Genomic DNA, 115,343 nt, shown 5'->3' on the forward strand with positions numbered 1-115,343 from the left:
CAAGGGTTGGCTGATCTGCAACTCGAACAGGCGGCACAAACGTGCGGGGTTGATCTGGCGCTGATTCGTCAGGCAGCGATGGCCTATGGTGAGGCAGAGACAGGCATGATCATGACAGCACGTGGTGTGGAGCAGCAGACGGATGGACATATGGCAGTGAGACACTTTTTGAACCTGGTGCTGGCGACTGGCAAAATTGGCCGAGAAGGCTGTGGATATGGTGCCATCACAGGTCAAGGCAATGGGCAGGGCGGACGGGAGCATGGGCAGAAGGCTGACCAGCTGCCGGGTTATCGATCCATTGAAAATGAAGCCGATCGTGCCTATGTGGCATCCGTCTGGGGTGTGGACCCTGCAAGTTTGCCAGGCAAAGGGGTATCCGCCTACGAGATGATGGAGAAGGTCCATGATCAGGAGATTCGGGCATTACTTGTAATGGGCTCCAACCCGGTCGTATCTAACCCCAATGTGCGTTTGGTGGAAGAAGGTCTGCGCAAGCTGGACTTTCTGATCGTGGCAGACATGTTTCTGTCCGAGACAGCGCGAATGGCTGATCTGGTTCTCCCGGTTACATCTTATATGGAGAATGAAGGTACACTGACCAATCTGGAGGGGCGTGTTCTGCTCCGCGAACAGGGGCGGCCTGCACCGGGAGAAACGCTTGATGATTGGGATATATTATGCCGGATTGCCGCGCAATTGGGTAAAGCTTCTTATTTTGAATATGACACTGCTGAGGATATCTTTAATGAGCTTCGGGTGGCGAGTCGTGGCGGAGTGGCTGATTACTATGGCATTACCTATGAGCGTTTGCGTAACGAGAAAGGGGTATACTGGCCGTGTTCTGCCCTGGATGATCAGGGAGAAGGATTGTTGTTCGGTGAACGATTCGCACACCCGGACGGCAAAGCGGCATTCACATTCGAATCAAGTCCAGGATGGAATGATGTATCGCCGAAATTCCCCCTAATTCTCACCAATGGGCGTGTGCTGCCTCATTATCTTACAGGGGTGCAGACACATCGAAGTCCGGCACTGGCAGCTCGTGAATTGGAGAACTTTGTTGAACTTCACCCGGCTACCGCTGCCCGTTATCGTATTCACGATGGAGAGTGGGTGGAGATTCAATCGACGTACGGAAGCTTCACGGTTCGTTCGCGCATCAAAGATTCGATTCGGGAGGATACCTTGTTCGTGCCGATGCATTGGGGTGGCATTCAGAATGTGAATCGGGCCACCAGACCAGAGCTAGATCCGTTCTGCCGAATGCCTGGGTTCAAGACAGTGGCCGTAACCATTCGACCTTTGCGCTTGGCCAGATGATTCATGCAGGTTTCAGTTTATAAAGGTTCTCAGGCATCATAAGCTGTTCTAATGGTATCTAAGCGGCTGCACAGTCCATATTTATATGAGACTGTGCGGCTTTTTTTGCGTATATGTACGCAAGTAGGCCATAGTTCCGTGGTTCCACGTAAACATGAGGATTGGCTCATGAATATGGATTGAATTTTAGTTATGATGTTCATTAGGGGTACGTATGTACGTATTTTATATTTTATTTAGAGACAGATCGTCATTTCGAGTTTAGGTTATTCCGCATCGTGGTATAGATATCGGGGCTTATGGAAGCTTCTTCAAATATAGTAGGACAAGGGAGGGAATGCGGTGAACGTATGGATAACGGTAAAAAGTCTGGGTAAGCGCAAGCCGGTACTTGCCAAGCAAGCTGCCGAACTTCCGGAAACAACTCATACGTTAAGGCAGCTCATTGAGAACATGGTGGCTCTACAAGTAAAAGCGCTTCAGGACAAGAAACAACAGGCAGAATTGCTCGCCTACCTGATGCCGGATGATATTAAGGCGCAAGGAGCGGCGGGGAAAGTCGGGTTTGGCGCAGTATACAATGAGGGTGTTCCTGATCTGAATAGTGCGATGGAGACAGCTATAACCGCCTATGAGGATGGATTGTATAAAGTGTTTCTCAACGATGAAGAATTGCAGGAGCTGGATGAGTCACTTGTTGTAAAAGACGGAGATAACGTGGTATTTATTCGTTTTACAATGCTTGCCGGACGTCTGTGGTAGAGAGCGATGAAGGAGGAGAACAGGATGAATCAGGAAGAGCAAGTACAGGTGTATATGGAAGGATTGCAGGAAAGAGCCAAGTCGTTAACAGGGGTACAGCTTGAGCTGGCAGGCTATGTTGTGGAGATCGCCGGGTCTACCTATTTGCGTGGAGATGAAAAGATGTTTTTGAATACTGATAAGCTGCTTGGAAGGCTGGCTGCAGAAACGCAGAAACCATTATTCCAGCCACTATTGGATGTACTCGAGCATCTGGCGAGCGAGTCATTGGTTTCACGATTCCGTTATATCGCAGAGCGTGCGACTCGTTTCCCATACAGTAACAACTATGAACGCCGCCCTTTCCGCACATCCGATCCGGAGCAGCATGTAGAACAAGTCATCCGTAAACTGATGGGATTGTTCCGTATGGAAATGAAAAATTTCTCCTTGGAAGAATATGTGTCACTACGTGAGTACAAGCTGGATTATCTGCATGAGATCCGTTGGGTCCTGGCCGATTGTATCGCTTATGAACTGGATCATCAGGGTGGAGATATGAAGCAGGCACTGCACGATATTATCTATGGTGACAATCAGACGGCGTTGTTAACCCATGAAATGATCAAAGGTATATTCATGAGCGATCAGGCGGATGCCTATCAGATGGTGGGTGAGCTGCTCGTTGCAGCAAGGTTGCAGGAAGGACTGCGCCAAAGCATTGTGGAGCGGATGGATGAAGGGACACTGGAAGCCTATATTTACATATTAAAAATCATTATCGACAACAACCTGATTCGTTTCAGTTCCGTGGTAAGAGCGCTTGCCGTATGGACGGGGATTGGCATAGAAGCAGCCAATCAGCGTGTTGCTGCACAGCTGATTGAACAGGCGTATGAGGCGCTTGTGCAACCAGAAGTGCGCGAATCCTGGCAGCAGGAAGCGAACGCCAACAAGCTCTTTATCAGCCTGTGGGCGACAGCGGTCATTGAAGAGAATGAACTGACGAGCAAGATCATCGAGATTATGGATCAAGGCCAATTATATCAGAAGATTGTTGCCCAATACGTACTGGCTAACAGCCAGAACAGAGAGCTTCGTTTGCACATTGCACGTCGTTATCTGGAGGCGCAGGATACCGAGTTGATGCACTGGATTGTGACCAACTATGATGCCATGTATATGTACAACTGGAGTTTCGAGAATGGAGAGAATCAGCGTAGTGTCTACGTGTGGCCATTGCCTGCGCTTGAAGATAAGGCATTGAGACGTCAGGACTTTGATCAATTCAAACAGATGTTGGCTGTCATTCCAAAAGGCGGATCAGGTGGACCATCGGGTGCACTTGAGTATGTTCACTACCGGATTGATACAGATGATGTAGTGAAGAAAATGTTATATCTGGCCGCTTATGATATGGACCCGGAATGGATCGGCGAAGTCATCGCAATCAAGGACCGATTGAGCCCAGAACTGCGCGGGGAACTGTTGTCCCAGTTTGTTCAGCATCCCGATAATGAGGTGCAAAGACAGTTTGTGTTTGAGAGTTTGTCTGATAAAAGCATCAGTAATCGGGAAAGTGCGCTCTCCAAGGCGAAGCAGCTCACGTTGACGGTTGAAGAGATGAAACAGATGGAGGCGCTGATGAAGCTCAAGACAGGCTCACTTCGTCAGAAGGTCATCCATGTATTGTTACTACAACCCGTGGACCAATTGACGGTTTCACTGAAGCGACTTTTGCAGGCCAAGAGTGAGTTGCAGCGTCTAGGCGCGCTCGAATTGTTGACCGAGATTGCGGCAGATCCGGATCGGGCAGATCAGCAGGAGCAATTGCAGCCATTGGCACAGCTGATTGAGACGCCAACCGCGAAGGAACAGAAGTTGCTCGACAAGCTGACGGATCAGGGGAGTCGCTATACGGCCGCTAATGGGTTTAATTTATTCGATCCGAAGCGACGTGAGCCATTGCTGGAAGAGAAGCGTGACCTCAAAGGCCACAGTCCGAAGGATATCTTTACACTTTCTCTGGATAAGACCAGACCATTCCTGCAGGGGCTCGATGAATTAGTGCATGAACACAGGGATCATGAGTATGAAGTGGAGTACTATGCTGGCTACAAAGACACGTTGTTAGTCGGAGCGAGTCTTCGCTCCAAGGTTCCGTATGGAGAGCGGAATGAAATGAAGCAGATGGAACAGTTCCCGCTACATGACATATGGGAAAACTTTATTCAACATGCTGGGTTTAGCAGTGTGGAACTGATGCAGCTATACATGGTTATACAGCTCCGGGATTTCAATGGCAAATTGAGTGACCATTACAGTTACTTCCATGATCAGTATGACTATGAAGAACTGCAAAAGATTCCGTTATTGGAAGGCTGGCGCAAGTCGTTTGCCGACCAGATCTATTCTCTGGATGACATCGAAAAGCTACAGCAGATGCTGGATTCGTTAACGTATAAGGATCAGGTAGTGGCACTGATATCGGCGGCATTTCTGGATAGCGATCCGATCGACACGTTTGAAATAGCTGAGAAAACCTGGGCCTCCATCATCGCGAGTATGCCTGCTGATCGACTCGAGAAAGAGTCAGGCATGCTTCATATTCTGACTGGACCTTGGAATTATGTGGTTCGTGGCAAAATCCATGACGATAACAGCTTCAAACGTTTCTTCCAGACAGCCTACCAGTTCGCCAGTCTTGTAGAAAATAGTCAACCGTTGTCCTTGCTGTCACTTGAAGATTTCCTGCGCGCGTACCAGCTGAACCTGATTGATGAACAGGAGATATATCGACAGGTTCTGGTCGGTGGGAATCGTCTGATGTTTATTCGGGACTTAACATCCACTCGTACAGAAGTGATCGCAAGTGATCCCAAGCTGATTCATTTACGGGATACGGTAGTTAATCGGATTCTGGAGATCGAGCTGACCCGGGGAGAACTCTCTACAGAAGTAAGTACACTTGCCATGAAACTGGAACGAATTGAAGGCATGGAACACTGGGTACATCTGGTCTCGGCGATGGATCAGGATACATTTGTCCGTGGATATATCTACAGTTATGGGGACAACACAACACGTAAAGAGACGTTTAGCTATCTAATTCAGAATTGTCATCCACGGGATGGAGAAGATGAGAAGCGTCTTGGAGAATTGCTCCAGAAGTATCCGGTGAATGAGAAAAAATTGCTGGAGGCAGCCATGTACGCCCCGCAGTGGATGGAGATTGTAGCAAAACATCTGGGATGGGAAGGTCTTCGCAGTGCAGCCTGGTACTTCCATGCCCATATTAATGAACGCTTTACTGCGGAGAAAGAAACCATCGTGGCCCACTATTCTCCAATCTCACCACAGGACTTTAATGAAGGTGCGTTTGATATTGCCTGGTTCGAGGAGGCTTATGCTGCTGTCGGGGAGGAACGGTTCAATCTGTTATACGATTGTGCCAAGTACATTTCCGGGGGATCTAACCACCGCAGATCCCAATTGTTCGCAGATGCTGCACTGGGCAAGCTTCGACTGGACGATATGCGTGAGTCCGTGTCAGACAAGCGAAACAAAGATCATTTGTTAACCTACAGTTTGATTCCATTCGCCGTAAATCGCGAACAGGATCTGCGTGAGCGATACGACTTCATTCAGAAGTTCCTGATGCAGAGCAAACAATTCGGTGCACAACGCCGTGCCAGTGAAGGTGTGGCATCACAGATTGCACTGGGCAATCTTGCTCGTAATGCAGGTTATGCCGATGTTACACGGCTGATGTGGGACATGGAAGCACGTAAGTTGGATGAGATGAAATCCTTCTTTGAACCTCATGCATTGGATGCTGACACGACAGCACAATTGGTCATTGATGAGGAAGGCCAACCTGAGATGGTTATCGTTAGCAAAGGCAAGACACTCAAGTCTGTACCTGCCCGGTTCAAAAAAGATGGATATATCGCTGAACTGAAAGAGCTCAAATCGGATCTGGTGGATCAGTATCGCCGGGCACGGCAGGAGCTGGAACGTTCGATGACTGCTGGAACATCCTTTACACGTGAGGAAATTGCCAGTCTGATGCAAAATCCGGTTATACATCCGCTGGTAAGAACGCTTATATTCCAGTCAGGTGACAAGACGGGACGATTCGATGTATCATCCAATGGTTTGGTTGCTCCAGGGCCGGAGGGTACGAACCATGCACTATTGGAACAGGATCAACTGTTGATTGCTCATCCGCTTCATCTGTATCAGAGCGGAAGCTGGAGTGAATTCCAGCGGGATCTGTTCACCCGTCAGGAGCGTCAGCCCTTCAAGCAGGTATTCCGTGAGCTGTATCTTCCTAACGAGGACGAATTGGCTAATGGTACGGTGTCTCGTCGATACGCCGGATATCAGATTCAACCGAAAAAAGCAGTAGCTCTGCTTAAAGGACGCCAATGGACTGTCAGTTATGAGGAAGGTCTGCAGAAGGTAAGTTACGAGCACAATCTGATTGCGAATCTCTATGCCATGGCAGATTGGTTCTCACCAGCAGATACGGAGGCACCTACCTTGGAGACGGTGCAGTTCTACGATCGTAAGAGCTACAAACCTGTAGCGCTGCAAGATGTGCCGCTGATGTTCTTCTCGGAAGTTATGCGTGATATCGATCTGGTGGTCAGCGTTGCACATGTGGGAGGCGTAGATCCGGAAGCCAGCCTGACAACAATTGAGATGCGTCACGTCATTGTGAACGAGTCGTTGCGTCTGCTGAAGATCGACAATGTACGTTTGGACGGGAATTACGCACGAATTGATGGTGAATTGGGTGAGTATGCTGTTCATCTGGGGAGTGGTAATGTGTTCAAACAAGCTACAGGTGCACTTCATATTGTTCCGGTGCACAGTCAGCATCGGGGTCGAATCTTCCTGCCATTCCTGGATGAAGATCCGAGAACAGCTGAGATTCTGTCCAAGGTGATGTTGCTCGCCGAAGATAAAAAGATCAAGGACCCGCAGATTCTTGCACAGTTACAGAACTAGAATTGAACCGCCCCACGGGGCGGTTTTTCTATTTGTTACTCCGATTTTCAATGTAACTCCGAATCTCATTATAACAAGTGTAGAACAAGAATCATGGACGGAAAGTGAACAAAATGGAGCAATTCCAACATAAAGGCAGCTGAAGAACCTGTTAAAAGGGACCTCAGTTGCTTTTATATTTTTGGATATTTCAATGGACCGGATTGGTTCCGTTTTCAAATAGACTTAGGACCCAGAGTGTGTCGACATATTCCTTAATCTGATAATTAATTGCATTAATTGGTTTATCGGGAGTGGGTCGAACCGACTGTTTTTAAAAGTAAAGAATTTGTTCGAAAGTAGTTACGGAAATGTAAATAATTCGTTTTCTTGTTTTGTTATCTGAATTGTTAATATGGTGATTCCAAAGAACTAGGCTTGTTCTAATCGGTCATTTACCAAATTTAAGGGGATGTAATTCATGATCATGTCGGCTATCGTTAGGAAGCGAAATCTGCTGACTTGCTTGCAGGCTGCAGTTTCAGAAGCCATGTGCAGGACGACCTGAATGCTTGAAAGACTGGGATCAAGCCAGTTTGCATTCCCTTGTATACATGTATTCAATATGTGCACAAGAAAAATGATCAAGAGAGAAGGAGAACTTACAACATGAACAGAAGACTCAATCTGATTTTCCTCAAACGATGGTTTATGTTATTAATCATCGTGGCCGTTGCGGCTATGCCGCTACACGCCTTCGCCGCGGAGGCGGAATCTGGGGCCAATCGTCCTTGGATGAACAAATCCTTGTCTGCGGAGGAACGCACCGAGCTGCTGCTCAAGGAGATGACGCTGGAGGAGAAAGTTGGATTCGTAACCGGTAAAGTAAATAACTATTATGGTTTCTATAATGATGGATTGGAGCGCCTCGGCATTCCGGCATTACAGATGGCAGACGGACCTGCAGGGGTACGTGTGGCTAACCCGGATGTGCAGGACAAAAAGTCCACGGCACTGCCTGCACCCATCGCGCTTGCCGCTTCCTGGGATACCAATCTGGCCAAGAAATATGGCGATCTGATCGGTCAGGAAGCACATGATACAACACATAATGTAGTGCTCGGCCCTGGGCTGGATATTGCACGTACACCATGGGGTTCCCGGAACTTCGAATCTCTCGGGGAAGATCCGCTATTGGCTTCGGGCATGGGTGCAGCGTATGTGAACGGGATTCAAAGTAATCCGGTTATCGCTACAGCGAAACACTATATCCTGAACAACCAGGAGACGGAACGTTTCACGACCAATGCAACAGCCAGCGAACGTGCCATTCAGGAAGTCTATGCACGTCCGTTCCAGGCGATGGTTGAAAAAGCGGATCTTGGTTCTGCAATGTGTTCATTTAACCAGGTGAACGGTACATACGCTTGTGAGAACAAGGAGATGCTGACCGATGTCCTTCGGGATCAGTTTGGCTTCGAAGGGTTCGTCATGAGTGACTACGGTGCAAACTTCAGCACAGCCAAATCCGCCAATGCGGGTCTGGATCTGGAGACACCTGGAGAGCCGTATGGCAAATGGGGAGACAAATTGCTGGAAGCCGTGAACAATGGCGAAGTCAGCGAGCAAACCATTGATGAGAAGGTTAGACGCATTTTGCTTCAAATGTTCGATAAAGGGCTGTTCGATAACCCTGTAACGAATACACAAATCAATGCCAAGAAAGACGGCAAACAGGCACGTGAAATTGCAGAAGAGAGCATGGTTCTTTTGCAAAACAACGATAATGTACTGCCGCTGTCCAAGAAAAACGTGAAATCCATCGCTGTCATCGGACCGGATGCAGATAACGCATCTGCTGCTGGTGGAGGTAGCAGTCTGGTTAATCCGACGTATACTGTAAGTCCGCTTCAAGGCATTCGTAACCGTGCTGGTAACGGTGTGGATGTAAAATATGCTGCCGGAACCGATCCTATCTCCGCAGGAGATGCATTTAATGGACCATCCGCCGTACCTTCTACTCTTTTATCACCAGCGGATGCTCAGGAAAGTGAAAGAGACTATGGTACAGATCGTGCGGAATATGGTCTGCGTGCTGAATACTGGACGAATAAAGATATGGAGGGTAACCCTTCTCTGGTCCGTACAGATAATCAGGTCAACATGAATCTTGGATTTTACAACTATGAAGGTTTTAACGCACAATCTTCCAAGCTTCCAGTGACACCAACGAAATTCAATGCCAAAATGTCTGCTCGTTGGACAGGGGCGATCACAGCACCTCAAACGGGTGAATATAAACTGTCCCTGACCAGTCTAGGTTCTGCGAAACTGTATGTGGATGATAAGTTACTCGTAGACAATCAAGGTGAAACACTGAGTACAACAAAGAAAGAAATCACATTCAAAGAAGGCGAGTCCCACAATATTCGAATTGAGTATCGTACGGATTTCCCGGTACAGACCAATCATGATATGGGTGCACAGGTTCGTTTTGGCTGGGAAGCTCCAGAAGACGCTGTGGATATCAAAATGCAAAAAGCAGTTGATCTGGCGAAAAAATCCGATGTTGCCGTCGTGGTAACTCGTACGTATGACAGTGAAGGTTACGTCGACCGCTCCGATCTGGAACTGCCAAATAACCAGGAGCAGCTGATCCGCAAGGTAGCAGCAGCCAATCCAAAAACGATCGTGGTGCAAATGAGTGGTCGCGCTGTTGAAATGGATTCCTGGCAAAAAGAAGTGCCATCCATCGTTCAGGCTTGGTATGCAGGTCAGGAACAAGGTAATGCAGTGGCACGTGTTCTGTTCGGCGATGTGAATCCATCCGGTAAGTTGCCGGTGACGTTCCCATCAGATGATTCCCAAACTCCGGTATCCACTGCGGAACAATTCCCGGGTGTGAATGGGGTGGGCAACTATTCCGAGGGTATCTTTGTAGGGTATAAAGGATATGACAAAGAAGGCATGACACCGGCGTTTGCCTTTGGACACGGACTGTCTTATACCGATTTTAATTATCGTAATCTGCATGTGAAAAACACAGGCAAAGGCGACAAAGCAACCGTAGAAGTATCCCTGAACTTACGTAATACCGGTAAAGTTTCCGGTGCAGAAGTTGTACAGGTCTATGTTGGCAATCTGCCAACCAAAGTTGAAACGCCAGAGAAGCAACTTGCTGGCTGGGCGAAGGTAGATCTGAAGGCAGGCAAGCAGCAACGGGTCAACATTCAACTGGATCGCAGTGCATTGTCCTACTGGGATGAAACATCCCATGAATGGGTAATGCCTAAGGGTAAAGTCCAAGTGTATGTTGGCAGTGCATCGGATGATATCCGTCTGACAGGCAGTGTGAATATCGGAAGCAAGTCCGGTAAATAAAAGTGCAATCTGGGAGATCAAAAAGTTGTTCTCCCAGTGAAGTTATCTGCGTCAAGTGCAGTTTGTTCTAATTCATATAGATTAGGAAATTGAGTCGTGGCCCAGTGGCCGCGGCTTTTTCCACAATGGAAGGAGAGTGAAGCGTGATGAACATACGCTGGCGAGAGCATCCCAAACGATGGATGATCCTGTTGATCGCAGCTGTTTGTAGTGTTGGTATAGGAATCTGGCTTATCTTCAACCGAGGTGAACACCCCGTACCGCCACCGGTTGCGGACAAGCAGAGAGTGGTCGAAGTCTGGTTAACCACGGGAGATCAGCAAAATCTGCTTACACCACAGAAGCCCATTCCAATTACCGATCACCATGATGCAGACACAAGCTCTTCCGTTTCTTCAACGCAGGAGTCAGACACATCTTCGTCGTATTTCACCATACAGATTGACCCGGACAAGACGTATCAGACCATGGATGGATTCGGCGCAGCGATGACGGGTTCGTCGGTACATCTGATTAATCAGCTTCCAGAGGAGCAGCAAGAACAACTACTCAAGGAGATGTTCTCGACGGAAGGGCTAAACATGGATATGGTACGTCATACGATTGGTGCCTCCGATTATTCGGTAGATGAATCAGGCGCGGCTTCAAGTTATACCTATGATGATATAGAGTCCGGCACGGACTATGAGATGGAACACTTTTCGATCGAAAAGGATCAGGAAGTCGTGAATATGCTGAAGCGTGTAGCTGGTTTGAAACCGGATCTTAAAGTGCTGGGCACACCGTGGACGGCCCCGGCCTGGATGAAGTATGGGGAGAAGACCACTAATGGTTGGTATCTGGATTACAACGATCCTCAGGTGTATGAAGCTTACGCGAGATATTTCGTGAAATATATCAAAGCTTATCAGGCAAAGGGCATTCCCATCTACGTGATCACGTTGCAAAATGAACCGGAGTTCACCTCGGATAAATATCCGAGTATGAGTATGGGATCCGAAGAACAAGCGATGTTCATTCGGGATTATCTCGGCCCGGCGCTACAGGATGCAGAACTGGACACGCGAATCATCGCGTATGATCATAACTGGGATCAGGCGGTTGAATATACCGGTAAGGTGCTTGATGATGAGCAGGCTGCTGCCTATATCGATGGATCTGCTTTTCACTGTTATGCAGGTGATCCATCTGCCATGTCGGAAGTGCATGAGCGCTTCCCAAACAAAAACATCTATTTTACCGAATGTAGTGGTGGGGAGTGGAGTCCTGATTTTGGCGAGAATCTGAGCTGGCAGATGTCCAATCTCATCATTGGTGCACCTCGCAACTGGGCGAAAAATGTACTGCTCTGGAACATCGCACTCGATCCGCAAGGTGGACCCACGAACGGTGGCTGTGAGAACTGTCGTGGGGTTGTGACGATTGACCCGGAGCGTGATGAAATCATCAGAAATGTCGAGTATTATGCGTTAGGCCACATCAGCCGTTATGTACGTCCGGGAGCCGTAAGAGTTGCTTCTACGCAAGAACAGGGCCAGCTCGAGAACGTAACCTTCCGCAATCCGGATGGAACGATGGTGCTAGTTGCGGCTAACACGGGCGAGGCAGAAGTTTCCTTTGATGTAGTCATAGATGGAGATTTATTTCGATATATACTGCCATCCCAATCGGCAGCAACCTTCCGTTGGAAGCCAAAAACGGAGGTAGAACGTTGACTCAAGATTGGAAATTATGGGTACAGATTGAATGATGGACATGGTAAAATAAACGTAGAGTTATTTCAAATTTGATGTATTAAACAAGTCCGATCCCAGGATCGGGCTTTTACATAACCTTTTTACTTTTAATAGAAAAGGAGAATACGTTGGACATGTTAGTCGTTGCATATCGGGAACAGGATCATGACAAGTTGGTCGAGATCTGGGAGAGTGCTGTTCGGACAACACATACGTTTTTGGAAGAGCATCATATTCAGTTCTACAAAAAAAGTGGTGAGCGATGTGTTGCAACAAAGACAAGTCGAGGTTTGGGAAGTTCTGAATATGGAGCAACAACCGGTGGGTTTTATTGGTGTGGATGATAACTTTATCGAGATGTTATTTGTGGATCCGAGCCAACACGGACAGGGTCTGGGACGTCTTCTAATAGACCATGCCTTCAAAATCAAAGGCCGTCACCTCAAGGTGGATGTTAATGAGCAGAATACTGGAGCAGCCCGATTCTATCAAAAGATGGGATTTGTACAGATGGGTCGTTCCGAAATGGATAGTTCCGGTAATCCGTTCCCGCTGTTGCATCTGGAGATCAAACAGGAACAGGCCGAGAGATTGTCGTAATGGATAGACCACGTGATATAAATGACCAGGATGAGGAGTGTGCAGGATGACACAGATCAAGGTGACACCGGAACAACTGGAGACGGTCAGTGGGCAGTTCGCTCAGGCACATCAGCAATTATCGGGCTTCATGTCCACATTGGACGGCAAGATGAGTGTCATGCGCAGCAACTGGGATGGCATGGAACGGGAACGCTTCTATAGCGATTATTCAACCGCTCAAGGCACGATGAAATCTGTTCTGGAGCTGGTTCTGTCCATTCAGTCGGAGCTTAAGAAGATTGCCGAGCGTTTCCGCACGACAGATGAAGAGGCGGTGAGCCAGGCAATCATGACGGCGCTGACCGCAGCGCGGGCGCTATCAACCATGGGCAAAAATAAAGGCGATGATCTGGACAAAACGCCAGGTCCACCAAAGAACATGGATGAATGGGCTGAGAAGGATGCCGAGAAATACCAGAACTATGAGGAAATGCTGAAGAAAGCCAAAGAGATGGGTGACGAAGAACTGGCACAGCAGATTCAGGCCAGCATGAACATCATTCGACTTCAGTATGAAGATGTAATCTATCAGACTGACCCCAATACGGGCAAGACGGTGAAAATTACCGAGGATTCCATCGTAGGTACGTATCAGGTGAAAAGCGACAAGGGCGAAACGACTACCATCAGTCTGGATAAACAGGGCAATGTGGTGGACTATAGCAAAGATACGGAAAAGTATAGGTATTCGGAGCAAACGCACACGACTAGTCAAGGCGAGCATCTCTTTGGCAAAGCAGCACAAACGGCTACAGCATACGGCATTGGTCTGTTGCTCACAAGCAAGACGGGCTCTGCCTTCACGGAACATGCGACAGGACTAGGTTCATCCTTCGTCGCGGACAAATTCCTGTTTTCCGTGCCAGAGGAAGGCGAGACACGTACGATGATCTACCGTACCAATAAGGAAACGGGCAAAATGGAAAATATGATCGTGGTCACGCGTGGCGACAACGATATTGAATATACTCCGTGGCGGGATTACTATTAAGCCACGGATGGGGTCGGCAAGCGGGCAACGCAGGGATACCGGATTGCTGCCTGCTTGTCGACCCACACTTTTAGCCATGTGGTTGGATGACACATGGCTAAAAGTGTGGAGGGCAGGCGGCTTATCCGTGAGCCTGCCCATAGAGAAACACCCCGGCAACCTTCTCGCTGAGATGGAAGGTTGCCGGGGTGTTTTGGGTTGATCTTACCGATTCGCCGCGGTCGAAGGACCGGGCCGGAAGGGGATCTTTTTTTGCCAGAGATTAATGAGTCTCTTCATCCAGAAACGGTTTGTTCACCGCATAATACATAAAGCCCATTAGCAGCACACCACCCACCAGATTACCCAAGGTCACGGGAACCAGGTTGTGAAGCACACCTTCAAATGAGATCGTCCCCGGGTGATTCAGCACAAGTGCAATCGCGAACGTACACATATTGGCGATGCTGTGCTCATATCCCGAGATGAAGAAGCAGAACACAAAGAGCATCATGGCAAACATTTTGGCTCCATTCTCCTTCATGAACATCGGCACAAAGAACGCCATACATACAAGCCAGTTACACAAAATTCCCCGGAAAAAGAGCTGCATCGTCGGAACTTCCATCTTGTGCTCCACCACGCTTAACAGAAAACCATTCACCTGAGACGAATCGAACAATCCGGTCAGGTAGATTAACAAGGCAAACACGGCTGCGCCCATCAGGTTACCGCTATAACTCGCAATCCACAGCTTGATCACTTCGAACCAGCGCAGTTTCTTGCGCAGCGCCGCATACGTGTAATAAAACGTATTGCCCGTGAACAGGTCACCTCCACCGTACGCGATCAGGATGATTGCCGCGCCAAACGTAATTGCTGCCATCGGATAGGTAAACGGGGACTGCTCCATATAAAAGAAGTTACCTGTCTTAAACGCCACGATGACGCCGAATCCGATAAACATACTGGCCAGCATGGAGCGTGCGAGGTACCTAATTAAGCTTTGTTTGTAAATCTTGTGTTTCTTCAAAGCTAGTTGTTCCACGTTGCGTAAAGCTTCCGTTTCCATAATTCTCCTCCAATAGCATGGTGTCTTGCTTACCATTATAACGAAATTATGGAAATTGGGGAGGGGGACTTGGTTTATTGATTATAACTTCCTTGATTCGAATGCAGTACCCGCATTGCAGAAGAGCCAAAATCAGGATCGGATTGAAGTGATTCTAACGCGGATGTTGCACCATTAACTTGCTGATGTGCAACAAGAATATCAAAGGCAGCTCCTCTGACTAATATGTAGGCATTTCCCTCCAGCACTTCCTGAGCCAATTGGATCTCGGCTTCTGTGACGGGCAGTAGAGCGAGAGTTTGCAAGACGTAATTCTGTACATCCTCATCTTCTTCTGAGTCACGAACAAGTTGCACCGCAGCATGAAGGATTTCACCCAGAAGAGCAGAGGAGCCTGCCATGCCTAAAGCTCGCCATGCTTCGATACGGATGAGATCTTCTTCATGTGTATCCATGCCAATAGCGAGAACTTGCTGAGTAAGGTGATCATCGGTTAGTTCGATTAGATCACGAAGTGCTTGTAGTTTTTCTTCTCCGCTAATTTCGTTAAAATCAGGGTGTTCATTGTTGTTATTATGATTTAAATCAGACATGTCAGACATATCCTACCGTTCACCTCCTGAAGAATATTAAGATTGGGGTGGAAGCAGGATGGGACGGGCAGCCAAGGCTTCTTCCACAATCTGTTCAGGCGTCAGGTCTCGATCATCCCAGAAAATCAAATTGCTGATCTCCGCATGTGGAACCTGCTGCTGTAGCTCCGTCAACATGTCATCCAACTCGGCTTCCGTTCCTTCGGCATCCATCAGTTTGCGAACCAATTCTACCAAATGTAATTGATTGTCCATATCGATACCTCCTGAATGATTTATATCATGAACCAACTAGTCTTTCATGGGTTGATTCAATGGATCATATATAATGAGCACCGGAAAAAATTTGGGCTCAAGCATCAGACTAATGAGCTGTTCGTCTTGATCAGTATAAGAAATGAAATAGTTCCCGAAATGAGACTCGTAGATAAAGTCTTGGAATTGAAAGGAATGTTCGGGATACTTTATCTTCACATATAACGTAGTAACTCCTCGGGCTAAGGTCTCTTTTAACATAGGAATTTGGGCCACAATGATAGTAGCAATAAGAACAATTAGTATACGTTTAGCGAGACGGGTCAGATGGATTCACCCCATTATCGTAAATCAATTTTCACCAATTCATGAAGGCCCATCTCAAAGTAGATGTCACTCCATAAGGATACCAAGATTACCAAACTGCTCGCCGTTTTCCATACGTTCGAATGCGGTTGCTACGTCTTGCAACGGATATAAGCTATCGATTACAGGATGTATGTCATGTTGCTCCACGTATTGCAGCATCTGGATAAACTCCTCACGGCTGCCCATAGAGGTGCCGATCAGACTGATCTGCGGGAAGAAGATAGAGCGAATGGGTACGGTCAGATCATCCCCCGAGCTTGCACCATACATCACAATACGTCCACCTGGTCTGATTATATCAAAATATTTTGGGAACATGGCTTGTCCGATGCTATCCAAGATGATGTCCACAGGTTCCATATCGTTCTGCATACACCAATCGGCATGACTATCTAGTGCATGGGTAGCACCCAAGCGCAGAGCTTCATTTCTTTTGGCTTCACTTCTGGAGGTGACGCTCACCTTGGCACCAGCCGCTACCGCCATGAGCAGGGCATAGGTTGCTACACCACCGCCAATACCGGGAATGAGCACATGTTCACCTTGCTTTAATGTGCCGCGAGTGAATAAGGCGCGATAGGCCGTCAGCGCTGAAAGGGGCAGCACGCCTGCTTCCTCCCAGGATAGGTGGGCTGGCTTAGGCAGGGCATTTGCAGCAGGCAAAGTTATATATTGCGCGAGCGTTCCATCCGTAGGACCACCAATGATATCGGGTACGGTCGGCACTTCAGATGAATATTCCCAACCGAGTGTAGGATGGATAATGACTTTATCTCCTATCGCGAACCCTCTTACGCTTTCGCCAATCGCTACGATAATACCTGCTCCATCGGAACCGGGAATAAGCGGGATGTCCTGGGTTTCGCGTTCTGCCATGATGAATAGATCCCGATGGTTGATTCCAGCGGATTTTAATTGAATCTGCACTTCCCCGGCTTCTGGTGCCCGAGAGATTGAATCTGTATATTGAAGACCTGCAAGGCCGCTCTGGCCCGAATGGATAATAGCTTTCATGTTCAATATTCCTCCTGTCTGTGTAGCCAGATTTCACTACTGAGCCTCATTGTACAGACGGGGCAGATTCACGTAAAATGAACAAAAATGATTGTCAGTATCATTGAAAATAATAGATAAGCACTTTGCATGAATCGGATGATGCAGAATGCCGATATAACGACGAGCAGGTGATCAGGGTATGGATGCAGGTGATTTGAAAATATTTCAGGCGGTTGCCCGCGAAGGTAGTATCAGTAAAGCTGCGCTCTCACTTAATTATGTGCAGTCCAATGTAACAGCACGGATTAAACAGTTGGAGACTCAACTGCAAGTACCGCTATTTCATCGTTCCAATCGGGGGATGTCGCTTACACCAGCAGGCGAGAACCTGCTTGGGTATGCGGATAGAATATTGGAATTATTATATGAAGCAGAGCAGGCCACACAAGTGGGTAACCCACCAGCTGGCATGCTTCGTCTAGGTGCCATAGAGACAGCAGCTTCCACTTTTCTGACGCCGCTTTTGGCTGAATATACTTCATGCTACCCGGAAGTACAGCATTCGCTTGTCACGGGTGGGACCCATGAACTGAACCAGAAGGTCATCCAACATGAATTGCATGGAGCCTTAATATATGGCCCGATTGATCATCCTGAGCTGAACTATATGAAGATGTATGACGAGGAATTGGTGTTGATCGCTGAACCTGGAGCGCATGAGATGTACACGTTATTGTCCAGGCCGATGTTGTTTTTTGAGATCGGATGCACTCATCGCACTCAGGCAGAATCCTTTTTGAAAGATCAGGGTGTCCACACGCTTAACATCATGGAATATGGAACACTGGACACGATTCTGAATGGTGTATCTGCCGGGCTCGGTGTATCATTGCTGCCACGTTCTTCGGTTACCAAAGCAGAATTAAGAGGTGAGATCGCGGTGATGTCTGTGCCTGATCCTTATTGCCGGTTGGAAGTAGGATTTGTGTATTCCCGTGGTGAACATATATCTAGTGCGCTCAGCGCTTTGGTTGAGATTATTACAGAACCAGAACTATAAGAGGTTGTTCAAAAAGTCCGTTTATGAACATGCACTATAAAGGAGTGAGTGATCTTGAAAGAAACTCAGTTAACGTTGGCTGATGCATTTAATCAGGCAGACTTTATTGTAGGCGGTCACGGCAGTCGCCAAGTGAAGGTGCTTCAGAACGTACTGGAGCAGATCGATGGGGAGTTGTTTAGTGACCACTACGGGAACGGCCCCATCATCGAAGGATTTCAGCAACAGATGGCTGACGTTCTCGGCAAGGAATCGGCGGTGTTTTTCCCAAGTGGAACAATGGCGCAGCAGATTGCATTACGGATCTGGTGTGATCGTAAAGGGATAAAGCGAGTAGCTTACCACCCTCTGTGTCATCTGGAAATCCATGAGGAAGACGGATTGAAAGAGTTACACCAGATTGAATCGATTTTGCTGGCGGACAAGGATCGTTTGATTCGTTTGGAAGATGTACAAGCGCTCGATCAGGACATTGCCTGCTTGCTGTTGGAACTGCCGCAACGGGAGATTGGCGGTAAATTGCCAGCATATGAAGAACTGGAAGCGATCTCGGCCTATTGCCGTGAACGCGGGATTAAGCTGCATCTGGACGGGGCGCGTCTGTTTGAAATTACTCCCTATTACCAGAAGACTCCTGCGGAGATTTGCAGTCTGTTTGATACGGTGTATGTTTCCTTTTATAAAGGCATTGGAGGTATTGCGGGAGCCATATTGGCGGGAGATCCCGATGTGATGCAGGAATCGAAAGTATGGAAACGGCGGCACGGCGGTGATCTGATCGGTCTGTATCCGTATATTCTGAGTTCCCAGTATTATTTCAATGAACGGATTGGCAAAATGGAGCTGTATTACGAGCAGGCTCAAGAACTCGCCTCCCTATTGAATGCGTGTCACGGGATACATACATTGCCCGAGGTACCGGTATCGAATATGTTCCATGTACACTTTGCGCTCGCTGCTGCCGAAGTTGAACCCATTCTTGTGCAAATGGCTCAGCAGTATGGCATAGGAATGACTTCATATCTGAACAAAACGAGTGGGAACAGCTGTGCCTTTGAATTGTCTACGGGTGATCGTTATGAGAAAATTCCCCCGGATAAACTGCGTGCAGCACTGGAATGGCTGGATCAAGAGTTGCGTAAACAAGTGAGATAAGAAGTTGATTTTAGTGTTCGACTCTTTTTTGGGTAAGGTATTGCGCTTCAAGCAGAACTATTGAAATCACAACGGCTGATCAGTGGGGAAAAGTACCTTAAGGGGGAGTTCAAGTGACGTCGATAGAATTGGAACCGATTCGTGATCTTTTGGTGAAAGCCTACGATACGACAATGGGAGAAGGATGTACTCCTGAGACGCAACAGAGCATTGAGGATTTTGAGCAAAAGCATAATGTGAGACTGCCCGGAGCGTATCGTGCACTTTTGCTTGAATTCGGTGCATGTAACTTTGGCGATCCTGCCTTGTATTCAGTGAAAGAACTGAGCTGGGCTTATCCTGAATTTTTGGAAGTGTACCGTGAATATGAGGAAGAATATGAGTTGCCAGCTGACCTTCAACCTTTCCCGATTGGTGGATTTGGTGAAGGAAGTATGGGTATACTGGATCAGACCTCCGGCAAGGTGCTGATGTTGATTCACGATGCAGGGGAAACTCCTCTGCGGGAGATTGCTGTGGACTTTAATGAATTAATGACGATGCTGGCTGAGTCGGCAATCTGGGTTCAGGAACAGATGAATTAACAGGCTAAACGGAAGGAAGCGCAACAGACTTATGGATATCCGAAAGTTAAGATACTTTATCACGGTGGCAGAAGAACTTCATTTCCACCGTGCAGCGGAAAAATTAAATATGACGCAACCACCGCTGAGCCAGCAGATTCAGAATTTAGAGGATGAGCTTGGCGTGAAGTTGTTGGAGCGCACCAGAAAAATGGTTCGTCTCACCCCGGCAGGTGCCGTATTTCTGGAACAGGCCAGACTGATCATGGCCCAGCTTGAACGATCCATTCAGCTTACACAAAAGGCAGATCAGGGCATCATCGGGCATATATCCGTAGCTTTCGTGGATTCGGCTTCGGGGAGCATTATGGTGGATGTCCTTAGAAAATTTCGCGCTGCGTATCCGCAGATTGAATTGACGCTGCGTGAGATGACTTCATCCCAACAATTGCAGGCACTGGAAGACGGACAGATCCATATTGGATTTTTGCGATATCAGGAAGATACCCGCCATGTCTCGTTCCGCCCCTGCCAGATGGAAACGTTGATTGCCGTATTGCCAGATCATCACCCGTTGGCTTCTCAGACTCAAGTTTCAATTCGAGAACTGGCGGATGAAGATTTCATTTTATTCCCACGGCATCTGGGTTCTCCGTTCCATCGTCTCGTTCTGGATTATTGCAGGGAGCATGGCGTAGATCCTCGAATTACGCAGGAAGCGATTCAGATGTATACGATTGTGAATCTCGTTGCGGCGGGCATGGGTATTTCCATTGTTCCCTCCTCGGTGGATGTGTTCCAGCGTAAGGGTGTAGTCTTTCTTCCATTAGAAGAAAGTCCGCCCTCCGTACCGTTGTACACGGCATGGCGGACGGATATGAATCAGGAAGTGATATCCCGCTTTATGAACTTTGTTGAGGGGGAATATGAGTTGCACTAAAGGTTATTTACACTTACACTGCGATGACAGAACAACCTTCCAACCGCTGTTATCCCCAGATTTTTTCGATCCCTTTTCTCAAGGGGAAAATCTGGTGATAAAGGCGAGGTGTATGCTTTCGAAGTAGCTTTCTTGCAGAAAGATTTTAGCTCCGCTTTTTCAGGTTTTTTCTGTCCTCTCCGTTATCGTGTAAATGATTAGTTCAACTTAGTATGGTCTGAGTAGTAAAAAAGAAACTATCCCGTCTTGGCTGGATCATGCTCAATCCATGGATTCAATATTTCGTCGATGCGCGCCATGATCTCAGAGTCCAGTTTCACACCGGAGGCTTTTACATTTTCAAGTACCTGCTCTGGTCGGGATGCACCGATAATAACGGAACTGACATAGGAATGTTGTAGAACCCATGCCACAGCGAGTTGGGGGAGAGTTAGACCAATCTCTTTAGCGAGTGGAACAAGTTGTTGCACAGCGGTAAGAACATCTTCACGTAACCACTGACCAGCCAGTTTATTGAAAAAGGGTGCTCCTGCCTCAGCAGCTGCACGTGATCCGGTGGGCAACGCTTCGTTAGGCGCATACTTGCCTGATAGTATACCCTGAGCGAGGGGAGACCATGTAATCTGTCCAAGTCCTGCTTGGTCGCTTGCAGGCACCACTTCTTGCTCAATCACACGCCATAACATTGAATATTGGGGCTGACTTGCAATAAAGGGTACATGAAGTTCCCGCGCCAAAGCGGCTCCTCGTGCAATCTGATCCGCGTTCCATTCACTTACGCCAATGTAGTGAACTTTGCCCTGACGCACCAGATCGGAGAATGCCAGAAACGTCTCTTCCAGCGGAGTGTTGTAATCATAACGGTGAGCGTAATAGACATCGATATAATCCGTCTGTAGCCGCCGTAATGAACCATTGCAGGCTTCCATGATGTGTTTACGTGAAAGTCCACGGTCATTATGACCTGTGCCGGTTGGGTGACAGACTTTGGTGCACAGTTCAATGCTTTCTCTTCGTATATCTTTGAGAGCCTGTCCCAAGACAGTTTCTGCCTTGGTATTCGAGTACACGTCTGCCGTATCAAATGTGGTAATACCTGCATCCAATGCGGTTCGCACACAAGCTTCTGCTATTCCATCCTCGACTTGCGCTCCGTGCGTAATCCAGTTGCCCAGTGAAATCTCACTGACGGTTAATCCGCTGTTTCCTAACTTGCGATATTCCATTTCGATGCCGCCTCCCTATGTGATCTGGACTCCATTGTAACAATGGCAGATTAATAGGTGAAATATCTTTTAACCCCATCTTTGATACGAAAAAAGTATCAGTATATCTACATTTTCTCCTGGATGTATTTGCGATAGAGGGCAGGTGTAATCTCCTCGAACTTTTTGAATATTTTGATAAAATACCCCGATTCATTAAATCCCAGCTCATCACTGATCTGTGAGACAGGCATGTCGGTGACCTCCAGCAATTGCTTGGCCCACTTAATTTTGAGTTTTGCCAGGTAGGTGGTGAAGTTCTCACCCGTTTCCTTGGCAAACAGTCTGCTGAAATAACTCGGACTCAGGTGGCATAGATCGGCCATTTGTTTGAGAGAAACTTGTTCGCTTTTGTGACTGTGAATGTACTCAAAAGCAGGCTGGAGCACCGGACTGGAGCTTTTCGCATCACTTGGGCTGTTCTTGAGATAGGCATCCGCAATCGCATTGGTCATCTCTTTTTTGATCGACTCGATATTACGAATGGAGTAACCCGGCAGAATGGTGGAGAGGTTCAGAGACTCCTGATTGCCTGAGGCTTTCTCGAACATTTCAACTAACAGATTTTTGTTTAGCGCTTCTTCCACAATGTAGTTGCAGAGCAGGGATAACATGTTGGAGATTTTCACAATCTCTTCATAGGTCATCACAGGCAGCTGGGCGTAATCGTCCTTTAATTCCTCCAGCTTGGCTGCATGCATGGGTACGTTTTTGGACGTGACAATTTGCTCCAGCTCGGAACCCTTTTCCGGATCAGCGAGTTTCACTTGTCCTGCCATGACGGCACCGATATATTTGCCATCGATCGTGATCGGAATCGCGATATCTATAATATTGAAATGGCATAAATACACATAAGGCTCATTCAACCGAACCGCTTCCAGACCACCGCGCGAATCACATTTTTGGCAGTAGGGGAGCAGCTCGGGGTCTTTACGTACATTCTGGCAGAAGGCCTGACAGCTGCTGTGACTGGTTACGGGAATGCCTTTATAATCAACGGTGAGGATCGCCAGTTTGGTTACTGTTGCGAGAGAATCTTGTAGACGCTTCCATTTATTAAGGTCGAGAATTTTGTTGATATGCAGATATTCTTTGATCATTGGTGCAACCTCCATAGGCTAACCTGATTCATAATTTAGGCCGTTAAAAGTTAGCAAGTTGTACATATTAAGATGTAATGATGACGGGTAATGTATAATGGGAGGTCAAAATTCAACCATCTCATGACAATAAGATACCATGATTGTGCCAAAAAGCAAAAAATTACGATTGTAAATTATAATAATTTGTTATCAAAGTCCACTGTAAACCTGCTGCTCATGCGTTATATTAAGGTCAATTGTAAGAAATTAAAATTTGATGTAATCAATACACTATTTCATATCCTTAGGAGGCATATATTATTATGAGAAAAGCATTTATCAGCCCAACCAAATATGTACAAGGCGAAGACGAGTTGTTGAACCTGGGGTATTTTGTTAAATCCTTCGGAGAATCTGCCTTGTTAATCGCACATCCGGATGATGTTCAGCGTGTCAAAGCAAAGCTGGATGCAACAGCAGAGAAATTCAACATTACGTTTGTTGAAAGCGGTTTTAAAGGGGAATGTTCCCGTGAGGAAGTTGCTCGTCTTCAAGCGATCGCGAAGGAAAAAGGATGTGACTCTACCATCGGTCTTGGTGGTGGTAAAGCCATTGATGCGGCCAAATGTGTAGCAGAAGGCGAAGCACTGATTATCTGCCCAACGATTGCGGCAACAGACGCACCGACAAGTCACTCCGCTGTATTGTACACACCAGAAGGTGCTTTTGATGACTATGCTTATTTCAAACAAAGCCCAAGTGTGGTTCTCGTTGATACAACGGTAATTGCGAATGCACCAACACGCTTCCTGGTATCCGGTATGGGAGATGCGCTCTCTACATACTTCGAAGCAAGAGCAACAGCGAAATCCTATTCCCGTGTAAACGCAAGTCTGCCAATGGGTTCCCGCGAAGGATATACCCCATCTGCAGTAGGTACCAATGCGGCACTCGCATTGGCAAAATTGTGTTATGAAATGCTGCTGACTGACGGTGCAAAAGCAAAAGTAGCCAGTGACAGCAACGTTGTGACTCAAGCACTGGAAAACATCGTTGAGACGAACATTCTGTTGTCTGGTCTTGGATTTGAAAGTGGCGGTCTGGCCGCAGCACATGCGATTCACAACGGCTTGACTGTTCTGGAAGGCACACATCACTTCTTCCACGGAGAAAAAGTATCTTTCGGTACGATTGCACAACTCGTTCTTGAAAATGCACCTACTGAAGAGCTGCACGAAGTCATGGACTTCTGTCTCGAAGTGGGACTGCCGATCAGTTTGGCGGATATCGGTGTAGACACGATTAGTCAGGAAGAGCTGTTGAAAGTTGCCGAGATCGCTTGTATTCCGGAAGAATCCATTCACGCCATGCCGTTCCCAATCACCGTTCCTGAAGTGGCTGCTGCCATTGCAGCGGCTGACCGCATGGGTCGTGAGTACAAAGCAGCTCGCCGGGAGGTAAAATAATGAAAAAAATTATTAACCAGGCCGAACATGTTGTTATGGAAATGTGCAACGGTATTGCCCTTGCACACCCGGAGCTGGAATTTCTGAAAAAATATAAAGTCATCAAACGCAGAGAGATTCAGGCCGATAAAGTCAGCCTAATCAGTGGCGGCGGCAGTGGACATGAACCGGCTCACGCTGGTTATGTCGGTAAAGGCATGCTGGATGCAGCGGTATGTGGAGATGTATTCGCATCTCCATCCCAAATCCAGGTGTATCAAGCAATTAAGGCAACAGCCAGCAATAAGGGCACACTTCTGATCATCAAAAACTACAGCGGCGACATGATGAACTTCAAGAATGCAGCACATCTGGCTGAAGAAGATGGCATCGACGTACAATATGTGCGTGTTGAGGATGACATCGCTGTACAAGACAGCTTGTATACCGTTGGACGTCGCGGCGTTGCGGGAACTGTACTGGTTCATAAGATTGCTGGAGCAGCAGCAGAAGAAGGTCGCAGTCTGGCAGATGTGAAATCCGTTGCCGAGAAAGCAGCTCAGAACGTTCGTAGTATTGGTTTTGGATTCACATCCTGTACCGTACCTGCCAAAGGCACGCCTACATTCGAAATTGCTGAAGATGAGATGGAATTTGGCGTAGGGATTCATGGTGAGCCAGGGATTCGCCGGGAGAAAATCGTATCGGCTGATGAATTGGCAGGGCGTATGGTCGAAGCATTGCTCGCAGATATGAAGTTGGATAAGGATGCTTCTGCTGAGATCGCAGTGCTTGTAAATGGTTTTGGCGCAACACCTTTGCAAGAGCTTTATCTGCTCAACAATTCCGTTCAACGTGAGCTTGCAGGACATGCAGGTCTGAAGGTCGCTACTACGTTTGTAGGCAACTACATGACAAGTATTGATATGGCGGGTGCATCGGTTACGATCCTGAAACTGGATGAGGAACTAAAAACGCTGTTGTTCAAGGAAAGTGATACACCTGCATTTAAAGTGTCTGGCCCTCCAGTAGCACAAGTGGCGTATTCCGAAGCACTGGAAGCTGTTGTGGGTGAAGACGCTCCCGTATCTTATGAAGTGGAGACGGATGCATCAGCTGCGGTAATCGAAGGCAATCAATTTTCACTGGACAATGTCGTCTATCTGATCGATAAAATGGGTGAGATCATCATCAAGAACGAGGTACCGTTCTGTGAACTGGATTCCCATGCCGGTGATGGCGATTTCGGTATGAGTGTGGCAAAAGGCTTCCGCCAGTTGAAACGTGAATGGAATCACATCATTAACGAAGATAAAAAAGACATCGGATCATTCCTCGATGCATGTTCCTTGGTCATCATGGAATACTGCGGCGGCGCATCCGGCCCGATCTGGGGTTCGGCATTCCGTGCGGCTGGCAAAGCAGTAGGGGATAAACAGCAATTAAACGTTGCTGAATTTGCTGAGATGATCCATGCAGCCGTGCAAGGGATTCAGTCCACTGGAGAACGTTCCTTCGGACGTGGTGCCGTTGTAGGTGATAAAACCTTGATTGATGCGCTCGTGCCGTGTGCCGATTCCTGGACACAAAGTGCGGAGTCTGGCGATGACTTCAAAACAGCATTTGCCAAAGGTGCAGCAGCAGCCGTTGAAGGCGCGAAGAAAACCGAAGATATCGTGGCACGTATGGGCCGAGCAGGTACCGTCGGCGATCGTAGTCTGGGCTACCCTGATGCTGGCGCGTATGCGCTGGGTGTTATTTTCACAGAGTTATCCGAGTCCATGAAGTAATGTAGTCGGCAAACACGCAAAAACTCGAATTATTCAATGAAAAAAATAAAATTATGAATTCATTTCAATACAAAGTGCAGTATCACATAGTGATACTGCACTTTGTATTGAAATGAACGTTTTTTTATCTTTAGAAGATTTACTGATATTAAATAATATGTGTAGAGAAGTCTATAAACTAAAACGTTAAAATCAATCGTGGTCGTACTATCTAGGTGATCACGCATCATGACTCTGCAAAAGAATAAATGATTTATTCTCTGCTTCATGAATCAACTCTCAATAACTATGCACCAACTCTCATTAAGAACTACATCCAAATCAGGGAGAGTAAGGGTGGAGCGAGAAAAATTCTTTTTTGTAATGACTTCATCTTCGTTATCATGGCCGAACCAAAGATGCCAGATTTCCAAGTTTATTTCTTTATTAAGTGAAGTTACATAAGTATACAATTCCTTCGTCAAATTTTTAGCAGAAACATCGAATTTATAAATATGATTGAGATCAGTATATTTGCTCATTATTTTTAAAGCATAAGAAGCATCTTCTATGTGAAAACAATTAGAAGCTTCTGGATCGCCATAAAGAACTTTTGCATTTTCATTCATTTCTTTCCAAGGAATCAAGCCATCCGGGACATTCATACGAATCATATCACCGACAGTTAAAACCTCTTGCCCACTAAGTTTGATTTCGGGGATCGGACGATCTGCTGCTATATAGAATACGAAACTCATCTTGAACTTCATCCTTCCTTGATTAGTTCTATTCTCATATTATTGCAATTAAAGAGAAAATATTCAATATAATATAATAATAATACGTCAAAAATTACATTATATTTACAAATTAATAATAGTGTTATACAATAAATTTGTTAATATATTGTAAAGAAATAAAATAAAGAGAGGTGAAGATATAATAACAAAAAAGTGGATATTATTTATTTTATTAGTTTTAATTGGTTTGTCGACATTTCTTATTATACAATTTAGTAAGGAGACTGATCGTTCTTTTGTTGTACTTACTAATCAGGAAATTGAGCATTTAGATTTTAGTTCACAATATGAACCTTGGGGAGTTTCTTATATAAACTCTAAGTCTCATTTTTCAAAACATATTAATAATAAGAAAAGAATAAAAGTCGCAATTATGGATAGTGGTGTAGATGGCACGCATCAGGATCTTGAACGGGTGTACATATCACACTTTAACGCTATTTCTCCCCAAAATGAGGCAGTAGACAGGCTGGGCCACGGAACTGCTATGGCAGGTATTATTTCAGCAAATGACAATGGAAAAGGTATTATAGGTATATCCTCCAATGTAGAAATCTCCTCTATAAAGGTGCTGGATGATGAAGGAAAAGGCGATTTAAATAGTTTTGTAAAAGGAATCGAATGGGCAATCAAACAGGATGTCGACATCATTAATATGAGCTTTGGGATTAAAAGGGACGATCCGCGTTTGAGGTATGCTATTGAAGAGGCCTCAAAAAATGGAATAATTTTAGTAGCAGCAGCAGGTAACAATCCGGCTATGAGCACTCAATTTCCAGCAGCTTACGAAAATGTGATCTCTGTTACCGCTATTGACCATTTAGAGAACTCTTATCCCTATGTATCTTTGGGGAAAATTGATTTCAGTGCTCCTGGTGTCAATATTCTAACGCTGCAACCCAATAATGAATACCGTGTTTTTGACGGTACATCATTCGCTGCTGCTCATGTTACTGGAATCGTTGCTAATCTTCTATCATCTAAAGAGTATACGAAAAACGAGAAGATAACTGAACAAATCAAAAAAGAACTTATTCTCATCTCAAAAGATCTCGGTGAACCTGGATATGATCCGATCTATGGGAATGGCTCTTTGAGTTTCGATGAAAATAAATAGTACAATTACTGGAGGGTACAAAAGAATAATGATAAAATCTCTGAACAAGTCAATTATTGCAAGTTTACTTGCATTCGTTATGACGTTTTCACTTGCTTTTCAAGCGCACGCGCAAGAAAGTAGAGCATCTAATTTATCTTTAGAATCTAAATCCGATATAACTATTCTGATTGATAACGAAGAAAAGATGGTTGTAAGTGCAACAATGCCAGCTATAATACCTAATAATTCCTTTGCTAGGACAAGTGCACTAAAATCTGAGGATGCTATTGCAACTGATATAACTGGAACTATGACAATAGATAAAAATGTTAAAACAATGACATTGGTAACAAATGAGAAATCAGAAATCAGTTCAGCTAATCAACGTACTTACGATGTTACTATTCACGAAATCAATTCATTGGGGGAAATCAATGCGACTTTTACAGATCTAGAAACAAATCAAACATACACTATTGAACAAGATAAATTCCAAGCATCCTTTGCGATTCAGATTGGAATTATACTTGGCCAAAGTGTAATATCAGGATTGCTTGCAATTGGTGCTCTTTTAATTGTAGCAAACGAAACTTGGGCTTCAGTTATTGAAGTAAGAGATATTTTGAGACAGAAAAGTCACGAACACTATCATGCAAATATAATGGGTGGTCAACTATACGTAGGACCTGCTATCGATTTAGGCTCAGCTTCCACTAGAATGATAAACCCAATGTTGTCAGCTGCTGCGAACAATGTTTGGTCCACAACTAGAATGGGGGCTGAACGAGTGGCAAGGTCAGCAGGTGGTGGAGTAACACCAGTAGGTCCAGAATTAAATGTGGATAAAATCCCAGGATTTTATTATTATGCACATTATCATACTTGGAACAGAGTAGGCGGGCATTCATTCTTTTAAGTTAATGATACTCAAATTACGATTATATTCTTTTAAAAGCCTTTCGTATACCGAAAGGCTTTTTTTATTACACTTGCGCTCTGGGCATTCTTTATACACTTAGAAGTAAGATTCTCAAAAAAATCCTTCTTTTCAGGGGAGATACTGCTAATAAAAGGTATAAAGAATACGTAAATGATCTGAATGATGTTATCGTGGAAAAGCTAAGGAATGCTATGAACACACATATATATGTAAACTTCAGCATGACCACTACGAAACTTAGAGTCTATAATGCTGGAATAAAGATTTTGAAGTAAAGACTAATTTTCTTGTGAGGCATGAGTATGGATATGACAGTTCCGGCTACTACTTTGAAACAAAACAAAGAAAGATCTCAATCCAAATGATTTTGAAAAAAAACATTATCCAAGCTGGTTTTTGATGTGATCGAGCAGATATAGCTACCTAAGGAAATTGAATCGCTTATGAAAATTCAAGGACTTGTTTATGGAGGCTACGTAGGTTGTGTCTTATACGTTTTATTTAATTCAATGTTTGGAATGTTCTTGTTGTAGTAAAGAACATTTCCAGCTACAATTTTAAAGGCCGTTGAAGAGTGGTTCTGAAAGAAGCTGCTTATTTATTCTTTTATATAGATAAATTAATGATAAAAAACGACATTATACTATAAATTTACCGCCAAAAAGACTATAAAATATTCATCTTATTAATGATTTTTACCGCCAAAATAAAATAAAATAAAATAAAATTAACAATTATGTTTTCTCTACAAAATGCAGTATCACATAGTGATACTGCATTTTGTTGTATTTGATTTGTTTATTTGAGATACATAATAACTTACTGAAGACAGCTGATCTTATTATTCAAGTTATGGAACCTGATTCTGAACAAACAATTGTCAACGTAAATACACTTATCGAAAACTTCTATAATAAACTCTATATGGAAATTACAGGTGAAAATTCATATACTTATAGGAGTAAGGAGTCTGCACAAGCGATCAGATTTCTCACAAGCGTATCTGGCGGAAGAATCTTAGAATGCTTATACGGAGTGCGTGGATGTAGACTATAGTGAAAAATTTAATGTTCTGCCTGCAAGCACTTGTAGTGGAGGAATTCTATAACGATTTAAGGATCTCTATGAATGTTATGCTTTTGAAAAATAATACGGAGGTGGAAGTTATGAGTGATATAAAACTGCCAATGATAAGACCTTCTGTGCATGGCTACCTATGTAATGCCTATCCACTCTCAATTGTAATGCAGCATAAACAATCTGAAGATTGGTTTTACAGTAATTATATTCAACTAATTTGTGCTGGGAACTTTCCAGAAGGGAAATTCTTTTCGTTTTATACATCTAACTTGCCTTGGTATGATTTCTTTATGAGTTGTCCTCTCATTACTTATCAAAAGATCAATCAACGCTTCTTGGAAAAATATATGGGGGGGATCATCAGCTTTATTTGTGATTCTATTGATCAAAATCAATATATTCATTTGTATGTGGATGAAAGTTATATTGCCCATAAAAAGGCGTATAAAAAATATGCTTTGCCCCATGAAATGTTAATTTTCGGCTATAACAAAGAGACATTAAAATTTTATGTATCAGGCTATGATTCAAATGTTATATTCGGAGAATATGAGGTAGGCTTTGAAGAGTTACTAGCAGCTTTTAACAATTGTGATAAAACTAAAAATAGAGAATATGTATCTTTATTATCTTATAACGAAGAGCATAACTATCACTTTGATCTAAAATTAATTATTAGATCTTTGAAGGAGCTTAGATTCAGTCTCAATTCATCTTATCATTATCGTTCTATGAGCACTCCTTCTGGTTGGATCTTTGGATTATCTATCTATGATCATATTATTGAATATTTAAGTAATCAAGTTAGTACATTAAGGGAAAAGATTGATATTCGAATCTTTCATACATTGTGGGAGCATAAGCTTGTGATGTTGAATAGATTAAATTATTTGAAAGAACATCATTATTTGGACGATGCTGAAGAGCTTATAAAAATATATTCAGAAATTGAATCGGATTCAAAAATTTTAAGAAATTTGGCTATAATATATAACAAAAATGAAAACTCCACTACTATAACTTCTATAATGATAAAAATGAAAAAAATCAAAAGTCTTGAAGAGAATGCATTAAGCGACTTAATTTCAAAGTTGGAAAGTGTGGAGATCAATGAAAAGCTCCTGAGTCATTATTATCTATAATGTATAAAGGTATGAGTTATAGGGATCTGTGACGCGTATTTAGTATAACCAAAAGCCTTTAAAAAAGTTGTCTGATTTAATGTTGACACTCCACAGATAGCGATTTATTAGCTGCATCTAAAGGGGGGAAGCCAGAGAAAGCGGACTTAGCTCCCCTTCGCATCAACTAATGAGCCTCCAATTTCCTTCCGAATGTCTTGTTCTCTGCACGCTTGAATCACCAATACATAATCATGTTTAATAAACGGATTATAGCCCGCTTCCAACCCTAAGACTGCACTCCCTTGATCTAAAGAGGATTTTAGACAATGGATAGAACAAAGCTCAGCATGCTGAGTAGGCGTTTGAGCTCTATCACACTGTTACTCTAGTGCTATTGGCTTGATAATGTAAAATAGTGTAAGCTTGAGAGCGGATATAAGGATACTCTTGAAGTGTAATGCTACATGTAAAACGGCGACAGAATTGGTATCTATATGAACGAGAAGGGATCGGGATCATCAATGACACAAAAAATCTATTATGACTCTGCTTATACAAGAGAGTGGCATACAACAATTACAGGCAAAGTGGACAAGGAAGATGGTATATATGTCACGCTGGCGGAGACTGCTTTTTACCCGCATGGGGGTGGACAGCCTTGTGATCTGGGACAAATTGGCGGCATCGCTGTGCTGGATGTGAACATCGAAGACGGAGAGGTGTGGCATAAGCTGGAACGCGCCCCTGAACAGAACGAGGTACATTGTGAGCTGGATTGGGAGCGAAGATTCGATCATATGCAGCAGCATACGGGTCAGCATTTGTTATCGGCAATCACGCTGAAGCTGACAGAAGCGATGACGCTCAGTTTCCATCTTGGAACGGAGTATGACACGATTGATGTGGCTGCGGCTGAACTGGGAGCGGATCAATTAACTGCCATTGAACAAGAAGTGAATCGTCAGATCTATCGTAACGCTCGCATCAACACTTCCTGGGTTACAGCAGAAGAGGCGGCACAATTGCCACTGGTGAAGCAACCTACGGTAACGGAAGACATTCGCATCGTCGAGATCGAGGGTGTGGAGTATAACGCCTGCGGCGGAACCCATGTGTCGGCGACAGGTGAGATCGGCATCATCAAACTGTTGAAAACCGAAAAGGTGAAGGGCGGCACTCGCATTTATTTTAAATGTGGCACAAGGGCTCTGAATGAATTCACAGCTACACAAAACGTGCTCAATAGCATCATGGTTAAATTAAAGACCAGCAAGGACGAATTATTGGAGCGTATTGAAAAAATGGAGTTGGAGCAAAAACAGCTGCAAACCGAGCTGAATGCAGTGAAAACAACGAACGATGCCTATTATGCGGAGGAACTTTTGGCCGCTCGGCAAGGGATTGTGATCGCTCAGGTTTTTGAAGACAAATCGCTCAAGGATATGCAGAGCCTGGCTACCAAGCTGACGGCAGACCATGAAGGCCTTGTACTCTTTGCCAGTATCTCAGAGGCCAAGGTTGTTCTGGCGCAGAACGGACAGCCGCCTGAATGGGCTTGTGGACCTTTCTTCAAAGGCAATCTTGGAGCCTACAATGGCAAAGGTGGCGGCAGTGAAAAGATCGCTCAGGCAGGCTTTGCCAGCAGTGAAGATGCGCTTGCTTTTTATGAATTCACCAAGGACCAGTTGGGACATCACTGATTGCGTTTTACTTTACGAGACAGGCAATATTGAAAAAGGAGTAAGGACAAGCACGTCACATTGTGGCGTGTTTTCCATTGCCAATAGTTGAAGGAGGTTGGAATATGACAGAACGAATTCCGTGTATACGGGAGGGGTGTGCAAATACTATTTTGCCAGCAACAGCTGCCAGAACAGGCGGGTATTGCATGCCTTGCAAGCAGGAGATGGAGCGTGTGGAGCGCCAGAGATACATTGAAGAGAATCGACGTGACGTGAACTTGTATGCAGGTATCACAGACCCGGTCGAAGTTCTGAAAATCATGCACGAACCTCAGGTTCGCGATCCTCTAATTGGTTATGTGCCATATGAACAATCTAAGGAACAAGTATATCTATCCTTGTCTGTAGAGCAACAAGATCAGATGAAGGATTACGCGATGCAACGGATTCGTACAGGTGATGAAGATACGGGCAAAGACATTCTGGTATATCTGGTCTGCTACCATGATATATCGTTGACTGCCGAAATTCCTGAGCTGCTGGAACAGGAGATCTATTATCCTGCCGTTTTGTATAAAAGCGCCTCGCCAGCAGTGCGAGATCATCTCTTGCAGCAGGTGAACACCGATGATGAGAATCGGAACCACATATTGATCATACTGGCTCATATTGGGGATGATGTTGTCGTGCAGCAGTTCCGGCATTGGAGACAGTCTCCGCCATCTTGGGCGAGCGAATTATACGTGGCACCTGAGCATTACACCACTGAAGCTGGTTGGGAGCTTACGAAAGACGGGCAGTGCAGAGAATTATTCACCACCCCAAGTTATTCACTCTATAAAGTAACAGAAAATGAATCAACTAACGTGGCAATATCCGGAGCTTCACTCTCGATGCTGACCCCGAGCACCAATTGCTGTCCATGGTGTGGTGGTGCGTTAACGACATTAATTAATCTGGATGTTAAGCATCCAGCTCTGAAGAACGTGTCTTGGCACGCTCAGCGACTTCAGATACAGACTTGCGTGATATGCAGCAGTTACGGTGTGGTTTACATGGAGCTGGACGCAGCAGGGGAACCGTTATGGAGTTCATATAATGTCATGCCTCTAGGAATGGACGAGATTGACCTGGACGACTATGGTAAATTTGCACCGGATGTTGGCCGGCTGTTTCGGATTGCGAATGCATCACGTAATGCATTCCATGCCAGTGAGTGGGCGATGGAGCCATCGCTATCTCAGATTGGAGGCCATCCGGGTTGGGTTCAGGATGCGGATTATCCACCATGTCCACGCTGTTCCGCGAGAATGAAGGCTGTCGCACAACTGGATTGGGGCGAGGTTGAGGAATATGGTGAGGGTATGTATTACATGTTCATATGTGAGCCGTGTCAGATGACCGCCGTATCGTATCAGCAATCTTGATGGTGGAAGCGAGTATAAAACATTATAAGCAATTATAAGCAGTTATCTTAACTATAATATTAAAGGACCGTTTAGGTTGTTATAACAGTAGCAGGCAGACTATAACAAAGGGGCATCCCGAAGTTCTTGGAACTTCATGGGATGCCCCTTTGCCCTGCGCAGGATGGATGGGGACTTCTGCTACAGTTATCCGGTTAAGTTATTTATTTAGCCACCAGTGAGAATGGGGTGTTTTTCTACATGCAGAAGCAGCTTGTCGTACTCACACAATCTAACGAACCTAGCACATCTTATTGGGTGAATTTGCAGCACTGTAGAATTCTAACGAATCGTAGCCACGTTATTGCTTCTATTGGCAAGGTTTTATGAAGAAAATCGAAGTTTTTTTCTGTCATAAGACTGCTGAGATTCGTTAGAATTTCATATGCTTGTAAAACTGCGACATAAGGTGTGTCCGATTCGTTAGCGCTTGGCCAAATCTAAACCTAAACCCACCTCATACACACCACTCGCACATTACTACTCACATATTACCACCTAAGTTACTACTGGGGCGTATGTGCCTCTTCACTACATCCGTCTACAATTCCGCAGATGCCTGCTTTAACAAACCAGCCAACCATTCATAATCGGGTGTATCTTTTTCCTTGAGCTTGATCGTTTTGCGTTCTTCCGGGCCTTCGAAGATCCCATCGGGTAGATCAAGTCCGGATGCATGGAAGATGGTGAAAGACACGGCCTGTTTGGATGGCGAGATGACCGCAGCATACTTTCCGTTTTTCAAAAAATGAGGTTTCTTGTACTGCACGCGTTCTTCTACATCTGGGATGGTATCATGCACTAACTCGCGCAATTGTTCAGAGACTTGTATTTGCCAGGGGATCTGAATCTGTTCAATAAACGCAGTAACTTCTGCATTCTTGGTCATGCTTGTTCACCCTCCGTATGGATATGATTGTGTGTTTCCCATTCTGGTCTTAGGATTCCCATCATCAAGCGGTCATAACGCTTACCATCACGAAATACAGCTGAGCGTGCCCGACCTTCCAACTGAAAACCAACCTTCTCATAGGAACGGATTGCTTTGGCATTGTAGGCGATGACATCAAGGCCAACCCGGTCCAGATTCATCTCGTGGAACGCATATCGTAAAATAAGATTCAACGCTTCCGTGCCATATCCCTTGTTGCGATGTTTGGCAAGTCCGATGCCAATGGCGAGCTGTCCGCAGCGGTTGTTCCATTCAATGCTATGAATGACGACAAAACCAATCACCATATCCTCTTTATGCGTGCGAAGTCTGAAGTAAACTTCCTTGTTCTTCGTTTCGCCCTCATCTTCTAACTGTTTCTCTGAATAGGGAATGGCCAGATCAGTATCCACATTCCGAAGGTACTCCGGGTCTTCGTTCCATTGCAGCATGGTCTGCACGTCTTCAGAGCGTGGTGGCGTCATCTTTAATCGTTTGCTATAAAACAGGTTGTCCGTTGTTAGTGTCATAGGGGTCTCCTTTAAATTAAGTTAAGCTTGCTTCACCTTAGTTCCACGTTTAACTCTATGTATATTTCGCAATAGACCTCGCCCCTTTGGCATATGATAGCCTCATCATACTGGAAATTACAGGTGAATCACAATAGCGTATTTTAGTGGATAAAAGTAAACTCTTGTCATAAAACCTGACACGGTAGTAAGATGAAATGATTGATATACATTCAGTGATAGAACCAATAAAAATGTCGGCGGGAGTGGTACGTTTTGGAGATTAAAGTGGATGATTTGAGTGGAGTACAGGTTAAGGCATTAATCGCTGAGCACTTGCAAGGGATGGCAGCCGATTCGCCTCCAGAGAGTATTCATGCGTTGAATCTGGATGGACTCAAGAAGCCCGAAATTACATTCTGGTGTGCTTGGGAAGGAGACGACTTGCTCGGCTGCGGGGCCATCAAAGAACTTGATCCAGAGCATGCAGAGTTGAAATCGATGCGTACCGCTTCGGCTCATCTGAGAAAAGGCGTAGCGAGAAAAATTTTGGCTCATATTATGGACGTTGCAGTAGATCGTGGTTATAAGCGAATCAGTCTGGAGACGGGCTCGATGGATTCGTTTATCCCGGCACGGAAGCTGTACGAAGACTTCGGATTCGAATATTGCGAACCATTCGCAGATTATATATTGGACCCGAACAGCACGTTTATGACAAAAACAATCTAAGTGGAATCGCATGAGAAACCAGAATTCTGTTTTTTACAGGATGCTGGTTTTTTTATTTTGCAACATATCGTACATTTTAAAAGTTGGAAAAAGAGTAGAATAAACTCAATAATGCAGCATTAAAGCAACGTGGCCTTGTGACGAAGAATGTGGAGGGAGTCGTGCATGATATATTGGTGGTTCGATCATATGAATCCGCTGTTTGCTGTCTTGGTGTTATGTCCAATAATTGCTGTGGTGCTTGGAGTATGCAGTTATTTTGCCAATTGGTTTAGACTCTTGGGAGCGCTGGTTATATCTTTTATGCTGCCTTTGTTGTATATCGCGAGTGATCTTTCAACAATGGGTAGTAACATAGGGGCTTGGTTCATCTATGGGGCAGTGTACAGTTTGCTAACCTGGATTGTACACAGATTGCTCCGTGCCATTGTGGGGTATAAAACATAGGTTATGTTCATAAATGTTTGGGATGAATTGGCCATAAGGAACTTCTGGGCTGATTGATGGACAATAGGGTATACTGGACATTATGTCTATGAAACAAGACAGCATTACAGACGTTTTTTACATCAGGAGGACTTGAATTGGCTCAGACAGAAGGAACACTACAGAAGAAGCTTAAACCAAGACACATCAGTTTTATGGCTATGGGTGGTGTCATTGGAACAGGAATTTTCAAAGGCAGTGCAGAGACGATCGGACTCGCAGGTCCGGGCGTTATTGTCACGTACATTTTTGCCGGATTATTGCTGCTGGTTGTTATGGCCGCGATGGCGGAGATGGCTACGGTGTACAAGAACAAAAATATGAAAGACTTCGTGCAGGAAGCATTTGGTAGCCGAGTATCCTTTGTTATGGGATGGATGTATTGCTTTCTATGGTTATCGGTATGTGTCATTGAGGTGATTGCTGCCGGGAGCTTTTTGCAGTATTGGTTCACAGAAGTACCGCTGTGGATGCTGAGTCTGGCTTGTGCGGCGTTCATTATACTGGTTAACCTGCTCAGTGTAGGTGTGTTCGGGGAATTTGAGTTTTGGCTGGCCGGGATCAAAATTGCCATGATCATTATTTTTATCTTCCTGGGTGCAGGGTTGATCTTTGGCATTATCCCAAGTGACAACACGCCATATCTGCAAAATTACACGCAAGCGGGAGGGTTCTTCCCAAACGGTTGGTCATCGATCTTCTCGGCACTGCTTGTGGTCATGTTCTCTTATGGGGGATCGGAGCTGATTGGTCTGACCCTGACCGAGACGGAAAATGCAGAAAAAGTGATGCCCAAAATCGTGGGCAATTTCATGCTCAGAATTATTCTGTTCTTCACCTTGCCGATTCTCATCATCTGTGGTCTTATCCCGTGGAATGAGATTGGGCCGGAAAGCAGTCCGTTTGTACAAGTGCTTGCCTCCACAGGACTGCCGGGAGCAGCACACATAATGAACTTTATTTTGGTGACGGCAGTTCTGTCTGCTGCGAATTCAGGGATCTATGGTGCATCCCGGATGATGCACTCCATGGCAGTGGGCGGGGAAGCTCCGAAGGCATTGTCAAAGACAAATCGCAGCGGTAGCCCGGTAAATACCTTGCTGGCGTGCGCGGCTGTATTGCTCGGAGGTTCCATGCTTGGCCTGTTCGCGCAGGATCAACTGTTCCGTGTATTGCTCGCCGTTCCGGGGTTTGTCGTAATCCTTGTGTGGATCTGTATTGCCTCATCACAGTTGAAATTGCGGAAGAGATATCCGGTTCAACCGACCTTCAAAGTTTGGGGATTCCCTTACATAACCGGAGTCGTGGTACTATGTCTCAGTGTAATTGCGGTGATGTTTGTGTTTGATGAAGGCAATCGGTTCAGCATTAGCATCTGTCTTGCCGTACTCGCGTTGCTAATTATCTGGTCCCTGATTCGATTCAGGAGGACGAATGGACGAACAGTTTAGTATGGATGGGTAGTATGCAAATATAGAACAACATGACATCTCGGCGCTTGCGCCGGGGTGTTTTTTTGTATGCACTAAAGGAACGATCTTATTTCGGAACTGGAAGATCTGTTTTTGTTATATCTGGGACAAATTAGGGGTAATACGAACTAGATAAATAAACCGACAGTCTCTACGAAATGATCTGTGTTCACTTTATAATAAAAGCCCATCTGTACATATGAATCTTATAGCATTCTAAACAACAAATGTTCGTATAACAACGAAATATATTTAGAACGAGGTCTCCCATGACAACGATAAAAGTCACACCTGAACAGTTGATATCTGTTTCGAAACAATTTACAACAGCCCAGAATCAGGTTTTTCAGATGAATAACATCTTGAAACAACATTTATTCGAAATCGAAAGACAGTGGGATGGTAGTACGAAGGAAAGGTTTTATGTTGATTTTATGGTTGCGCAGCGGGTTATGGATGACTTTGTCTCACTATCCTTATCCATTGCGAAGGAGCTTGAAGGGCATGCGGAGAAATTCAGACTTGCTGATCAGCAAGCTGTACAATCCTATGATGTGAGTTGTGTACCACCACCGCCAGATGAATGCAGGGCACCAGCAACCGACACCCGTAATGCTTTTCAGAAGTCTGCTGATAGTTTAGTCGAATTGGGACAAGCCTTTATGCAATCTGCGAATGATCGATATCAAAAGCGTTATGATAGTGTAGGTTGTTTTCTGGATTATTGGACATTTGGTATTCCAAGTGGTCTTGTTCAGGGGTATGTAGACAGGGCGGATAAAGCATTCAACTCCCCGAATGATGCTGCCAACTGGCTCACGTTTGGTATCCATGGAACGATACGGGAAGCCACCTTTCCGACCAATGCCTGGTCCAGTGAACACTGGGCGAATATGATTGGATTGGGAGGTCTAATGGTTGGTGGGGGTTATGCTTCCACGATGATCAAGCCGCATAATCTTCTGACTTCGTCGGGAGGCGGCGCGAAGATTAATTCATTCAATCGTCCGCCTGGTACAGGGCAGTTAACAGGTAGTTTTAATGGACATAAAGATCAACGCCTTCGAGTTCTGGATAACATTGCTGAGAGTAAAAAGGCGAGAGAATCCTCTAATGTGAATGTTTATTTAGAAAATGAAAGATTGCTCCCAAAAAGAATTCAGGAACATAAATTGAATATGAGTAAAATTATTGATAATGAAGGTAATTTCAATCTTTCTGAAGGAGTGCTAAATGGTGGGAAAATTAATGAGAGTTATTTGAAAGGATTGGTCCCTCCTGAAGGTGTTAATAAATTTAGACCTGATCCTGGAATTATAGAGGAAGGATTTAAGTATAATTTTCTTTATGAGAATAAGAAGATAGAAGTGAAGTGGCATTCACCACAGCAAAATTTACGCGGCATATTGACAGAAGAAGAACTTTTGACGAGTAATTCATTTAATGGATGGAGTGCACAAATTAAGATTGGTAAAAAGTACTTAGGCTCAGACGGGAGTCTATATAGAAACAATCAGCAAAATATAACACATATACCTATTAATATTGGAGGATAAATATGAAACTTTCGGAGATTAAAAATTTACCTGATGTGATGTCGAAAGAATCTTTAGATAAATATTTTGGAGCTTATTTAGATATGATTGAAAACGAAGAGACCTTGGACAGCATTGAAGTTTTAGAATCACTATCGGAATTAGCTGATAGAAAGGTGTATACCCACGAATTGTTGGATACTACTTTACGAGCAAGAGTGGATCATATTGTACAAAAACTGTGGGATGTTTCATCAGCTGAGTTAGTTGATAATTATGCCTATGTTGTTGTAAATCTTAATTTGATCAAAAGTTATGAGATAATGAAGTTAGCTTTAAACGAGGATTTGAATAAGAGCATTAGGGTAATCATTGAGGAAACTATCGATGAAGTTGGCGAAGACATAGATGTTCCTTATAAGTCTAACTGAGATTTAAATATCATACCACTCTGCAATATATTTAGATCACTTTTTTATTTTGAATGAAAAAGAATTTAAATTCTTTTCAGGTTAAAGATTCGTAACTTAAATCTTGCAATATTTGACTAAACTCTGACGCATATGTCAGGGTTTTTCTTTGTATAGAGGCGTAACCATTTCATCGAAACGCATAAAGCAGAATACAGAGTTAAGAAAATTTTTCTCGGAACTTCTAACATTTCAGATGTCTGTCCGTTATACCTATGAAAGGTGGTGAAGCATGGACGCCGGACAAATCAATGAACTGTTGCAGCCAAAGCTAACTGAAATCCGGCATTATTTGATTAGACTTGGTGCTTATCCGGCCGATGCAGAGGATATATTGCAGGAAACTGTGTATAAAGCATTTCTATATATAGACTCAATCGAAAATGACAAGTTAAGTGCATGGCTGTATAAAGTGGCTATTAACCGCTATTACGATCTTTGCCGTCGCAAAAAATGGAATACAGTACCTATAGACGACATGGAAATACCGGATTCTAAATTGCCAGAAGATGCTCTGTTGCAGCAGGAAAAGAAAGAGGAAGTGGAGGCTGTTCTCAGTCAGCTTGCTCCACTGCATAAGCAACTTCTAATCATGAAATATGAGATGGAGCTTTCATACCAAGAAATAGCGGATTTGCTCGGAATGCGGATCGAACACGTCAAATCGTCGTTATATCAGGCGAGACAGCAGTTCAAAAAAAGGTATAGGAGTGAGATAAAATGAACGGACAACATAAAGAGAGTGATTCAGTAAATATAAGCAAGATGGTCAGGAAAGCGAAGCGGACAACGACGATTCGAACAGTTTTGATTTCCCTCCTGGTATCTTTAATCGCGTTTTTTGGAGTAATGCTGGGCAATCAATATTTGACAAGCTGGAGTTACAGTCGTGCAAACCATAGCGAACAGATCATGAACCTCATTAGTGGACCCGATGAAAAACAGGCAGGCCAGGTCAATTACAACGGTTTCCTGAACGGCAGCTTTCAGTATTATACCGTTAAAGTGATAGAGGGCGTACCCATCCCTTGGGCGGATAAAAAAATCAATTATCAAGTGTTTCCCTTTATTAATTTTCTCTCCTTTGGAGGGGATACGTCACCATCTGTTTCGTTGCAGGATGAGAACATGAAAAAACAAGGCTATGAGTATACACGTAGCTACAATGGATTAAATGGGCAGAGAGAAATGTTATTTTACATTCCCCAAGTTAATTATAATGATAAAGTTCTAAATGATCTTCCATTACTTCAAAAAATGGATCAAGATAAGCTTGTAGAAATGGCAGTGTCCTTGGACAAAGATTACTCTTTAAATGAGGTGAAACAGCTGCTTCCTCCCGAGTTAACCCAGACATGGTATTGGGTAGATACGTATGATAACAAAGCATTTTATGATCCGTACATCGATGGCAATGGAAATAAGAGTTACGCATCACCGGACCCGGAAGGTTGGGTAAAAGGCTTTGGCAATTCGGACCCCGATTCAAATGAAGTGAGTGAGAAAACTTTCTTGGAAGCCTTGGAACAGGGGGTTCAACTGAAAGGGCAATATCAGTACGATTTCAACCGGATATACAATTATTTAAAAAAAGACAAGTCCAAACCTGAGGAGAGTGATATTCGTATTTTGGGAGTAGTAGTTACAGGAACAGCAAAAGAACTCCAAGTGTTAAGTGGGCAACCTTATGTGAGAGGTGTAACTTTGGGGGCTGTGGTAGACAAATTTTAAGCTGAAACTTCGCTTGAGTTAACGGTAAATTGTAGTTCAAAACATCGTCAGTCGAGGACTGTCGGTGTTTTTTTAACTTTTGTACCAAAGTGAGGCTACCACAGCCATGATAGCGTTTTTATGTTAACCCAATATTTTCTTGCCTAATTCGACATATTCGTTTACTATTTTCCCATACATAGTGCTTCAAGCATGCGTTTTTTGGGTAGCGCCTAGTCAAAAAGGCTTGGGTTCACGGGAGAGGAAGAGGAGCGGATGATTGGTTTTTTTAGAAAACGTTTGGTTGTGCGCATTGTTGCAGTAGTCACACTGGTCATTACGATTATAGCCGTTGGAAGCATGCTGTTACAGGTGGCCAATATGAAACTAGCTGCGCAGGAGGCCATTTCGAGTTACAACATCCAGATTGCTCAGAGTTATGTGAATCAGCTGGATACAGCATCTTATGCCGAGTTTGCCAAGGACCCCAAGGAGAATGACGAATTCTTGAAGATTCGTGATGAACTGGATGACTTTCGCGTAAGCATTGGTGCAATGTATGTGTATTTCGTCAAAATAGATGACAAAGGTACGCCACTTATTATGGTGGATGGTATGAAGGATGCAGATAAAGCCTCACCGATTAATGAAGTTACGGATGTCCCTCAGGAGGCTGTGCAGAAGCTGTTACAGGGGCAAACAGCCAGTTCTTCGATTATTAACAATGAGGAGTACGGCGACTATATTTCCTCTTACGCTCCCATGCTGGATAGTAATGGCGCTGTAACAGGTGTAATTGGTATCGATACGGCGGTATCGGTCATCGGAAGCATTGAATCGGATATTATGAAATCGAGTATTCCCTTCTATGCCTTATTGCTACTAATTACACTTATAGGCATTGCTGTTGTCATGTGGTTTATCGTAAGGGGACTGCGACCACTTCAACCGCTGAAGGCGAGTGTGGAAAAAATGGCACAGGGTGAGCTTGCAGAAGCGAATCGAATTTTGACGTCGTATCGTTTGCGGAGTGAAGATGAGATTGGAACCACATATCAAGCGATGATACATATGTCCGGTAACTTGAATAAGATTGTGAGTAACATGGTTGAAGGCGTAGCAGTAACCACAGATATTTTATCCGAATCAACGAAGGAATTTAATCGCAGTACCGAAGAGATGCTTGAGATGGGCAAGACGGTTGATAAATCTGTCGAACAGATTAGGCAAGGTGCACATACGCAGAAGCAGGGTGCAAGCGATAGCGCGCACGCGATGGAAGAGATTGCAAAAGGCATAACGGATATTTCCGAATCCTCGATGGTTGTATCGGATGCGGCAACAAGTGCGCTTTCTACGGCGGAGTCCGGTAAACAGAGCATGACACTGATGAAAACACAGATGGAGAGCATCTCAAATGTCTCAAGTGAAGTTGTAGCGATGGTCCAGGTGCTAAACAATTACTCCCAGGAAATTGGTGGTGCCCTGCACACGGTTCGTGATTTTGCGAGTCAGACCAAGCTGCTTGCGCTTAATGCATCCATAGAGGCAGCACATGCAGGAGAACACGGCAAAGGTTTTGCGGTTGTGGCGGATGAAGTTCGGAAGCTTGCTGAGGCCTCAAGCACATCCATGGAACGGATCTCCGATTTGTTGCTTCGTATTCAACAAGAATCACAGCTGATTGGCTCACAGATGGGGGTTACTGCAACCGAGATTGGACAAGGTGTTACAATTACCGCAGAAGCGGAGCAAGCTTTCGCTCATGTAGTTGATGCGTTCCAACTGGTGACCAGCCGCATTCAGGAAGTCTCCGCTGCGGCAGAGGAAATCTCGGCAGGATCGGAAGAGGCTGCAGCCTCCGTCAATACGATCTCGCAGATATCAGCTGGTGTGTCGGATCATTCGGATGAGATTTATCGCTTGATGCGTGAACAATCGGCCATGTTCAACAAGGTGGCGCAGACCTCCACAATGCTGGAGCAGCAGACGAACGAGATGAGTGAAGCCGTACGTAAAGTTAAAGTATAGTTTGAGTAAGGTGTAGTAATAGTAACGCAAGAGATAGTCAGAAAAGAGCTTGGTTTGTTGTGTAACCAGTATAACGATATAATGCAAAAAAAAGTGTTCCGCTCTTGGAGAAGTTGGTGTTCATCCCAAACTTCCTTCAAAGGGTGGAGCACTTTTTTAGATTTAAACTTTTAAATGATCCAGCTCTATCGCCTGTCTGAAGCGTTGGGCGAATCGTTCCGCGGCTACGGCGCACTCCTTGGATTCTGTCTGCACGAAGCCAATTTGCATTTTCGGTTGATCAATTCCAGCGATCTCAACCATCTTCACCAGACCTTCTTTCCATAATTGATTTTGGTGAAAGGAAAAGTCGTGACCAATCGTGGCGGCAATATCGTTTCTTAATACCATATTGATCGCTTCAGAGTTATTTGTTTTGAACAGAATGGACAGAGGTCCATGATCATAGGTGAATTCCTTGATGAAGTCTTCGATGAAACCATCTCGATAGAGTGCCAGCTTGTGTTCTTTTAATTGATCAGGTGAAACACGGGGGTGCTTGGCAAGTTCAGACAGGTGATGCGTACCGACTACCAACTTACCCGAGTACATGGGACTGAAGTGAAGTCCATCGAATTCCCGCAGCTGTTTGGCGTAGATCGCGATAAAGCCCAGATGGGTCTTGTTATTGCGAATATCCTCGATAATTTCCATGGACCCTTTCTCTTCAATGGAGATGTTAAGTTGCGGGTGCTCACGCTTCATATCCGCAGCAGACTGGACAAGATAGGGCATGACACTTGGAAAAGTAGCCACATGAAGCTCTCCGCTAAGAGAGGAGGCTTCGGCGTTCAGGGATTTTAATTCATCAATCCGCTGTAAAATGTCCAGTGCCTTGGCAATGAATTGTTTGCCTTCGGGAGTGGGATGAGTACCCTGCCGCGAGCGTTCGAACAGGATGATACCCAATTCTTTCTCCAGACGATGAACCGATTGGCTGATCGCCGATTGTGTGACATGCAGATGCTCCGAGGCGGCGGAGAATGATTGTGTTTTCGCAATTTCTACGACATATTCGAGCTGTTCCAGATTCATGATTTCATCTCCGTTTAGCATTAATACAACTAATGTTAACATTAGTATCTATAAATATGAATAATACATGAACAGCGATATAATATATAGACAAGCGTTATAGTTCTTTACTATATAAGTAGAACCTTACTTTTACACCAGAAACGCAGAGTGCAGAACCAATCTGAAGAAGCAGAGCGTGCGCCTTTATCACCGGATTTTTCCCTTGGATCAAGGGAATGAAGAAAATCTGGGGATAAGAGCGATCGAAAGATGGTACTGCAATCAGCGTAATTAGGTGTAACATTTCTAGTTCAACTTATATAGACAATCATATAAAGGGGATGAACTTCATGAAAGCAGCAGTATGGTATGCCCATAAAGACGTGCGTGTGGAAGAGCGGGAGGTTCCGGTTGCTCAAGCGGGTCAGGTCAAAATCAAAGTGGAATATGCGGGTATCTGCGGCAGTGACTTGCATGCCTATCATCATGGTGTAGGAATCCAAGAAGGCGAGAATCATCCGCTCTCAGGACAGAAAGCACCGTTGACATTGGGTCATGAATTTGCAGGAACCGTGAGTGAATTGGGAAGTAATGTAAGCGGTGTCAGTGTAGGGGATCGAGTTGTGGTAGAGCCGTTGTACCATTGCGGAAAATGTGAGTACTGTATCCAGGGGCGTTACAACCAGTGTACTCAATTTGGATTCGTTGGACTGAATGGTGATGGTGGTTTTGCGGAGTATGTTGTTGTTGAAGCATACATGGTTCATCCCATACCGGATAACGTATCTTTCGAAGAAGGTGCGCTCGTAGAGCCTACAGCAGTAGCTTTTCACGCGGTTCGTCATAGCAAGTTGAAAGTAGGGAATAAGGTAGCCGTATACGGAGCTGGCCCAATCGGATTATTGACCATTCTGTCTGCCAAAGCTGCAGGAGCCTCTGAGATCTATGCAGTCGATGTATTTGAGGAACGTCTGGACCTGGCAGCCAAGCTGGGAGCGATTCCGGTGAACAGTGCCAAAGTTAATGCAACAGAGGTGATCTTGCAACAATCGGGCGGTATTGATGTGGCTTATGAAGCAGCAGGTGTACAACCAACGATGGATAGCGCCATTGCGGTTGTCAAAAAAGGCGGAGAAGTTGTTGTCATCGCAGCGATTCCAAATCCGCTTCAAGTGAACTTCTTCGATCTTCTGGTCAAAGAAGCGAATCTAACGGCAACGCTGGCATATCGCCACATTTTCCCTGAAGTGATTTCATTGATTGCTGAAGGGTCGCTCGATGTGAAACAGGTCATCACCAAGAAAATCAAACTGGACGACATCGTTCAGGAAGGGCTTGAGCTGTTAATGAGCGACAAGAGCCATGCGAAGATTTTGGTGGAGATTGGCGGCTAAAAAAATCAATAGCGATGTATCATTTCAAATGTTATATAAGTTGAACTAAAATTTATTTACACTGACACTACGATGACAGAATAACCTTCCAATCGCTGTTATCCCCAGATTTTTTTTCCATTCCCTTTTCTCGAGGGGAAATCCGGGGATAAAGGCGAACGCTTCGCTTTTTCAGGTTTTTTCTGTCCTCTCCGTTATCGTGTAAATGATTAGTGCAACTTATATAGTTGACATTTATAAACGTAAAACAGACCGTCATAAGATGATCGGTCTGTTTTACGTTTCATTCTTCGCTCCCTGATCCCGGGTGGCTGTTACCCAACACTAGGAATCATAACGGTAACAGATCGCCTTGCCCCCGCTGCTCTCGGAGCTGAATTCCTCATCCTCTGTAAATCCGAAACGCTCATATAAACGGATGGCATTGACCATCTGACCGCCCGTATATAAGTACACCGTATTTTTGCCCATTTCTTTGGCAGAATCTACGCATTGCTGGAGCAATACTCTGGCAATCCCGTGACCTCTCCATTTTGGATCAACACCCAACAGCCGAATAAACGGATAATCGATTGGCAATTCAAAGTTTGGATAAGCCTTGCGCGCTGTTTCGAATAATTGGACTGTACCGACGATCTGATCATCAATCTTCGCGATCCATAATTGTGTCAGGTACGGATTAACCACAGACTCTCGAATGTCTTTCAGGTAGGCTTCCCATCGTTCATTTTGTTCAAAAGTCTCCCGATACTCGGCATAACTTGCAACAAGGATATCTACAATTTCTGGATGGTCTGCTTCTGTGGCAGGATGAATCGTAACGGCAGCCGTTGTCATCTTATAATTCCCCTTCTCTTATGGGTTAAGTATGGAATATAGTTTTCTTGCATTTTACCATAACGGATTCAATCCGATTCATTCAAATTTTCTATAGCTAACTCAGTCATTTCTATAGATCAAAGCATATCAGCGATTGAGCTGTGTGGAATATAGATGATTGCGATATTCGGTTGGCGTATTGCCTTCGTATTGCTTGAACATGCGCAGGAACAGCTTGTAGTCGGAGAAGCCGCACTGTCCGGCAATTTCTTTTACACTGGCATTGGTGTTCAGCAGCAATTGTTTTGCCCGGCGAATACGTTCTGTGAGGATATAAGTTTTGAGTCCAGTACCTTTCTCGCGTTTCACCATTTTGGAGATATAGTCTTTGTTAAAATTAAAATTTTCTGCAATCTGACTCACCGTGATGTTTGTATGCAGATGAATATCGACCCACTTGCAGATATGGTCCACAATTGCATTGTGCGGGCGATAATCCGCCTCTATATTCCGCTCCAGTTCTCTGAACAACAATAACAAAGCAGCGTTGGCTTCCTCGGGTGAGAAGGATGACACATGCAGCAATTGCTTGAATAACTGATTGGCCATGGAAGGCACCTGAATATTGGCATGTGTCCTAAACAGGTTGAATTCTGGCAACATGGCATCATAGTGAACCCAGTAAAAGCTGACGGGGGTGTCGCTGATCTGGTAGCCGTAATGGGTGCGACCGGCGCGCAGAAACAACAGATCGTTGGCACGAACTACATATTGTTCCTCTTCTTCCGCGATGTACATCTCACCTTCCAGCATCAAAATGATCTCATGCACAGGCATGCTACGTCTCATGTGGCTCCAGTTGCCTTCGGATATGAACTTGCCGCACAGGTAATGTTCCAGTGGCTTTTGCATAGGACGGATTTATCCACCTTTTCTTGGATTATGAGTCTGATGTAATTGTATTTTATTTGATAGTATGGGGATATTCAAGCTCTACAGTAGATTGATGAGTATTAGTCATATGGAACAGAACACGGATTTTACCCCTCAAGAATGAATCGATATCTATATAAGTTGAACTAATCATTTACATGATGACGGAGAGGACAGAAAAAACCTGAAAAAGCGAAGCGTTCGCCTTTATCCCTGGATTTTCCCTTGAGAAAGGGGATCAAAAAAATCTGGGGATAACAGTGATTGGAAGGTTGTTCTGTCATCGTAGTGTCAGTGTAAATAATCTTTAGTTCAACTTATACAGTACATCCGAGAAGGAGTGAGTGTAATGATTGAAACGAAAAAAGGATTTCTGGGACCGGAACATGTAGATCTGTTAAATGGTGTGTTCCAAACATCACAAGAGGTGGGGGAGCGCTACCTGTTATCGCTGGATATTGATCGATTCCTGGCTCCATGCTTCGAAACTCATGGTTTACCGGCCCGAAAAGAGCGCTACGCGGGTTGGGAGGCACGTACCATCAGCGGACATTCCCTCGGACATTATCTGTCTGCCTTGGCTGTGACGTATCAGGCAACCGGGAATATCACGTTAAAAGAAAGACTGGATTATGCGGTTACCGAACTGGCGAGAATCCAGCAGACCACGGGGAGCGGGTATATCGGTGGTTTGTCCGAAGAACCTTTCCACATGGCTTTTCGAGCAGAGAATATCGGTGGATTCAATATCGGTGAATACTGGGTTCCCTGGTACAGTGTGCACAAAATCTATCGTGGCCTGATTGATGCGTACAAACTCACTGGCAACGGACAGGCACTTGAGGTAGTTACTCGATTTGCAGACTGGGCGGTTGAAGGTTTGCTCCCGATGACAGAAGAACAGATGCAGACGATGCTTCAAAGTGAACACGGGGGCATGAATGAAGTATTTGCACATTTGTATGGGATTACCGGCAAAGCCTTATATCTTGAGATCGCTAACAAGTTCACCCATCAATTGATCCTGAGACCCTTGGAGCACAAGCAGGACGATCTTCAAGGCAAACACGCCAATACGCAGATTCCCAAAGTGATCGGCGCAGCCGAAATCTACAATCAGGACCATACCCATGAGAGTTATCGGACAGCGGCAGAGTTTTTCTGGAATACCACAGTGCATCATCGTTCTTATGTATTTGGAGCAACGAGCATTTCGGAGCATTACGAAGCAAAGGGCATGGAGAGTCTCGGGATAAAAACAGGAGAGAGCTGTTGTACTCACAACATGTTACATCTAACGAAGCAACTCTTTGCCTGGAATCACGATAGCGCCTACATGGACTATTATGAAAACGCCATATACAATCACATCCTTGGCACGCAGGACCCCGATACGGGGAACAAAACGTATTTTGCATCAACGCTGCAAGGCCACTACAAAATCTATGGTACTCACGATACCGCTTGGTGGTGCTGCACAGGATCAGGCATGGAGAACCCGGGCAAATATGCCGAGGCGATCTATTTTGAGGATGAACAGGACCTGTACGTCAACCTGTATATCGCGTCCCAATTGGATTGGGCGTCACAGGGATTATCCCTGAAGCTTGAAACCAACTTTCCTTATTCGGAAAAGGTGACCCTGACGATCACCGGAGGCAACGCCTCGGCCCATCTAAGATTACGCGTGCCCTCGTGGCTGCAACAGCCAATGACGGCAACGGTTAATGGGGATACGGAACATCCGTATACACGGATGGAACCCGGCTATCTTTCCATCGACCGCACATGGACAACGGGCGATGTCATCACAATCACACTGCCGATGTCACTCCGCCAGTACACTTCCCGGGATGATGCCCACAAAGTAGCCTTCTTGTACGGCCCAATTGTACTCGCTGGTGCACTAGGAAACGAGGGTCTTCCCGAGGATACGATTGTGGACGAAACAGCGCTGAATCCCAAGACTGCACCTGTACCTGTGATCTGGACGGAGCAGGAGGATGTACGAGAGTGGATCAAGGTTGTGGATGCAGATACGTTAACATTTGAACTTAGCAAAGATGTTACTTCCACAGGCGAAGCCGTGAAACTCATTCCGTTCTATGATGTGCATCATGAATTTTATACGGTGTACTGGCCGTTTAACGATGAAGGAGATGCGCTGGAGAAAGAATTGAACGATATTACGATCGACAGGGTTCAGGCTGACGGTCAGCAGGATGAGATTGGACATCGACTGGATAGCAACTGCCGTGGTGAGCACCACAACGGTTCAACCACAGATGGCCGTAAGAAGTTGCATATGTGGCGAGAGGCTTTTGGCGTCAGTGGGGCTTACTTCAGTTACCAACTGGCAGTGAATCGTGAGGAAACCAATTATCTATGTGTGGCCTATTGGGGCGGAGATCATTCCACGTTTGGACGGGAAGGTACGTTATATGACAGACAATTCGTCATTACCATGGATGGAACACTCATTGGTGAGCAGCGAATTCATATGAACAAAATTGGCGAAGTGTTCTATGTGACCTATGATATTCCTGAGGCGGTTACATCAGGCAAAGACAGCGTTACGGTAATGTTCCAGGCGAAGGGCGACAATGGTTGTGCCGGAAAAGTTGTAGAGGTACGCACCACGCGAAGCAAACCGGAATCCATCTTTTCGTAATAAGAGGCATGGTCTGAAAAGGCGCAAAACACATCTAACGAACCACACACACCTTATATCGGGAATTGATGTGGTGGGAAATGTAACGAATCTCAGTGACGCTATTTTATTCGAAATAGGTGATATACAACTTCTACGCACCTAAAACGCGAATATAACGTGTCTCAGGTTCGTTACATTTTCAGATGAGTTGAAATGCACCAAATAGCGTCACCTCATTTCGTTAGCTGTAGAAAACGGCATCAAAATTTTAATAAGAACACGAAAAATAATGAACCAACGTAAAAGGGACGAAAGCGGATGATCTCCGATTCGTCCTTTTTGCTTTGCTCCTTTTTCAGACAAGTCTTATATAAGAAATGACACGCATAGCTATTTTCCACGTATTACCTGATAACATTTCTTCTCCACAATCTGCTGTCTAGTAAAACTCACTTTTTATGGATTGACCACAAAATTTCCTGCCAAGTTCCACGTTGTCCCTGAAAATATGAAATGGGATAAGCCCAAACCACGTATATTATGAGTATCCAAATATCCAATCATATCCACCTGAGAGCGTTAACATCATGTACAATAAGAATAAGTTGAATAGGAAAATTGCGACATGAAGCACCAATATATAACATGAAAGGAGGTTGGATGATTGAACATGATCAAGTACATAAAATTGTTGGGATTAATCCTCGGTATTGTGGCTGTGAATGTTCTCGCATTCTCACCCGGCTTTATCGGACTGAATTTCGGGGAGGGTGCATTCACAACTGCGTTATCCGTTACCCTGTTGTTCGGCAGTGCAATGGCACTCTTGTATGGGAGTTACACCTTGCTTTTCAGACAGCCGGTAGTCCTGCCCGTGAAGCATATTGAAACGCATGAAGATTATGTGGAAGCCTTATCTTTTTATAGACGCATCAAAGTCCTCGAAGAAGATATTACGCTGGGGCTGTCCCAACTTAGTCGAATGAAAAAGAAAAAAGAAACCCTCCTGAATGTGCTTCATCAACGGTTCGATCCCGGGGAACTGAGCTACAAGAAATTTGCTTCGGTCACAATGGAAGTGGAGAAGCTGTTGTACCTGAACATCCGCAGTGTGCTGAACCGATTGAATGTATTTGATGAAGCTGACTATGCCAACATGATGAAATCCAAATCCGAAAGCATTCCCCAGAAGCTTTTTCAGGAAAAAACCAAGGTATACAACGATTATCTGTCTTATGTGAAGAATGCACTACACACCAATGAGGAAATTCTGCTCAAGCTGGATCAGTTGTTACTGGAGATCTCACGCCTCGACAGCTTCGAAGCCGGAGATATTGAACAGATGCCTTGTATGCAGGAGATTGATCAGTTAATCAAGCACACCAAATTATACAGACAGTGAGGGGTTGCTCGTATGGCGAAGAAAGGTAAATTTTTTTTCATATCGATTGTAATGCTGGTGCTCGTATTTGGTCTGGTCTATGCAGGGATTACACTGACGTCGAACTTTGGCAAGTCAACCACACAGGTGAGCACAGAGAATGCAGGTAAGGAACTGGGAAAACTGTACGCGGACATTGCGCCGGCGACGGCGGAACCGGTTAAAGGACAGATTGATCTCGATCCCGTTGACGTGGCGGAATCACTGCCGGATATCTCGAAATTTCCAATCGCTGTAGAGAATACAACAAATGATTACGTCGAAATCTTCTCTTCCACAGAGAAGTCGGGCAGTGGGGTAGACGGCTGGTTAACCGAGGTGGGCGAGGAGTTCAACAAAGCAAACATTACCGTTGGAGGCCAACATGTATCGGTCAAAATCCGCAACATTGCCTCCGGTACGGCCACCGATTATATCAAGTCTGGTAAGTATATGCCGGATGCATTCACACCTTCCAATGAACTATGGGGCGAGATGGTTGAGGCCAGTGGAGTGAAGACAGAGATGGTATCCGAGCGACTGGTCGGGAATGTTCCTGGTATTGTCATCTCCAAAGCCAAATATGATGCACTGGTTGATACGTACGGCTCTGTTAATGTAAAAACCGTAACCGAAGCGATTGCCAATAATGAACTTGCGATGGGATATACCGATCCATTTGCCAGCTCCACAGGACTCAATTTCCTGGTGACCGCCCTGAATACGTATGACAGCGCCAATCCGCTTGGCGAGAAGGCTATTGAGGGATTCGAGAAATTCCAGACGAATGTGCCGTTTACCGCTTCAACAACGATTCAGATGCGGGAAGCTGCCAAGTCTGGCAGACTGGATGCCTTTGTACTCGAATATCAGACGTATGTGAATACCGCTGATCTGAAGAGCGGGTACGTCTTTACACCATTTGGCGTGAGACATGACAGTCCGTTGTATGCATTGGGACAATTGCCGCAGAACAAACAGGAAATCATCCAAAAGTTTGCGGAATTCGTAACCCAAGCAAAGTACCAACAATCAGCAGAAGAGTTTGGTTTCAACGGGTTGCAGGATTACAAATCCGAACTGGCCACTGTGGATGGAGGCACGTTGCTGTCCGCGCAGAAAGTCTGGAAAGAGAAGAAGAATGGCAGTAAACCTATTGCCGCCGTGTTCGTGACAGACGTATCCGGAAGCATGGACGGCGAACCACTTAACCGACTGAAGGAGTCCTTGCGCAAAGGTCAGAAGTACCTGGGCACAGACAATAGTATTGGCCTGGTTTCTTACTCTAGCGGGGTAACGGTGAATCTGCCGATTGCCAAGTATGATACGAACCAGCAGTCCATGTTTGTCGGTACAGTTGATAGTCTGCAAGCTGGCGGCGGTACGGCGACCTTTGATGGAATCGTGGTGGCAATGAAGATGCTGGAAGATTATATGGCTGCTAATCCGAACGTGAAGCCGCTGATCTTTGTCCTGAGTGATGGCGAGACCAACGAAGGTCATACCCTGAAGGATATTCGTGATCTGGTCGAAACGTACAAAGTGCCAATCTATACGATTGGATACAACGCGGACATCAAGGCTTTGGAGAGCATCTCCAGTATTAACGAAGCAGCAAGCATCAATGCCGATACCGACGATGTCGTGTACAAGATTGGTAACCTGTTTAACGTACAGATGTAATCTAAAGGGGGAACTGTAGATGTCATTTTCAATGGAAATACCGAGCCAGAAGGAAATTCAGAAGGTGATCGAAGAAGAAGTGAAACCCGTGCCCGCCGAGGTCGCGGAGCTTCAACAAGTGGCAAATGCCAACGTAGAGATGATCATGACACTGGATCTCGAGTCCCTGGAGAAGCGCAAAGAGATTCTGCAATCCATTGATGGCTTTGGCATGAACACGATGAGATCCTCTTCTGAGAAAAACGCCTTGCTTCAGGTCTCCGTTGGACATCTGTCCAAGACGGGAGACGAGGGCGGTCAGGTCGCCAAAGGCTTGACCGAGCTGCATATGCAATTGAAGGATCTCGACCCAAGCGTGGTCGACTTTGCGAAGACCGGTTTCCTCGGGAAATTGTTCAATCCGCTTCGCGCCTATTTCCTGAAATATCAGAAGGCTGACGCGGTCATTGCTGACATCGTAACCTCTTTGGATAAAGGCAGATCCACCCTGCGTAACGATAATACAACGCTGGAGATTGAACAGCAGAACTTGCGGGAACTCACCAAACGATTACAAAAGGAAATCCAGCTTGGCGTACTCATGGATGAGTCCATCGATGCGCAGATTGAAGCGGCCAAGGTTCGCAATGAGGACCCCGAGAAAGTCCGCTTTATTACGGAAGAAGTGTTGTTCCCACTCCGTCAACGGGTGATGGATCTGCAGCAGATGTTGGTCGTGAACCAGCAGGGTATCATGGCGATTGAAGTAGTCATCCGCAATAATAAGGAACTGATCCGAGGCGTAGACCGGGCGAAGAATGTAACGATCTCGGCATTGAAAATAGCCGTTACGGTAGCGAGTGCTTTGTATAATCAGAAGATTGTGTTGCAGAAAATTGAATTGCTGAACCAGACGACCAATGATCTGATCGCCGGAACATCCAAGATGCTCAAGGATCAGGGGATTGCCATCCAGAAGCAGGCATATGAGGCCAGCATCTCCGTGGATACGATGAAGCAGGCGTTCACCGATGTGCTGTCAGCGCTCGATTCGATCAGTCTTTATAAGCAGGAAGCCCTCCCAAGAATGCGCGAGACAATTAACCAGTTCCGGGAACTTGCCGATACCGGAGAGCAACAGATTCAGCGGTTGGAGAAAGGGCAGAAGCTGGGGCTGTGATCAGGAGAGTGCAACAAATGCTACGTATTAGATTGTTATCATAATTCATAATTAGAAAAGCGACCATTCCTCATTAAGCATGGGAATGGTCGCTTTTTGGGCTTTTTATGAAGATAGATACTAAAAATCGTAACCCAAACTGTTTGCATAAGCGCGTAGCTGCTGCTCGGATTGCTCCATGAGATCGATAGCGGTTTTTATTTTGGCATTAGCCTGTTTCAGTATCCTTTGATTCACTTTGGTCTTGGATACTGCCTGCTTGTACAACAAGAGCCCTTCGAGCTGATTGTAGTTTCCTTTGACAAATGTGGCATGAATTTTCTTGAGTTTCGGATTGGCAGGCTTAATCTGTTTCAGTTTGGATACCAATTTCGTATAATTGGGGATTATCGTATTTGTAAGTTTAAGATATATGGACTTACGATTCGGTGAATTTGCTTGGGAGCCGATGCTTTCCATAGCGGTAGAAGCTTTGGCTAAATAAGTTTTCAGAGCTAGTATCTGATTAACATAATCGACAAGCTCCTGCTGGTCTGCGGTAAGTTCTGCCTCATCTAATTCTAACTCGTCCATAAGTTCTTCGTGCAAATAATCATCTTCACTATAACTCTGATCTGAATATGTAGAGGTTGCTACTTTGGCTGCATCAGCAGAAATGGCTGGAGAGAGAAGCACCCCGCCAAGCAAAACAAAACTGGTAATTAATGATATAATCCACGACTTCTTCAAATGTAATGTCATCCTCCTTTTGTTTGTATTCCATTGGATAACCTAACACATCATTACCAGAAATTACAGGAATGTATTTACATAATTTTGGTGGGAAGTGTTCTTAAAATTAATCTCAATCACCCTACTAAAGGGGAGTAAGATGATTCAAAATTTCAGTTTTTCAACACGACATTATCCGGTTTGTAATGAATGATCTTGAACAACTCTTCGGCCATGTAGGCGGGGTTGTGCTTGAAATCTTGTCTGATCCACTCCATGATCATGCCAAATATCGCATGAGATTGATAACTTGCCAATATTTCATGGTTGATGTGCGGAGGGAAGATATGGTTCAGATCCTGTAAGGCCAGATCCCGAAGAACATCACAGATCATGCGCTGAAAGTTGGAGGAAGCCTCAGATTTGACAACCAGTGTGTAGAATTGTGCGTGTTGGTGCACATGCTCAAATATAGTGATCGCCGAAGAGGGCATCAGATTGACTTCGAACTCTTCCTCATCCTGATAAGGTTTGCGGAAAGAAGTTACCAGATCCTGAATCACATCATCGATAATCTCGTTGAACAGGTCTTCTTTGTACTGATAATGTCTGTAGAAAGTTCCCCGATTCAGGTCGGCTCGCTGCACAATATCCGTAATCGATATTTCTTTAAAGGGATGTCTTTGCATCAAATGGATGAGTGCATCCTTCAGTGCAGCTTTTGATTTTTTAATTCTTCGGTCCATTGAATTCAGAGTTTCAGACATCTATTTTCCTCCTCACGAGTTCACTTTATCAATTAAAGTACATTCGGGCTTAGTAGTGTTGTTTAACGTACAACTGGACAAGCTTTTACTGATTGAAGTGAAACGCTATGACTTATTATACTAAGGAGAGGAGTTAATGAACAATTGTTTGTTAACTTATTGTAAACGAATACACAAAGGAGGATACATGGAATGAAACTTCAAGATAAAGTTGCAGTTGTTACAGGTGCTGGTTCAGGTATGGGGAAAGCAATTGCCACGTTGTATGCTCAAGAAGGCGCGAAAGTCGTCGTATCGGATATTAACGAAGAATCCGCACAAGCGGTAGTGAATGATATTAAGGCGCAGGGTGGAGAAGCGACTGTCGTTCTGGCCAATGTAGCCAAAGAAGAAGATGTGCAAAATCTGATCGATACGACGGTGAGCACATACGGTACAGTAGATATTCTGGTTAACAATGCGGGAATTATGGATGGCATGGAGCCGGCAGCAGATGTAACGGATGAGAAGTGGGAGAGATTGTTTGCTGTGAACACAACCAGTGTGATGCGGACAACGCGTAAAGTATTGCCAATCTTCCTGGAAAAACAAAAAGGTGTTATCGTGAACATTGCTTCAGCGGGTGGATTGCATGGTGGACGTGCAGGCGCAGCCTATACAGCTTCCAAACATGCGGTCGTAGGATTCACCAAAAATACAGGATACATGTATGCTGAGCAAGGCATTCGCTGTAATGCGATCGCTCCAGGAGCCGTAGCAACCAACATCAGCGCATCTATGGCTGGTATTAGCCCATACGGTGCAGGTCGGCAACAGCTGGGCATGGCAATCAACCCACGCATCGGGACGAGCGAAGAGATCGCCAAAGTGGCCCTGTTCCTCGGATCTGACGAGTCCAGCTTCGTGAACGGAACTGTCGTTACAGCAGATGCTGGCTGGAGCTCTTACTAATCCACTCATGTGCAGTCGAGCATGGCGTACGGAAATATTGTGTGAATTAAGGAAGCCGCATAAGTATATGCGGCTTCTTTTTTTTTGCACCTATGCACCTACGTACGGTGGATATCAGCATCATATTCCGTATAGGACAAACGTTTGCATTATTACATGGATACCCGAAATGAATCAATCTAAGGGTGGCTTTGGCTTGGAAAAGAGTGAGGATTCACGCACGATCAGACGATGGGGGATAATGACCGGATTATGAAGCTGTGGTTCCCCACTAAGAATTTTTAACAATACCTGAACGGCTGTATAACCAAGCTGATAAGTCCCGATGTCGATAGAGCTTAGGGGGGGAGAAGCCAGTTCCGATAATGCAATATTGTTAAAACTGACCACACTGATATCTTCAGGCACCAGATAATGAAGCTCAGCAAGAGCTCTCAATACCCCAAAGGCCACATTGTCATCAATGACAACAATTGCGGTGGGTCTGTCCGGCAAGGACATGAACAGCGACATCGCTCTGAATCCACTTTCCTGCAGAAATTCGCCTTCCACAATCCAATCACTATCCGCATCCAGCCCGGCTTGGGCAAGCGCTTTTTGGTATCCTAACATACGATCATGCGATAACGTAATGTCCGGAGGACCGCTGACAAATCCGATTCGCGTATGTCCCTGAGCGATTAGATGATGAGTAGCATCATAAGCAGTCTGCACATTATCGTTATCCACCATGGGGGCATCTGGATGAGCTTCACTGCGACCGATTAACACAAAAGGAAACTTTTCCGCTTCCAAAAATGAAATGATGGGATCGTCTCGTTTGGACCCAAGCAGCAGAATACCATCCACTCTACGGCCATGCACAAGGCGTGATATCGCATGCAGTTCATTGTCAGATGATGTTTCGGTTGTTAGCAGCAATTCATAATTCATACGGGTGGCATGTGTAATAATACCTCGCAGCAGTTCCCCGAAAAAGTAATTCTGAAACAACTCTTCTGCAGGACGCGGAAGCATAATCCCAAGGGTATGTGTTGTTTTGGAAACCAGGCTCTTCGCGATGATGTTGGGATGGTAGTTCAATTCTTTCATGATTTGCTTCACTTTGAGAGATGTCTTGGTGCTGATTCTGGGATGGTTGGAAATCACCCGTGACACTGTAGAAGGGGAAACACCCGCCAATTTGGCAATATCCTTGATCGTAATCATGTGAAAAAATCCCTTCTGAACAATCGTATAAATATTCTCCTATGGTAATCCAAAGGATACGAGAAATCAATTGCTAACTGCCGAGTAAGGGATGCACGTGAAGTGAAATTAAGGAAGAAAGAGTCAGAACAAGGAAACAGGAAATTACTGTAGGTAGAAGAAGGAAATTGGTTGAAATTGAGCAAATATGGCTTGTGCAAACGTTTGTGCAAATAAAGATCGTTATTGTATGATGTGATTGTTATTGTAGCGCTTACATCAGTGGATTTACATACTTCTTGACTTGTTTACCCCTACATATCGAACGAATAGGTCATCTTGTCTTCCATTTGAGCAAACGTTTGTACAAAAGTGAACATGGGATGCAAAACCTGACAACTTACGCAGACAAAAGGGTGAAAAGCGCGAACTTTGTTGGACCAAGCAGAGGGAAGGGGACATTTTACATGAGAAAATGGCAAGGGGCAACATTGTCCGTCATGATGGCTTTTACACTGGCTGCGTGCGGGGCTGGGGGTGGAAGTCCATCTCCAACTACGGCAGGTGAGAATCCGGAGGAAGTTGTAGAGCTGACAGCCGAGAACCTTCAACCGGAAGAAGGGGCGACCCTGGTGATCTGGGAGGACAAAAATCAAAGCAGTTTTATTGAGCAAAGAGCCAAAAAATTCGAAGAGAAGTATGGGGTAACGGTCAAAATGGAGGAATTACCTCCAACCGATCAGGTAACCAAGCTGACGACGGATGGCCCAGCGGGTCTGGCGGCAGATGTGGTTGTTTTCCCGCATGATAAGATTGGTAGCGCTTCAGAAGCGGGACTTATTCTGCCCAATGACATATTCGAAGCAGAGACCGTAGAGAACACCAGCGACAACGCGCTGAAGGCAGTGACGTTCAAGGATATCCTGTACGGCTATCCGTACAGCGTGGAGACCTACGCCCTTTTCTATAACAAAGCACTCTATCCAGAAGCTCCGAAAAACTTTGATGAGATTATCAGTTTTGCCAAGACGTTCAATAATGTGAAGTCCAATCAGTATGCGCTGATGTGGGAATTGCAGCAATTTTACTATAACTATGCATTCCTGGCTTCACAGGGCGGTTATATTTTTGGAGACAACGGGATGGATAGCACGGATCTTGGTCTGAATAACGAAGGAGCCCAGAAGGGTGGACAGTTCTTGCAGACGCTAAAGTCGGAGGTGCTGCCGCTTAAGATGGGTGACGTGAACTATGATATCAAAAAAGGATTATTCTCCAGCGGCAAACTGGCTATGGACATTAACGGTCCGTGGACCATTGCCGATTATCGCAATGCAGGTATTGATTTTGGCGTTGCTCCGCTTCCGGCAATCGATGGCAAACCGATGACCTCCTTCTCAGGTGTTAAAGCCTATTATGTGAATGCATTTACGCAATATCCGAATGCGTCGAAGCTCTTGGCAGCGTTCCTTTCCAATGAAGAGGCCCAGATGGAGAACTTTGAACTAAACGGTACACTTCCTGCGAACAAAAACGTAGCTGCTGATCCGAAGTTGCAGGAGGACCCGATCAATAAGGCCTTTCTTGAACAGTTCAACAACTCTACGCCAATGCCTTCGCTTCCTGCCATGGACAGCGTATGGGGACCAATCACATCGGCCATTACGGATATATGGGATACCGATAAGGACGTGAAGGCATCACTGGACAATGCCGTGAAACAGATCCAGGAAAGCCTTGCTACCGTCCAATGAGGACGAACGACGAATGCGAAGATATGCATAAGAGCTGCATAAATTGAACTTCATATTTACACAAAACGGAGAGGACAGAAGGAAGCTGAAGAAGTGAAACTAAAAGCTTTCTGAAAGAAAGCTACTTCGGAAGCATACGCTCGCCTTTATCACCGGATTTTCCCCTTTGGAAAAGGGATCGAAAAAAATCTGGGGATAACAGCGATCGGAAGCTTATTCTGTCATCGGAGTGGTCAGTGTAAGTACACTTTTGTTCAATGTATGCAGGTTAGCAATAGGCGGGGAGGAGAGAGCGAATGCAACAGCAGCATGTCCCGGTGCCCGTTGGACCGAATAGGGAAAGGCAGCACCGGATGACAGCGGCTATATGTTCCATCATACTGCAAGGTCTTGGACAGCTGTACAATCGACAGTGGATTAAGGGGATTTGTCTACTGTTACTGGAGGGAGCAGGGCTTGCGTACCTGCTTCCTCGGCTGTCACAGGCCGTATGGGGCATATGGACACTGGGGGAAAATACACAGCGTTTTGTCAAAGTGAATGGTTCTACCGTACTTCAAAGGGGAGACCATTCCATCTTTTTGCTGCTTGATGGCATTATCGTACTGCTGGTGTTTTTTGTGTTTATTCTGATCTATATCCTGAATATCCGGGATGCGTACGTCACGGGACTCGCCCGGGAAGGAGGCAAGCAAACCCTGGGCGCAGCGGCAACGCTTCGGAACATGATGGACAAAAACTTTCCGTATCTGTTCCTGTCCATCCCGGCACTGGGTATTCTTTTCTTCACCGTTATGCCCATCCTGTTTACGATCACGATTGCATTTACCAACTATTCGGCCCCGGATCATATTCCGCCAGCCAAACTCGTGGACTGGGTGGGCTTCAAGACGTTCAGTGATCTGATTCAGCTGAAATCCTGGAGCCAGACATTCTACGGCGTGCTCACTTGGACGGTCATCTGGGCCATCCTGGCTACAGTCACCACCTATTTTGGTGGCGTACTTGTAGCACTGTTGATTGAACAGCGGGGCATACGCTTCAAAAAGCTGTGGCGGACGATCTTTATTCTGCCTTATGCTATCCCGCAGATTATCTCCTTGTTACTCATGCGTAATTTGTTCAATGGTCAGTTTGGTCCGATCAATACGTACATGAGAGCATTTGGGCTGGAGGGATTACCCTGGCTGACAGATCCGTTCTGGGCTAAGGTTACCGTCATTGTTGTCAACATGTGGATCGGTATTCCGGTCAGTATGGTGCTGATTCTAGGTGTATTGACAGCCATCCCTCGTGACCTCTATGAGGCTGCCGAAGTGGACGGAGCATCTGCGTTTCAGAAGTTCAGGATCATTACGATGCCGTTCATTCTTTTTGCCACAACTCCGGTACTCATCATGCAGTTCGCCGGAAACTTCAACAACTTCAATGTCATCTTCCTGCTGACCAACGGAAATCCACTGCGGGGAGACTACCAGTACGCAGGGGCAACGGACCTGCTGGTGACATGGCTCTACAAGCTCACACTCGACAATAATAAGTTCAACATGGCTTCAGCGGTAGGGATCATCATCTTCCTTATAATCGCTTCATTCTCTATCTGGAACTTCCGCCGCTCCAAATCATTCAAGGAGGAGGACATGATTCAATGAAGACACGTAATAATCCGCTGCGTTTGGCCCTGAGTTATGTGCTATTGCTGATCATCGCCGTTGTCTCCATCTACCCGGTACTCTGGATCTTTCTCTCTTCCTTGAGACCCGGCGCGGCATTGTTCAGTGAACGGTTGTGGCCGGAAGCTTTCACGCTAACCCATTACGGCGAGCTGTTCAATAACCCGTCCTTTATGTACGGCAGATGGTATATGAATACGCTGAAAATTGCCTTTTTCACGATGATCTTCTCCACATTGATGGTGACGCTTGGGATGTATGCCTTGTCCCGCTTCCGCTTCCGTGGACGTAAAACGATTCTCTCCACCATGCTGATCCTCGGCATGTTCCCAAGCTTCATGAGCATGATTGCAATCTATATCATTTTGCTGCAAATTAAATTGCTCGACACCCACGCTGCGCTTATTCTGGTTTATTCTTCAGGGGCGGTACTAGGTGGATTTATCGTCAAAGGTTTCTTTGATACGATTCCCCGCAGTCTGGATGAAGCGGCCCGTATGGATGGTGCGAGTCACCTGCGGGTATTCACCAGCATCATCCTGCCTTTATCCAAGCCGATGCTGACTTATGTGGCACTAACCAGTTTCACCGGTGCGTGGATGGATTTTATCTTCGCCCGGCTGGTGCTGCGGACGAAAGAGAACTGGACGCTTGCGGTGGGCATGTGGGATCTGGTCAACCGGTATCAGGACAGTAACTTTACGATGTTTGCTGCGGGGGCGGTACTGATTGCTATCCCAATTACCCTGCTGTTTGTTTTCCTGCAGAGATTCCTTGTTCAGGGTCTGACAGCAGGAGCTTCCAAAGGGTAATACCGTGCCATAACAGCATAGTCAGCCGCGATACCTGCGGCACTCCAACCAGGCACTTCCGTGATGTCATGTCTTTGTCGACTGACAGAGCTGCGGAAGTGCCTGGTTCTGTATGGGCTCGAATCATGATTAGGGAGGAACGTGATGTATGGGCATGAACCCATCCAGTGAGCATGAGATTATGGGATACCAAGATGGACAAGCTGCATTGCATAATACTATAGCTCCGCCAACACTTTGGCGTAATGTTACCTTTCGAAGGGTTTTGTACGGCTACGGCATCTCGGTCTTCGGGGATTGCTTCAATGGGATTGCGATCAGTCTGTGGGTGTTACAGACCACAGGCAGTGCGAAGAGCATGGCGGCCGTACAGATCTGCAATATGGCCGTCAGTTTTTTATTTGGATCGGTGGCAGGTACGGTCGCAGATCGATTGGATCGCAGGAAGCTGATGTTGGCGTCTGATGTATTTCGCGGTGTGATGGCTGTGCTGATTGCGATTAGCTTATTCGGTTGGCATGCGCCGTTCCCGGTGGTGCTGTTGTTGCTCTCACTGTCCATGTTTTCAAGTTTGTTTCAGGCACCTGCATTCCACGCCTCTGTAGCAAGTATGGTAGGCAGGGAGCATATTCAACAAGCAACCGGAACCATTCATATGGTGGATAATCTTGCCCGAATCAGCGGACTAGCCGCGGCGGGAGTAGCTGTTGCTGCATTTGGAGGATTTGTCGCCATATTAATTACAGGGGCAACTTTCCTGTTGTCCGCAGTCTGTGTGCTGGTGGCAGGCCGCTTTCCTGAGGTACAGCGATCCATTAATCAGCAGACCACGTTTGCTCAGGAGTGGCGCAGTTCGTTTGGCTACATCTATCGGAATCCTTTGATCCGATCCATCGTATTGCTCAATCCGGTGCTGATTTTGTTTTTCATGTCAGCCATGATGCTGGTCCAAGTGATGGCGGTCAAGGTATGGGACAGTTTGGATTAATTGAAACCTGTATTCCACTTGGATATATGATTGGCTCTGCAATGCTGATTGCTTCGGGAAAACGATTGAAGCGAAGAGGGAGATGGGTATTTATCGGTCTGATTGTGTTGGGACCGATATATATTTTTTTATCGAACGTATCCTCGTCAATCATGGCACTGCCGTTAATCGTGGGCGGAGGTGCGATGTTTGCCTGCTGTACGATGCTCACTCAGATTATGCTGAGGACAGCCGTTCCGGACGAGCTTCAAGGAAGGGTCTATGGTGTAGTTGGAACAATCACCAGTACAGCGCCTATTCTGGGATTGACGGTTGTCTCCGTATTGGCAGATCAGTGGGGGGCAGCTTCTGTTCTGCAAGGTGTGGGCATATTGCTGCTGGCAACAGGTATTCTGGCCGCTACAACATTGAAGTCGATCCGAAGCTATCACTAGAAAAGTGAGATATAGATCCAATCTATGTCAGTTGAACTATAAACATTTACACGATAACGGAGCGGGCAGAAGCAATCTGGAGAAGAGAAGCGTTCTCCTAAAAGATTTCTGAAAGAAAGCTACATTGGAAGTATACGCTAGCTCCAGATTTTCCCTGTATAGAAGGGAATTAAAACAACTGGGGGTAACAGCGATGGGAGATGGATCTGACCGTGTAGTGGTCAAGTGTAGAGTCATTTGTTCAATTTATATAGCATAATCCAATAGCAAAACCCGGAGCATACGCTCGTTAGCGTAACTCCGGGTTAGCTTATAGACGGATTATCTTATTGCCAGTTTACATTTACAGTCGCAGTACCGCTGGTTGGTGTGGTGAACGTGTGGTTGGAACCACCTTCCCACGTAATGGTTGCACCATTCTTCTTGAAGAATTTGAACTCCAGTTGTTTCCCGGCTGGCACGCTCACATCATAGTACCAAGTTGGGTAGGCATGGATAACTTGATTGAAAGCAGGGCCAATAGCTGTTGTGCCCGTACTCCAGTTGCCGAGTTCTGCCACATTACCTGTCAGATAGATGTTCTGACCCAGTGTGGTGGAAGCATTGTTAATGACGAATCGTACAGTGACCTGATCACCCGTAAGGATGGTGAAGTTGTTATACGCATTGCTGTTGACGCCATTCGCAGCTACTTTTACAGCATAATTGCCTGCTGCAACTGCTGGGATCGTCACTTTGATCTGTGTATCTTCCCAGGATGTGATCGCAGCACCGGTAACGGCTGTTGTACCGAAGTATACTGTGCCTTTGGTGGCACCGAATCCACGTCCGCTAATGGTAACGACATTACCCGGTTTGCCCATGACCGGACCTACATGTCCGATCGTAGGTGTTGTTTCGCTTGTTGTATACTGCCAGACCGCGGTTGCTCCGGCTGCCAGTGTGAATGAAGAGATGTTGCCATTGGTGGAAGTGATGTTATTACCGTTCAGTGCGCCGCCCAGTACATCGGTGTAGTTGCCAGTTGGCAGTGAAGTGCTTAGATTTGCAATGCTTGCTGGTGTGGAGAGATTACGGTTCACCGCAACAACAGCTACACTTTTGCCAAATTTGCGCTCATAGACGTACACATCATTATTGATCCAGCGTTGTTGAGTGGAGCCGTAGGCAATCGCCGGATTGGATTTGCGAAGAGGGGCCAGCTTGCTGATCACATTGAAGGCCGTCGTTGTTTTGGAGAAGGAAGGCATTTTGGCCCGGTTATCAGGGTCCCCGTTACCTGTCAGATACTGCTCGGTACCATAATAGATAGCAGGTACGCCGCGTGAAGTCAGCGTGAAGGCCAGCGCCTGTTCAAGACGACGGTTGTTCACGGCACTTGTTTTGAACCGATCCATATCATGGTTGTCGATGAACGTAACTTGATCATTCACCTGATTGTAATCTGCCGCTGTGCCTGTAATCATCGAATCGAGGGCATACATGTTGGATGTGTTATCCCGGAAGACGTTACGTACGGCAGAATTAAAGCGGAAATCAAGCAAGCTCATCCCGGATTCATTGGCAAATTCCGTGTTATCCGCATCAGATGCAGCAGATCCGAGGAACCATTCACCAAAGGTGAATACAGGTTTATGTGCATAGATGGAGGACATCCAGCTCTTTTGCCATCCGAGAGGCATATGTTTCACCGCATCAACGCGAATGCCATCCACGCCCATATCAAGCCATAGTTTGATTGCGTCTTTGAAATATTGGTCAATAGTATTGTTGTTGTGATTCAGGTCAGCGAGGTCATAGAGGTTTTTGTAGATACCATTCTCCAGGGAGGAAAAATCGGAGCCGCCGTTGTGATGGAAATATCCATTTGTATCATTGGTGTATCCGCCAACAAGATTACCATTATCGTACAACTTGCCATTCTCAGCAAAGGAGGTATCGGTCTCCATGGCAGGAGATGTGTGGTTTGGGGCAAAGTCAATGACGATCTTGATGCCTTTGGCATGAGCGGTTGTAATTAGATTTTGAAAATCAGTCATCGTTCCGAAATACGGATTGGTCTTCTTGAAATCACGTGCCCAGTAGCCATGATACGCTGTGTTGATCACGCCGCCGTAGTTGATTGTGGCGAAGATATTTTCGACTGGTTGGGAGATCCACAGTGCCGTAACGCCCAGATCGCTAAAATAGTTATCGTTGATTTTGTTGATCAAACCCTGCCAGTCGCCTCCGCAATACAACTTCAGGTTACTACAAGTGGCATCGTAGGCAGCTCCGGTAGGATTGTTGGAAGGATTGCCGTCCAGGAAGCGATCTGTAAAGATCTGATAGATGACGTCTGTACTAAAGTTCTGCTTGTTGGTAACCGCGGTATCCGCATCGGCATAGATCGCTGAAGCAGGCAGATAGGGAAGTGCGCCCCCTGCAAGCAAACTGAGTGTCAGTGTTGTGCTGAGGAGTACGCGTTTGGCCATTTGAAACATAGTAATCCACCCTTCTCGTGAATGTAGTAGTTTAGATAAACAACCAACCTGGCTCTTGAATAATAGCGCTTTCAATACAACAGAGTGTTACGCAGTGGATTGAAGACTTCCCTCCTTTTGACACGCTAACAACCCCGGCATCTCCTTCGGGAGTTACCGGGGTTGTCCTAAACCGCTCAGGTTTAAAAGCATGGCCCTCGAGTTATGATCACAACGTTATCGTAAGAAATATTGGATCTTATGTCAATAACTTTTTTGGGAGCATTTATTTTCTAATTTTATGTTTACAAAAGCATGTCCGGGGATTTAAACTATTCGCAGATTCACAATATAAGGGCTATGTATCCCGGAACACTTACGTGTGTTCTGGGACAACCCCGTCTCTTCTGAGGCGGGGTTATTTGTTTGTATTATGCAGTCGAATCGGGAGAAGAGAGGCGGTTGATGATCGTTGAGTACCCATTCTGTCATTGAATGTTTGGAAGGCATTCAGGCATCGCGGCTGGGCAATATCCGCAACATTTATGTGTACCTCCCGCCTGGTTACCATGAGCAGACAGCCCGGCATTACCCAGTTCTGTATGTTCATGCAGGGCAGCGGGCTTTTGGTCCATCCGGGCCAGGCAATGAAACATGGAATATGGACCAGGCAGCAGACGGTCTTATTTCCTCCGGGCAGATTGAATCCCTGATTATTGTCGGCATTACGCATGTCCGTCCAGTCACACACAACGAATTCTATCACTTCATCGCTCCGGAGAGAGAGGCCGTGAGTGTGGGTTGCTCAGGCATCGCCTATGAGCATTTCATCATTCATGAACTCAAGCCGATCATTGATCATCGTTATCGGACGCTGCCGGACAAGTCGAATACCGGGCTGTTGGGTTCATCTGCCGCAGCGCTTTGTACATTGCACATGGGGATGCGAAATCCGGATGTTTTCGGAAAACTGATCATGATGTCGCCATTCTATGTGGATGTGCAGCTGGACGACACATCGGAAAGTGGACTGTTGGAAGAGAACATGTATCGCTTGCCAGAAGAGGTACCCGACGTTCGAATGTGGATGGATATTGGAGATACGGAAGGTCTGTTTCTGCCTTCCCAGGTCAGAAGGGTAGCTCATCAATTACTTGAACGCGGAGTAGGATCGGATGAGGAATTGGCATTTCTGGAACAGCAGGATGCCTGTCATCAGGAAGGTGACTGGGGAGCACGCGTTCATCTCCCGTTACTATACATGTTCGGCCACGTGGGTAAGCCCTCTTCGCTCAAACTGCTTGGAAGGGATGCCATCGGACTACAGGGTGGAATGACCGTGTGTATCAATGCGCAAATACACTACGAGAGCGGATTGGTTCAGAGTCTGCTGCATGGCAATTATACTTCAAGTGACCCGGGTGTCATCCAGGTTCGTTCGAGTGGAGAGCTGGTGCCTGTTGGTATTGGGAGTGCATCCATCACGCTAACTTTGGGGGAACTGTCTACTACACGCATCTACACGGTTGTTCCTGAATTGTCCACTCATGTGGAGGTCTGCATTCATGCAGAGGTAACCTCAGAGGAAGAGCCGGAGGAAACGATATATGGTGGGATGGGCATGAAGCTTGTCCGTTCCGGTAAAGGTCGATATCAGGGTTGTTACCAAGTCCCGCGTGATAGTGGGTTCTCCTTCCGATTTACTCGCGGTTTCCGTCGTTTCGAGACCGATGTGGATGGCAAGCCTATTGCCAATCGGGTATTTCGAGCGACAGATGATATGTCTGTGCATTACCTAATCCAATCCTGGGGCAGTACGTCAGCCAAAACGGGAACAGGAGGCCCAAAATGATCATTCCTTCATTCGCTCCAGTGCTGGACATTCCCTATTATTATCCCTGCAATTTCCCTCTGATTCATGAAGTGCTCCATCGACAAGGATCTATCACAAGTCTTGCACTGCTGGCGGCAAGTCGGTTGTACAGCCTTCCTTCGTGCGGGGGTAACGGACTGGTGAAGCCTTATTTTCACAAACTGGATTATGTAGAGCCGATCTGGGAGATGTATGGTCAGCGGCAGCTAGACAGCTTCGAGGAGGGCAAGGCGCAGATCAGGCAGCATATCGGCGAAGGTGGGCTTTTTTTGGCTACAGGAACCAGTTATCATCTGCCTTATTGTGAAGATTATCAGAACCCTGAGTACATTCGCAAACACGTGAAGCAAGGCTCCCGACTGCATCTGGTAGACCATTGGATTGCCGTATATGGTTTGGAAGATGAGCATGTTCACGTCTACGATCCCGTGCCCTCCAAGTATAAGGGGAAGGTTGCTCAAGCAGCCTTTCATGACTTCTGGAAAGGGAACCAGAGCATACCCGAGCTTGCGCAGGCCAAGCGCAAAGAAGAACTCCGAACGTTTGGCACCATGGACATTCGGGCGACTGTGAAGCTTGACTCTGCCGGTTACCGAGAGATGTTGATCCAGGCGTTAACAACGCAGATTGAAGAATTTCTGACAGGCCGGACGATTACACAGAGAGAGCGGAATTTTCATTTTGGACATGCGGTGTCTCTGCAGCTCTTAGATGCGTTACATGCGGCGAATGAAGAGGATCAAGCCAATGAAATGTTAATATCCGGTCTGCTGTTTGATATGCGATGGAGTCGGTATTTTCTTCGAGATCTTCTTCAGGAGTCTGCCTTATGGCTCGGTTCTCCACTTGATCAATATGCGAGAGAATTCAGCGACATCATTGCACGGTGGGAGAAGGCCTACAATATGCTGCAGGTCAGCCGGATGAAGCAGCGTGAGCACTGGAGAGTGCAGCTAACAGGTGTCATTAAAATGTTGGTCACGGATGAATGGCACTGGTATGAGTCACTTCGACAGTCCATACCTCGGGCAGATTGCTTCCCACGTCAGGCTGTGTCGATGATTGGACAAGAACACAGGGAGGATTTGCTCCGTATCGTATTGGATAGTTGTCGGGAGTTAAACGCGTACCAAAATACATCGATTCCACTTGGTGAGGGTGGTAACGCTCCACTGTACGGACGAAGTGGGCAACTGGATTCGCTGGAACTCGTATCATTACTTGCAGTGGTAGAGCAGGGAATCGAAGATCGATGGGGGACGGGAATGGGAGCTGCTCTGTCGGAGATAGCTGCTGCCTCCATGCCGGAAAGTCCCTATCAGACTGTAGGCTCACTTGTTGAATATCTCGCACAGCAATGGACGCCTGCCCGAGAGGAGGATGCAAGATGTTGAACCAATTCTTGCTTGAGCGATTCGCGGAGCAGGGACAGCAACCTGCGCTGATCTGGAGGGAACAGGAGTACAGTTACCGTTGGCTGCTGGAACAGGTTGGCATCATGAGTGAGTGGATTACAGCAGAAGGGCTGGCTGGGCAACTTGTAACGCTGGAGGAAGACTATTCTCCCTATGCAGCGGCAGCATTGATTGCTTTGCTCGGACAAGGCTGTATTGTGCTTTCCATGGATCGTTACCTGGTTGAAGCCAAACGAGAGGAATATATCCAACTGGCACAGGTGAAATGGCGTTTGGGCGTTGAAGAAGGCAAGTTGTGCATTCGGCAAACGTGTGAATCCTCTGGAGAGGTTCCCGTGTTGTTATCCTCGCTGGCACAGGAGGGCGTAGGGGGCCTAGTACTCTTTTCATCCGGATCAACCGGAGTGAGTAAAGCGACTGTGCATCGTGCAGATCGGCTGTTACATCGTTTTCGGCGGCAGGTTCGGCCCTTGCGAACGATTCCATTTATGATGTTTGATCATATCGGCGGTGTGAATACAATGCTGCAATCCCTGTCCAGTGGGGGCTGTCTTTGTATCATTGCGGATCGATCTCCCGAAGAAGTGTGCCGAACGATTGAGAAGTTTCGTGTGCAGGCTCTTCCGGTCTCTCCAACATTCATGAATCTGTTGCTGCTGGGCAGAAATGATGAAGGGTATGACTTGTCCAGTCTTGAGGTTGTATCATATGGATCGGAAGTGATGCCTGAATCCGTACTGGCAGCCTGGAACCGGAGATTTCCACAGATCAGGACGATACAAGCCTATGGCATGTCTGAACTTGGCATTCTGCCAACCCGCTCCAAAGAGCCAGGCTCGTTGCTGTTTTCCATTCAAGACGAAGGGGTCAAGTACCGGGTGGTGGAAGGAGAATTGCAGATTCATACGGATACCGCGATGATTGGATATTTGAATGCACCATCACCCTTTACAGAGGATGGGTGGCTGCGAACTGGCGATGAAGCTGTGCTGGAGCAGGGGTACATTCGTATTCTGGGACGTCGTTCCGAGATCATTAACGTAGGGGGACGGAAAGTGTATCCTGCCGAGGTCGAGGGTGTTCTGGAAGAGATGGAATGTATTGAAGCGGCCGTAGTTTCGGGAGAACAGAGTGGTATCACGGGTCAGAGGGTGAAGGTGACTATCCGGCTGGCTACAGAATGTACTCTCACCGATCTGCGGCGATCCATCTGGGAATATTGTCAGGACAAGCTGCCTTCATACAAGATTCCGCAGAAAATCGTAATTACACAGGGAGCGCTCGTAAGTTCAAGAATGAAAAAAATACGAAAACCGATGACTTCGGCACCCTTCGCCTCGGCTGGGAAATAGGTCGCTGCCATCAATGAGTATCAGGCGGGAGAGTAGAGTAGTGAACTTTAACCTATCTGGAAACACAAAAGGGAACAGAAAAGGTGCTGCCTCGAAGAGTTTCACCTTGCTTGAATCGGTATCGCTAACGAACCTCAAACATCGTATTGAGTGGATAATCAAGAAAAGTAAAACCTAACGAATCTCAGTAACGTTATTGCTTCAAAAATACGGATTCTGGTCTCGAAAATAGACCTATTGGACGAAATAAGCTCTCTCTGATTCGTTAGACATTTAGCCCGCGTATAATAAAGCAAATAACGTGTGCTGGGTTCGTTAGGGTATGAAGTATAAGATGCACAAGACGTACAAGATGCAGAAGAGGCTGTCCTTGGTCGTCAATATGACCTGGAGGACAGCCTCTTTGAAGTTATTTTCCCTTGTTAGCTGTATTTACCTCAAGCCTCAGCTGGTTGTTTCACCTCAAGTTGCATCAGGGAGAATCCGTATGCTTCCAGATCAAGGGTCAGTTTATTTTGCCGAGCTTCCACGGTGTTTGATGTAAACAGATTTCGCCAGACGTTACGATCTGCCAAAGGAAGTTCAAGGGTACACGGCTCATCACCCGCATTAAGAACAAGAAGCATACGCTCACCCGTATGCGAATCCAATCGTTCGATGGCAAGACAAGGGTCCCCGGCTTTTGCATATACAATCTTCAGTTCTGTGCTGCGCAGGGCAGGGTGCTGTTTGCGAAGGGCAATCGTACGGGTGAAGAATTCCAGAAGCTCGCGATTCTGCTTGGTCTCATCCCACTCCATACACTTGCGGCAACCCGGATCATATCCTCCATCAAGTCCCACTTCGTCTCCATAATAGATACATGGCACACCTGGATACGTAAGCAACAACGTAACGGCAAGTTTCATCTTGCGCTCGTCTCCATCACATAAAGTCAGCAGTCTGGGTGTATCATGACTTCCAAGCAGATTGAAGGCCGCTTCTGTTACAGGCTGTGAATAGGCTGCGAGCAGTTTACCGATCTCATTGGCAAATGCTAGGCCGTCGAGCTTGCCGTGCACCGTATAGTCCAATACCGAGTTGGTAAACGGATAATTCATCACGGCATCGAACTGGTCTCCCTGAAGCCACATGAGCGAATCATGCCAGATCTCACCAAGCAAATAGGCGTCAGGCTTGATGGCTTTTACCGTCTGACGGAATTCGCGCCAGAATTGATGATCCACCTCATTTGCTACATCGAGCCGCCATCCGTCAATGTCCATCTCCTCAATCCAGAAACGTCCTACCTCCAGCAAATATGCCTTCACTTCAGGGTGTTCCGTATTCAGCTTGGGCATAAGCGGTTCAAAGGCAAAGGTGTCATAAGTTGGTATACCATCCTCCACACGTGGCGGCCAGTCTTTGATATAGAACCAGTCTGCGTAGGGGGAAGCGGCTCCATTCTTCATGACATCGACAAAAGGAGGAAACTCTCTGCCGGAATGATTGAATACCGCATCCAGAACAACGCGTATGCCGCGCTGATGACAGGCATCCACAAACGCCTTGAACTGTTCATTGGTTCCAAAGTGAGGATCAACTTTCATGTAATCGCCTGTATTGTATTTGTGATTCGTAGTGGCCTCGAACAGCGGACAGAAGTAGATGGCATTGATGCCAAGCTGGCTTATATGATCCAGATGATCAAGCACACCTTGGAGATCCCCGCCGAAGAAGTTCACCGGTGTAGGTTCCCCTCCCCAGGGTTCAGGATTTTTGGGACTGATGGATGGATCGCCATTGGCATAACGTTCAGGGAAAATCTGATAAAACACAGCATCCTTAACCCAAGCAGGCGGCTCAAAAATGTCGACCGGGTTCATAAATGGAAAATCAAAGAATTCAAGTGGATGATCAGGCAGCGCCTGCTCGAATCCGCGCTCTGTCATCCAGACCGATTCCTCTCCCTGAATCAGTTGGAAACCATACCGTAATCTGCGATAGGGAGGTGAAGTCTCGGCTTCCCAATAATCGAACATTTCATCCCGGGCAAAGATGTGCATGGGAATGTGTGTAATCGTCCGATCCCAGGCATATTTGTCTCCGGTAATGGCAATCACCGCATCCAGGTCCCCGCGTTTGGACCGAAGTCGGAGGTGCATGGTCGAGCGGTCATAAGCATAGGACCAATTGAGTTTGGGGCGATGGTAAATGGCTTCAAGAATCATGTGAATCACTCCTCGTCAGATGATGAAATTCAGATAAAAGTGGCCATTAAACGCAAAAAAGGCACAACCTCTATTGTTCACGAGGTTGTACCTTTCGGCAGCATAGCCTTTTGATTATAGTGCTATTATACGAACTAACACAGCAAAAGAAAACACTTTTTTTCCTTAAATTTCAAATTGTTTTATTCGAAATGTAGGACGCATATCTGCAATTACTGTTTTTTATAAATCAAATCCAAGTTTATTAGCGTATGCAGAGAATTCTTTGTGAAACTTCTCGATATTTTTCTTCCCGGCATCAATTTTGGCATTGGATTGTTTCAGGATAGCGCTGTTTACCGTTGTTTTGGAGACCGCTTTTTTAGCGAGTTGGAATCCTTCCAGCTGTGTATAGCTACCTTTGATCAGGTTGGCATGGATTTTTTGCAATTCCGTAGTTTGAGGTTTAATCAGCTTTAGCTTGGATACATATTTGGTGTAGTTAGGAATCGCTGTGTTGGTCAGTTTCAAGAAAACGGACTTGCGATTGGATGATGTAATGTAAAATCCACCTCCCAAAGCATTGAAGGCTTTCTCTTCATATACCGATGCCATATCCAACTGATCAAGGTAGCTCAGGAAATCTTCTTCTTCGACTGTAGGGATCGGTTCTTGTTCTGACGTGTCCACTTCTTCATAGTAATCGTCTTCCGAATATGTAGTGGTTGAGTCATCCGCAGCAGAGACGTAGGACCCTGCAGGTGCAAATACCCCGCCAAGCAAGACAAAACTCATAATGATTGATAGTACCCATGATTTCTTCACGTGTTAATATCCCCTATCTATAGATGTGATTTTATTCCAATGGATAATCTAACATAGTGCGACAAGAAATTACAGGAATTGTTTTACAGTAAATACCTTGGTTGAATGCATATGATTGAATAAGTATCCACCAGCAAAAAGGGCATGTATTAGATGAAGCTAAAAGTAAGAAGAGAGATTTGTATATTTATCAGGTGAGAAAAAAATTACATATATGGTTTATGTGTAGGCATATTGTATCGATATATATTGTATTGATTTAGTTAATATATCTTTCTTTAATGTTGTTTTATGAAGTTTCAGAGTTCGACAGGGAGTGAGAAGTTTTTCCAAATAAAATGCTTGTATAATGATTTCATCTCCATTACAATACAATTGATAATGAGATTCAATATCATTTACATAAAAAAGGGGAGACGGATTTCATGTATAAAGTAAAGAAAAAGCTATACATTTATGCAGCACTTATTCTGATGATTTCACTACTTGCTGGCTGTGCTTCGAGTGGAAGTGCTGAGACAACGAATACATCCAGCCAAGCTGCAAGCAGCAATGAGAGCAATAATGAAAGTGATGCAAGTGCCAGTGCGACTGAAGATCAGACCCGAGTGATCAAACATGCTATGGGCGAAACCACAATCAAGGGAACTCCGCAAAAGATTGTTACACTGTTCCAAGGTGCGAATGATGTTGTCGTTGCACTTGGCGTGAAACCGACTGGCGTGGTTGAATCCTGGGTTCAGCAGCCAGTCTACGAATATCTGAGAGCAGATCTGGACGGAGTAACACAAGTGGGTCAGGAATCCCAGCCCAATCTGGAAGAGATCAACAAGTTGAAACCGGACTTGATTATTGCTACGAAGATCAGACATGAAGAGATTTATGAGCAATTGTCCCAGATCGCACCAACGGTAGTGACGGAGACGCTGTTTGATTGGAAAGAAACGGTGAAAATAGCGGGTGAAGCGATGAATACGGTTGAGCAGTCGGATAAACTGTTGTCTGATTGGGATGCCCGTGTAGCAGATTTCAAAGAGAAGATGGGTGATCGTCTGCCAATCGAAGCAACCATTACGAACTTTAGAGCAGATCAGGTTCGTATTTTCTACATGGGTTATGCAGGTAAAATTCTGAATGAGCTCGGATTCACCAGACCCGAAGGACATGATGCAGATACATGGGGCGTTGAATTGACTTCCAAAGAGAACATTCCGGATATGAATGCAGACATGATCTTTAACTTCAATTCAGGCACCGAAACCGATGCGATTCAGAAAAATTATGATGATTGGACTAGCAGTCCTCTGTGGAAAAACCTTGATGCAGTCAAGAACAATCAACTGGTTCAAGTCGATGAAGTGGCCTGGAACATGGCAGGTGGATACACATCGGCCAACATGATGCTGGACGATCTATATAAGCAGTTCAACCTGAACTAACTAACAGGAGCAGGACCTGCCATGCACCAGGACATTCGTTAACGAAGTGTATGGGCAGGCAGGTCCTTTTTCATTTTACAGATGAAAGAGTGAGAGTATGTTTCCCCTTTTTACAAAGGCAAGCGCCAAGATCTATGGGCTGGCTGGTTTATTCATATTACTTCTATTTGCCTGTCTAGCTAGTATGATTCTGGGACGCACGCATATCACGTTTCAGATGGCATGGGATGCACTGCAATTCTATGACGAGAGTTCTGTGGAACATGTGGTTCTGCTGACGGAACGGTTGCCACGTACAGTGATTGCTGCTGTTGTAGGAGCAAGTTTGGCCGTGGCAGGTGGACTGATGCAGGCATTGACACGTAACCCGCTGGCATCACCAAGTGTGTTCGGGATCAATGCAGGTGCGATCTTTTTTATTGTTATTGCCATTGTTGTATTGTCCGTATCTTCGCTCACCACCATGATGTGGTTTGGTTTTGCAGGTGCTGCTGTAGCCGCGGCAATTGTATATGGGCTAGGTTCCCTCGGTCGTGATGGCCTGACACCAATCAAAATTGTATTGGCAGGTACGGCAATCTCCGCGTTATTTGCCTCGTTCACACAGGCCATTTTGGTGCTCGATGGAACCGGATTGCAGGATGTACTGTTTTGGCTTGCCGGTTCAGTAAGTGGTCGGACGTTGGAAATGTTATATCCTGTTCTGCCATACATGACAGCCGCAGCTATTGTCGCTCTGTTCATGGGCAGAGCCATCAATCTACTCTTGACGGGTGACGATATCGCCAAAGGGATGGGACAGAATGTACTTTTGGTCAAGGTGCTCATGGGAATTGTTACTGTGTTGCTGGCGGGTGGTTCAGTTGCCGTAGCCGGCTCAATCGGTCTTGTTGGTCTGGTTGTCCCGCATATCATGCGTGCACTGGTAGGCAACGATTACCGCTGGCTCGTTCCTTACTCTATTGTAGGGGGAGCGATTCTGCTGCTATCCGCGGATGTGGTTGCACGGCTGGTGATCATGCCGCAGGAAGTTCCACTCGGTGTCATGACTGCACTGATTGGCGGACCCTTCTTCGTCTATATTGCCCGCAAGGGGGTGACGAAGATATGAGGAAGCTGTTGACTTTCCGCAACAAAAAAGACACCGTTTCGGTGCAAATGGAACGAAAATCATTGGTTGTCATCAGTGTATGTATCCTCTTGTTCCTGATGGCAGGAGTGGTCGGTACCAGTGTAGGCAGTGACTTTATTTCTCCGCTGGATGTGCTTCGAACGATATTTGGTCTGAATGAAGGGGAGCATGACTTCGTCGTGCTGACCTTAAGACTGCCACGGGTGTTATTATCTCTGCTCGTAGGAGCAGCCCTCGGTATGTCAGGTGCGCTCCTGCAAGGTATTATCCGTAACCCGCTGGCATCACCGGATGTCATCGGTATTACTGGCGGTGCAGCTGTTGCGGCTGTAGGTTTTGTTACATTGCTGGGCGGAGCGGTGAGCATCAAGTTGTTACCACTGTTCGCCATCGCTGGCGCAATTGTGACGGCATTGATTATCTATATGTTTGCTTGGAAAAAGGGAGTCAGTCCGATCCGCCTGGTGCTGATCGGGATAGGAGTGTCAGCCATTACCGGAGCTGGAACAACCTTTATGTTGATCCTGAGTCCGTTCTACACGGCAGGTCAAGCCTATATCTGGCTGACTGGAAGTGTGTACGGAGCATCCTGGACCGATGTCCGAACCATTCTCCCGGTTATCATTATTGTTGTTCCTTTGGCGATCTGGTTCGCCCGCAGCCTGAATGCACAAGAATTCGGGGACGATCTGGCCACAGGGCTGGGTGTAACGGTACAGTGGCATCGTTCTGCATTGCTGTTATGCAGTGTACTGCTGGCAGGAATTGCCGTGGCGGTTGCCGGAACCATTGGTTTTGTTGGTCTAATTGCTCCACATATTGCTCGGAAGCTGGTTGGCCGGATGTTTGGCAGTATGCTGATCGTGTCCGGACTGGTTGGTGCTCTGCTTGTATTTGCCGCAGATCTCATAGCCCGTACGGCCTTTCTACCGCTTGACGTTCCCGCAGGGGTATTCACTGCAGGTGTAGGCGCACCATTTTTCCTGTATTTGTTATTCAAGAATCGAAATCAGTTTTGAGGAGGAGAGAGCTGTGAGTATTCTGGAAGCCAAGGAGCTTACGATCTCCTATGGAGCAGATCCCATTATTGAAAATTTGAACCTGATCATTCCCAAGGGACAGATTACTGTCCTGATTGGCAGCAACGGCTGTGGCAAATCTACGCTGCTGCGTACGATGGCCCGGTTGCTGAAATCCAGCTCCGGTTCGGTGCTGCTGGATGGCGAAGAGATTGCAAAGCTGCCAACCAAGGAAATTTCAAGACGCATGTCCATCCTGCCACAGGGCCCGACCGCTCCGGAAGGCTTGACGGTGAATCAACTGGTTAAGCAAGGACGTTATCCACATCAAACATGGTTGAAGCAATGGTCACGAGAGGATGAGCGTATGGTCAAGCTGGCACTGGAGTCCACACATCTGACTGAACTCGCGGATCGGCCTGTGGATGCATTGTCTGGTGGGCAGCGTCAGCGTGCCTGGATTGCGATGACCCTCGCGCAGGGCACCGAAACGCTGCTGCTGGATGAACCAACAACCTATCTGGATATGACACATCAGATTGATATCCTCGATCTGTTGTTTGAGCTGAATGAACGGGAAGGACGCACGATTGTTATGGTACTTCATGATCTGAATCTGGCATGTCGTTATGCGCATCACATTGTGGCTGTTCACAACAAGTCCATCTACGCAGAAGGTAAACCGGAAGATATTGTTACACAGGACATGGTCCGTAAAGTCTTCCAGATGGAGTGTGAGATTGCAATCGATCCACTGTTCGGCACACCAACCTGTATCCCGCATGGACGGGGAAGGAAGCTGAATGGAGAACAGCGTTATACACAACTGGCTTGAGGATCAGAAAGTCTGCTTTTGATTCGTTCAATAGTTATTCAAAACTCCAAATCAACTCCATTGTATGATCATACAGATGACAAATTAGGCAAGCCGTTGGTAAAACCATGCCCCAGGCTTGCCCGGTTTGTTGTGCCTATTATTCGATAAAAGCATGTCTACTTCGACTCAAACCTACACTAAATTAAATCTTATTTTTCCTTAAAAGTTTATTATTGACAATATAGATCGAATTGCCATAAAATAGATTTTATATGATATTGATAATCATTATCAATATCGGTATCAGCATATAATTAAAATAAAAATTGATGAACGTATGAGCAATATAAGTTGAATTAATCATTTACATGCAACGGAGAGGACAGAAAAAACCTGAAAAAGCGAAGCGTTCGCCTTTATCCCCGGATTTTTCCCTTGAGAAAAGGGAATCAAAAAATCTGGGGATAACAGCGATTGGAAGGTTGTTCTGTCATTGTAGTGTCAGCGTAAATAATCTTTAATTCAACTTATATAGGAGCGAGTACCTTCATTCGATCGAGGAGGATTTTCAGTGTTTCCGAAAGGGATTCATAATCTGCAAAACCGACTCATTATAAGCAAAGCGAGAGAAATGGGCATCACCTGTGAGCCACTTCTTGAGGGATGCGAAGATTTTCTGAAGCTGTCTGTAGGGGACAGGCAGATCATCATTAACAAAACCAGATCTCATCGTCTGCCGTTAATCGCTGGACTGCTCGCGAAGAACAAGCAGGCATGTAATATGTTGCTGCATGAACAGGGAATGCCTGTACCATCGTTTATTGTGATCCCGGAGATGGGGAGCGAAGCAGTAGCTTTTCTGAATAGATATGGTTCCATTGTAGTGAAACCGCTGGATGCGAGCAGCAGCATGGGCGTGACGCTGGATGTGCGTACTCCAGATGAACTGGAGGCAGCCATTCGTCTTGCGAGTGTCCATGGCAGCAGTATTATGTTGCAGCAATATGTGACCGGAATCGATTACAGAGTGCTGGTTATTAACGGTGAAGTAGCCGCTGTGAATGAGTATCGACCTGTCTATGTCGAGGGAGACGGGACTTCAACCGTTCGGGCGTTAATTGAGCAGTTGAATCAGGAACGAATCGAGATGACACCCATTGGCGAGTATGAAGCTTTTCCTCAGGTTGATGTAGAAACGGAACGAGTGCTGGAGGTATTACATGCACAAGGGACAACTCTGGATGAAGTTCCTGCCGCTGGAAAAGAAATCGAGTTATATGATCTCCGCAATTCTGCCGCCGGAAAAATCAGTGAATTCTACAAGGATTGTACCGAAATCATTCATCCTGAAAATGCCCGAATGATCATTCAAGCGGCCAAAACTCTTCAGATTGATGTAGCAGGAGTCGATGTTCGTTGTTGTGATATCCGCACTCCAATCTCCAGAGAACAAGGGGGCATTCTGGAAGTGAACGCCTTGCCAGATCTGACGCACCACGTCTTTCCCCATGGTGGAACAACTCGTGATGTGGTTCGGTTATACCTGGAATACCTGTGTCAGGAGCAACTTGAATATAAAATGTATAGCTTATAACAACGTATAGATGACAATGTATAACGGATAACGGATAACGGATAACAGATGACGGATACCATTATGTATAATTCGGACCTTACATGATTTTGAACCAATACCATGTCATATGCAAAATGAAGAACAAGAATCACAGGCAGCAGGTTCAGCCTGAATCGATTATAAGGAGCGTTAGAGGGCTATGTCAGTAGAGGTGCAGACGGAATATCTGAAGATGCAAAATGAGAAGGAATCCAATGCAAGATCGTACCCCAGACATTTCCCGCTTGTCATTAGCAAGGCCCAAGGGGTGAAGATTACCGATACGGAAGGCCGCGTATTCTACGATTGCCTGGCTGGTGCAGGAACATTGGCGCTGGGGCATAACCATGACACGGTGGTCAACGCCATTCGCGATGTTCTGGATCAGCAGATTCCGCTTCATACACTGGATTTGGCAACGCCGCTGAAGCTTGCATATATGCAAGAACTGTTTTCCATTCTTCCGGCAGAGATGCGAGACAAAGCCAAAATCCAGTTCTGTGGTCCAACCGGAGCCGATGCAGTAGAAGCAGCCATTAAGCTGGTCAAACATGCAACAGGTGGCAAGTCCATTCTTGCCTTTCAAGGAGGTTATCACGGTTCAACACAAGCGACGATGTCGATGAGTGGCAACCTGAGCAAGAAACAGCATTTGCAAAGCCTGCTACCCGATGTTCATTTTCTGCCGTTTCCTTATGAATACCGCTGCCCATTTGGTGTTGGTGAAGGCATGACGGCCCGGTTGAGCGCACAGTATATCGAGAACCTGCTCGATGATTGCGAGAGCGGTATTGCCGCACCGTGTGGGGTCATTGTGGAAACGGTTCAGGGCGAAGGCGGGGCGATTCCGGCAGACATTGAATGGCTGAGGGAGCTGCGCCGAATCACAGCAGAGCGAAGCATTCCGCTCATCATCGACGAAGTGCAGACAGGCATTGGACGGACAGGGCGGATGTTTTCATTTGAACATGCCGGAATTGTACCTGATGTAATCATCTGCTCCAAAGCCGTTGGCGGAAGTCTGCCTATGTCTGTTGTCATCTACCGGGAAGAGCTGGACCAATGGCAACCTGGTGCACACACAGGTACGTTCCGTGGCAATCAGCTGGCCATGGCAGCGGGACTTGCGACACTTCGTTATATTCGGGAACAGGATGTTCTACACAACGTTCATCTGCGCAGTGAGCAGTTCATGAATCAACTGAATGCATTGAAAGAGCAGTATGCAGAGATTGGTGATGTGCGTGGCAGAGGGTTGATGATTGGTGTTGAGGTGGTTAATCCGGCAGGAAGCAAGGATCGTCTGGGACATTATCTGCCTAATGGTTCGCTGGCTGAGTCTATTCAGCGTGAATGTTTCAAGAATGGATTAATTGTGGAACTGGGCGGGCGTCATTCAGCTGTTGTTCGTTTTCTGCCGCCGCTGAATATTACGGAGCAAGAAACGAGTGCAATCCTGGCGATCTTTGAGAAATCGGTAGCTGAAGCGATTGCCTTAGCAACGGCTGCATGTTGAAGCTATTCCTGATGAAAAGGCATGCAGTATTACTCGCGATTCTGATCGGTGCCTTTTCGCTGGTACTGACCAACAGTGCATTTAACCTGCTGCTGCCTTATTTTGTGCAATACTATCAGATCTCTACCACAGCAGGCGGATGGATTATCGCGCTGTACATGCTCGCCATGACGTTAACAATGCCGCTGGCTTCCCTGATTGTGGACCGACTGGGGCGTAAGCAGACGTATATGTTGGGCATCAGTATCTATGGACTGTTCTCGGTAGCAGGTGCGTTGTTTTATCACTCTATTGAGGTACTGTTGCTGGTTCGTTTCATGCATGGCGTTGCCGCGGGGCTGATGATTCCGCTATCACTTGTGTTGCTGTTTGACGTCTACGGACCGGAGGTAAGGGGACGAATTACCGGAGCGTGGGGCTTGCTGCTTATGCTGGCTCCGGCTGCCGGTCCAACGCTGGGTGGTTTCATCATTCAGTATGGACGGCTTGAAATGTTGTTCTGGCTCAATGTGCCACTGGCTGTGTTCTCGTTGATCGGCTGCGGTCGAGTCATTCAGACCTATATTCCTGCCCGCAGGAAAAAATGGCATCCGACCAGTGTCATGCTCCTGATCTGCTCGGTAGGTGCCCTTAGTCTGGGGGTACAGTTGTACGCAAGTCCTGTCGTGGCAGTATGGGTACCATGGATGCTGATTGCGCTCGGTGTGGTGCTGCTCATTCGTTTTGTCCAGACCGAGAACAGTCGCAAGGAACCACTGATCCGGTACCAGTTGTTGCGGCGTAATGCTGTCTTTCCGCTGACGGTATTGATCTCGACTATTCAGGATTGTGTCATGTTTGGCGTGATCTTTGCATTGCCGTTATTGTTCCAGGACGTTTTCCACCTATCGCCGGCCCTGTCCGGTGCACTGTTCATTCCCTTATCGATCTGTACAAGTCTATTCATGTGGATTGGCGGCAGCTTGCTGGATCGCGGTCGGTCCATGCATTTTATCGCATGGGGGACGTTGCTGGTTTCGATATCGATCTTATCGTTTGCGGTTCTGCCCATGGGAGCGTCAATATGGATCATCGGTATGCTCATGGCGTGGCGTGGAATTGGTGTTGGTCTGTCAGGCATGAGCATCTCTGCGATTGGTCTGCAAGCATTACCGGACGAAGACATGCACGAAGGCTCGGTGTTATCAACCACGATTGAGCGTCTGGCTTCTTCGTTTGCGGTGATGGGCTTGACCCTGTATTACGATATGCGTTGGCAATGGCTTGCCGGGGCAGGAACGTCCATGGAGATGGCAAAATGGGGAGCGCTCAAAGAGATCTGTATCGGACTTGGCTGCGCCATACTGCTTACACTTCCCCTGGTCTTACTTATAACCCGAAAGAAGGTTGGCATCATTGTTCGAGATGGAAAACAAGCTCCGGTCTGAAGCTGAGCAGCAGGCCCATGAACATTCGTGCAAGCTGCTGTTGAACTGTTACATCCGTGAGCTTGCGCTAGAGAAGGAAAGCGATATTCGTATCAATCCGAGTACGCTGACGTACGCTGTTGCTTTTCAAGCTAGTAGGGTGAAGGTGACAGGACGCTTGTCTTATTACTCTGCCATGGGGGAGCATGAATACCTCAGCATGGAATCTGGCGGGGAAGCGGTGCATTATAGCGACCTGGTTCATTGGATCACATCTGAGCTAAGCGGGAATGGGGAACAGGGGGCGAGTTGGGATCAACATGGAATGAAGAAAAGTGTGATGGAGATGAAGAGTTCACTTGAGCTGGAGAATGTACATCCATGGGATGAGAATACGAATCGCGTAGAGGCGGCGTATGCCAGAGATTTTGCACAAAAGGTAGATAACAGTGTCGGTAACCTTACATTGTATATCGAACAAGCGGCCGGTCTCGACATCCACGACTATCGCACATCGGAACAGTCACTGTTGTATGGTCACCCTTTCCATCCGTTTCCGAAGAACTCCAAAGGCTTCAGCAAGCAGGATGTACAGAAGTACAGCCCGGAGTTACGGACATCATTTCAACTCTGTTATATCGCTGTGAGACAGGATGTCTATATGCAGGAATGGGTGGATGACGACGCGGCAATGGATTTGCATGACCTCCTGCAGAGCCATGTGGAGCCTATTTTAAAAGAAAAGAGTGGAATGTATGGGCTGCTGCCTGTCCATCCATGGCAATACGCGTACATATCACGGTTGACCGAGATACAGCACTATATTCGAGATCAAAAATTAATTCTGCTCGGCAGTGCGGGACCAACCGTCTATCCAACCTCTTCGGTCCGTACAGTTTATGTTCCCGAATGGAACTGCAATATCAAGTTGTCACTGAATATGCAGATCACCAACATGATTCGCACCAATAGTGCCGAGCAGATGCGCAGAACACTGGATGCCTCCAAGTACGTCAGGCAGCATGACTGCTTCGTTGCTGAACCGAACACACATATTGCGTATGAGACAGGTGTAGCCACTTGTGCTTTTGAAGATGAAGAGTTAACCAGTCTGTTTACGATAGCTTATCGGCCCATTGAGTTTGATGTTGAGAATACGCATGTCTTATCCAGTCTGGTTGAGTCACCACTTCCCGGGATGCGGTCGAGACTGATGACGATGCTGGGTGGTGGACGTGACATAGCTGAGCGCTGGCTGGATCGATATCTGCAATGTTCTCTGCTGCCGATTGTACGAGCGGCGGGAGAGAAAGGCATTCATTTTGAAGCCCATTTGCAGAATACCCTTGTGACCTTAAAGGATGGGTTGCCTGTGGAGTTTATCGTCCGCGATCTGGAAGGGGTCAGTGTAGATGAGGAACTTATAAGTGAGCAGGATCATGCTGCGTCCGATTTATTATTTTATTCGCGAGAGAAAGCCTGGGCGCGGACATCGTACTATTTTATCGTCAATCACCTTGGGTCTCTGATTCATGCCATGGCGCGAGATGTGAACCTCCCGGAGGAGCATTTCTGGAAGCAAGTACGTGAGGTGCTTGTGGAGGAACTGGAAAGAACGGGCAATGCATATGTGCAACATCTGCTGACAACGGATGCATTTCTGGCCAAACAAAATTTGGTGAGTTGTCTAAGGGGGATTAGCCAGACCCCGGCCTACGTGCCGGTGAGCAATGTAATGAAACGAATAGGGAGTGAAGTGCGTGGGAGTCGTGGGATACAGGGCTGAAGCAGGCGGCAGGACAGAAGCAGTATACGTGGGTGTACAGGAACGGATTATGCGGCAGACGTTGGAGGCGATGTGGTTCGAAGGCATTCTGGACAGTCATGTAAGTGGGAGCGAATGGCGAACCAGCGGCCTTACATCTTCCGGCGATTCTGTGGCGTACACGTGTGAAGCGGAGCGAAAGTTTTCATTTGGCCGGGTGAAGGTGAAGAAGGGTTCGATTCAAAGGGAAGGCTTACTCTGCACCGATCTGGATCTGTTTTTGGAGGAAATTGTGCTAAACGCTTTGAAGGGTGCAAATGTCACGGCTTTTATCCAGGAACTGCTCGAAACGATGGCAAAGGACAGTCAGTGCCGGGCCACATTACCCTTGAATATTCCGAGTGAGGATCGGCATTATGATGCGCTTGAAAGTCACATGACCGACGGTCATCTGTATCATCCGAGCTATAAGTCGAGGTTAGGATTTTCTTTGAAAGACAATCTGGCCTATGGCCCTGAATTTAACTTGGAGGTTGCATTAGTCTGGGTTGCTGTGAAAAAAGAATTTGCTCAGACCGCTGTATCCGCAGGGTATAGCTCTGAAAAATTGGTGGGGCAACATCTGACCGCAGAGGATATGCAGCGATTTCAACAGATCCTGCAACAACAAGGTCGTACGGACACGGGTGAGACCGCCAACGCATATGCGGCGACTGCAGATCAGTTTGGGAGCAGTGCCGAGGTTGGTGAAAGCGTTGGAGAGACAATCCAAGCGAAGCTTCATGAGGCAGTTTGTGAAAAAGGCGAAACAGTCCGTAGTTCGGGTAATGAAGACGGCAAGGTTGGTATAGGAATAGGTTCTGACATTGGTGATCGATATGTATTCATTCCGGTTCATCCATGGCAGTGGGAGCATCAGTTGGAGTCGGTATATGCCCGTCAGCTGATGGATGGGGACATCGTGTACCTCGGTCCATCGTCTTCGCCCTATCGCGCGCAGCAGTCGATCCGTTCACTCTCGAACCGGATGAATCCGGAAGCCCCTTACATCAAACTGGCACTCAGCATCACCAACACGTCGAGCACCCGTATTCTGGCACAGCATACGACCCAGAACGCGCCATTGATCAGCGATTGGCTGGATAATCTCGTTCGTGAAGATGAGCTGTTACAGCAGGCGCAGTTTGGCATTTTAAAAGAAATTATGGGGCTGTCGTTCCGATATGAGCAGTTGCCTGCAACCCAGTATGGACGTGCATACGGTACGCTCGGTGCCATCTGGCGGGAGAATGTATCTGGTCATCTGAAGCCAGTTGAGACGGCGTGGCCGCTGAATGCGCTGATGTTGGTACAACAGGATGGTGTTCCATTTATCCAGGATGCTGTAGAACGACATGGTGTGGAAAAGTGGAGCGAGGCTCTGGTTCGCACAGTTACACTGCCGATTATTCATCTGCTCTATGCACACGGGATTGCGCTGGAATCTCATGCTCAAAATATTATTTTGGTACTGGAAGATGATCTGCCAAAACGAATCATTATCAAGGATCTGCATGATGGTGTTCGCTATGTACCGGATCAACTGTTGCACCCGGAACGGGCACCGAAGCTGAACCCGGAGCCGGAAACCCACCGCAAGTTCAATCGGTATTCATTCATCTATGCCGGAGATGTGTCGGAAGTCCGTGACTATACGTATGACGCATTCTTCTTTATCTGTATGACGGATATTGCGCTGGCTTTGGAGAAGTTTGGTTTGTCAGAGGAAACGTTCTGGCAGCTGTGCGCAGGTGTAATTGTAGATTATCAGCGAGAGCACCCGGAGTATACGAAACGGTTTGTGGCATTTGACCTTTTTGCCGAAGATGCACTGATCGAAGAGATGACCAAGCGCCGTCTGTATGGGGATGGAGAGTTATATTTCCGCAAAGCGAGCAATCCGCTCAAAATATCAAAGGATGCACTTGAATCAAAGAGAACACCCGAATTAAAGGGAATCGTCGAATGAGGATTAACACGCTGAAGGAAAAAATTGCACGCAAACAGCCTGTCTATGGCCTTTTTGTATCCATACCACACCCGGTCATCATTGAGATGATCGGACATGCGGAATATGATTTTGTCATTATTGACCTGGAACATGCCGCAACATCGATGGAATCGGTGGAAGAGTTGGTCCGTGCGGCGGAACTAGTCGGCCTAACCCCGCTGGTACGTATCTCGAAAGTGGAGCGAGCGGAGATTCTTAAAGTGCTGGACTGTGGCGCCCAAGGTATCGTTATTCCACATGTCGAGCAACTGGAGCAGGTGGAGGAAGCGATTCGTTACGCCTACTATCATCCGGTTGGCATGCGTAGCTTGAATAGTGGTCGACCCGGTGTATTTGGGAAATATCCGCTCACGGGATACATTGAGGAAGCAAACCAACAGGTGATGGTTGTTCCCATGATCGAAAGTGTGGAGGGCGTTCGGCAAAGTGCACAGATTCTGTCTCACCCTCAGGTGAGTTTTGTATTGGAAGGGGCAGCGGATATGTCTCAATCCCTCGGCGTGCCATGGCAGACAGAGCACCCGGATGTGAGACGTGCGCTGGATGAATTGCATGCTACTGCGCAACAGTGCGAAGTACCTTATGCAACGGTCATCAGAGGTGTGGAAGACATGTCACTCTGGGATGAGCGGGGAGTCCATATATACGTGCTGGGTGATGATCGGAATACGGCGTTTCGGGCGTATGCCCAAAAACGGAATGACTACAGGAATGCGGGTGGGCAGATATGAAACCTAGTGTATGGCAGGCGATGGATGAACTGCAACGCAGAATGGAAGAACCGGTATGTGCGTATGTCTACGATCTGGCTGGCATTCAGGAACAGGTACGTCAGATGTTGGGCAGCATGCCCGGCAACACACAGTTGTTCTACGCTATTAAGGCAAATCCAGATCCGCGGATTATTGAGGCATTGCTTCCAGTTGTGAAGGGCTTTGAAGTGGCTTCAATTGGAGAGTTGCTCAAGGTTAGAGCTGTAAGCCGTGAGGTTCCGATTCTGTTTGGAGGTCCGGGTAAAAAGGAGAGTGAGCTGCGTCTGGCGATCGAGCATGGCGTGAGCTACATCCATGTGGAGAGTCTGCTGGAGTTGCGGCGCATCATTGCGATTGCGAAAGAGAGAGCGAAGGAGCATGAGCAGGGGAGCAGGCAAAGGCATGAGTGGGAACTGAAGCAGGAGCAGAGATATGCGCAAGAGTATGGCGAGGAACTGATTCAAGGACAGAAGCAAGCGCAGGAGGTTCGTATTCTGCTCCGAATCAATCTGCGAAGCAGTACGTTACCCCGGACGAAGATTGTCATGGGCGGTGGGCCGAGTCCTTTTGGAATCGATGAAGAGGCGGTGGAAGAAGCGATTGAACTCATTCGTGTGGAAGGCGCGGGTGTGGTTCGGTTAAGCGGATTCCATTTTCACTCTTTGTCTAACAATATGGACGCCAGGCTGCACGCCGAGATGATCGAGCTGTATTTGCTGAAGGTGGAGCAGTGGCAGCAGCAGTATGATCTTCCTGTGGAAGTGGTGAATGCAGGAGGCGGGTTTGGTGTGACTTACGACGGCAGTCCCGGATTCAACTGGCCCTTGTTCACTTCCCTGCTGGAGCAAAGTGAAGCCAGAGAGCGCCTTGCTTCACGCGGAGGTCAGCTGTATTTTGAATCGGGTCGACTGCTGGTGGCAGACCACGGGTATTACGCAGCAGAGGTTACGGATATCAAAACCTCTCATGATCAGTATTTTGCCGTGTTAAGGGGAGGTACGCACCATAATCGACTGCCTGCTTCATGGGGACATAACCATCCGTTTCAGATTATGGAGACGGACCGTTGGAAGTATTCATTTGCCCGTCCAGAGGTAAGAGATCGTCGAGTCCATATCGTAGGTGAGCTATGCACACCCAAGGATCGCATGCATTCCGATGCGGAGGTAGCACTGCTGCGCGTGGGAGATATTGTTTTGTTTGAAAAGTCTGGGGCTTATTGCTGGACCATCTCGCATCATGATTTTCTGGGGCATCCGCACCCGGCATTCCATTATCTAACGGAGGACAATAATCATGTCAACACTGATGAAGCGTTCCAGTCTGCAAGCCGCTGAACGCCGGATTATGGCGGATCTGATGAATTCATTTTTGTCGGAGCAATTACTCCCACTGGAGGATAACCCATTCATTGATTTTGCCGAAGCACCTGCACCGTTCCGTCGATTGTACAAGGGATATGACAGCGAAGAGACCAATCAGAATGTAGCGTCTCGCTATAGATTGCACACTCAAGGTGTACTGTGTCTGGTTGAGACAGGAGTGAGACAGGGGACTCAATGGGTTCAGGGTTCACCAATCTACGAGGAGAAAGCAGATGGAAGCTGGGTTCTACTTGATTCTCCGGCAGAGGTTGGACGTGCAGTGTTGCAGAGGGCTTTGTCAGATGAAGCCTATGCACAACCCGGAGTGGCGGAATTCCTGGTTAGTCTGGACATTGCTGTGGAGCAGTTTGCTTTGGGCTGGGAACAAGTCCAGTATCTGTCCGCCAACGTTCCGGCATCTGCTTATGAATGGTTTATCAAAGGTGAACGTGTTGCTGCATTGCGGGATCGTCCATTTCACCCATCATCCAAAGCCAAAGTGGGATTTAATGCAGAAGATGTCACACGGTATGCAGCGGAATTCGGGAAGGCGATTTCGCTACGCTGGGTGGCTATACGGCTGGATGCTGTGCAGCAAGGTTTCGAAGATGGACTGTCCATTTTGGACATGTTAGACGATGTTCAGCGCGGAGTGGTGGAAGCCGAGTTTGCCCGAAAAGGGATCACGTTGGACGAATATCTGCCCATGCCTGTTCATCCGTGGCAATTGGAACATGTGATACTGCCTCGCTTCACGGGGGAGATCGAAGAGGGCAGCATTGTCGTATTGGACATAGAAGTGGGCGACGTACAGGCCACATCCTCTCTGCGCTCGATGGCTCCGTCAACTGAATCCACCCTAATGCTCAAGCTACCGGTTAGTGTGCTGTCTCTTGGGGCTGCTCGTTATCTTCCGGTAGTCAAACTGTTGAATGGTCTTGCCGGAGAACGGATGTTAAGACAGGCCGTTGCCTGTGACGAGACGTTGAAGGACAAGGTGTATATGTGCGAAGAGCAGAACTGGTGGGGCTTGATGCCAGAATCCATGGGACTGTTCGATGATCATCCCCGGCATCTGGCTGCACAGATTCGTGTATATCCCGCTGAATTGCTTAATGAAGCCTACAAAGTAATCCCAATGGCCGCACTGGGTGTGAATCTGGAAGGGCATCATCTATTAACCGAGATTCTGGGGGGTAACCTGAGCAGCGCGGATGTCCTAGACTTTTATACGAGTATAGCTACTACGTTTTATGATATCGTGATGCGTCTGTTCAAGGTGGGCGTTGTACCCGAGATTCATGGTCAGAACTGCTGTCTGGTGTTGAAGGATAATGAGGTAAAAGGTCTCTTGTTCCGCGATCATGATTCCGTGCGTCTGCATCAGCCTTATCTGGACAAACATGGCATTGCAGACCCTGCCTATCATATTCGCCCAGGCTACTCGAACAGCCTGTATAATGAGACGGTTCAGAAGCTGATTTTCTATGTGCAGTCTTTGGGGACGCAGGTGAATCTGGCTGCGATCATGGGGGCACTTAGCGAGGTGTATCACATCCCGGAAACGAAGTTATGGGAGATCACGGAGCAGGCTTGGAAGGAAGCGCTGCACCAAGTGCAGCTTCCTGAATCCGACCGGGTCGCGCTTGCTCATGCGATATTCGAGAGCGAGGAGTGGCCCGTGAAATTAGTTGTCCGTCCGCTGCTTGAAGCGGACGGGGTGCCTGGCGCGATGCCATCGGGCAAAGGCATAGGGTGGAACCCTTTTTACAAGGGATAGAGATTTAAAGATGTATAAAACATATTCAAAGAAGAGGTGACTTGAGGTAATTCAAGTCACCTTTTAGATTTGCTTAACAATAATCTTGCAGTTCGAAGTGTAATAAATTACTGAACTATATACAGTCTTCATGCAGGGAATGTCATTTCCATGCCGAAACTTCTAATTAAGTTAGAAATAAGCAAGTTATGGAGGAACTTATGAGTAAAAATAATTGGTTTATTAGAGCCGGGGAGAATGCATATCTCTTTGAAGAGTTCAAAGAAACACAGATGATAGCCATTGGTTGGAATGAAGTAGGTTCATTGGCACAAGTGAGACATATCGATGATGTGAAGAAGCGACTTCGTGACGAGTATCCCGACTATAAGGATGGCAAAGTAAATATAACAGCGGGTCAGTTAATCAGATTTGCTAATGAAATGAAAGTAGGAGATTTGGTTGTTACATATAATCCTCAAACACGCGAGTATCTAATTGGGGAAATTACTTCAGACTATAAATTTGGTGAAGGGGTTATTTCGGACAAAAATCACTATAGAAAGGTGTTGTGGAACGGGCTAGTTAATCGGGATGTTTTAACAGCGAACACTCGTAATTCTCTAGGTTCGATAATGACTCTCTTTGCATTGCAAAATGAAACAGTGAAGGAACTGATCCATTTTTTGAAAACCAAAAGTACCGAGTCTTTTGAATCACAACCGGAAGAAACTGAGAAAGAACAGGCAGAACTAGATACAATCAAGGAAGATGTAATTGAAAGAGCACATGAATTTATAAAGGACAAATTCAATCATTTAGATTGGGAAGAAATGCAGAGTCTCGTAGCTGGTGTCTTAAGAGGCATGGGATACAAAACAAGAATATCTGTAAAAGGACCTGATCGTGGAAGAGATATTATTGCATCACCAGATGGTTTGGGGCTGCAACAGCCTAGAATTATGGTGGAAGTTAAACATAGGAAAAACGCGATGGGATCCAATGAAATTCGAAGTTTTATCGGAGGGTTAAGACCCGGTGATCAAGGGGTTTATGTTTCAACTGGGGGATTCACCAGAGAGGCTAAGTATGAAGCAGAACGTTCTAACATTCCAGTTTCTTTGGTAGATGCAGATCTTCTGGTAGAGCTGATTAATCAGCATTATGATGCATTTGATTCAGAGGCTAAATCATTAATGCCCCTAAAGAAGATATATTGGCCTTTATAGAACAGAGAAGGTGACCCGGTTGACGGGTTGCCTTTTTGGTTTGTTGTCATCGAGATTTACAATGCTTGGAGGGAATAAAACGTTCATCATTATGGCTAAAAAATCTTATGAAATGGAGGTATAGGAAAGAGACTGATGGTATAATCGGGTTATGTGTTATAGTCATACTTGTGTATTACCGAAAAGGTTTTCGGAAAAAGAGACATCTACTGTTGTAACCGCAATCATAATTTACTTGAAGAAAGTGAGAATCTACCATGAATCAGAAGAGGCTTTTTAATGATGGATGGCAATTTGCGAAAAGTAAGCTGGATGTTACGGAACCTGCGGGTCTGGTATATGAACCTGTGGAACTTCCCCATGATTGGCTGATATATAATACGCTTGAACTGTATGAGAACAGCATTGGATGGTACCGCAAGACGTTCCATTATACGAAGGATGAGGAGCAGCAGCTTTTGCTTTGTTTTGATGGCGTATACATGGACTCTTCGGTGTATGTGAACGGGCAGCTTGTTGGGGAGTGGAAATATGGCTATTCTGCTTTTGAACATGAGATCACGAATGCATTGTTGGAAGGCGACAATGAGATTGTTGTCAAAGTGGTGCATCAGAGCCCGAACAGCAGATGGTATTCCGGGGCCGGAATCTATCGCCATGTGTGGCTGAAGACGAGAGACCGCAACCATATTGTTACGGATGGAATCTATGTATCCATTAATCAGCAGCCGAATGGCTGGCAGGTGGAAGTGGATACGGAGCTGAACCTGGAACAGAATCAGCAAGCAGAGCTGGTGCATACGATCCGGTATGAAGGTCAGATGGTGGCATCCAGCCAAGCGAATGTTACGGCTTCGGTGGGTGAGAATGTGGTGGTATCGGCAGATAGCCAACAGATCATTGTGGAGAGTCCAAACTTGTGGAGCCCGGATGCACCGCATCTGTATGAACTGGTGACGGAGCTGCGATTGACCTCGGATGATCAGGAAGATCGGACAGTTGAATCGGTATCACAGCGTATTGGATTCCGGGATATCAAGCTGGATGCCAATGAAGGGTTCCACCTGAACGGAGTTAAGATGAAGCTGAACGGCGTGTGTGAACACCATGATCTCGGGGCACTGGGAGCTGCGTTTAACCTGACGGCATTGCGTAGAAGATTCGTTTTGCTCAAAGAAATGGGTGTTAACGCCATCCGCACCGCGCATAATATGCCTGCCAAAGGGTTCATGGAACTTGCGGATGAGATGGGTATGCTGATTGTGTCTGAAGCTTTTGATATGTGGGAACGTGCCAAAACGCCATACGATTATGCGAGATTTTTCCCAGAGTGGGTGCATACGGATGTGAAGAGTTGGGTGAAACGCGACCGTAACCATGCCAGTCTGATCATGTGGAGTATTGGGAACGAAATCTATGATACCCATGCGGATGAGCGTGGACAGGAAGTAACTCGGATGCTGATGGATTATGTGCTGGAATTTGATCCAAAAGGTAATGCTGGCGTGACAATTGGTTCGAACTACATGCCTTGGGAAAATGCACAAAAATGTGCAGATATCGTGAAGCTGGCAGGGTACAACTACGCGGAAAAATATTACGACAAACATCATGAAGAGCATCCTGACTGGATTATCTATGGTAGTGAGACGTCTTCGGTGGTGCAGAGTCGTGGCATCTATCACTTCCCGTTCGAACAGCCGATTCTGGCAGATGATGATGAGCAGTGCTCGGCTTTGGGTAACAGTACGACCAGTTGGGGCGCGAAGTCGGCAGAATACTGCATTCTGGCAGAGCGAGATACACCGTATTCGCTGGGTCAGTTCCTGTGGACCGGATTCGATTATATCGGAGAGCCGACACCGTATCATACGAAGAATTCGTATTTTGGACAGCTGGATACCGCAACGTTCCCGAAAGACTCTTATTACATCTACCAAGCGGCTTGGACGGATTATAAGAAAAGTCCGATGGTTCACCTGTTCCCTTATTGGGATTTCAGCCCGGGTCAGATCATTGATGTACGCGTGTGCAGCAACGCGCCGAAGATTGAGCTGCAACTCAACGGCAAGACGATTGGCACGTACGATATCGATCATGCCAATGGAACACAGCTGTCAGGCTGGTGGAAAGTACCGTACGAAGAGGGCGAGCTGAAAGCGATCGCTTACGATGAGAACGGTCAGATCATTGCAACCGATGTGCAAAGATCCTATACGGATGCGAAGAAAATTCGTCTGCAAGCGGATCGGGAGCAGCTGCATGCGAATGGCACAGACCTGATTTTTGTAGAAATTGATGTAGAAGATGAAGCGGGTAATCCGGTGCACAATGCGAACAACCGCGTGCAAGTTCAGGTGACGGGTGCAGGACGATTGCTGGGTCTGGATAACGGGGACAGTACGGACTATGATCCATACAAAGGATTGAGCAGAAGACTATTCAGCGGCAAACTGATGGCGATCATCGGAGCAACAAATGAAGCTGGAACAGTACGGATTGAAGTTTCTTCTGTAGGGTTGGAAGGGGCTGTAGCTGAGTTTGAATCGCGTATTGTGGATGCGGAACTGGTTGATGAGAAACAAGTACAACCTGTCTTCATGAACAATGAAGAACGTCCGGTGCTTACGGGGAACGCTCAGGAGATTCCTTTGCGCAAAATCGAGATCATCAGTACTGCAGGACAGTTGCTCGATCCGTCCAACCCAGAGCTGACTGTAACCGCCAAACTGTATCCGGAGAACACTTCCTATCGCGATATTGAGTGGGCTGTTGTGAATGATGCGGGGATTGAGTCCAACATAGCCAAAGTAGAAGCCGTTCAAGCGGAAACGGGCGACAACGGCGAGCATCAACATGCGGTGAAGGTATCGGCTATAGGTGACGGGGAGTTCCGACTTCGCGCAACCAGTACCAACGGTACGGATAAAACGAAACTGATCTCGCAGCTGGAATTCAAGGCGGACGGTCTCGGTACAGCCTACAAAGATCCATACGGCTTCATCACGGGCGGACTGTACGATTACACCAAAGGTGATGTAGGTAACGGCAACGAACGTGGGGTAGCGACAAGTCGCGACGGAGAGACGCATGTAGGCTTCCGTAATATTGACTTCGGACCATACGGCTCCGATACCATAACGATTCCTATTTTCACGCTGTCCACTGAGGATTACTTCATTCAGATCTGGGAAGGTATGCCGGATGAAGAGGGAAGCACGATGATCGCAGATGTGGTGTATAACAAAGAGTCCATCTGGAATGTATACCAGGAAGAGACGTACCAATTGTCCAAACGCCTTAGCGGGATCACGTCGATCTGTTTTGTACTGAAACAGAAGATTCATATTAAAGGATTTTCCTTCGAACGTCAGAGTCGTGCTTTTGAACAGAATGCGGCTGCATCCTGTGACCATCTCTATGGAGATACGTTCAAAATTGAAGCTGATCGAGTAGAAGGTATCGGGAACAACGTGTCGCTGGAGTTTGAAAACATGGACTTTACGGCAGAAGGCACATCCAAGCTCGTGATCTACGGTCATTCACCGATTGATAAAAATACGATTCATATTCGCTTCGCAGGTGCGGACGGACAGAGCAACCAGTTGGTTGAGTTCACCCAGTCAGGTGGATATGAAGAGCGGGTGTTTGAGCTTGAGCAGGTGAAAGGTGTGCAAAAAGTAAGCTTTATCTTCCTGCCAGGCAGTCAGTTTGACTTCAGCTGGTTCCGATTCGAGAAATAAGTGTGATGGAAATATAAAACCCCTTCAAGCAGGCATCGGTTCATGCAACGTGGATCTGAATCGCTTGCGTGAAGGGTTTTTCTTGTATGTATTTGTGAGAAAGCATCAATGAAACTGCTCTGCTTCAACTGAGAGATCTAAGTGATGACCTATTCTGCTATAGATGTACAACTTAATATCCGTGTCTTGTAATGCAAGCAGGTTTATCGTTTTGTTACTATTTCTGCTGATAGATGTTTCCATAGGTTCACTTACTTCATCTACATACATTTTCACATATACCGTGTGGTTGCTGTTATTTTCAATCGATATGTTGGCATGTGTTCCATTGGAAGCAACCATTGTGAAGCTGCCGTTGTATGTGGAACGACCTTCATGTTGAGTTGGGGCAATGAGCAGAACAGGTGTGGATGTTAGGGATGAGCGCTCCATTTCATGGGCTAGTCCGGTTGATTGCCACTCATTTGTTGAAGCTAGAGTCGCTGTATTGGCCGAATGGGTGGATATGAGTACAGATAGAGCCAGTGCTACACCGAGCATTGTTTTTAACGTCATTAAATTAACCCCCTGCTGAATGATAAATCACTAAAATTTTCGTTCCTGTTTATACATTTCTATGATTCTAAACGTTCGGGACAACGAGGGAGTTACAGATAAATAACAAATTAAGCATAATCATGCAACAAAGGATAGTATTGAACCGTTTCATAGATGAGGTGATGGAATGAGAAAAAGTATGCTTATCCTATCGTTAGCTTTAATGCTGTTAACTGCTTGTGAAGCAAATGATCCAAAAACGAATGCTTCCGGAATTACGCAAGCTTTTCCAGAAATTATTGAGCCCCATAATCCAGAGCAAGCGGAGCAAAGCGGGGATGTGGTTGTGCTTCATGGAGGCATACGAAACGAAGATAAGTGGGACACATTTATGAAAAATGTGGAGAAAAAACAGCAGGATCAGGTTCGTGTAACGATGTATACCATTGAGGGTGGGCCCATTATCCAGGAATTGATCTATGATGGTACAGCTATTCAATCGACTTACGATAACTCAAGGGATGCCTATGGCTCCAAACAGGGAATGAAGACCGACACCTGCAAAGGGATCGGTACGATGAAGAGTGAGCAGGGACATATTTTTTACGTGTTAACCGGTTGTGAGAAGGAAGAGAACCCCTTTTGGATGCCTAAGTTGTAAATGAGATGTATCCACATGCAAACTCTTAATGACTGCCAAAACCCTAAAAACCTGAAAAGCCGAGGCTGGCTATGCAGGTTTTCGTTTCTATTTGAAAGGTGAAAAATCGAGATTTTATCTGAACTAAGCATTGGACTCTTTATTATAAAACGCATATGTCAAATCATTCTCAGACTGTCCACCGCCCCGAATCTCATAACCCAACTGCACTTCATGATCTGTATAGGTTGCATTACGAAGTGTGATGGTAAGCTCATCTACTGTTTTGGTTTGAAATGGGATATTTGAATCGGGAAGTGCGGATTCTTCTTTATTAGTTACAGAAAAATAAAGCACAAGTTGAAGTATCAATATGATAAGAGCAATAATGATAGCGATGATGATATTCCTTTTGCTCAATGTGCATCTTCCTTTCAGCGAATAGATTTTTAATGAAGTGAATTTAGTGGTTAATAACCAATTATATCATATTTTGGATGGTGATATAAATGAAGAGGCTTTGGGTGTTATGTATTTTGATACTTTTAGTGACAGGATGTAGTCAGAACAATAGAGAGAAAGCCATTGATTATCTAACGCAAAATCAAAGAAATGATGCATCACTCATAGTATTCACCGATCGACCTTCGGAGCGGCCATTTATTGTTGAATTACAGACGCAATTAAATGAAGTGAATAACGAGAATTTGAGGGCAGAAGGTCCAATAACTAACGTAACCTTTTATAATGTCCGTGATGAAAATAAGTTTAATTATGAGAAGATTTTCGGTCTGAAATCATATCCGTACATGATCCTATTCGAGAAAGGCCAGATCACATTGGAGACGCAGAAACCGGAAGAGATCGTTCAGCATTTTAAGAAGATGTAAGAGTCTACTAAAAAAACGTGCACGAACACGTAACATATCTGGCTAATGAATGTTTCCTACCTACTGAATCTTTAACGAGAAAATGAATCCTACGTTTGATTCCAATCGACTTCTTCACTTGTTAAAATTTAGGTATAACTACTATGGTCAGGTTGGCGGTGAAGATGGAATGCAACGTATTCAGGTACATCCCGATGTGTTGGATGAGAAAGCTCGATTGGTTCAGCAAAATAAATTGGAACTCGATCGAATAGTCAGAGAACTGGAGAAATCGATTTATTTGTTGCAATCCGATTGGTCGGGTGTGACAGGAGAGCGTTTCTTCTGGGATTTTATGCAGGTGAAAGAAGTGTTCCCGGCTACACTCGGGCTGTTGGATGAAATCCAGAAAGAGTTTACGTTTATCGCGAGGAATTTCAGAACAACGGACGGCTCAGGCGAGGTTGCACTGTACATTCCAGAAGAACTAAAGCGAAATTTCGCTGTAGGGCTGCTTGATAAATCAGTAGGAGAAACAATAATAGGAATGGGCCAGACGGCAGAAGCCCTCTTCGATAACCCGTTCAGTACATTAAGCAGTGTGGCATATGCCATGACAGTGGGCAAAGTTGTGGACGTTGGGCGTGGTATTCAGTTTGCATGGGATACCGCCTGGGGGTCGGGAACGGCAAGATCTGATATAGAGCAATTTGTGGATGAGCAGAAGAAACAGATTGATGAGAGTGGAGCAGGGTATTACGGTGGAGCGATGACGGGACAGGCTCTGGCCTATGTTTTGTTTGGCAAAGCATTTCGTTCGAAGGACGACATTGGGTCGGGCGGAGGTAAGCCTGAGTCGGATAAGGGTAAAGAAGGAACTGGACAAGATGGTAAACCTGTTGTAGATAAAGAGCGATGGATCGGGAGTCTACAAAATACAGAAAACTTTAAAACAGGAACTAAAGAAAACGGATTAAGCCATATTTTTGGTGGAGAAATACTCAAAAATGGGAATGCCAATGGTTTTCATTATGAAGGGATGCCAAATAGTAACGGTAAAATTGTTGGGAAGGTTGATACACCTAATGAGTTTGGTGTCTATCAAGCTAATGTTGAAATTAATGGAGTACCAAAAGGACCAAAATCCACATTTTTCCCAAAGGAATGGACACCGCAACAGGTAATTGATTCAGTAAATGAAGCTTATAATAATAAAGTAAATATAAAAAACAATAAATATATAGGGAAAACAAGCACAGGAATGGAAGTAGAGCTTATTTTAAGAAATGATAAGATAATCTCAGCATACCCAATATACTGAATTGGAGATAAATTAGTAATGATAAAATATAATTATAAACTGAAATATATGGATGAATTTAATATGGTTGTATTGGATTTTGACGAGGAAAAAACACTAGAGTTCGCAAGTATGATAAGTGATCCCTTAGGTTCTGATATACCTTGGAGATTTGAAGATTTGAAGAAGGATATTGAGAATTATCTGGATTTGTTAAGGGGGGGGATACCGGAATATAGACATGGAGGAAATGCATCCAGCGTTATATCACATAAAGACTATACAATAATTGAAGATCCATTTTACGATGAGGAAGAAGATGAAGTTGAACCGATCTGTAAGTTAGAGACGGTTGAGTTTGTAAAAATTATATTGCTATGGGCTTATGAAACTTACAAATTTAAAAGTAAAAGGGGAGTGATCGCTCGAGAGGAGGCAGAAATGGTTATGAAATGGGTTGAACAAAAGATGTTAGAAGTTGAGAGTATAGAAAATGGATCTATGCAATAGTTGGTTTAAGCTCATTCCTAATCAGGGTTGGTAAACAGTGAAAAGTTGTATCATCTTTATTATTGGGAGATTTAAATTCATGGGGATATAACTGAAGTACAATAGTTAGGATCAGGCACTTCTACTAGACTATAAGTTGAAGTGCTATTTTTATAAATTGAAGAATTGTAGCTTTTAAAATGAAGATCTCGCTCATCCACTCGATCTAATGAATCACAGACTACAAAAATGCTTGGGTTGGAGAACCCTAACGAATCTTTCACAGAGGAACTGTCGCTCTTCATATGACAATCCGTCAAAAGGAAAAGGATTTTCGTGTGTTGCTTTTTACAGTATTTGTTTGTTATGCTTAACTACATAGAAATGCATAGTAGGTGGTGTGTGAAGCTGAGAAACGAAATGATTAAAGGATACATCGATGGAATTGTACTGTCTGTACTGAATAAGCAGGATGCATATGGATACGAAATATCCAGAACGGTGAATGACGAGACCAATGGTCAGTTTGATCTAAAAGAAGGGACGTTGTATCCGGCACTGAAACGTATGGAGGCTAATGGATACATAGAGGGTTATTGGGGAGAGCAAATTAGTGGACCACGGCGGCGATATTACCGAATCACCCCGGATGGCCAAACTCAGCTCAACACATTGAGGACATCATGGACGGAGAACATCAAGATTATTGATATATTCTTGGGAGGGGATCTGCATGGAAGTCATTGAACAGTATTTGGATCAAGTACTTCAATTTACGTTTTTAACGAAGAGGGAAAAGTCTGAATGGAGAGAAGAAATGGCCGCTCACCTCTATTCCTCGGTGGATCATCTAAAGCGCCAGGGGTTGGGAGAGACGAAGGCCATCGAACGTTCCATTCAACAATTTGGCTCTATCTCAGAACTGCGCAAAACGGTAACCAAAGAAACGTATGGATTCAACATGAAAATGATTTTTGGCTGTGCCTTAGCAGGTTTGCTACTATTCATTGTAACACTGGCGGGTGGACTAATCGCGAATCGATATGGTGTGCATAATCGGTATATCGAATTGATGCCTATTTTTTGGATTACGGTGTGTGCGTTAGGTGCCTGTCTTGTGTTTACACGCAAACGTGTGGATCGTCTTTGCCTGTTATCTGTGCCCCTGTTATTCACTTTAGGGTATCTGCAAGCTTATTTTCAGGTGATGTATCATTATTGGGGTGAAGGACTTACGTTTAATATGTTTGAAAAGTTATTTTTTAGTGGCGTGCTTCATACGTCTGGTGGATTGGGGTCCACCTTGATCGCCTCTATGTTCTTGGGTGCACAGGCACTCATTGTGTTTGCGATAAGTAAAAATAAGTATATATCCATTCTTCCTTATGCCTTTTCCATCATGTACACCTTTGTTCATATGCTGATGTTTAGTCTCTATTATGTATTTTTCGCCTCAGAACAGTTCAGTTCCGCGGTGACTCAGGGGGACAGCGTTTTCCTGAGTGGGAATATGCAGCGAGTGGTGGAGATGGGGATGAGTTTGACCATGGCAGTAGCGTTGTTTGTAGTATTCCAAGGCTGGAGCTATTGGACGGCAAAAAGGAAATTGAGCTCCGCTTCATAAGGGGACTCAGCTTCCCTCATAATTAGACAATGAAGCCATGCTGGCAAGCCAAAGGACAACTATTGCAGGACTCTTGTCTTTTTTATTGGGCTTCCCTCATAGTTATTCGCACACTCTCCGAATGTGCTAAGGACATAGTATAGGGCATATATACTGTGTGCCTTGGCCTAAGGAGATGACCATTTTGAAGTATCTGAACAAGAGGACAGCCACCCTCAACAAATTAAGGCCCAGTCGTTCTACGCCAAAATGCAGAAACAAACACTTGGGAAAACGAAAGAAATGCCATATTATCCGAAGATCTTATCGGAGAAAACGCTGCTCACTGAAGCGTCCATTAAGATCACAGAATATGGCCCATGACAAAAAAGTCATTGCATTACCCAGAGGAGGAGGTAGCAACCCAGTATGTTGTGAGCCCGTCCCCTTGCTCGCTCCGTTGAGACAACACGAATTGAAGACTGTGAGTCTCCCTGGCACGCAAGGTGTTGCAGGTGCCCAAGGCCCCGCCGGATCTCACGGCGAGCCGGGTCAACCGGGAGTTCCCGGAGTGCAGGGTCCAGTTGGTCCTCACGGAGTGCCGGGTCAACTGGGGCTCCCCGGAGCACAGGGGCCCGCAGGCCCTCAAGGTGAATCGGGTCAACCCGGAGTTCCCGGAGCGCAGGGTCCCGCTGGCCCTCAGGGTGAGCCGGGTCAAGCGGGAGTTCCGGGAGCGCAAGGCCCGGCTGGTCCTCAAGGTGAATCGGGTCAACCGGGAGTTCCGGGAGCGCAGGGTCCTGCAGGCCCTCAAGGTGAGCCGGGACAAACGGGGCTTCCCGGAGCCCAGGGCCCCGCAGGTCCTCAGGGTGAGCCAGGTCAACCGGGAACTCCCGGAGTCCAAGGACCAACGGGTCCCCCAGGTGAGCAAGGTCCACCGGGCACCGTACCCGGAATTGAAATCATTCCTACGGCAAACCGTTACTTCTATTTTCCGGACACCGATCTGGATTTGTCGGCCTCAGTTATAATTCCTGCCACCGCATTCACAAATGACGATGGCGGCAGCATAACCGAATTTGCGGGAATTGGACTTAACAGTTTCAACAATCTTTATATCAACGGGATCGTTCAACAGGGAAACTCATACAATGTAAGTGCGGAGAGGTTGTTTTTTTCGTCACAAATCGGTGTGATCTTTGCAGGGACACCTATAACTATAGAGATAATTATAATAACAGCCAATATCATAAATGGTTAAAAATGGTTTTAGTTACTGATTCCTTTGCCTTCACTACTCTCAAACCTACCACATATACTATGTTAGGTAGGAGGTGAGAAACATGCCACTTGTGACACCATTTCAGAACAGTTTAAGATTTGCTGCAACCATTGGTGATGGGACCGGAACTGGAGCAACGTTTGCGATTGCTGCGACAGCTTTTACAAATGATGCGGGTGTAGCTGCAACGGCACTACCAGGTTCATTCAATTATTACAATCTGTATATTAACGGCATTATGCAAACAGCAGATACTTCCTCCGTTACAACCACCGCGATTACGATTCCTGGTGGAGATGCACTGAATGAAGGGATTCCAGTTGTTGTACAATTTGTAGTGTCTTAAAGAAGATTTAATCCTACTGTATCGTTATCTTGTGCGACTTCTATCTGTGATAGAAGTCGTTCTTTTTGTACAAGATACCCAGTCGACTCAACGGCATTCATCCATGCATTAATGTGCAAGAATAGTTATCCAAGGATGTTGCCCAACTACCGGATAACCTCTGAGGAAATGATCCTTCCGTTTGATTCCAATCCTCCTTCTCACTTGTTAAAATTTAGGTACATAAACTACGATCAGGTTGGCGGGTGATAATTAAATGCAGCGAATCGAGGTACATCCCGATCTATTGGAGGAAAAGGCCCGGTTGGTCCAGCAGAAGAACTAAAGCCAAGCTTCGGCACCGGACTGGTCGATAAAGCAATTGGTGACACCGTTACGGGACTTGGTGAGATGGCAGAAGCGTTCATTTATAATCCGTTTAGTACATTAACCAGTCTGGCCTATGCCATGACTATGGGTAAGGTAGTTGATGTTGGACGTGGCATTGGATTCGCATGGGATGCGGCCTGGGGCACGGGAACGGCAAGGTCTGACATCGAGCAGTTTATGGATGAGCAGAAGAAGCAGCTCGATGAGGATAAGTCGGGTTATTATAAAGGTGCCATGGTAGGCCAGGCTTTCTCTTATTTTCTCTTTGGCAGAGCCTTGCACTCGAAGGATCACCATGAATCGGGTGGAGCTGTGGAAGGTAAAAAGGAGAAGAGTGAGGGAAATAGTCTGAACCATGATGGAAGGCTAAGAACGGAAGGCACTAAAACCACATACACAAATTTATACGGGAATGAAATATCTTGGACTAATCAAGGTCCTAAGGATATAGATGCAATTATCGAAAAAAATTTAAGAAGCTCAAAACCTGGTGATATTTTAGAGGGGCGAGTGGCAGAGACAATAAGAGAGACTGGTAGATTAGAAGGTACAGGTATAGAGTTGAAATTGCAAAATAAATTAAAAGCAGGCGATATCGATATTCTGACAGAATCGCATATTATTGAAGTCAAGAAGTCTTTAAGTGCCTTAGATGAAAAGCAACTGGATAAGTTGATCAATCCATCAAATAAAAATTATTTTAACTATGACAATCGAGAAGTTATTTATTACATTGAAGATGTAACTGTGAAAAATAAAACTCAGTCTGATTTAGTTGAAAAAATAAAAGATCAGAATATAAAATTAATTAGCTCATTAGAGGAATTGAAGGAGGTTGTCAGTAAATGAGTTCAGTAATCATTCTAAAAAAAATCACAAAATATTCTCCGGAGCAGACTCTTGAGAACTTTAAGCATGCAGCACAGAGAGCAAATATGTATTGTTTTCATTTAACAGTTGATCTTGATCCAGATAACAACTTTCAATCTGCAGAAGGCACACTATCTGAAGTAAATGAGGAGACCCTTTCAAATACTGATGATGAAGAAACGATTAAATACTTCACTTTTAACGTGAATAAAGTTGTCGAAGATTCATATGATAGTTTTACGTGGCTCACCCATTCAACAGATTACTTTTGGGCAGTGGATATTGTAAATATTAATCATGAATATGAATTTATTTATAGGTTTGTAGTAGAGTATTTTCAACATAACAAGGAAGATTACTTATGGTTTGATGATGCTGAGTGGTATTACACAGCTGACGATATCTTGAAATTAAGTCAAAGGCCGTATAACCCAAAGTGGTGTAGCGAAAAGGTTGTGTAAATACGAGGGTGGAGGATTACTCTAGTGCATTAAAATTTGAAAAGGATACTACTTAAATGCACTTCTACACACAAGCGTAGAGGTGCTTCTTACTATAAAAAAAATGAGGAGAACAGCTTGCCATGATACTGAAAAAACGACTTTTAATGATCGGATGTTGTATTGCCTTTGTGATCTTACTTATTCTAACCTATAGCTTTTATAAAGAGAAAAGAATGTATGAACAGTATCTAACGATGAATGTCCGCCAAGATCTCGTTGATCTGAAGAGTGCGATTATCAATAATGATAGTTTATTTAACCGAATACTGGAGAATGACAAAATAACAAACGAGATGGTTGAGGATGGAGAACAAGCCAGCCAGCTTTATTATAACTTTACAGATATGATACAGATAATCAATAAGTATAACTTGATGAATCTAAGTTTCAGTCAAGAAGCCAATTGGTTGGTCAAACCTGCAGCATTATTCACAGATGGCTTAGGTCCAGACGACATAATGCCACTTACCCTTCACCGTATGGGAATGACATTCGTGAGGCTGGATATAACCAGTTATCCTGTAACAGCTGAACTTAAGGCTAGAATTGAGGAGTATCAGCAGTTAAATGAGCGATGGCTTAACATAGTTGGGGACTTTGAATCCAAGGAAACAAACGAAAAGGAATGGCCCCAAATATTGAATGATCTGGAGCAAGAGACCCGAAATTATTTTCAAGAGAATAATGTAAATTTCGTTGATGATGACGTTTGGAGAGAGGCTTTGAATCCAAGGTACGAATGATGAAATATCCGCATAGCTGACCGGATCAAATGGGTGGAAGTCAGTTAATTGTTTCATCAGCTTTATACGCCGGCAAAACAGTCATCTCCTTTAAATACAAAATGCACTAACACGCAAAATATCTGGCTAGTGAATGTTTCCTGCCTACTGCATCTTTAACGAGGAAATGATCCTTCCGTTTGATTCCAATCCTCACTCTCACTTGTTAAAATTTAGGTACATAAACTATGGTCAGGTTGGCGGTGAAGATAGGATGCAACGTATTCAGGTACATCCCGATGTGTTGGACGAGAAAGCTCGATTGGTCCAGCAGAAGAAACAGGAACTGGAGCGAATGGTCTGGGAACTGGAGAAATCCATCTATATGTTGCAATCCGATTGGTCGGGTGTGACCGGAGAGCGGTTCTTCTGGGATTTTATGCAGGCAAAAGAAGTGTTCCCGACTACAATCGGGCTGTTGGACAAGATCCAGAATGAGTTTACGTTTATCGCAAAGAACTTCAGAACAACGGATGGCTCAGGCGAGGTGGCATTGTACATCCCAGAGGAGCTGAAGCGCAATTTCGCTGTAGGGCTGCTTGATAAATCCATAGGAGAAACAATAACGGGAATGGGCCAAACGGCAGAAGCTTTCTTCAATAACCCGTTCAGTACATTAGGCAGTGTGGCATATGCCATGACCGTGGGCAAAGTTGTAGACGTTGGGCGGGGCATTCAATTTGCATGGGATGCGGCCTGGGGTACGGGGACCGCGAGGTCTGATATAGAGAAATTTGTAGAAGACCAGAAGAAGCAGATTGATGAGAGTGGAGCAGGATATTACGGTGGGGCGATGACAGGTCAGGCTCTGGCGTATGTATTGTTTGGGAAAGCCTTTCGTTCGATGGATGATAAGCATACCGATCTGGGTGGATCGGGTGGAGGTAAGAAGGAGCCTCAAAAGGGAATTGACAGTCCCAGAGATCTAATAAAGCCAAGTGGATCACCTAATCCAGAAGCCTTACCAAGTGGAGCGAGAACAAAAATTCCGAATAATGCGGACAAGGCGACTAAACAGTCTTTAGAACTAGAAAATGATGCTGCTGATCAATTGGCGAGAAGTGGATATCGGATTGAACAGAACCCTAAAGTTTTAGATAGTGATGGAATTGATTCCAAAAGAGATCCTGATTTTAGAATTGAAGGGCGTATATTTGACTGTTATGCACCAACTGAAAATAAAGGTATTAGAGGTATTTGGAGTGAGGTTCAAGAAAAGGTTGTTATTAAACAACAAACCAAGAATGTGGTGATTAATTTAACAAAGTGGTCTGGAGATGATTCTGCGTTGCTTAAGCAATTTAAAGAATGGGAAATCCAAGGTTTAGAAGAAGTTATCGCAATCAAAAAGGACGGTAAGATCATATCGGTATTCCCTTAAAGTAGAGGAGACAAGTTTATGGAATATTCACTGAAGTTGAATGGAAAACAAGATCCTTTATGGTTGAAAGGATTAATTGAAAGTAAGAATTTTGAAGTGAATTATATGAACCGACAACACAATGCATTGTTCATTCATGAGTTTGATCTAAGCGGTGGTTTAAAAATTACTGTTTATGATAATAATTTTCCGGCTGATCATCCAGCAGCATCTTATGAAACGATGTTCCAAGAAGAGGATTTTATTTATCAACAAACGATTTCTTATGAATTGGAGAATAACCAGCAATATGAATTATGGTATAAAACAATGTATGAAATTTCTTTCGCTATATTAGAATCACTTAGAGTAGTGGGCCTATTCTATCACACTTCTGGAGAGGAGATATTTCTCTTTAAAAACGGAAAGTATACGTTCAACGGAACATACCTTGAACTGCTCCAGACGCATTATGGAGAACTCCTTGAGAATATCGAGTATTCGGTTTTTACGAAACCTCACAACTGAATTACAGATAAGTAATGTTAAATGTACTTCTACCGGACCAAAAGTAGAAGTGCATTTTTATGGAATAAGGATACTAGCTACGATGATAAGATTGATTGCTAAATGTTGAGGTGAAATAGAATGTTATTGGAAAATGCAGTATCCAAACTAAATAATATAAATTGGGCCTTAGTAGGTACTGTTATCTCTGATGAGGATACTAAACTCGGATATGAATTTCTCAGAAGAATGGCTCAATTTTATAAAGCGGAGCAGCTGAAGCCTATGCCACCTGCATTTACAAATGTGGCGAAACTGCTAGGAGATCAAGAAGAGGAATTAGATATTTCAGCTTATTGTAGTTCGGAGGCTGTTGCGTATTTGAATCAAAACTCATATGTGAAAAGAATATTTGAATACTATCTACAGTTGGCGAAGTACGCAGAGAATACTCCGAGCATCAGCCAGTATCTAGACATATATGAACCGTTAATTATACTTTTTGAACGAGGGGCTCTTTTACCATCAAACCACTCTCTCTAGAAATTACACAAGTCTCACATTTTCCATTAAACAATTGGTAGGAAAAATTTGTTGAGAAAGATCCGATTGATATTTAATAATCTTTAGATCATTAGGTTAATATTTCGCAAAATCGTATTCATAGAAAAGCACTTCTACTAAACCAAAAGTAGAGGTGCTTTTTCCTATGAAATCAAACAACTAATGAAATCTTCCACAGATTGGTCGATAATATAGAAGAAACAATTATATACATAGAGAACTATCCACAACCATCCTACACCCACACGAGGTACATTCATGAAACAAGGCATATATGAACAGCTTATCAACACCATCACCAGACAGGAGATTTCGGCGCTTGACCCGGATGTGTATAACATTGGGACTGAGAAGCTGGATGCAGAGGAAGCACGTAAACTGCTGTCCACGTATTTGGCGGCAGTGACCCGGCGAGCGCTCAAGATTGTGCGGGAACAGACGGAAGATAAGACAGCAGTGTTGGCGCAGATCCGAACGTGTAATGAGATTATTGCTACTCTCAAAGGCACACTGGGGGAAGAAGAGTACAACGAATTGCAACTCGATGAGCAGGGGGAAGTGTTGACCCATGTGTATTCCAAGCTGAACAGCATTCGTGCGGTCCGGGATACCAAAATCATTCGTCCAGATACGCCTATCAGCCAAAGCTCTTTATTCACAGGTGCGAAGTCCGAACCGAGTATGTTATTGGAGTTACAAAAGGAGATCGTGACCGCCGATCGGATCGATTGGCTAGTTTCATTTATCAAATTCAGCGGGCTTCGCCTGCTTCTGGAACAGCTTCAACAATTCACAGCGGGCGGTGGGAAGCTGCGGATCATCACGACCACCTATATGGAAGCAACCGACCTCAAAGCTATTACTGAACTTAGCAAATTACCTAACACGGAAATCCAGATTTCCTATGATACCAAAGTGACTCGGCTGCACGCCAAAACGTACATTTTCCACCGTGATACTGGCTTCACTACAGCTTATGTCGGCTCTTCCAATCTGTCCAACCCGGCGCTGACCAGTGGTATGGAGTGGAATCTCAAGGTGACGGAGAAGGATTCACTCGACGTGCTGCGCAAGATTGAAGCGACCTTTGAGAGCTACTGGAATGACCGTGAATTTACGCGATATGTAGCTGAAGATGAAGGCCATGAGGCACAGCTGAAGGCAGCTCTGAATCGCAAAAAAGATCAGTCCAACCACTTTCACCTCGACATCCAGCCTTACGATTATCAAAAGGAAGTGCTGGAACAGCTGGACGCCGAGCGTACGCTGTATAGACGAAACCGCAACCTGATCGTCGCCGCCACAGGTGTTGGCAAAACGGTCATTTCTGCCTTCGACTACAAGCGGTTTCGTGCAAGCCATGCGGGAGCAAAGCTACTTTTTGTCGCCCATCGGGAAGAAATTTTGAAGCAAAGCCGGGATACGTTCCGGTATATTTTGAAAGATATGAACTTTGGTGAGCTGCATGTCGGGAATTACCGAGCGGAGGCGCTGGACCACCTGTTTGTAAGTATTCAGAGTCTTAACTCCATGAAGCTGACGGAGATCACCAGCCCTGATTATTACGATTACATCATTGTGGATGAATTCCACCATGCCGCTGCGCCTTCGTACCAGAAGCTGTTGTCCCACTACCAACCTAAGATTTTGCTAGGGCTTACTGCCACGCCTGAACGGATGGATGGCAAAGACATTACCGCCTACTTCGATCATACGATTGCCGCCGAGATCCGTCTAACCGATGAGATTGATCGGAAGCTGCTGAGCCCTTTCCAATATTTCGGCTAACCGATACCGTTGATCTGTCTCAACTGCCGTTATTTAGAGTATGTGTCTAAAATCATAGCTTCATATAGGATTCTTAATGTCAGTTTATTAGGTTCCACACTACTTGTGAAATTTGTAGAGTTTCTTATTAAATAATCTCGCAAAGCTAACTTTTCGTTATTAGCGAGCTCCCTTTTATCTAAAATTGTAGTTGCTCCTAACAAAAGAGAGGTTGTTGTTGTGTTATTAGTCCCCATATCTGTTCTAAATTTTTCTTCAGACAATGAGAAATAGTAATCTGCGTCCTGTAGTTTTAAATAACAGGATATATAATATAGTTGATTAGAAAGTTCTCTTTTTTGGTCTTCATTTAAAAGATTAAAAATTTCACTAGCCGCAGTAATGAGCGATTCTTTTTGTTTGAAACCAAAGATACTGGATATTCTCAAAGTGTAATTTAAATTTGAGACATAACTTTCTGCTGATTCTTTATTTACATTACTAAAATCTATTCTATTTAAATACGATTCAATTGATGAAATTTCAGAATCAGTGAATTTCAAACCTATTTCATCAAAACTCTTAATTAAAAAATAAATATTACCCAAGTGATCTGTATCATTATTATTTAAAATATTTCTAAAAACTAGAATAGATTGATCTTTTAGCAGATTTTGAAGTTTTCTTGAATCAAAAGCGAAATTAGAACTTCTGGATAATTTTAATCCGTAATAAACTTCATTTAGATTAATTTCAGGAGAATGATATTTTGTGAAATTACTACTAATAAAACCTTTATAAAAATCTAAGGTTTTTTGGTTGTAAGGAAACTCAGAACTTGCTTTTTTAGAAAGCAAGATGAGTTGAAAGACGTATGGTGGTTGAATAGTGAAATATTGTTCGTTAGTTCCTATACCATAGAAATTTGGATGTTTTTTACAAATTGTTCAAGATTTTCTTTGTTGCTTCTTTTATAATCTGATTCGAAGAAATCATTAATATTATTCAATTCAATTAATACGGCCAAGTCAGACCACTCTGTATCTAACTCATTTGAATTTTCATTCCAATGTTTGAGCCAAGCTTTCCTTTTAACCAATGTTTCTCCATCCAGCAATGTGAGGGATTTTGAATTTACATCGCGTAGTAATATATATAAGACAATTACTTGAGTAATGTTTTCCACGTTTAGTCAATTGTAAGACAATAATAAGTTTAATGGACGTGATATTGCATGCAAAATAATTGTATAAGGTAATCATTATGTTTTTGGAAATTCAAATAAAAGATATTGGGAGGGATACAATGGGAACGTCCCAACAAGATGATACCCTGAGAAAACTCATGAAAAAGGATACAGATGTTCTTGAATCCCTCATACTTGAACTCAGCTCTCCAGTATATAGTCTTATTTTTAGGATTTTAGGGGGGCAGGCTAACAAAGAGGATATTGAAGAGTGTGTAAGTGATGTATTTGTCGATGTATGGAATAAAATTGAAAGTTTTGATTCCTCAAAAGGATCTTTAAAAACATGGATTTTTATACTGGCAAAATATAAGGCATTAGATTATAAAAGAAAATTAAAACAAAAATATAATATTCAAGAACTTAAAGATTATATACCCAGCCAAACCAATACATTGGATGAAGTGCTACGAAAATCCCAGATTGAAAGTGTGCTTGAAATTTTAAATTCTGTAAGTTCGGTAGATAAGAACATATTTTTAATGAAGTATTTTTATTATGAATCTATGGACTCCATTGCTGGAAAATTAAATCTGACGACAAAGGCTGTAGAAAATCGCTTGCGTAGGGTAAGGGAACTGATGAAAAAAAAATAGAGTTTCAAGAATGGAGAGAACATTCATGAAATCTGATGAACAAAAAATCTATGAGCAATTACTTGACGAATTAAGTATTGATGATGCATTAGGTGAGTTTAGCGACGTTCCTGTAAGTGAAGATCTATTTATTAATGATGACACGCTAAATCGAATCCGAGAAAAGACGTTCAGGAAACTGAATTTAAATCAAGAGCATAGTTATGATTCTGCTTGTAATGAAACGAAGAGGCTCAATAAAAAGTGGAAAATTAATAAGTGGAAAATAGGAGTCGCGGTGGCGGTTCTAACGTTGTTTGTTTCTGTAGTATACTCACCACAATTAAGAGCTCAGATTATGGAACTGATTCACTTTGTTCCTGGAATCGGAACTGTAAGCGTGGAAAATGAACAAGGAGATTATTATGTTTTATCGGATCATGTAAATTATGTCGGTGAAGATGTTGAAATTGAACTTAGAGGTATGCTTGTAACCCCGGAAAAATCACAAATTGTTGTATTTGGAACTACACCAAAGACATTCTCTTTTACTATAGAAAATGAGTATGGTGAGAAGTATAATTTTGAAAATATCGCAATGAGTTCAACTCAAGAAAGTTGGAAGGGAACTTTTCAAAATGAAGGAGTCGTTGTAGTTACGAATAAAATGAAGTTAATATATGATGATGATGTAATATTTTTTAATTTAAATAAATCCGTGGGAGTAACATCTTTTGAAGAGCTCGGAGCCACGATGAAGTCTAGCGAAATCAAATTAACAGCTATAAAAGAACAGGACGATTTCAGGAATAGAATAACGCTGGTTCCAAATCATGCCTCTAATATTCATATTGAGTCATATGGGTTGAAAAAAAATCAGTTAATTCAATCTCCTTATTTTACAAATGAGAAAGGAGAAAAAATGAATATAAATATTGAACAGGACCTTTTATCAGGTGGAAACCAGTTCTCTTATAATAAGATTGTGAAAGAATCGGATGTGTATCTTAATGTACCAGAATTATTGGTTAGGAAAACATTAAGTAAACCCGTTGATCTGAAAGTTCAAATACCAAAGGAGAATTCAGCATTGGTTGGAGGCAAGATTGAGATAGATGACGCAATGGTTGAGATAAAAGAGATAGAACGTTTGGATGAGAAAACAATTAAACTTAATGTCAGTGTAGATGGAACATCTTCTGTTAGCGATAAGCTGGTATACTTTTTTCCATCAAACTTCAAATCAGTTAACTACACATTGGATAAAAACAAAGGAACTATGGAGAGTATGATACTCGAAGTAGCAGAAAACAAGAATGAGATAACTTTGGAAATTGATGAAGTTTACTCAATTTTAAAAGGTCCCTGGGTTATGGAACTGAAATAAATGTACTGTTATTAGTTTCGAAGGTGCTTCAGATTATCCTTTTATCGTAAAAGCACTTCTACTGGAGTAACAAGTAGGGGTGCTTTTTGCTGCTCCATCTAAAGAACTAATGAAATTATTTCCATGCTGGACGATAATATAGTTGAGGCCATACTTACCTATTCCAACTATTTAACTCATCATATACATAGAGAACGATCCACAACCATCCTACACCCACACGAGGTATATTCATGAAACAAGGTATATATGAACAGCTTATCAACACCATCACCAGACAGGAGATTTCGGCGCTTGACCCGGATGTGTATAACATTGGGACTGAGAAGCTGGATGCAGAGGAAGCACGTAAACTGCTGTCCACGTATTTGGCGGCAGTGACCCGGCGAGCGCTCAAGATTGTGCGGGAACAGACGGAAGATAAGACAGCAGTGTTGGCGCAGATCCGAACGTGTAATGAGATTATTGCTACTCTCAAAGGCACACTGGGGGAAGAAGAGTACAACGAATTGCAACTCGATGAGCAGGGGGAAGTGTTGACCCATGTGTATTCCAAGCTGAACAGCATTCGTGCGGTCCGGGATACCCGAATCGTTCGTCCAGATACGCCGATCTCCCAAAGTTCTTTATTCACAGGTGCAAAGTCCGAGCCGAGTATGTTATTGGAGTTGCAAAAGGAGATCGTGACTGCCGATCGGATCGACTGGCTGGTGTCATTTATCAAATTTAGCGGGCTTCGCCTGCTCCTGGAACAGCTTCAGCAATTTACAGCATGTGGCGGGAAGCTGCGTATCATCACAACTACATACATGGAAGCAACCGACCTTAAGGCCATCACTGAACTTAGCAAACTGCCCAACACGGAAATCCAGATTTCGTATGATACCAAAGTGACTCGGCTGCACGCCAAAACGTACATTTTCCACCGCGATACTGGCTTCACTACAGCCTATGTCGGCTCCTCTAACCTGTCCAACCCGGCGCTGACCAGTGGTATGGAGTGGAACCTCAAGGTGACAGAGAAAGATTCACTCGATGTGTTGCGCAAGATTGAAGCGACCTTTGAGAGCTACTGGAATGACCGTGAATTTACGCGATATGTAGCTGAGGATGAAGGGCATGAGGCACAGTTGAAGGCGGCTCTGAATCGCAAAAAAGATCAGTCCAACTACTTTCACCTCGACATTCAGCCTTACGATTACCAAAAAGAAGTGCTGGAACAGCTTCACGCCGAGCGTACGCTGTATGGACGAACCCACAACCTGATCGTCGCCGCCACAGGCGTTGGCAAAACGGTCATTTCAGCCTTCGACTACAAACGGTTCCGGGCAAGCCATGTGGGAGCCAAGCTGCTTTTTGTCGCCCATCGGGAAGAAATCTTGAAGCAAAGCCGGGATACGTTCCGGTATATCCTGAAGGATATGAACTTTGGCGAGCTGCATGTCGGGAATCACCGAGCAGAGGCGTTGGACCACTTGTTTGTTAGTATTCAGAGCCTTAACTCCATGAAGCTGACGGAGATCACCAGCCCAGACTATTACGATTACATCATTGTGGATGAATTCCATCATGCGGCTGCTCCTTCGTACCAGAAGCTGTTATCCCATTATGAACCTAAGATTTTGTTAGGACTCACAGCAACCCCGGAGCGGATGGATGGCAAAGACATTACCGCCTACTTCGATCATACGATTGCCGCCGAGATCCGTCTGACTGATGCGATTGATCGGAAGCTGCTGAGTCCTTTTCAATATTTTGGCGTCACCGATTCGGTCGATCTATCTCAGGTGAAGTGGTCGCGTAAAGGCTAC

91 protein-coding genes and 2 pseudogenes (2 of these 93 cut by a window edge) are annotated in these 115,343 nt (G+C 45.4%); 72 read left to right on the forward strand and 21 right to left on the reverse strand.

The window, feature by feature from the left end; translation table 11 throughout:
* From V6669_RS04580 to V6669_RS04610, 7 genes and pseudogenes are all read left to right on the forward strand, one after another.
* A protein-coding gene (locus V6669_RS04580; protein ID WP_338591106.1) for a molybdopterin oxidoreductase family protein crosses the window boundary here: on the forward strand, positions 1-1,323 show its 3' portion. It extends 810 nt beyond the left edge of the window; only the last 1,323 of its 2,133 coding nucleotides appear in the window; its start codon lies beyond the left edge, outside the window; its stop codon occupies positions 1,321-1,323.
* A gap of 342 nt (positions 1,324-1,665) precedes the next feature.
* Positions 1,666-2,085 carry a hypothetical protein gene (locus tag V6669_RS04585; protein ID WP_338591108.1) on the forward strand — a complete coding sequence of 140 codons (420 nt, stop codon included), beginning with the start codon at positions 1,666-1,668 and terminating at the stop codon, positions 2,083-2,085.
* Between the two features lie 24 nt (positions 2,086-2,109).
* A complete protein-coding gene (locus V6669_RS04590; protein ID WP_338591110.1) occupies positions 2,110-7,080 on the forward strand; it encodes a DUF4132 domain-containing protein in 4,971 nt (1,656 codons plus the stop codon).
* A 648-nt stretch (positions 7,081-7,728) separates the two neighbouring features.
* Positions 7,729-10,440 carry a glycoside hydrolase family 3 C-terminal domain-containing protein gene (locus V6669_RS04595; protein WP_338591112.1) on the forward strand — a complete coding sequence of 904 codons (2,712 nt, stop codon included), beginning with the start codon at positions 7,729-7,731 and terminating at the stop codon, positions 10,438-10,440.
* A 146-nt stretch (positions 10,441-10,586) separates the two neighbouring features.
* Complete coding sequence (locus tag V6669_RS04600; protein WP_338594838.1) at positions 10,587-12,155, forward strand: glycoside hydrolase family 30 beta sandwich domain-containing protein; 1,569 nt, start codon at positions 10,587-10,589, stop codon at positions 12,153-12,155.
* Between the two features lie 149 nt (positions 12,156-12,304).
* Positions 12,305-12,776: pseudogene (locus V6669_RS04605) on the forward strand (acetyltransferase).
* A 46-nt stretch (positions 12,777-12,822) separates the two neighbouring features.
* Entirely contained in the window at positions 12,823-13,809 is a 987-nt protein-coding gene (locus V6669_RS04610) for a WXG100 family type VII secretion target (RefSeq protein ID WP_338591114.1), read from the forward strand.
* Between the two features lie 262 nt (positions 13,810-14,071).
* Here V6669_RS04610 and V6669_RS04615 read toward each other — a convergent pair whose 3' ends face one another.
* From V6669_RS04615 to V6669_RS04630, 4 genes are all read right to left on the reverse strand, one after another.
* The gene (locus V6669_RS04615) at positions 14,072-14,860 is read right to left on the reverse strand and encodes a formate/nitrite transporter family protein (protein WP_017690511.1); all 789 of its coding nucleotides are present in this window, start codon (positions 14,858-14,860) and stop codon (positions 14,072-14,074) included.
* Positions 14,861-14,934: 74 nt separating this feature from the next.
* Entirely contained in the window at positions 14,935-15,462 is a 528-nt protein-coding gene (locus V6669_RS04620) for a hypothetical protein (protein WP_338591119.1), read from the reverse strand.
* Positions 15,463-15,489: 27 nt separating this feature from the next.
* Entirely contained in the window at positions 15,490-15,708 is a 219-nt protein-coding gene (locus V6669_RS04625) for a hypothetical protein (RefSeq protein WP_249911782.1), read from the reverse strand.
* 393 nt (positions 15,709-16,101) lie between these two features.
* Positions 16,102-17,091 carry a zinc-binding dehydrogenase gene (locus V6669_RS04630; RefSeq protein ID WP_338591126.1) on the reverse strand — a complete coding sequence of 330 codons (990 nt, stop codon included), beginning with the start codon at positions 17,089-17,091 and terminating at the stop codon, positions 16,102-16,104.
* Between the two features lie 181 nt (positions 17,092-17,272).
* On the opposite strand from V6669_RS04630, the gene V6669_RS04635 reads away from it, so the two are divergent.
* From V6669_RS04635 to V6669_RS04650, 4 genes are all read left to right on the forward strand, one after another.
* A complete protein-coding gene (locus tag V6669_RS04635) occupies positions 17,273-18,133 on the forward strand; it encodes a LysR family transcriptional regulator (protein WP_338591128.1) in 861 nt (286 codons plus the stop codon).
* A gap of 54 nt (positions 18,134-18,187) precedes the next feature.
* Entirely contained in the window at positions 18,188-19,288 is a 1,101-nt protein-coding gene (locus V6669_RS04640) for a beta-eliminating lyase-related protein (protein WP_338591130.1), read from the forward strand.
* A 113-nt stretch (positions 19,289-19,401) separates the two neighbouring features.
* Entirely contained in the window at positions 19,402-19,872 is a 471-nt protein-coding gene (locus V6669_RS04645) for an SMI1/KNR4 family protein (protein ID WP_338591132.1), read from the forward strand.
* Between the two features lie 31 nt (positions 19,873-19,903).
* Complete coding sequence (locus V6669_RS04650) at positions 19,904-20,791, forward strand: LysR family transcriptional regulator (protein WP_338591134.1); 888 nt, start codon at positions 19,904-19,906, stop codon at positions 20,789-20,791.
* A 236-nt stretch (positions 20,792-21,027) separates the two neighbouring features.
* Here V6669_RS04650 and V6669_RS04655 read toward each other — a convergent pair whose 3' ends face one another.
* A complete protein-coding gene (locus tag V6669_RS04655) occupies positions 21,028-22,017 on the reverse strand; it encodes an aldo/keto reductase family protein (protein ID WP_338591136.1) in 990 nt (329 codons plus the stop codon).
* Between the two features lie 107 nt (positions 22,018-22,124).
* Complete coding sequence (locus V6669_RS04660) at positions 22,125-23,159, reverse strand: PocR ligand-binding domain-containing protein (protein WP_338591138.1); 1,035 nt, start codon at positions 23,157-23,159, stop codon at positions 22,125-22,127.
* 305 nt (positions 23,160-23,464) lie between these two features.
* Between V6669_RS04660 and V6669_RS04665 the strand changes: the two genes are divergently transcribed.
* Positions 23,465-24,607: a glycerol dehydrogenase gene (locus V6669_RS04665; RefSeq protein ID WP_338591140.1), complete on the forward strand. Its 1,143-nt coding sequence runs from the start codon at positions 23,465-23,467 to the stop codon at positions 24,605-24,607.
* Positions 24,607-26,376 (forward strand): dihydroxyacetone kinase subunit DhaK, encoded by a 1,770-nt coding sequence (gene dhaK / locus V6669_RS04670; RefSeq protein WP_338591142.1) that lies wholly within the window; start codon positions 24,607-24,609, stop codon positions 26,374-26,376. Before V6669_RS04665 ends, dhaK begins: the two co-directional genes overlap by 1 nt.
* A 272-nt stretch (positions 26,377-26,648) precedes the next feature.
* Here the strand turns inward: dhaK and V6669_RS04675 are convergent, their stop codons facing one another.
* Complete coding sequence (locus V6669_RS04675) at positions 26,649-27,113, reverse strand: hypothetical protein (protein WP_338591144.1); 465 nt, start codon at positions 27,111-27,113, stop codon at positions 26,649-26,651.
* Between the two features lie 229 nt (positions 27,114-27,342).
* Between V6669_RS04675 and V6669_RS04680 the strand changes: the two genes are divergently transcribed.
* The 5 genes from V6669_RS04680 (at position 27,343) to V6669_RS04700 (ending at position 34,507) form a co-directional block, all read left to right on the forward strand.
* A complete protein-coding gene (locus tag V6669_RS04680) occupies positions 27,343-28,272 on the forward strand; it encodes a S8 family serine peptidase (RefSeq protein WP_338591146.1) in 930 nt (309 codons plus the stop codon).
* Positions 28,273-28,300: 28 nt separating this feature from the next.
* Positions 28,301-29,170, forward strand: a complete 870-nt coding sequence (locus tag V6669_RS04685; RefSeq protein WP_338591149.1) for a hypothetical protein — start codon at positions 28,301-28,303, stop codon at positions 29,168-29,170.
* A 1,190-nt stretch (positions 29,171-30,360) separates the two neighbouring features.
* Positions 30,361-31,416: a hypothetical protein gene (locus tag V6669_RS04690; protein ID WP_338591151.1), complete on the forward strand. Its 1,056-nt coding sequence runs from the start codon at positions 30,361-30,363 to the stop codon at positions 31,414-31,416.
* Between the two features lie 503 nt (positions 31,417-31,919).
* On the forward strand, positions 31,920-33,098 hold the full coding sequence (locus V6669_RS04695; RefSeq protein ID WP_338591153.1) for an alanyl-tRNA editing protein: 1,179 nt from the start codon (positions 31,920-31,922) through the stop codon (positions 33,096-33,098).
* A 104-nt stretch (positions 33,099-33,202) separates the two neighbouring features.
* Complete coding sequence (locus V6669_RS04700; protein WP_338591155.1) at positions 33,203-34,507, forward strand: DUF1963 domain-containing protein; 1,305 nt, start codon at positions 33,203-33,205, stop codon at positions 34,505-34,507.
* Positions 34,508-35,087: 580 nt separating this feature from the next.
* On the opposite strand, the gene V6669_RS04705 is transcribed toward V6669_RS04700, so the two are convergent.
* Positions 35,088-35,435, reverse strand: coding sequence for a DUF1801 domain-containing protein (locus V6669_RS04705; protein WP_338591158.1), 348 nt, complete (start codon positions 35,433-35,435; stop codon positions 35,088-35,090).
* Positions 35,432-36,007: a GNAT family protein gene (locus V6669_RS04710; protein ID WP_338591161.1), complete on the reverse strand. Its 576-nt coding sequence runs from the start codon at positions 36,005-36,007 to the stop codon at positions 35,432-35,434. Before V6669_RS04710 ends, V6669_RS04705 begins: the two co-directional genes overlap by 4 nt.
* A gap of 255 nt (positions 36,008-36,262) precedes the next feature.
* Between V6669_RS04710 and V6669_RS04715 the strand changes: the two genes are divergently transcribed.
* The 8 genes from V6669_RS04715 (at position 36,263) to V6669_RS04750 (ending at position 44,422) form a co-directional block, all read left to right on the forward strand.
* Positions 36,263-36,718 carry a GNAT family N-acetyltransferase gene (locus V6669_RS04715; RefSeq protein ID WP_338591164.1) on the forward strand — a complete coding sequence of 152 codons (456 nt, stop codon included), beginning with the start codon at positions 36,263-36,265 and terminating at the stop codon, positions 36,716-36,718.
* Positions 36,719-36,883: 165 nt separating this feature from the next.
* The gene (locus tag V6669_RS04720; RefSeq protein WP_338591167.1) at positions 36,884-37,165 is read left to right on the forward strand and encodes a hypothetical protein; all 282 of its coding nucleotides are present in this window, start codon (positions 36,884-36,886) and stop codon (positions 37,163-37,165) included.
* Positions 37,166-37,302: 137 nt separating this feature from the next.
* Positions 37,303-38,655: an amino acid permease gene (locus tag V6669_RS04725; RefSeq protein ID WP_338591170.1), complete on the forward strand. Its 1,353-nt coding sequence runs from the start codon at positions 37,303-37,305 to the stop codon at positions 38,653-38,655.
* A 290-nt stretch (positions 38,656-38,945) separates the two neighbouring features.
* Positions 38,946-40,232 (forward strand): WXG100 family type VII secretion target, encoded by a 1,287-nt coding sequence (locus V6669_RS04730; RefSeq protein WP_338591173.1) that lies wholly within the window; start codon positions 38,946-38,948, stop codon positions 40,230-40,232.
* Positions 40,233-40,234: 2 nt separating this feature from the next.
* A complete protein-coding gene (locus V6669_RS04735) occupies positions 40,235-40,642 on the forward strand; it encodes a hypothetical protein (protein ID WP_338591176.1) in 408 nt (135 codons plus the stop codon).
* A 271-nt stretch (positions 40,643-40,913) separates the two neighbouring features.
* Positions 40,914-41,405, forward strand: coding sequence for a sigma-70 family RNA polymerase sigma factor (locus tag V6669_RS04740; RefSeq protein ID WP_338591178.1), 492 nt, complete (start codon positions 40,914-40,916; stop codon positions 41,403-41,405).
* Positions 41,402-42,412 (forward strand): anti-sigma factor, encoded by a 1,011-nt coding sequence (locus V6669_RS04745; protein WP_338591180.1) that lies wholly within the window; start codon positions 41,402-41,404, stop codon positions 42,410-42,412. Before V6669_RS04740 ends, V6669_RS04745 begins: the two co-directional genes overlap by 4 nt.
* A 255-nt stretch (positions 42,413-42,667) precedes the next feature.
* On the forward strand, positions 42,668-44,422 hold the full coding sequence (locus V6669_RS04750) for a HAMP domain-containing methyl-accepting chemotaxis protein (protein ID WP_338591183.1): 1,755 nt from the start codon (positions 42,668-42,670) through the stop codon (positions 44,420-44,422).
* A gap of 162 nt (positions 44,423-44,584) precedes the next feature.
* On the opposite strand, the gene V6669_RS04755 is transcribed toward V6669_RS04750, so the two are convergent.
* Positions 44,585-45,496 carry a LysR family transcriptional regulator gene (locus V6669_RS04755; protein ID WP_338591186.1) on the reverse strand — a complete coding sequence of 304 codons (912 nt, stop codon included), beginning with the start codon at positions 45,494-45,496 and terminating at the stop codon, positions 44,585-44,587.
* Positions 45,497-45,828: 332 nt separating this feature from the next.
* On the opposite strand from V6669_RS04755, the gene V6669_RS04760 reads away from it, so the two are divergent.
* A complete protein-coding gene (locus V6669_RS04760) occupies positions 45,829-46,872 on the forward strand; it encodes a 2,3-butanediol dehydrogenase (protein WP_338591189.1) in 1,044 nt (347 codons plus the stop codon).
* 324 nt (positions 46,873-47,196) lie between these two features.
* Here V6669_RS04760 and V6669_RS04765 read toward each other — a convergent pair whose 3' ends face one another.
* Entirely contained in the window at positions 47,197-47,709 is a 513-nt protein-coding gene (locus V6669_RS04765) for a GNAT family N-acetyltransferase (protein ID WP_338591194.1), read from the reverse strand.
* Positions 47,710-47,838: 129 nt separating this feature from the next.
* On the reverse strand, positions 47,839-48,603 hold the full coding sequence (locus tag V6669_RS04770; RefSeq protein ID WP_338591196.1) for an AraC family transcriptional regulator: 765 nt from the start codon (positions 48,601-48,603) through the stop codon (positions 47,839-47,841).
* Positions 48,604-48,973: 370 nt separating this feature from the next.
* On the opposite strand from V6669_RS04770, the gene V6669_RS04775 reads away from it, so the two are divergent.
* From V6669_RS04775 to V6669_RS04790, 4 genes are all read left to right on the forward strand, one after another.
* Complete coding sequence (locus tag V6669_RS04775) at positions 48,974-51,295, forward strand: beta-L-arabinofuranosidase domain-containing protein (protein WP_338591199.1); 2,322 nt, start codon at positions 48,974-48,976, stop codon at positions 51,293-51,295.
* 652 nt (positions 51,296-51,947) lie between these two features.
* The gene (locus V6669_RS04780) at positions 51,948-52,679 is read left to right on the forward strand and encodes a hypothetical protein (protein WP_338594839.1); all 732 of its coding nucleotides are present in this window, start codon (positions 51,948-51,950) and stop codon (positions 52,677-52,679) included.
* Positions 52,680-52,691: 12 nt separating this feature from the next.
* Positions 52,692-54,380 (forward strand): VWA domain-containing protein, encoded by a 1,689-nt coding sequence (locus V6669_RS04785; RefSeq protein WP_338591202.1) that lies wholly within the window; start codon positions 52,692-52,694, stop codon positions 54,378-54,380.
* A gap of 19 nt (positions 54,381-54,399) precedes the next feature.
* Positions 54,400-55,539: a toxic anion resistance protein gene (locus V6669_RS04790; protein ID WP_017690481.1), complete on the forward strand. Its 1,140-nt coding sequence runs from the start codon at positions 54,400-54,402 to the stop codon at positions 55,537-55,539.
* Between the two features lie 120 nt (positions 55,540-55,659).
* Here the strand turns inward: V6669_RS04790 and V6669_RS04795 are convergent, their stop codons facing one another.
* Both V6669_RS04795 and V6669_RS04800 read right to left on the reverse strand, forming a co-directional pair.
* Positions 55,660-56,280, reverse strand: a complete 621-nt coding sequence (locus V6669_RS04795; RefSeq protein ID WP_338591211.1) for a hypothetical protein — start codon at positions 56,278-56,280, stop codon at positions 55,660-55,662.
* A 143-nt stretch (positions 56,281-56,423) separates the two neighbouring features.
* Complete coding sequence (locus V6669_RS04800; protein ID WP_338591214.1) at positions 56,424-57,017, reverse strand: TetR/AcrR family transcriptional regulator; 594 nt, start codon at positions 57,015-57,017, stop codon at positions 56,424-56,426.
* A gap of 192 nt (positions 57,018-57,209) precedes the next feature.
* On the opposite strand from V6669_RS04800, the gene V6669_RS04805 reads away from it, so the two are divergent.
* Positions 57,210-57,968 (forward strand): SDR family oxidoreductase, encoded by a 759-nt coding sequence (locus V6669_RS04805; protein WP_338591216.1) that lies wholly within the window; start codon positions 57,210-57,212, stop codon positions 57,966-57,968.
* 174 nt (positions 57,969-58,142) lie between these two features.
* Here V6669_RS04805 and V6669_RS04810 read toward each other — a convergent pair whose 3' ends face one another.
* Positions 58,143-59,177: a LacI family DNA-binding transcriptional regulator gene (locus tag V6669_RS04810; RefSeq protein ID WP_338591219.1), complete on the reverse strand. Its 1,035-nt coding sequence runs from the start codon at positions 59,175-59,177 to the stop codon at positions 58,143-58,145.
* A 446-nt stretch (positions 59,178-59,623) separates the two neighbouring features.
* On the opposite strand from V6669_RS04810, the gene V6669_RS04815 reads away from it, so the two are divergent.
* The 5 genes from V6669_RS04815 (at position 59,624) to V6669_RS04835 (ending at position 64,817) form a co-directional block, all read left to right on the forward strand.
* Positions 59,624-60,910: a maltose ABC transporter substrate-binding protein gene (locus V6669_RS04815; RefSeq protein ID WP_338591222.1), complete on the forward strand. Its 1,287-nt coding sequence runs from the start codon at positions 59,624-59,626 to the stop codon at positions 60,908-60,910.
* A gap of 296 nt (positions 60,911-61,206) precedes the next feature.
* Complete coding sequence (locus V6669_RS04820; protein ID WP_338591225.1) at positions 61,207-62,562, forward strand: ABC transporter permease subunit; 1,356 nt, start codon at positions 61,207-61,209, stop codon at positions 62,560-62,562.
* Complete coding sequence (locus tag V6669_RS04825; protein ID WP_017690474.1) at positions 62,559-63,395, forward strand: sugar ABC transporter permease; 837 nt, start codon at positions 62,559-62,561, stop codon at positions 63,393-63,395. The genes V6669_RS04820 and V6669_RS04825 overlap by 4 nt, the downstream gene beginning before the upstream one ends.
* A 148-nt stretch (positions 63,396-63,543) precedes the next feature.
* On the forward strand, positions 63,544-64,383 hold the full coding sequence (locus tag V6669_RS04830) for an MFS transporter (protein ID WP_338591229.1): 840 nt from the start codon (positions 63,544-63,546) through the stop codon (positions 64,381-64,383).
* Positions 64,365-64,817: an MFS transporter gene (locus V6669_RS04835; protein WP_338591231.1), complete on the forward strand. Its 453-nt coding sequence runs from the start codon at positions 64,365-64,367 to the stop codon at positions 64,815-64,817. Before V6669_RS04830 ends, V6669_RS04835 begins: the two co-directional genes overlap by 19 nt.
* Positions 64,818-65,143: 326 nt before the next feature.
* Here the strand turns inward: V6669_RS04835 and V6669_RS04840 are convergent, their stop codons facing one another.
* Complete coding sequence (locus V6669_RS04840; RefSeq protein WP_338591233.1) at positions 65,144-67,300, reverse strand: alpha-amylase family glycosyl hydrolase; 2,157 nt, start codon at positions 67,298-67,300, stop codon at positions 65,144-65,146.
* Positions 67,301-67,751: 451 nt separating this feature from the next.
* Here V6669_RS04840 and V6669_RS04845 point away from each other — a divergent pair, with 451 nt between their 5' ends.
* Genes V6669_RS04845 through V6669_RS04855 form a run of 3 tightly spaced genes read left to right on the forward strand, consistent with a single transcriptional unit; the run spans position 67,752 to position 71,919 of the window.
* Entirely contained in the window at positions 67,752-69,131 is a 1,380-nt protein-coding gene (locus V6669_RS04845) for an alpha/beta hydrolase-fold protein (RefSeq protein WP_338591235.1), read from the forward strand.
* The gene (locus V6669_RS04850; protein WP_338591237.1) at positions 69,128-70,546 is read left to right on the forward strand and encodes a hypothetical protein; all 1,419 of its coding nucleotides are present in this window, start codon (positions 69,128-69,130) and stop codon (positions 70,544-70,546) included. Before V6669_RS04845 ends, V6669_RS04850 begins: the two co-directional genes overlap by 4 nt.
* Entirely contained in the window at positions 70,540-71,919 is a 1,380-nt protein-coding gene (locus V6669_RS04855) for a fatty acid--CoA ligase family protein (RefSeq protein ID WP_338591239.1), read from the forward strand. The genes V6669_RS04850 and V6669_RS04855 overlap by 7 nt, the downstream gene beginning before the upstream one ends.
* 437 nt (positions 71,920-72,356) lie before the next feature.
* On the opposite strand, the gene V6669_RS04860 is transcribed toward V6669_RS04855, so the two are convergent.
* Both V6669_RS04860 and V6669_RS04865 read right to left on the reverse strand, forming a co-directional pair.
* Positions 72,357-74,129: an alpha-glycosidase gene (locus V6669_RS04860; RefSeq protein WP_338591241.1), complete on the reverse strand. Its 1,773-nt coding sequence runs from the start codon at positions 74,127-74,129 to the stop codon at positions 72,357-72,359.
* A gap of 222 nt (positions 74,130-74,351) precedes the next feature.
* Positions 74,352-74,933, reverse strand: coding sequence for a hypothetical protein (locus V6669_RS04865; protein ID WP_338591243.1), 582 nt, complete (start codon positions 74,931-74,933; stop codon positions 74,352-74,354).
* Between the two features lie 425 nt (positions 74,934-75,358).
* Between V6669_RS04865 and V6669_RS04870 the strand changes: the two genes are divergently transcribed.
* The 14 genes from V6669_RS04870 (at position 75,359) to V6669_RS04935 (ending at position 96,539) form a co-directional block, all read left to right on the forward strand.
* Complete coding sequence (locus V6669_RS04870) at positions 75,359-76,372, forward strand: iron-siderophore ABC transporter substrate-binding protein (protein ID WP_338591245.1); 1,014 nt, start codon at positions 75,359-75,361, stop codon at positions 76,370-76,372.
* Positions 76,373-76,469: 97 nt separating this feature from the next.
* Positions 76,470-77,483 carry an iron ABC transporter permease gene (locus V6669_RS04875; RefSeq protein WP_338591247.1) on the forward strand — a complete coding sequence of 338 codons (1,014 nt, stop codon included), beginning with the start codon at positions 76,470-76,472 and terminating at the stop codon, positions 77,481-77,483.
* Positions 77,480-78,523, forward strand: coding sequence for an iron ABC transporter permease (locus V6669_RS04880; protein ID WP_338591249.1), 1,044 nt, complete (start codon positions 77,480-77,482; stop codon positions 78,521-78,523). Before V6669_RS04875 ends, V6669_RS04880 begins: the two co-directional genes overlap by 4 nt.
* A gap of 13 nt (positions 78,524-78,536) precedes the next feature.
* A complete protein-coding gene (locus tag V6669_RS04885; protein WP_338591251.1) occupies positions 78,537-79,358 on the forward strand; it encodes an ABC transporter ATP-binding protein in 822 nt (273 codons plus the stop codon).
* 553 nt (positions 79,359-79,911) lie between these two features.
* The gene (locus V6669_RS04890; RefSeq protein WP_338591253.1) at positions 79,912-80,934 is read left to right on the forward strand and encodes a hypothetical protein; all 1,023 of its coding nucleotides are present in this window, start codon (positions 79,912-79,914) and stop codon (positions 80,932-80,934) included.
* 181 nt (positions 80,935-81,115) lie between these two features.
* Entirely contained in the window at positions 81,116-82,471 is a 1,356-nt protein-coding gene (locus V6669_RS04895; RefSeq protein WP_338591255.1) for a diaminobutyrate--2-oxoglutarate transaminase, read from the forward strand.
* An 11-nt stretch (positions 82,472-82,482) separates the two neighbouring features.
* On the forward strand, positions 82,483-83,898 hold the full coding sequence (locus V6669_RS04900) for an MFS transporter (protein WP_338591257.1): 1,416 nt from the start codon (positions 82,483-82,485) through the stop codon (positions 83,896-83,898).
* Positions 83,876-85,663, forward strand: coding sequence for an IucA/IucC family protein (locus V6669_RS04905; RefSeq protein ID WP_338594841.1), 1,788 nt, complete (start codon positions 83,876-83,878; stop codon positions 85,661-85,663). Before V6669_RS04900 ends, V6669_RS04905 begins: the two co-directional genes overlap by 23 nt.
* The gene (locus V6669_RS04910; protein WP_338591259.1) at positions 85,638-87,650 is read left to right on the forward strand and encodes an IucA/IucC family protein; all 2,013 of its coding nucleotides are present in this window, start codon (positions 85,638-85,640) and stop codon (positions 87,648-87,650) included. The genes V6669_RS04905 and V6669_RS04910 overlap by 26 nt, the downstream gene beginning before the upstream one ends.
* On the forward strand, positions 87,647-88,423 hold the full coding sequence (locus tag V6669_RS04915) for an aldolase/citrate lyase family protein (RefSeq protein WP_338591261.1): 777 nt from the start codon (positions 87,647-87,649) through the stop codon (positions 88,421-88,423). Before V6669_RS04910 ends, V6669_RS04915 begins: the two co-directional genes overlap by 4 nt.
* Positions 88,420-89,781 (forward strand): type III PLP-dependent enzyme, encoded by a 1,362-nt coding sequence (locus V6669_RS04920; protein WP_338591264.1) that lies wholly within the window; start codon positions 88,420-88,422, stop codon positions 89,779-89,781. The genes V6669_RS04915 and V6669_RS04920 overlap by 4 nt, the downstream gene beginning before the upstream one ends.
* A complete protein-coding gene (locus tag V6669_RS04925; RefSeq protein ID WP_338591267.1) occupies positions 89,741-91,588 on the forward strand; it encodes an IucA/IucC family protein in 1,848 nt (615 codons plus the stop codon). Before V6669_RS04920 ends, V6669_RS04925 begins: the two co-directional genes overlap by 41 nt.
* A 200-nt stretch (positions 91,589-91,788) precedes the next feature.
* A complete protein-coding gene (locus V6669_RS04930; RefSeq protein WP_338591270.1) occupies positions 91,789-92,796 on the forward strand; it encodes a restriction endonuclease in 1,008 nt (335 codons plus the stop codon).
* Positions 92,797-93,053: 257 nt separating this feature from the next.
* Entirely contained in the window at positions 93,054-96,539 is a 3,486-nt protein-coding gene (locus V6669_RS04935; RefSeq protein WP_338591272.1) for a glycoside hydrolase family 2 TIM barrel-domain containing protein, read from the forward strand.
* Positions 96,540-96,644: 105 nt separating this feature from the next.
* Here V6669_RS04935 and V6669_RS04940 read toward each other — a convergent pair whose 3' ends face one another.
* Positions 96,645-97,094 carry a hypothetical protein gene (locus V6669_RS04940; protein WP_338591275.1) on the reverse strand — a complete coding sequence of 150 codons (450 nt, stop codon included), beginning with the start codon at positions 97,092-97,094 and terminating at the stop codon, positions 96,645-96,647.
* 169 nt (positions 97,095-97,263) lie between these two features.
* Between V6669_RS04940 and V6669_RS04945 the strand changes: the two genes are divergently transcribed.
* Positions 97,264-97,737 (forward strand): DUF4362 domain-containing protein, encoded by a 474-nt coding sequence (locus tag V6669_RS04945; protein WP_338591278.1) that lies wholly within the window; start codon positions 97,264-97,266, stop codon positions 97,735-97,737.
* A gap of 123 nt (positions 97,738-97,860) precedes the next feature.
* Here the strand turns inward: V6669_RS04945 and V6669_RS04950 are convergent, their stop codons facing one another.
* Positions 97,861-98,136: a hypothetical protein gene (locus tag V6669_RS04950; protein WP_338591280.1), complete on the reverse strand. Its 276-nt coding sequence runs from the start codon at positions 98,134-98,136 to the stop codon at positions 97,861-97,863.
* Between the two features lie 116 nt (positions 98,137-98,252).
* Here V6669_RS04950 and V6669_RS04955 point away from each other — a divergent pair, with 116 nt between their 5' ends.
* The 14 genes and pseudogenes from V6669_RS04955 to V6669_RS05020 all read left to right on the forward strand — a co-directional run.
* Complete coding sequence (locus V6669_RS04955) at positions 98,253-98,606, forward strand: hypothetical protein (RefSeq protein WP_338591283.1); 354 nt, start codon at positions 98,253-98,255, stop codon at positions 98,604-98,606.
* 169 nt (positions 98,607-98,775) lie between these two features.
* Positions 98,776-99,906, forward strand: a complete 1,131-nt coding sequence (locus V6669_RS04960) for an EndoU domain-containing protein (RefSeq protein ID WP_338591285.1) — start codon at positions 98,776-98,778, stop codon at positions 99,904-99,906.
* Between the two features lie 18 nt (positions 99,907-99,924).
* Entirely contained in the window at positions 99,925-100,395 is a 471-nt protein-coding gene (locus V6669_RS04965) for a hypothetical protein (RefSeq protein WP_338591288.1), read from the forward strand.
* Positions 100,396-100,776: 381 nt separating this feature from the next.
* On the forward strand, positions 100,777-101,121 hold the full coding sequence (locus V6669_RS04970; protein WP_315938067.1) for a PadR family transcriptional regulator: 345 nt from the start codon (positions 100,777-100,779) through the stop codon (positions 101,119-101,121).
* The gene (locus V6669_RS04975; RefSeq protein WP_338591294.1) at positions 101,108-101,998 is read left to right on the forward strand and encodes a permease prefix domain 1-containing protein; all 891 of its coding nucleotides are present in this window, start codon (positions 101,108-101,110) and stop codon (positions 101,996-101,998) included. Before V6669_RS04970 ends, V6669_RS04975 begins: the two co-directional genes overlap by 14 nt.
* Before the next feature lie 463 nt (positions 101,999-102,461).
* On the forward strand, positions 102,462-103,235 hold the full coding sequence (locus V6669_RS04980) for a DUF4183 domain-containing protein (protein WP_338594843.1): 774 nt from the start codon (positions 102,462-102,464) through the stop codon (positions 103,233-103,235).
* Positions 103,236-103,317: 82 nt separating this feature from the next.
* Positions 103,318-103,602: a DUF4183 domain-containing protein gene (locus V6669_RS04985; protein ID WP_338591296.1), complete on the forward strand. Its 285-nt coding sequence runs from the start codon at positions 103,318-103,320 to the stop codon at positions 103,600-103,602.
* A 390-nt stretch (positions 103,603-103,992) separates the two neighbouring features.
* Positions 103,993-104,820 carry a hypothetical protein gene (locus V6669_RS04990; protein WP_338591298.1) on the forward strand — a complete coding sequence of 276 codons (828 nt, stop codon included), beginning with the start codon at positions 103,993-103,995 and terminating at the stop codon, positions 104,818-104,820.
* Positions 104,817-105,302, forward strand: coding sequence for a hypothetical protein (locus V6669_RS04995; protein ID WP_338591300.1), 486 nt, complete (start codon positions 104,817-104,819; stop codon positions 105,300-105,302). Before V6669_RS04990 ends, V6669_RS04995 begins: the two co-directional genes overlap by 4 nt.
* 122 nt (positions 105,303-105,424) lie before the next feature.
* A complete protein-coding gene (locus tag V6669_RS05000) occupies positions 105,425-106,087 on the forward strand; it encodes a hypothetical protein (RefSeq protein WP_315938060.1) in 663 nt (220 codons plus the stop codon).
* A 253-nt stretch (positions 106,088-106,340) separates the two neighbouring features.
* Positions 106,341-107,507, forward strand: a complete 1,167-nt coding sequence (locus V6669_RS05005; RefSeq protein ID WP_338591303.1) for a WXG100 family type VII secretion target — start codon at positions 106,341-106,343, stop codon at positions 107,505-107,507.
* An 18-nt stretch (positions 107,508-107,525) separates the two neighbouring features.
* Positions 107,526-108,014 (forward strand): hypothetical protein, encoded by a 489-nt coding sequence (locus V6669_RS05010; protein WP_315938058.1) that lies wholly within the window; start codon positions 107,526-107,528, stop codon positions 108,012-108,014.
* Between the two features lie 120 nt (positions 108,015-108,134).
* Positions 108,135-108,536, forward strand: a complete 402-nt coding sequence (locus tag V6669_RS05015; RefSeq protein ID WP_338591308.1) for a hypothetical protein — start codon at positions 108,135-108,137, stop codon at positions 108,534-108,536.
* A gap of 279 nt (positions 108,537-108,815) precedes the next feature.
* Positions 108,816-110,371 (forward strand): annotated as a pseudogene (locus tag V6669_RS05020) (DEAD/DEAH box helicase family protein); the annotation flags it as partial.
* Between the two features lie 3 nt (positions 110,372-110,374).
* Here the strand turns inward: V6669_RS05020 and V6669_RS05025 are convergent.
* A complete protein-coding gene (locus V6669_RS05025) occupies positions 110,375-111,181 on the reverse strand; it encodes a hypothetical protein (protein WP_338591310.1) in 807 nt (268 codons plus the stop codon).
* Positions 111,182-111,629: 448 nt separating this feature from the next.
* Here V6669_RS05025 and V6669_RS05030 point away from each other — a divergent pair, with 448 nt between their 5' ends.
* The 3 genes from V6669_RS05030 to V6669_RS05040 form a co-directional block, all read left to right on the forward strand.
* Complete coding sequence (locus V6669_RS05030; protein ID WP_338591312.1) at positions 111,630-112,166, forward strand: sigma-70 family RNA polymerase sigma factor; 537 nt, start codon at positions 111,630-111,632, stop codon at positions 112,164-112,166.
* A gap of 25 nt (positions 112,167-112,191) precedes the next feature.
* Positions 112,192-113,532, forward strand: a complete 1,341-nt coding sequence (locus V6669_RS05035; RefSeq protein WP_338591314.1) for a hypothetical protein — start codon at positions 112,192-112,194, stop codon at positions 113,530-113,532.
* A 233-nt stretch (positions 113,533-113,765) separates the two neighbouring features.
* Positions 113,766-115,343, forward strand: partial view of a DUF3427 domain-containing protein gene (locus V6669_RS05040; RefSeq protein WP_338591317.1) — the 5' portion only. 1,560 nt of this gene lie beyond the right edge of the window; only the first 1,578 of its 3,138 coding nucleotides appear in the window; the start codon lies at positions 113,766-113,768; its stop codon lies off the right edge, out of view.

The organism is Paenibacillus sp. Y5S-9 (genome assembly GCF_036894235.1).
Lineage (GTDB): Bacteria > Bacillota > Bacilli > Paenibacillales > Paenibacillaceae > Paenibacillus.

Excerpts from the sequence above, each read along its gene's own strand:
- V6669_RS04900 (WP_338591257.1), top strand. The coding sequence starts at position 82,483 with ATGAAAAGGCATGCAGTATTACTCGCGATTCTGATCGGTGCCTTTTCG.
- V6669_RS04895 (WP_338591255.1), top strand. The coding sequence starts at position 81,116 with ATGTCAGTAGAGGTGCAGACGGAATATCTGAAGATGCAAAATGAGAAG.
- V6669_RS04745 (WP_338591180.1), top strand. The coding sequence starts at position 41,402 with ATGAACGGACAACATAAAGAGAGTGATTCAGTAAATATAAGCAAGATG.
- V6669_RS04765 (WP_338591194.1), bottom strand. The coding sequence starts at position 47,709 with ATGACAACGGCTGCCGTTACGATTCATCCTGCCACAGAAGCAGACCAT.
- V6669_RS04905 (WP_338594841.1), top strand. The coding sequence starts at position 83,876 with ATGGAAAACAAGCTCCGGTCTGAAGCTGAGCAGCAGGCCCATGAACAT.
- V6669_RS04650 (WP_338591134.1), top strand. The coding sequence starts at position 19,904 with ATGGATATCCGAAAGTTAAGATACTTTATCACGGTGGCAGAAGAACTT.
- V6669_RS04755 (WP_338591186.1), bottom strand. The coding sequence starts at position 45,496 with ATGAATCTGGAACAGCTCGAATATGTCGTAGAAATTGCGAAAACACAA.
- V6669_RS04995 (WP_338591300.1), top strand. The coding sequence starts at position 104,817 with ATGAGTTCAGTAATCATTCTAAAAAAAATCACAAAATATTCTCCGGAG.
- V6669_RS05030 (WP_338591312.1), top strand. The coding sequence starts at position 111,630 with ATGGGAACGTCCCAACAAGATGATACCCTGAGAAAACTCATGAAAAAG.
- V6669_RS04800 (WP_338591214.1), bottom strand. The coding sequence starts at position 57,017 with ATGTCTGAAACTCTGAATTCAATGGACCGAAGAATTAAAAAATCAAAA.
- V6669_RS05015 (WP_338591308.1), top strand. The coding sequence starts at position 108,135 with ATGTTATTGGAAAATGCAGTATCCAAACTAAATAATATAAATTGGGCC.
- V6669_RS04630 (WP_338591126.1), bottom strand. The coding sequence starts at position 17,091 with ATGAAAGCTATTATCCATTCGGGCCAGAGCGGCCTTGCAGGTCTTCAA.
- V6669_RS04615 (WP_017690511.1), bottom strand. The coding sequence starts at position 14,860 with ATGGAAACGGAAGCTTTACGCAACGTGGAACAACTAGCTTTGAAGAAA.
- V6669_RS04880 (WP_338591249.1), top strand. The coding sequence starts at position 77,480 with ATGAGGAAGCTGTTGACTTTCCGCAACAAAAAAGACACCGTTTCGGTG.
- V6669_RS04965 (WP_338591288.1), top strand. The coding sequence starts at position 99,925 with ATGATAAAATATAATTATAAACTGAAATATATGGATGAATTTAATATG.
- V6669_RS04870 (WP_338591245.1), top strand. The coding sequence starts at position 75,359 with ATGTATAAAGTAAAGAAAAAGCTATACATTTATGCAGCACTTATTCTG.
- V6669_RS04665 (WP_338591140.1), top strand. The coding sequence starts at position 23,465 with ATGAGAAAAGCATTTATCAGCCCAACCAAATATGTACAAGGCGAAGAC.
- V6669_RS04940 (WP_338591275.1), bottom strand. The coding sequence starts at position 97,094 with ATGACGTTAAAAACAATGCTCGGTGTAGCACTGGCTCTATCTGTACTC.
- V6669_RS04930 (WP_338591270.1), top strand. The coding sequence starts at position 91,789 with ATGAGTAAAAATAATTGGTTTATTAGAGCCGGGGAGAATGCATATCTC.
- V6669_RS04590 (WP_338591110.1), top strand. The coding sequence starts at position 2,110 with ATGAATCAGGAAGAGCAAGTACAGGTGTATATGGAAGGATTGCAGGAA.
- V6669_RS04620 (WP_338591119.1), bottom strand. The coding sequence starts at position 15,462 with ATGTCTGACATGTCTGATTTAAATCATAATAACAACAATGAACACCCT.
- V6669_RS04635 (WP_338591128.1), top strand. The coding sequence starts at position 17,273 with ATGGATGCAGGTGATTTGAAAATATTTCAGGCGGTTGCCCGCGAAGGT.
- V6669_RS04760 (WP_338591189.1), top strand. The coding sequence starts at position 45,829 with ATGAAAGCAGCAGTATGGTATGCCCATAAAGACGTGCGTGTGGAAGAG.
- V6669_RS04675 (WP_338591144.1), bottom strand. The coding sequence starts at position 27,113 with ATGAGTTTCGTATTCTATATAGCAGCAGATCGTCCGATCCCCGAAATC.
- V6669_RS04935 (WP_338591272.1), top strand. The coding sequence starts at position 93,054 with ATGAATCAGAAGAGGCTTTTTAATGATGGATGGCAATTTGCGAAAAGT.
- V6669_RS04780 (WP_338594839.1), top strand. The coding sequence starts at position 51,948 with ATGATCAAGTACATAAAATTGTTGGGATTAATCCTCGGTATTGTGGCT.
- V6669_RS04795 (WP_338591211.1), bottom strand. The coding sequence starts at position 56,280 with ATGACATTACATTTGAAGAAGTCGTGGATTATATCATTAATTACCAGT.
- V6669_RS04855 (WP_338591239.1), top strand. The coding sequence starts at position 70,540 with ATGTTGAACCAATTCTTGCTTGAGCGATTCGCGGAGCAGGGACAGCAA.
- V6669_RS04740 (WP_338591178.1), top strand. The coding sequence starts at position 40,914 with ATGGACGCCGGACAAATCAATGAACTGTTGCAGCCAAAGCTAACTGAA.
- V6669_RS04920 (WP_338591264.1), top strand. The coding sequence starts at position 88,420 with ATGAAACCTAGTGTATGGCAGGCGATGGATGAACTGCAACGCAGAATG.
- V6669_RS04720 (WP_338591167.1), top strand. The coding sequence starts at position 36,884 with ATGATATATTGGTGGTTCGATCATATGAATCCGCTGTTTGCTGTCTTG.
- V6669_RS04625 (WP_249911782.1), bottom strand. The coding sequence starts at position 15,708 with ATGGACAATCAATTACATTTGGTAGAATTGGTTCGCAAACTGATGGAT.
- V6669_RS04925 (WP_338591267.1), top strand. The coding sequence starts at position 89,741 with ATGTCAACACTGATGAAGCGTTCCAGTCTGCAAGCCGCTGAACGCCGG.
- V6669_RS04705 (WP_338591158.1), bottom strand. The coding sequence starts at position 35,435 with ATGACCAAGAATGCAGAAGTTACTGCGTTTATTGAACAGATTCAGATC.
- V6669_RS04730 (WP_338591173.1), top strand. The coding sequence starts at position 38,946 with ATGACAACGATAAAAGTCACACCTGAACAGTTGATATCTGTTTCGAAA.
- V6669_RS05035 (WP_338591314.1), top strand. The coding sequence starts at position 112,192 with ATGAAATCTGATGAACAAAAAATCTATGAGCAATTACTTGACGAATTA.
- dhaK (WP_338591142.1), top strand. The coding sequence starts at position 24,607 with ATGAAAAAAATTATTAACCAGGCCGAACATGTTGTTATGGAAATGTGC.
- V6669_RS04790 (WP_017690481.1), top strand. The coding sequence starts at position 54,400 with ATGTCATTTTCAATGGAAATACCGAGCCAGAAGGAAATTCAGAAGGTG.
- V6669_RS04915 (WP_338591261.1), top strand. The coding sequence starts at position 87,647 with ATGAGGATTAACACGCTGAAGGAAAAAATTGCACGCAAACAGCCTGTC.
- V6669_RS04775 (WP_338591199.1), top strand. The coding sequence starts at position 48,974 with ATGATTGAAACGAAAAAAGGATTTCTGGGACCGGAACATGTAGATCTG.
- V6669_RS04595 (WP_338591112.1), top strand. The coding sequence starts at position 7,729 with ATGAACAGAAGACTCAATCTGATTTTCCTCAAACGATGGTTTATGTTA.
- V6669_RS04840 (WP_338591233.1), bottom strand. The coding sequence starts at position 67,300 with ATGTTTCAAATGGCCAAACGCGTACTCCTCAGCACAACACTGACACTC.
- V6669_RS04710 (WP_338591161.1), bottom strand. The coding sequence starts at position 36,007 with ATGACACTAACAACGGACAACCTGTTTTATAGCAAACGATTAAAGATG.
- V6669_RS05005 (WP_338591303.1), top strand. The coding sequence starts at position 106,341 with ATGCAACGTATTCAGGTACATCCCGATGTGTTGGACGAGAAAGCTCGA.
- V6669_RS04945 (WP_338591278.1), top strand. The coding sequence starts at position 97,264 with ATGAGAAAAAGTATGCTTATCCTATCGTTAGCTTTAATGCTGTTAACT.
- V6669_RS04875 (WP_338591247.1), top strand. The coding sequence starts at position 76,470 with ATGTTTCCCCTTTTTACAAAGGCAAGCGCCAAGATCTATGGGCTGGCT.
- V6669_RS04825 (WP_017690474.1), top strand. The coding sequence starts at position 62,559 with ATGAAGACACGTAATAATCCGCTGCGTTTGGCCCTGAGTTATGTGCTA.
- V6669_RS04735 (WP_338591176.1), top strand. The coding sequence starts at position 40,235 with ATGAAACTTTCGGAGATTAAAAATTTACCTGATGTGATGTCGAAAGAA.
- V6669_RS04785 (WP_338591202.1), top strand. The coding sequence starts at position 52,692 with ATGGCGAAGAAAGGTAAATTTTTTTTCATATCGATTGTAATGCTGGTG.
- V6669_RS04850 (WP_338591237.1), top strand. The coding sequence starts at position 69,128 with ATGATCATTCCTTCATTCGCTCCAGTGCTGGACATTCCCTATTATTAT.
- V6669_RS04835 (WP_338591231.1), top strand. The coding sequence starts at position 64,365 with ATGGGACAGTTTGGATTAATTGAAACCTGTATTCCACTTGGATATATG.
- V6669_RS04660 (WP_338591138.1), bottom strand. The coding sequence starts at position 23,159 with ATGATCAAAGAATATCTGCATATCAACAAAATTCTCGACCTTAATAAA.
- V6669_RS04690 (WP_338591151.1), top strand. The coding sequence starts at position 30,361 with ATGAGTGATATAAAACTGCCAATGATAAGACCTTCTGTGCATGGCTAC.
- V6669_RS04685 (WP_338591149.1), top strand. The coding sequence starts at position 28,301 with ATGATAAAATCTCTGAACAAGTCAATTATTGCAAGTTTACTTGCATTC.
- V6669_RS04810 (WP_338591219.1), bottom strand. The coding sequence starts at position 59,177 with ATGATTACGATCAAGGATATTGCCAAATTGGCGGGTGTTTCCCCTTCT.
- V6669_RS04655 (WP_338591136.1), bottom strand. The coding sequence starts at position 22,017 with ATGGAATATCGCAAGTTAGGAAACAGCGGATTAACCGTCAGTGAGATT.
- V6669_RS04695 (WP_338591153.1), top strand. The coding sequence starts at position 31,920 with ATGACACAAAAAATCTATTATGACTCTGCTTATACAAGAGAGTGGCAT.
- V6669_RS04700 (WP_338591155.1), top strand. The coding sequence starts at position 33,203 with ATGACAGAACGAATTCCGTGTATACGGGAGGGGTGTGCAAATACTATT.
- V6669_RS05000 (WP_315938060.1), top strand. The coding sequence starts at position 105,425 with ATGATACTGAAAAAACGACTTTTAATGATCGGATGTTGTATTGCCTTT.
- V6669_RS04975 (WP_338591294.1), top strand. The coding sequence starts at position 101,108 with ATGGAAGTCATTGAACAGTATTTGGATCAAGTACTTCAATTTACGTTT.
- V6669_RS04610 (WP_338591114.1), top strand. The coding sequence starts at position 12,823 with ATGACACAGATCAAGGTGACACCGGAACAACTGGAGACGGTCAGTGGG.
- V6669_RS04830 (WP_338591229.1), top strand. The coding sequence starts at position 63,544 with ATGGGCATGAACCCATCCAGTGAGCATGAGATTATGGGATACCAAGAT.
- V6669_RS04860 (WP_338591241.1), bottom strand. The coding sequence starts at position 74,129 with ATGATTCTTGAAGCCATTTACCATCGCCCCAAACTCAATTGGTCCTAT.
- V6669_RS05010 (WP_315938058.1), top strand. The coding sequence starts at position 107,526 with ATGGAATATTCACTGAAGTTGAATGGAAAACAAGATCCTTTATGGTTG.
- V6669_RS04805 (WP_338591216.1), top strand. The coding sequence starts at position 57,210 with ATGAAACTTCAAGATAAAGTTGCAGTTGTTACAGGTGCTGGTTCAGGT.
- V6669_RS04770 (WP_338591196.1), bottom strand. The coding sequence starts at position 48,603 with ATGCAAAAGCCACTGGAACATTACCTGTGCGGCAAGTTCATATCCGAA.
- V6669_RS04750 (WP_338591183.1), top strand. The coding sequence starts at position 42,668 with ATGATTGGTTTTTTTAGAAAACGTTTGGTTGTGCGCATTGTTGCAGTA.
- V6669_RS04960 (WP_338591285.1), top strand. The coding sequence starts at position 98,776 with ATGCAACGTATTCAGGTACATCCCGATGTGTTGGATGAGAAAGCTCGA.
- V6669_RS04600 (WP_338594838.1), top strand. The coding sequence starts at position 10,587 with ATGAACATACGCTGGCGAGAGCATCCCAAACGATGGATGATCCTGTTG.
- V6669_RS04820 (WP_338591225.1), top strand. The coding sequence starts at position 61,207 with ATGCAACAGCAGCATGTCCCGGTGCCCGTTGGACCGAATAGGGAAAGG.
- V6669_RS04815 (WP_338591222.1), top strand. The coding sequence starts at position 59,624 with ATGAGAAAATGGCAAGGGGCAACATTGTCCGTCATGATGGCTTTTACA.
- V6669_RS04990 (WP_338591298.1), top strand. The coding sequence starts at position 103,993 with ATGGCAGAAGCGTTCATTTATAATCCGTTTAGTACATTAACCAGTCTG.
- V6669_RS04985 (WP_338591296.1), top strand. The coding sequence starts at position 103,318 with ATGCCACTTGTGACACCATTTCAGAACAGTTTAAGATTTGCTGCAACC.